The organism is Sedimentibacter sp. (assembly GCF_038562225.1).
Lineage (GTDB): Bacteria > Bacillota > Clostridia > Tissierellales > Sedimentibacteraceae > Sedimentibacter.
Genome location: NZ_JBCFAS010000002.1, coordinates 346,029 through 461,371, shown reverse-complemented (window position 1 = coordinate 461,371; position 115,343 = coordinate 346,029). Strand labels below are relative to the sequence as shown.

The 115,343-nt window shown below is 40.5% G+C and carries 99 protein-coding genes, 3 pseudogenes, 1 riboswitch and 1 other annotated feature (2 of these 104 cut by a window edge); of the genes and pseudogenes, 76 read left to right on the top strand and 26 right to left on the bottom strand.

Annotated elements, in window-relative coordinates; genetic code table 11:
• Together AAGU76_RS08640 and AAGU76_RS08635 are read right to left on the bottom strand one after the other, a co-directional pair.
• Positions 1–58 carry the 5' portion of an FAD-dependent oxidoreductase gene (locus AAGU76_RS08640; RefSeq protein ID WP_342485072.1) on the bottom strand. It extends 1,868 nt beyond the left edge of the window, so the window shows 58 of its 1,926 coding nt (coding positions 1–58); the start codon lies at positions 56–58; its stop codon lies beyond the left edge, outside the window.
• A 112-nt stretch (positions 59–170) separates the two neighbouring features.
• The gene (locus AAGU76_RS08635) at positions 171–977 is read right to left on the bottom strand and encodes a MerR family transcriptional regulator (RefSeq protein WP_342485071.1); all 807 of its coding nucleotides are present in this window, start codon (positions 975–977) and stop codon (positions 171–173) included.
• A 298-nt stretch (positions 978–1,275) separates the two neighbouring features.
• Between AAGU76_RS08635 and AAGU76_RS08630 the strand changes: the two genes are divergently transcribed.
• The 4 genes from AAGU76_RS08630 to AAGU76_RS08615 all read left to right on the top strand — a co-directional run bounded on the left by AAGU76_RS08630 (position 1,276) and on the right by AAGU76_RS08615 (position 4,764).
• The gene (locus AAGU76_RS08630) at positions 1,276–1,818 is read left to right on the top strand and encodes a GNAT family N-acetyltransferase (protein WP_342485070.1); all 543 of its coding nucleotides are present in this window, start codon (positions 1,276–1,278) and stop codon (positions 1,816–1,818) included.
• Between the two features lie 500 nt (positions 1,819–2,318).
• Entirely contained in the window at positions 2,319–3,314 is a 996-nt protein-coding gene (locus AAGU76_RS08625; protein ID WP_342485069.1) for an alpha/beta fold hydrolase, read from the top strand.
• 475 nt (positions 3,315–3,789) lie between these two features.
• Positions 3,790–4,230: a GNAT family N-acetyltransferase gene (locus tag AAGU76_RS08620; RefSeq protein WP_342485068.1), complete on the top strand. Its 441-nt coding sequence runs from the start codon at positions 3,790–3,792 to the stop codon at positions 4,228–4,230.
• A 60-nt stretch (positions 4,231–4,290) separates the two neighbouring features.
• Positions 4,291–4,764 (top strand): nuclease-related domain-containing protein, encoded by a 474-nt coding sequence (locus AAGU76_RS08615; RefSeq protein WP_342485067.1) that lies wholly within the window; start codon positions 4,291–4,293, stop codon positions 4,762–4,764.
• 212 nt (positions 4,765–4,976) lie between these two features.
• Here AAGU76_RS08615 and AAGU76_RS08610 read toward each other — a convergent pair whose 3' ends face one another.
• On the bottom strand, positions 4,977–5,615 hold the full coding sequence (locus AAGU76_RS08610) for a type 1 glutamine amidotransferase family protein (protein WP_342485066.1): 639 nt from the start codon (positions 5,613–5,615) through the stop codon (positions 4,977–4,979).
• A 113-nt stretch (positions 5,616–5,728) separates the two neighbouring features.
• Between AAGU76_RS08610 and AAGU76_RS08605 the strand changes: the two genes are divergently transcribed.
• From AAGU76_RS08605 to AAGU76_RS08585, 5 genes are all read left to right on the top strand, one after another.
• Entirely contained in the window at positions 5,729–6,661 is a 933-nt protein-coding gene (locus tag AAGU76_RS08605; RefSeq protein WP_342485065.1) for a YafY family protein, read from the top strand.
• Between the two features lie 223 nt (positions 6,662–6,884).
• Positions 6,885–7,529: a GyrI-like domain-containing protein gene (locus AAGU76_RS08600; protein WP_342485064.1), complete on the top strand. Its 645-nt coding sequence runs from the start codon at positions 6,885–6,887 to the stop codon at positions 7,527–7,529.
• Positions 7,530–7,665: 136 nt separating this feature from the next.
• Positions 7,666–8,427: an N-acetyltransferase gene (locus AAGU76_RS08595; RefSeq protein WP_342485063.1), complete on the top strand. Its 762-nt coding sequence runs from the start codon at positions 7,666–7,668 to the stop codon at positions 8,425–8,427.
• 12 nt (positions 8,428–8,439) lie between these two features.
• Positions 8,440–9,357, top strand: a complete 918-nt coding sequence (locus AAGU76_RS08590; RefSeq protein ID WP_342485062.1) for a 4Fe-4S double cluster binding domain-containing protein — start codon at positions 8,440–8,442, stop codon at positions 9,355–9,357.
• 256 nt (positions 9,358–9,613) lie between these two features.
• Positions 9,614–10,531 (top strand): homocysteine S-methyltransferase family protein, encoded by a 918-nt coding sequence (locus AAGU76_RS08585; RefSeq protein WP_342485061.1) that lies wholly within the window; start codon positions 9,614–9,616, stop codon positions 10,529–10,531.
• A gap of 228 nt (positions 10,532–10,759) precedes the next feature.
• Here the strand turns inward: AAGU76_RS08585 and AAGU76_RS08580 are convergent, their stop codons facing one another.
• The 3 genes from AAGU76_RS08580 to AAGU76_RS08570 form a co-directional block, all read right to left on the bottom strand.
• Entirely contained in the window at positions 10,760–11,437 is a 678-nt protein-coding gene (locus AAGU76_RS08580; RefSeq protein ID WP_342485060.1) for an alpha/beta hydrolase, read from the bottom strand.
• Between the two features lie 245 nt (positions 11,438–11,682).
• Positions 11,683–12,519 carry an alpha/beta hydrolase gene (locus AAGU76_RS08575; RefSeq protein ID WP_342485059.1) on the bottom strand — a complete coding sequence of 279 codons (837 nt, stop codon included), beginning with the start codon at positions 12,517–12,519 and terminating at the stop codon, positions 11,683–11,685.
• A 6-nt stretch (positions 12,520–12,525) separates the two neighbouring features.
• Complete coding sequence (locus tag AAGU76_RS08570) at positions 12,526–12,966, bottom strand: helix-turn-helix domain-containing protein (RefSeq protein ID WP_342485058.1); 441 nt, start codon at positions 12,964–12,966, stop codon at positions 12,526–12,528.
• 134 nt (positions 12,967–13,100) lie between these two features.
• Between AAGU76_RS08570 and zupT the strand changes: the two are divergent.
• From zupT to AAGU76_RS08550, 4 genes and pseudogenes are all read left to right on the top strand, one after another.
• A pseudogene (zupT, locus tag AAGU76_RS08565) lies at positions 13,101–13,948 on the top strand (zinc transporter ZupT).
• Between the two features lie 104 nt (positions 13,949–14,052).
• Positions 14,053–14,229 carry a hypothetical protein gene (locus AAGU76_RS08560; protein WP_342485057.1) on the top strand — a complete coding sequence of 59 codons (177 nt, stop codon included), beginning with the start codon at positions 14,053–14,055 and terminating at the stop codon, positions 14,227–14,229.
• Between the two features lie 496 nt (positions 14,230–14,725).
• On the top strand, positions 14,726–15,973 hold the full coding sequence (locus AAGU76_RS08555; RefSeq protein ID WP_342485056.1) for a hemolysin family protein: 1,248 nt from the start codon (positions 14,726–14,728) through the stop codon (positions 15,971–15,973).
• A gap of 162 nt (positions 15,974–16,135) precedes the next feature.
• Positions 16,136–16,780: a DUF4397 domain-containing protein gene (locus tag AAGU76_RS08550; protein ID WP_342485055.1), complete on the top strand. Its 645-nt coding sequence runs from the start codon at positions 16,136–16,138 to the stop codon at positions 16,778–16,780.
• Here the strand turns inward: AAGU76_RS08550 and AAGU76_RS08545 are convergent.
• A pseudogene (locus AAGU76_RS08545) lies at positions 16,760–17,017 on the bottom strand (YoaP domain-containing protein); the annotation flags it as partial. The gene AAGU76_RS08550 and the pseudogene AAGU76_RS08545 overlap by 21 nt on opposite strands.
• A gap of 149 nt (positions 17,018–17,166) precedes the next feature.
• On the opposite strand from AAGU76_RS08545, the pseudogene AAGU76_RS08540 reads away from it, so the two are divergent.
• Positions 17,167–17,289 (top strand): annotated as a pseudogene (locus AAGU76_RS08540) (HTH domain-containing protein); the annotation flags it as partial.
• 330 nt (positions 17,290–17,619) lie between these two features.
• On the opposite strand, the gene AAGU76_RS08535 reads toward AAGU76_RS08540, so the two are convergent.
• The gene (locus AAGU76_RS08535; RefSeq protein ID WP_342485054.1) at positions 17,620–19,014 is read right to left on the bottom strand and encodes a PLP-dependent aminotransferase family protein; all 1,395 of its coding nucleotides are present in this window, start codon (positions 19,012–19,014) and stop codon (positions 17,620–17,622) included.
• 213 nt (positions 19,015–19,227) lie between these two features.
• On the opposite strand from AAGU76_RS08535, the gene AAGU76_RS08530 reads away from it, so the two are divergent.
• Entirely contained in the window at positions 19,228–20,103 is an 876-nt protein-coding gene (locus AAGU76_RS08530; protein ID WP_342485053.1) for a PhzF family phenazine biosynthesis isomerase, read from the top strand.
• A 76-nt stretch (positions 20,104–20,179) separates the two neighbouring features.
• Here AAGU76_RS08530 and AAGU76_RS08525 read toward each other — a convergent pair whose 3' ends face one another.
• Together AAGU76_RS08525 and AAGU76_RS08520 are read right to left on the bottom strand one after the other, a co-directional pair.
• Positions 20,180–20,851: a class I SAM-dependent methyltransferase gene (locus tag AAGU76_RS08525; protein WP_342485052.1), complete on the bottom strand. Its 672-nt coding sequence runs from the start codon at positions 20,849–20,851 to the stop codon at positions 20,180–20,182.
• 235 nt (positions 20,852–21,086) lie between these two features.
• Entirely contained in the window at positions 21,087–21,716 is a 630-nt protein-coding gene (locus AAGU76_RS08520; protein WP_342485051.1) for a hypothetical protein, read from the bottom strand.
• A 259-nt stretch (positions 21,717–21,975) separates the two neighbouring features.
• Here AAGU76_RS08520 and AAGU76_RS08515 point away from each other — a divergent pair, with 259 nt between their 5' ends.
• Complete coding sequence (locus AAGU76_RS08515) at positions 21,976–23,154, top strand: iron-containing alcohol dehydrogenase (RefSeq protein ID WP_342485050.1); 1,179 nt, start codon at positions 21,976–21,978, stop codon at positions 23,152–23,154.
• Between the two features lie 246 nt (positions 23,155–23,400).
• On the top strand, positions 23,401–24,273 hold the full coding sequence (locus AAGU76_RS08510; protein WP_342485049.1) for a radical SAM protein: 873 nt from the start codon (positions 23,401–23,403) through the stop codon (positions 24,271–24,273).
• A 70-nt stretch (positions 24,274–24,343) separates the two neighbouring features.
• Here the strand turns inward: AAGU76_RS08510 and AAGU76_RS08505 are convergent, their stop codons facing one another.
• A complete protein-coding gene (locus AAGU76_RS08505) occupies positions 24,344–25,624 on the bottom strand; it encodes a uracil-xanthine permease family protein (protein ID WP_342485048.1) in 1,281 nt (426 codons plus the stop codon).
• Between the two features lie 453 nt (positions 25,625–26,077).
• On the opposite strand from AAGU76_RS08505, the gene AAGU76_RS08500 reads away from it, so the two are divergent.
• The 3 genes from AAGU76_RS08500 (at position 26,078) to AAGU76_RS08490 (ending at position 28,378) form a co-directional block, all read left to right on the top strand.
• Positions 26,078–26,791: a lysophospholipid acyltransferase family protein gene (locus tag AAGU76_RS08500; protein WP_342485047.1), complete on the top strand. Its 714-nt coding sequence runs from the start codon at positions 26,078–26,080 to the stop codon at positions 26,789–26,791.
• Positions 26,792–26,830: 39 nt separating this feature from the next.
• Positions 26,831–27,691, top strand: a complete 861-nt coding sequence (locus AAGU76_RS08495; RefSeq protein ID WP_342485046.1) for an ARMT1-like domain-containing protein — start codon at positions 26,831–26,833, stop codon at positions 27,689–27,691.
• Positions 27,692–27,811: 120 nt separating this feature from the next.
• Positions 27,812–28,378, top strand: coding sequence for a cysteine hydrolase family protein (locus AAGU76_RS08490; RefSeq protein ID WP_342485045.1), 567 nt, complete (start codon positions 27,812–27,814; stop codon positions 28,376–28,378).
• Positions 28,379–28,463: 85 nt separating this feature from the next.
• Here AAGU76_RS08490 and AAGU76_RS08485 read toward each other — a convergent pair whose 3' ends face one another.
• On the bottom strand, positions 28,464–29,849 hold the full coding sequence (locus AAGU76_RS08485) for a M20/M25/M40 family metallo-hydrolase (RefSeq protein ID WP_342485044.1): 1,386 nt from the start codon (positions 29,847–29,849) through the stop codon (positions 28,464–28,466).
• Between the two features lie 244 nt (positions 29,850–30,093).
• On the opposite strand from AAGU76_RS08485, the gene AAGU76_RS08480 reads away from it, so the two are divergent.
• Positions 30,094–31,467 (top strand): ankyrin repeat domain-containing protein, encoded by a 1,374-nt coding sequence (locus tag AAGU76_RS08480; RefSeq protein WP_342485043.1) that lies wholly within the window; start codon positions 30,094–30,096, stop codon positions 31,465–31,467.
• 250 nt (positions 31,468–31,717) lie between these two features.
• Entirely contained in the window at positions 31,718–32,137 is a 420-nt protein-coding gene (locus AAGU76_RS08475; RefSeq protein WP_342485042.1) for an SRPBCC family protein, read from the top strand.
• Here AAGU76_RS08475 and AAGU76_RS08470 read toward each other — a convergent pair.
• From AAGU76_RS08470 to AAGU76_RS08455, 4 genes are all read right to left on the bottom strand, one after another.
• Entirely contained in the window at positions 32,130–34,541 is a 2,412-nt protein-coding gene (locus AAGU76_RS08470) for a transglutaminase-like domain-containing protein (protein WP_342485041.1), read from the bottom strand. The genes AAGU76_RS08475 and AAGU76_RS08470 overlap by 8 nt on opposite strands.
• Positions 34,542–34,559: 18 nt before the next feature.
• A complete protein-coding gene (locus AAGU76_RS08465; protein ID WP_342485040.1) occupies positions 34,560–35,705 on the bottom strand; it encodes a DUF58 domain-containing protein in 1,146 nt (381 codons plus the stop codon).
• Positions 35,702–36,676, bottom strand: coding sequence for a MoxR family ATPase (locus AAGU76_RS08460; protein WP_342485039.1), 975 nt, complete (start codon positions 36,674–36,676; stop codon positions 35,702–35,704). Before AAGU76_RS08460 ends, AAGU76_RS08465 begins: the two co-directional genes overlap by 4 nt.
• A 186-nt stretch (positions 36,677–36,862) precedes the next feature.
• On the bottom strand, positions 36,863–37,681 hold the full coding sequence (locus AAGU76_RS08455) for a GNAT family N-acetyltransferase (protein WP_342485038.1): 819 nt from the start codon (positions 37,679–37,681) through the stop codon (positions 36,863–36,865).
• A 150-nt stretch (positions 37,682–37,831) separates the two neighbouring features.
• Positions 37,832–38,084, top strand: a binding site (T-box leader).
• A 129-nt stretch (positions 38,085–38,213) separates the two neighbouring features.
• Between AAGU76_RS08455 and AAGU76_RS08450 the strand changes: the two genes are divergently transcribed.
• From AAGU76_RS08450 to AAGU76_RS08425, 6 genes are all read left to right on the top strand, one after another.
• A complete protein-coding gene (locus AAGU76_RS08450) occupies positions 38,214–40,577 on the top strand; it encodes a valine--tRNA ligase (RefSeq protein ID WP_342485037.1) in 2,364 nt (787 codons plus the stop codon).
• 350 nt (positions 40,578–40,927) lie between these two features.
• Positions 40,928–42,166, top strand: coding sequence for a sodium/glutamate symporter (gene gltS, locus AAGU76_RS08445; protein ID WP_342485036.1), 1,239 nt, complete (start codon positions 40,928–40,930; stop codon positions 42,164–42,166).
• A 15-nt stretch (positions 42,167–42,181) separates the two neighbouring features.
• Entirely contained in the window at positions 42,182–43,081 is a 900-nt protein-coding gene (gene ftcD, locus AAGU76_RS08440) for a glutamate formimidoyltransferase (RefSeq protein WP_342485035.1), read from the top strand.
• Between the two features lie 83 nt (positions 43,082–43,164).
• A complete protein-coding gene (locus AAGU76_RS08435; RefSeq protein ID WP_342485034.1) occupies positions 43,165–43,728 on the top strand; it encodes a cyclodeaminase/cyclohydrolase family protein in 564 nt (187 codons plus the stop codon).
• Positions 43,729–43,887: 159 nt separating this feature from the next.
• Positions 43,888–45,474: a transporter substrate-binding domain-containing protein gene (locus AAGU76_RS08430; protein WP_342485033.1), complete on the top strand. Its 1,587-nt coding sequence runs from the start codon at positions 43,888–43,890 to the stop codon at positions 45,472–45,474.
• A complete protein-coding gene (locus AAGU76_RS08425) occupies positions 45,464–46,807 on the top strand; it encodes a sigma-54 dependent transcriptional regulator (protein ID WP_342485032.1) in 1,344 nt (447 codons plus the stop codon). Before AAGU76_RS08430 ends, AAGU76_RS08425 begins: the two co-directional genes overlap by 11 nt.
• A gap of 113 nt (positions 46,808–46,920) precedes the next feature.
• On the opposite strand, the gene AAGU76_RS08420 is transcribed toward AAGU76_RS08425, so the two are convergent.
• Positions 46,921–47,580, bottom strand: a complete 660-nt coding sequence (locus AAGU76_RS08420; protein ID WP_342485031.1) for a TetR/AcrR family transcriptional regulator — start codon at positions 47,578–47,580, stop codon at positions 46,921–46,923.
• Between the two features lie 270 nt (positions 47,581–47,850).
• Between AAGU76_RS08420 and AAGU76_RS08415 the strand changes: the two genes are divergently transcribed.
• The 8 genes from AAGU76_RS08415 (at position 47,851) to grdD (ending at position 56,925) form a co-directional block, all read left to right on the top strand.
• On the top strand, positions 47,851–49,179 hold the full coding sequence (locus AAGU76_RS08415) for a glycine/sarcosine/betaine reductase component B subunit (RefSeq protein ID WP_342485030.1): 1,329 nt from the start codon (positions 47,851–47,853) through the stop codon (positions 49,177–49,179).
• A gap of 17 nt (positions 49,180–49,196) precedes the next feature.
• Positions 49,197–50,510, top strand: coding sequence for a betaine reductase selenoprotein B (grdH, locus tag AAGU76_RS08410; protein WP_342485029.1), 1,314 nt, complete (start codon positions 49,197–49,199; stop codon positions 50,508–50,510).
• Between the two features lie 13 nt (positions 50,511–50,523).
• Entirely contained in the window at positions 50,524–52,011 is a 1,488-nt protein-coding gene (locus AAGU76_RS08405) for a BCCT family transporter (protein WP_342485028.1), read from the top strand.
• 99 nt (positions 52,012–52,110) lie between these two features.
• Positions 52,111–53,052: a thioredoxin-disulfide reductase gene (gene trxB, locus AAGU76_RS08400; protein WP_342485027.1), complete on the top strand. Its 942-nt coding sequence runs from the start codon at positions 52,111–52,113 to the stop codon at positions 53,050–53,052.
• Between the two features lie 15 nt (positions 53,053–53,067).
• Positions 53,068–53,385: a thioredoxin domain-containing protein gene (locus AAGU76_RS08395; RefSeq protein ID WP_342485026.1), complete on the top strand. Its 318-nt coding sequence runs from the start codon at positions 53,068–53,070 to the stop codon at positions 53,383–53,385.
• Between the two features lie 87 nt (positions 53,386–53,472).
• The gene (gene grdA, locus AAGU76_RS08390) at positions 53,473–53,943 is read left to right on the top strand and encodes a glycine/sarcosine/betaine reductase complex selenoprotein A (RefSeq protein ID WP_342485025.1); all 471 of its coding nucleotides are present in this window, start codon (positions 53,473–53,475) and stop codon (positions 53,941–53,943) included.
• 265 nt (positions 53,944–54,208) lie between these two features.
• Entirely contained in the window at positions 54,209–55,741 is a 1,533-nt protein-coding gene (gene grdC, locus AAGU76_RS08385) for a glycine/sarcosine/betaine reductase complex component C subunit beta (protein ID WP_342485024.1), read from the top strand.
• An 11-nt stretch (positions 55,742–55,752) separates the two neighbouring features.
• The gene (gene grdD, locus AAGU76_RS08380; RefSeq protein WP_342485023.1) at positions 55,753–56,925 is read left to right on the top strand and encodes a glycine/sarcosine/betaine reductase complex component C subunit alpha; all 1,173 of its coding nucleotides are present in this window, start codon (positions 55,753–55,755) and stop codon (positions 56,923–56,925) included.
• A gap of 161 nt (positions 56,926–57,086) precedes the next feature.
• On the opposite strand, the gene AAGU76_RS08375 is transcribed toward grdD, so the two are convergent.
• Complete coding sequence (locus AAGU76_RS08375; RefSeq protein ID WP_342485707.1) at positions 57,087–59,090, bottom strand: M14 family zinc carboxypeptidase; 2,004 nt, start codon at positions 59,088–59,090, stop codon at positions 57,087–57,089.
• Positions 59,091–59,139: 49 nt separating this feature from the next.
• Complete coding sequence (locus tag AAGU76_RS08370; RefSeq protein WP_342485022.1) at positions 59,140–60,513, bottom strand: PLP-dependent aminotransferase family protein; 1,374 nt, start codon at positions 60,511–60,513, stop codon at positions 59,140–59,142.
• A gap of 135 nt (positions 60,514–60,648) precedes the next feature.
• Between AAGU76_RS08370 and AAGU76_RS08365 the strand changes: the two genes are divergently transcribed.
• Positions 60,649–61,890, top strand: coding sequence for an aminotransferase class III-fold pyridoxal phosphate-dependent enzyme (locus AAGU76_RS08365; protein ID WP_342485021.1), 1,242 nt, complete (start codon positions 60,649–60,651; stop codon positions 61,888–61,890).
• Positions 61,891–62,059: 169 nt separating this feature from the next.
• A complete protein-coding gene (locus tag AAGU76_RS08360) occupies positions 62,060–63,088 on the top strand; it encodes a DUF362 domain-containing protein (protein ID WP_342485020.1) in 1,029 nt (342 codons plus the stop codon).
• A gap of 57 nt (positions 63,089–63,145) precedes the next feature.
• On the opposite strand, the gene AAGU76_RS08355 is transcribed toward AAGU76_RS08360, so the two are convergent.
• Together AAGU76_RS08355 and AAGU76_RS08350 are read right to left on the bottom strand one after the other, a co-directional pair.
• Positions 63,146–63,829: a DUF4386 family protein gene (locus AAGU76_RS08355; RefSeq protein WP_342485019.1), complete on the bottom strand. Its 684-nt coding sequence runs from the start codon at positions 63,827–63,829 to the stop codon at positions 63,146–63,148.
• 12 nt (positions 63,830–63,841) lie between these two features.
• Positions 63,842–64,438: a TetR/AcrR family transcriptional regulator gene (locus AAGU76_RS08350; RefSeq protein ID WP_342485018.1), complete on the bottom strand. Its 597-nt coding sequence runs from the start codon at positions 64,436–64,438 to the stop codon at positions 63,842–63,844.
• 242 nt (positions 64,439–64,680) lie between these two features.
• Here AAGU76_RS08350 and AAGU76_RS08345 point away from each other — a divergent pair, with 242 nt between their 5' ends.
• The 6 genes from AAGU76_RS08345 (at position 64,681) to AAGU76_RS08320 (ending at position 69,443) form a co-directional block, all read left to right on the top strand.
• Entirely contained in the window at positions 64,681–65,103 is a 423-nt protein-coding gene (locus AAGU76_RS08345) for a GNAT family N-acetyltransferase (RefSeq protein ID WP_342485017.1), read from the top strand.
• A gap of 78 nt (positions 65,104–65,181) precedes the next feature.
• On the top strand, positions 65,182–65,748 hold the full coding sequence (locus AAGU76_RS08340) for a DUF4256 domain-containing protein (RefSeq protein WP_342485706.1): 567 nt from the start codon (positions 65,182–65,184) through the stop codon (positions 65,746–65,748).
• A 47-nt stretch (positions 65,749–65,795) separates the two neighbouring features.
• Positions 65,796–66,398: a class I SAM-dependent methyltransferase gene (locus tag AAGU76_RS08335; RefSeq protein ID WP_342485016.1), complete on the top strand. Its 603-nt coding sequence runs from the start codon at positions 65,796–65,798 to the stop codon at positions 66,396–66,398.
• Positions 66,399–66,573: 175 nt separating this feature from the next.
• Positions 66,574–67,572, top strand: coding sequence for a zinc-dependent alcohol dehydrogenase family protein (locus AAGU76_RS08330; RefSeq protein WP_342485015.1), 999 nt, complete (start codon positions 66,574–66,576; stop codon positions 67,570–67,572).
• Between the two features lie 375 nt (positions 67,573–67,947).
• Positions 67,948–68,436, top strand: coding sequence for a pyridoxamine 5'-phosphate oxidase family protein (locus AAGU76_RS08325; RefSeq protein WP_342485014.1), 489 nt, complete (start codon positions 67,948–67,950; stop codon positions 68,434–68,436).
• 128 nt (positions 68,437–68,564) lie between these two features.
• Entirely contained in the window at positions 68,565–69,443 is an 879-nt protein-coding gene (locus AAGU76_RS08320; RefSeq protein WP_342485013.1) for an AraC family transcriptional regulator, read from the top strand.
• Between the two features lie 186 nt (positions 69,444–69,629).
• Here the strand turns inward: AAGU76_RS08320 and AAGU76_RS08315 are convergent, their stop codons facing one another.
• Positions 69,630–70,466 (bottom strand): prenyltransferase, encoded by an 837-nt coding sequence (locus tag AAGU76_RS08315; protein WP_342485012.1) that lies wholly within the window; start codon positions 70,464–70,466, stop codon positions 69,630–69,632.
• Positions 70,467–70,999: 533 nt separating this feature from the next.
• Here AAGU76_RS08315 and mgtE point away from each other — a divergent pair.
• The 5 genes from mgtE to AAGU76_RS08290 all read left to right on the top strand — a co-directional run bounded on the left by mgtE (position 71,000) and on the right by AAGU76_RS08290 (position 75,513).
• Positions 71,000–72,337, top strand: a complete 1,338-nt coding sequence (gene mgtE, locus AAGU76_RS08310; RefSeq protein ID WP_342485011.1) for a magnesium transporter — start codon at positions 71,000–71,002, stop codon at positions 72,335–72,337.
• Between the two features lie 122 nt (positions 72,338–72,459).
• Complete coding sequence (gene murI, locus AAGU76_RS08305; protein ID WP_342485010.1) at positions 72,460–73,230, top strand: glutamate racemase; 771 nt, start codon at positions 72,460–72,462, stop codon at positions 73,228–73,230.
• A 222-nt stretch (positions 73,231–73,452) separates the two neighbouring features.
• Entirely contained in the window at positions 73,453–75,099 is a 1,647-nt protein-coding gene (locus AAGU76_RS08300) for a tetratricopeptide repeat-containing diguanylate cyclase (protein ID WP_342485009.1), read from the top strand.
• A 37-nt stretch (positions 75,100–75,136) separates the two neighbouring features.
• Positions 75,137–75,280, top strand: coding sequence for a hypothetical protein (locus AAGU76_RS08295; protein WP_342485008.1), 144 nt, complete (start codon positions 75,137–75,139; stop codon positions 75,278–75,280).
• Positions 75,259–75,513: a TrmO family methyltransferase gene (locus AAGU76_RS08290; protein ID WP_342485007.1), complete on the top strand. Its 255-nt coding sequence runs from the start codon at positions 75,259–75,261 to the stop codon at positions 75,511–75,513. The genes AAGU76_RS08295 and AAGU76_RS08290 overlap by 22 nt, the downstream gene beginning before the upstream one ends.
• Positions 75,514–75,564: 51 nt before the next feature.
• Here AAGU76_RS08290 and AAGU76_RS08285 read toward each other — a convergent pair whose 3' ends face one another.
• A complete protein-coding gene (locus tag AAGU76_RS08285) occupies positions 75,565–76,227 on the bottom strand; it encodes a Crp/Fnr family transcriptional regulator (protein ID WP_342485006.1) in 663 nt (220 codons plus the stop codon).
• 148 nt (positions 76,228–76,375) lie between these two features.
• Between AAGU76_RS08285 and AAGU76_RS08280 the strand changes: the two genes are divergently transcribed.
• The 15 genes from AAGU76_RS08280 (at position 76,376) to amrS (ending at position 95,624) form a co-directional block, all read left to right on the top strand.
• Positions 76,376–77,650 carry a GGDEF domain-containing protein gene (locus tag AAGU76_RS08280; protein ID WP_342485005.1) on the top strand — a complete coding sequence of 425 codons (1,275 nt, stop codon included), beginning with the start codon at positions 76,376–76,378 and terminating at the stop codon, positions 77,648–77,650.
• 66 nt (positions 77,651–77,716) lie between these two features.
• Positions 77,717–77,800, top strand: a riboswitch (cyclic di-GMP riboswitch).
• A 115-nt stretch (positions 77,801–77,915) separates the two neighbouring features.
• Positions 77,916–78,830 (top strand): pilus assembly protein TadG-related protein, encoded by a 915-nt coding sequence (locus AAGU76_RS08275; RefSeq protein WP_342485004.1) that lies wholly within the window; start codon positions 77,916–77,918, stop codon positions 78,828–78,830.
• Between the two features lie 111 nt (positions 78,831–78,941).
• Entirely contained in the window at positions 78,942–79,259 is a 318-nt protein-coding gene (locus AAGU76_RS08270) for a CC/Se motif family (seleno)protein (RefSeq protein WP_342485003.1), read from the top strand.
• A gap of 3 nt (positions 79,260–79,262) precedes the next feature.
• Positions 79,263–79,796: a Chromate resistance protein ChrB gene (locus AAGU76_RS08265; RefSeq protein WP_342485002.1), complete on the top strand. Its 534-nt coding sequence runs from the start codon at positions 79,263–79,265 to the stop codon at positions 79,794–79,796.
• A gap of 286 nt (positions 79,797–80,082) precedes the next feature.
• Positions 80,083–80,487, top strand: a complete 405-nt coding sequence (locus AAGU76_RS08260; RefSeq protein WP_342485001.1) for a response regulator — start codon at positions 80,083–80,085, stop codon at positions 80,485–80,487.
• Between the two features lie 458 nt (positions 80,488–80,945).
• On the top strand, positions 80,946–85,550 hold the full coding sequence (gene gltB / locus AAGU76_RS08255; RefSeq protein ID WP_342485000.1) for a glutamate synthase large subunit: 4,605 nt from the start codon (positions 80,946–80,948) through the stop codon (positions 85,548–85,550).
• Positions 85,551–85,571: 21 nt separating this feature from the next.
• The gene (locus AAGU76_RS08250; protein WP_342484999.1) at positions 85,572–87,056 is read left to right on the top strand and encodes a glutamate synthase subunit beta; all 1,485 of its coding nucleotides are present in this window, start codon (positions 85,572–85,574) and stop codon (positions 87,054–87,056) included.
• A gap of 154 nt (positions 87,057–87,210) precedes the next feature.
• Positions 87,211–88,422, top strand: a complete 1,212-nt coding sequence (locus AAGU76_RS08245; RefSeq protein WP_342484998.1) for an NAD(P)-dependent oxidoreductase — start codon at positions 87,211–87,213, stop codon at positions 88,420–88,422.
• Positions 88,423–88,624: 202 nt separating this feature from the next.
• Positions 88,625–89,599, top strand: a complete 975-nt coding sequence (locus AAGU76_RS08240; protein WP_342484997.1) for a HAMP domain-containing sensor histidine kinase — start codon at positions 88,625–88,627, stop codon at positions 89,597–89,599.
• A 136-nt stretch (positions 89,600–89,735) separates the two neighbouring features.
• Positions 89,736–90,311 carry a xanthine phosphoribosyltransferase gene (locus AAGU76_RS08235; RefSeq protein ID WP_342484996.1) on the top strand — a complete coding sequence of 192 codons (576 nt, stop codon included), beginning with the start codon at positions 89,736–89,738 and terminating at the stop codon, positions 90,309–90,311.
• Between the two features lie 11 nt (positions 90,312–90,322).
• Positions 90,323–90,787: a methylated-DNA--[protein]-cysteine S-methyltransferase gene (locus AAGU76_RS08230; protein ID WP_342484995.1), complete on the top strand. Its 465-nt coding sequence runs from the start codon at positions 90,323–90,325 to the stop codon at positions 90,785–90,787.
• A 176-nt stretch (positions 90,788–90,963) separates the two neighbouring features.
• Entirely contained in the window at positions 90,964–91,746 is a 783-nt protein-coding gene (locus AAGU76_RS08225) for a zinc dependent phospholipase C family protein (protein WP_342484994.1), read from the top strand.
• A gap of 268 nt (positions 91,747–92,014) precedes the next feature.
• Positions 92,015–93,265 carry an MFS transporter gene (locus tag AAGU76_RS08220; RefSeq protein WP_342484993.1) on the top strand — a complete coding sequence of 417 codons (1,251 nt, stop codon included), beginning with the start codon at positions 92,015–92,017 and terminating at the stop codon, positions 93,263–93,265.
• A gap of 149 nt (positions 93,266–93,414) precedes the next feature.
• Positions 93,415–94,800, top strand: coding sequence for an AmmeMemoRadiSam system protein A (gene amrA / locus AAGU76_RS08215; protein ID WP_342484992.1), 1,386 nt, complete (start codon positions 93,415–93,417; stop codon positions 94,798–94,800).
• Positions 94,797–95,624 (top strand): AmmeMemoRadiSam system radical SAM enzyme, encoded by an 828-nt coding sequence (amrS, locus tag AAGU76_RS08210; RefSeq protein ID WP_342484991.1) that lies wholly within the window; start codon positions 94,797–94,799, stop codon positions 95,622–95,624. The genes amrA and amrS overlap by 4 nt, the downstream gene beginning before the upstream one ends.
• A gap of 36 nt (positions 95,625–95,660) precedes the next feature.
• Here the strand turns inward: amrS and glnA are convergent, their stop codons facing one another.
• The gene (gene glnA / locus AAGU76_RS08205) at positions 95,661–97,088 is read right to left on the bottom strand and encodes a type I glutamate--ammonia ligase (RefSeq protein ID WP_342484990.1); all 1,428 of its coding nucleotides are present in this window, start codon (positions 97,086–97,088) and stop codon (positions 95,661–95,663) included.
• 203 nt (positions 97,089–97,291) lie between these two features.
• Between glnA and AAGU76_RS08200 the strand changes: the two genes are divergently transcribed.
• The 11 genes from AAGU76_RS08200 to AAGU76_RS08150 all read left to right on the top strand — a co-directional run bounded on the left by AAGU76_RS08200 (position 97,292) and on the right by AAGU76_RS08150 (position 113,236).
• Positions 97,292–98,101, top strand: coding sequence for a DUF368 domain-containing protein (locus AAGU76_RS08200; RefSeq protein ID WP_342484989.1), 810 nt, complete (start codon positions 97,292–97,294; stop codon positions 98,099–98,101).
• Positions 98,102–98,481: 380 nt separating this feature from the next.
• Positions 98,482–98,985: a hypothetical protein gene (locus tag AAGU76_RS08195; protein ID WP_342484988.1), complete on the top strand. Its 504-nt coding sequence runs from the start codon at positions 98,482–98,484 to the stop codon at positions 98,983–98,985.
• 47 nt (positions 98,986–99,032) lie between these two features.
• Entirely contained in the window at positions 99,033–100,652 is a 1,620-nt protein-coding gene (locus AAGU76_RS08190; protein WP_342484987.1) for a carbon starvation protein A, read from the top strand.
• A 503-nt stretch (positions 100,653–101,155) separates the two neighbouring features.
• Positions 101,156–102,643, top strand: coding sequence for a carbon starvation CstA family protein (locus AAGU76_RS08185; protein WP_342484986.1), 1,488 nt, complete (start codon positions 101,156–101,158; stop codon positions 102,641–102,643).
• 261 nt (positions 102,644–102,904) lie between these two features.
• Positions 102,905–104,437: a cardiolipin synthase gene (gene cls / locus AAGU76_RS08180; RefSeq protein ID WP_342484985.1), complete on the top strand. Its 1,533-nt coding sequence runs from the start codon at positions 102,905–102,907 to the stop codon at positions 104,435–104,437.
• Between the two features lie 27 nt (positions 104,438–104,464).
• Positions 104,465–105,034: a chromate transporter gene (locus tag AAGU76_RS08175; RefSeq protein ID WP_342484984.1), complete on the top strand. Its 570-nt coding sequence runs from the start codon at positions 104,465–104,467 to the stop codon at positions 105,032–105,034.
• On the top strand, positions 105,031–105,603 hold the full coding sequence (locus AAGU76_RS08170) for a chromate transporter (protein WP_342484983.1): 573 nt from the start codon (positions 105,031–105,033) through the stop codon (positions 105,601–105,603). The genes AAGU76_RS08175 and AAGU76_RS08170 overlap by 4 nt, the downstream gene beginning before the upstream one ends.
• A 9-nt stretch (positions 105,604–105,612) precedes the next feature.
• Positions 105,613–109,116, top strand: a complete 3,504-nt coding sequence (locus AAGU76_RS08165) for a DNA polymerase III subunit alpha (RefSeq protein ID WP_342484982.1) — start codon at positions 105,613–105,615, stop codon at positions 109,114–109,116.
• 171 nt (positions 109,117–109,287) lie between these two features.
• Positions 109,288–110,247 (top strand): 6-phosphofructokinase, encoded by a 960-nt coding sequence (gene pfkA / locus AAGU76_RS08160; protein ID WP_342484981.1) that lies wholly within the window; start codon positions 109,288–109,290, stop codon positions 110,245–110,247.
• A 48-nt stretch (positions 110,248–110,295) separates the two neighbouring features.
• The gene (gene pyk / locus AAGU76_RS08155) at positions 110,296–112,062 is read left to right on the top strand and encodes a pyruvate kinase (protein ID WP_342484980.1); all 1,767 of its coding nucleotides are present in this window, start codon (positions 110,296–110,298) and stop codon (positions 112,060–112,062) included.
• A 52-nt stretch (positions 112,063–112,114) separates the two neighbouring features.
• The gene (locus tag AAGU76_RS08150; RefSeq protein WP_342485705.1) at positions 112,115–113,236 is read left to right on the top strand and encodes an AI-2E family transporter; all 1,122 of its coding nucleotides are present in this window, start codon (positions 112,115–112,117) and stop codon (positions 113,234–113,236) included.
• A gap of 47 nt (positions 113,237–113,283) precedes the next feature.
• Here AAGU76_RS08150 and AAGU76_RS08145 read toward each other — a convergent pair whose 3' ends face one another.
• On the bottom strand, positions 113,284–114,255 hold the full coding sequence (locus tag AAGU76_RS08145; protein ID WP_342484979.1) for a hypothetical protein: 972 nt from the start codon (positions 114,253–114,255) through the stop codon (positions 113,284–113,286).
• A 165-nt stretch (positions 114,256–114,420) separates the two neighbouring features.
• On the opposite strand from AAGU76_RS08145, the gene AAGU76_RS08140 reads away from it, so the two are divergent.
• On the top strand, positions 114,421–114,942 hold the full coding sequence (locus AAGU76_RS08140) for a peptidylprolyl isomerase (RefSeq protein ID WP_342484978.1): 522 nt from the start codon (positions 114,421–114,423) through the stop codon (positions 114,940–114,942).
• A gap of 80 nt (positions 114,943–115,022) precedes the next feature.
• On the opposite strand, the gene AAGU76_RS08135 is transcribed toward AAGU76_RS08140, so the two are convergent.
• On the bottom strand, positions 115,023–115,343 hold the final stretch of the coding sequence (locus tag AAGU76_RS08135) for an SbcC/MukB-like Walker B domain-containing protein (RefSeq protein ID WP_342484977.1). 2,718 nt of this gene lie beyond the right edge of the window; only the last 321 of its 3,039 coding nucleotides appear in the window; the start codon falls outside the window, past its right edge; it ends in the stop codon at positions 115,023–115,025.

Genomic DNA, 115,343 nt, shown 5'->3' with positions numbered 1-115,343 from the left:
TACTTACTACTAAAGCTAAACATAGTATCAAAGCAACAATTTTTTTAAAATTTTTCATGCTTATCTCCCTTGGTATTTAATTTATAACTAATGGCTTACACTAAAAGAGTTCTACCATAAGTTAGTTTATAAATTAACGATATCACCTACACCAAGTGTCTTGTCAACGTTTATTTTTTTCTTTTTATTGGAATCCAGATTTCTCTATATAGGCTTTTTCCACCATTTGTGAACAAAACACCTCTGGTTAATATTTTGTCGGAAATATATAATCCGTTTTTATCTATAAATTGTACCGCCTTTTCAATACGATCCAGAAATTCATATTCACTGGTATGTAAATAAGTAGTAAATACACAATCCTGTTCTTCAAAAACCTCCACCTGGTGTATCCTTTCTTGTTCCCAAAGCTGAGCATCAGATTCATAAATGCTGATAGCATATTTGAATTCTTTTACATTTAAGTTACTTTCTAAATATGAGTGCACTAAGGTTACACAGGAGCTGGGGATGTCGGATATCCATTTTTTTCTATTATCAGATATCGCCTCACCTTCTATTAATTTTTCATCTTCAATAAGAGGTAATAACCACATAGCAGGTCGTCGACGTATACTAAATGTTTCTATGTCAAAACGTGCTTCTTCAATAAAATTAATTATTTCCATCAATCGTTCTTTCCTACGCATTGCATATTGAATCTCTTTATTTAAAGTATCCCCCATGTCTAAGTGGTGAAGTAGTATATCATCTAAATTTGTTTCATTAAGCAAATGTGCAGTTTGGTCCATTGTATAATTATATTGTCTATAACGTTTTGCATTAAAAAGATGCCCCATATCCATACCATCATACTCGCGTTGATTAGTTGTTTTATTGATACGTGGTGAAATAATTCCGTATTGTTCATATTTACGAAGACCACTTATTGAAATACCCATTAAATTAGCCATTGCTTTTATTTTCATTTGAAACATTATAGCTTCCTCCTTATCTTATAATGACATATTTGTAAGCAATTATAGCATAATACTAACGAAATGTATAATTGATTAATTTCAATGATGGTGTCTAGTTTAACTTTACCCTGTGGTAAACCCCTCGTAGTGGACTATTGAAAATCCTTATAGAACCAACAAGATAAAGCGGCAATTTTGAACTTCTGAGGTTATGAAATTATAAAACATAATAAATTATTCTTTGCGATTGTCTTATAAACTAACTATAGTATATTCCTTTTCTTTTGAATATTTGGTATAATTGCACTAAAGAGGTATGAACAATATAACATACAAGGATTTGTCTGTGGAAGGTCCTGTCGAGGAGTGCAGGGACCTCTGCAATGCGTTAATGCAGCTGCAGACAGATAGGGGCGTGAAGTATAAAAAAATATTAGAATCGATGGATTTTGAAAATAGACTCAAGCCAGCATTCAATGGGGCGAAAAAGCGATTTCTTTATGTCGCCTATGACAGAGATAAACCTGTGGGATATATTTTCTGCGAAGCAGACACTGTAACAGAGGAGACCAAGAAAGCAAGACCGGGATGGGCGGATTTGATTCCTGAAAACACGGGAGAACTATACCCGAGCAATCTGGTTGTGCCGGCTGTAGCTTCACATCTCAACAACCTCTACGTGCTGCCGGAGTATAGAGAACAGCACATCGGCAGTGAGCTGATGGACAAAGGAATGGAATGGCTACGAAGTGTACCGGATGTCAGATACATCTTTGTGCACGTGTCGAATGGGAACAACGCCGGATCACTGTACGAGAAGTATGATTCATCTACAGCCACGAAGTCTATGACGGCATGATAGACGCGTATATTATTGAAGTGTAAATCCTGTTGTTGAAATCAAAGAGATTAATGAGTTTTTAGCTAAATAATATTGTCTGACGCCTATGCTCCAAACACGTTGAGACGGTAGTATTGATGTCAAGGACGAAAGAGTGAGTATGTGAAAAGCCCAGTAGATATAGGATTTTCGAGGTTTGAGAGTAAAAATCAGGAGTTTGAAAATCATGAAAATATCGCTTCGTGGGAACAAATCCAAAGGCATGATTTTGAACGTGACAGAGCGATTTAGATGTCATTGTTTAACGAGTGGTCAGTTTAGATGAAGAAAATATTGCCGCACTAATTTAATGTTTCGAGAGCCAGAAATACACATGTCGCACATCGCCCTATTTGAAGATGTATTTTTGGAGACTTCTTAAGAACCAAAACAATACCAGATGACACTCACTGAAAGACTTGGGATAAATATTGCAAAGGATATATGAGATAAAGGCCATTGGAAAGGGGGGGTAAAAAATGATCGGTCAGAACACAGTATTTCCTGTTGGGTATCATCATTTCCACAAAAATCAGGCATACAATTACCAGCTTAATCGCTGGTACTCACTGGGGTTTCTAAACTATGAGGATATTCGTGCGACAGGTTCAAAAATCAGGTCATTTGAGGACTGGAAGACTGAAATGATAAAGCTTGCGGAAAAGTCGGAAACGGAAGGGCGGCTTTTGAATGCTTCGTTTTACTTTCGGGCTGCCGAGTTTTATACAATGAAAGATGACAGCCCTGATAAAGAATATTTCTATGATAGATTTACTGATTTGTTTTATCGCGCTATTGGATCTGAATCGGTTGAACGTACATTCATACCGTATGCAGAGAATTCCAAAATTCCTGTAATTAAAATAAACGCCAAGAATGAAAGGAGAGGCACCATCGTTATTCATGGTGGGTTCGATTCATTTATAGAAGAATGGTATTTCATGATGGAATATCTGAGTGCCAGCGGATTTGATGTCATTGGTTTTGAAGGACCAGGACAAGGACATATGCTGTTAAAGCAAGGCGTACCCCTTGATTATCAATGGGAAAAGCCTGTGGGTGCGGTATTGGACTATTTTAGCTTGAATGAAGTGACCTTATTTGGATTGTCAATGGGTGGATGGTTCTGCTTAAGGGCAGCTGCATATGAACCAAGAATAAAGAATGTCATAGCTTCTGGGCATGCGGTGGATTATTCAAGAATTCCACCTGCATTTGCGCGGAGGCTTATGATGTTTTTTATTAAAAATTTTCGGGCTTATACCAGAAAATCCTTTAATGAAATGGCAAAAAAGGGAGGAATCAAAGGCTGGCAGGTCAGTAACCTGGCACATATAACACATATGGAGCCCATGGAAGCATTTGAGTATTCTCTGAATTTGAACGAGGAGAACCTTGCCTGTGACAAAATCAGACAAAATGTACTTTATCTAACAGGCAGAAACGATCACTTTATTCCATTTAAAAATGCATGATAAACAGCTTGCATTATTCACAAAGGCAAAATCACTGACAGACCGTGTATACCGTAAAAACGAGCACGCTGAGAATCATTGTCAAGTTGGGAATATTAAACTCATGCTTGATGACATTATCCAATGGGTCAATGCTCAAGAATGATAATTCTGCCACAAATATCATGAAAATGTCGCTTTGTGAGAACAAGTCCAAAGCCATGATTGGGTGTGTGACAGAGCGATTTAGATATCAGTGTTTGATGAGTAGTCGATTTAGATAACATGAGTTTGTGAGTGGTCAATTTAGATGTTTTTCCGATTTGGCAGGGGTTGTGTGGTCAGGTTGGATGTTGGGGTTAAAAATTTACAAAATATGCTAACCAACATGGCAGAAATATGCTTATATGTTTGATAGCCATAATTCTGAGATGAACACAAGTTTTAGATTGATTAAACATTACGACAAATTTGAATTTATAGGGGGTGTCTGCTTGTGAATATAACGAAAGTTTCAAACGATAAGAAATCATATATCAACTTGCTTTTATTGGCTGACGAACAGGAAAGCATGGTAGACAAGTACCTTGAATGTGGTGAAATGTTTGTTCTGAACGATAATGGAGCAAAAGCTGAATGCGTGGTTACTAAAGAGGCGGACGGTATTTATGAGCTTAAGAACATTGCGGTTATGCCTGATTGTCAGCGAAAGGGTTATGGAAAAAGACTGATAGATTTTCTGTTTTCACATTACACCGATTGTAATGCGATGCTTGTCGGAACAGGTGATGTTCCTTCTGCGCTCAGCTTTTATCAGAAATGCGGATTTGCAGAATCACATCGAATACAAAACTTTTTCACGGACAATTATGACCATCCGATGTTTGAAGACGGGAAACAACTTGTTGATATGGTCTACCTGAAACGGGAACGATAAATTGGGATTTATATATGATATAATTCAATTAATTATATCAATAAGAGGAGGGTCTAACGAATGGGGTTATTTGATAGATTGAAAGAGCCAGTTTTCCTTAAGGAGAGCAGTTATGCAGATGAGCAATTAGAAAAGCTGAAGGCCTTAGAGCCATTACTTAATCCGGAAGGTCAAGCTATCATAAGACAAGATATAAAATATCTGGAATACGGTATATCTGGAGAGAAAAATATAACATTTGAACTGAAAAACAGCCATATGCCGATGTACATATTGCACGACTTATATCTGGAAGATGGAGAACTGAGCTCACAGATCGATTATCTTGTGTTTACAAAGAAAATTTGCTTTGTTATTGAGTGTAAGAATCTCATTGGGGATATTGAAATCAATAGCACAGGAGATTTTATTCGTACTACAGAATTTGGCGGCAGAAAGAAAAAGGAAGGCATATACTTGCCAACTTATATTGTCTGCCGCCCATACTCCACGCATGTGGAGACGGTAGTGTTGATGTCAAGGGTTGAAAAGTAGAAACTTGGAAAGTGTAGAAAATATGGGGTTCTGCGTGTTTTCTGATTTGCAGAATGGCAGAACCCCTTGTAAATGGTTACTCTTTGAGAATATATCTACAGTAAAAACGTCGCATAGTTGAGTAGACAGAAATGTTATAAAATAGGTTAATTAATAACCCATGCCTTTTACTTCAATAAACTGCATCGGGTCTGAATTAAGACAAAGGTGGATCAGTTTTGATTGCTAGGCGGCAAAGTTTGCATGAGGGCAAAGAAATGTTTAGGCTCACCGGTACTAAAATATTCATACCAAGATTCCAGTGTGTTTGATTGAAAAACGCCTAAATGCTCAATAATTTGTTTCGCCCATAACAAAGCTCCGGTACAACTTGCAGTAATAAGGTTGTTATCTGCTACAGATGGTATGTCTATATAAAAACCTTGTCCTTTATAACCAGGAGAAAACATTTCAAGAAATCCCGGTCCATTACTTGTATGCGGACGCTTATCCAATAGCCCAAAGTTGGCAAGCGCAGTGGTAGCCCCACAGATTGCACACACCGTAGCGCCTAAAGAAAGAAATTCGCTTGCTTTTTCAATGATAGCGTCATGCTTTGAGTCGCTCCATGTATCTGCGCCAGGTAAAAGTAACATGCTTGATTCACTCACAACAATATCATCAATCAAACAATCGGGAACTATTGTCAGTCCGCCCATTGTATTGATTGGCTCTTTAGAATAACTAACCGTTTTGATCTTTACACACTGTGCGCCATTTTTGAAAAATCGACCAGAATTCAGCTCCGAAGTAACATACCCAAGTTCCCAATCTGCTAAGGTATCAAGAACGTAAACATATACTGTAATCATAAATTTCCTCCATTATCATTGTTTTATTGATTTGTTTGCCCTTTTATAGTACCATGTAATTGTTGACAACAGTATGTCAATAATTAAAAGAAATTTTGAAAGGCGGCTGTCAGATGAAAGTAGATAGACTTGTTAGCATTATTATGATACTCCTTGATAAAGAGCGAATAGGCGCACAGGAGTTAGCAGATATGTTTGAAGTTTCACCCCGCACAATCTACCGTGATATGGACGCTATCAACATGGCAGGTATTCCTGTTTGTTCAGCATCAGGAGTGGGTGGCGGCTTTGAAATTATGCCTAAATACAAAATTGATAATAAGTTTTTTTCAACTGCCGATCTTTCCGCTATCTTGATGGGGCTTTCCGGTCTTTCAAATATGATACGAGGTGATGAACTGGCAAAAGCTCTTGCGAAAATCAAGAGCTTTATCCCTGCCGACAGAGCGAAAGACATTGAATTAAAAGTAAATCAAATATATATTGATTTAAGTCCGTGGATGGGTAACAGAAACATACAACTGTACTTAGAAATTGTCAAAACAGCTTTGCAGGAAAGCAGGCTGCTTTCGTTTGAATATGCAGACCACTACGGAAATAGAACCGCACGAACAGCTGAACCATATCAGCTTGTATTGAAAAATAGTCATTGGTATTTGCAGGGGTATTGCCATAAAAGAAGTGATTATCGCTTGTTCAAACTATCCCGTATATCAAGACTACAAATCCAAGAGGAAACTTTTACACCACGAGATTATCAAAAGCCGATTTTAGACTTTACGGAAGTTCTGGAAACAATGAAAACAAAAATCAAAATTCGTATTCATAAATCCGTGATGGACAGGGTACTTGATTTTTGCTCTTATGAGGACTTTGCTCCAGATGGCAATGAGCATTACATTGTTAGTTTTCCTTTCATAGAGAACGATTACTACTACAATATTCTTTTCAGTTTTGGAGATAAATGCGAGTGTTTAGAGCCGTTATATATCCGCACAGAAATAAAACGCAGAATACAAGATATAGCTATCTTATACAAAAACTAAGACATGGCTTGAGGCAGCCGGTCGTTTTGAAGAAGGAGCTGAAATCATTTCTGAAATCACAAATGTCATTGTGGCTTATCTCACCGGCAAAAACGACAAGACGAACGAGCTGCCGGGACTGTTCACAATCGTATTGGAGATCATGGTTGATGGGTTTGTCCTTTTGGTATGATAATATTCCTGAATAAATCTCAATGATAATATAAAACCTGGAGGTAAAATTATGGCTTTTGATTTTAAGAAAGAGTACAAAGAATTTTATATGCCTAAGAATACACCGGAAATAGTAAATGTTCCGGCTGCAAACTATATTGCTGTAAGAGGGAAAGGAGACCCAAATCAGGAAGGCGGCGCATATCAGCAAGCTGTAGGAATTATTTATGCGATTGCATATACAATAAAAATGAGCTATAAGGGTTCGCATAAGATCGAAGGTTTCTTCGAATATGTGGTGCCGCCTCTGGAAGGCTTTTGGTGGCAGGATGGTATTGAGGGTGTAGACTATGAAAACAAGGACTCGTTTAACTGGATTTCAGTTATCCGTCTGCCAGATTTTGTTACTAAAAGTGATTTCGATTGGGCAGTAGTAGAAGCGACTAAAAAGAAAAAGCTGGATTGTTCTTCAGCGGAGTTTCTGACAATTGATGAAGGTTTATGTGTGCAAATCATGCACATAGGTCCATTTGATGATGAACCTGCCTCTGTTGCCATCATGGACAAGTATTTGAATGAAAACGGATATATAAATGATATGACAGCTTCCCGTTTGCACCACGAAATCTATCTTTCCGATGCCCGCAAAGTCGAGCCATCAAAATGGAGAACAGTCATACGTCATCCAATTAAAAAGCTTAATGTATCAGAATAACATCAGCACAACCAGAAGCTGACAGCGAAATCTGTCAGGCCGTTTTCGGATTTGCTTGATTTAGAAATTGGACATATACTGATATTATAGGGAATATTTAATTTATTAAACTATATTAAAGTGAAGCGGGGGTTACATGAATACTGATTTTGTAAACTTAACAACAGAAAACCTTGTGAATGAACACTTATGCTGCATTATTCGCAGTAAAAAGTCGCATCCAGGTATTGAGGCAAAGCGCCAATGGCTTTCAGACCGATTAAAGGAAGGTCATGTCTTTAGAAAGTTAAATGAAAAGGCTACGGTTTTTATTGAATATGCTCCTCTTGAAACAGCTTGGATTCCAATAATTGGTGACAACTATTACTATCTGTATTGCTTATGGGTAGATGGCAGTCATAAAGGAAAAGGGTATGGGAAATCGCTGATGGAGTATTGTTTGTCAGATGCCAAAGAAAGGGGTAAATCCGGCATTTGTATGCTCGCAGCAAAGAAACAGAAGTCCTGGCTTTCTGACCAATCATTTGTGAAGAAGTTCGGCTTTGATGTTGTTGATACAACCGATAATGGGTATGAATTGCTTGCACTTTCTTTTGACGGAACAACGCCACAGTTCGCACAAAATGTTAAAAACCATGAAATTGAAAGCAAAGAGCTAACCATTTATTATGATATGCAATGTCCATATATCTATCAAAACATAGAGATGATAAAACAGTATTGTGAAGCGAATGACGTTCCAGTATGTTTAATAAAAGTGGATACGCTGCAAAAAGCTAAAGAATTGCCTTGTGTTTTCAACAACTGGGGTGTATTTTATAAAGGTAATTTTGAGACAGTGAATTTGTTAGATGATGCCTACTTAGAGAGAATACTCAAAAAAAACATGAAACAATAGGGGGATGGGTGGATGTTGGAATATATTCAGGAAGCACTGGCTGAACAAGGCCACAAGGCAGCAATGTCTGGCTTAGACATATTGGAAAAGCTTCAGGAAGATCTGAGAAATCTGCAAAATATAGAAGAGCTTAATGATCATCAAAATCGATTGATTGAGGAACGTTATGATTGGGAGCTTCCGGAGGTTGACTTTGAGATCAAGTCTATTTTGTTAGTCGGTAAAAAAAACACCGTATCTAAATTAAAGTTTGAATATAAAGGTAAAGAAATACCGGTCATTATGCCGCCGGGTTATAATGAGTATTTTGACGCGCAAGACCGGATAGAACACTTTATGCAACAGCTCTTAAGTGAAAAAGGATACAAATGTAAAGCAACCCCTATGTTACCTAATAAGCTTCTAGCAGCAAGAAGTGGCTTTGTAAAATACGGCCGAAACAACATCGTCTATATAGATGGTATGGGAAGCTTCTGCCAGGTTTATCTTTTTTACACAGATATTCCGGTTGAAGAACGTCCTTTTTCAGAAGAACTCATTATGAAAAGGTGTGCTACTTGTGGTGCCTGTATAAAAGCTTGCCCTACAGGCGCTATAATGAAGGACCGTTTTTTGCTGGACAGCAAACGCTGTCTCACATTTTTCAATGAAAACGGAGGATATCCCTTCCCAGAATGGGTTGACCCCAAAATACATCATGCGTTATATGGGTGTTATCGCTGCCAGGAAATCTGTCCTGCAAATAGAGAGCAGCTTATGAATCCCGTAGAAGAGGTTTTATTTAGCGAAGAGGAAACAAAAATTCTGTTAGAGGGTGAGTCGATTGATACTTTTCCGGATAGGCTTAAGAATGAAATCAAAAGGCTCAACATCGAAGGATATTTATCCGTAGTTCCTAGAAATTTAGTTGCAATATTTAATCAACATTGAAGTTAAGTGCCAGTATGTAACGTCAACTTATATTGTCTGCCGCTTTTACTCCGCACATGTTGAGACGGTAGTGCCTCGAGCATCTGGTATTGTGGTACCTTGATGGTAATAGCATTCTTGGAATTATAAAAAAATTGTATGAAGCCGGTACTTTTTTCAAAAAGAAATAACAAATTTGAAGTTGTTGCAGGTAATTTGTGAAAAGAGAAAGGATAGTCATTACACTTTTATTGGCTTTAGTGTTGGAGGAAAAAATATGAGTTTTATTGATTGTGTAAATAATAGAAACAGTATTTTGATGGAAGGTGCACTAGGGGAAAGATTAAAAAGAGAATATAGACTGGTTCTAGATGAAGATGTGGTCATGGCTGGTTTGATATATTCAGATAACGGAAGAAGAGCTCTCAAGGAACTTTGGAGTGAATACGCCAAAATTGCCGGAATTTATCATTTGCCATTTTTGGCAACTACGCCAACAAGACGAGCTAATCAAGAAAGAGTCGAAAGGTCTAGGTTTGATTCCACCCTTATTCAGGACAATGTAAAATTTTTGCGTGAAGTACAAGAACTACAGAATATTGAAATGTATATTGGAGGTCTTGTAGGCTGTAAGGGGGATGCTTTTACCGGAGAAAACGCATTGGATTTAGAATCATCTAAGGATTTTCATGAGTGGGAGGTCAGACTTTTCGCTGAGGCAGGAGTTGATTTCCTATATGCAGCACTGTTTCCAAATGTTGAAGAAGCCGCTGGCATGGCATTAGCAATAGAAAAATACGAGATACCTTACATAATCAGTTTCACAATAAAAAAGGATGGTTGCCTGATTGATGGAACAAGAATTTCTGATGCGATAAAATATATTGATTCATTAACGGTGAACAGACCGGTGTGCTATATGACAAACTGTGTTCATCCCAGAATAGTATATGAGGCATTATTGCATCCATTTAATAACAATGAAATGGTTTATAAGAGATTTAAGGGGATTCAGGTCAATACTTCAGCGCTGTCATATACTGAATTAGACAATTCCAAGGATTTAAAAACGTCAGAACCCACTGAAATTGCAATGGATACAGTTAAACTTCGGGAAATCAGCCCATTTCAGATTTTTGGCGGCTGCTGCGGAACAGATGGTAGACATATGAGTGAGATTGCAAAGCTGATATAATACATTTTGCCATGGCTGGCATCATTATTTGCGGTGATGATAATTAGTCATAATTCAGATTGAAAAATAACGGCGGTGAAGATTATGTATAATAAATCGGTTTATCGAAGACACATATTAAATATAAGTGTGTCTTAACACACTGTCCCATTTTTACATAAAATGGGACAGTTGAAAAGCTTTATTGTTCTTGCCTGTCAAATTTAAGCTGGTTTAATTTCGTTTCTATTATGAAGCAATAATGCGTTCAATAAACGGCTCAATTATTTTGTATAATTTGGGACTATGAACAACATAACTGATGTGACTTTCATTTTCAAGTATTTTCAGTGTGGAATCAGGAATATTTTCTGCTATGAATTTTGTATCTTCTTCTTTTACAAATTCCTTTCTTTCTTCTCCCGCCAGAACCAATACCGGTATGTTGATTTTCCTCAGATCATCCTGAGTAATATGCGGCTCTTCCAGTACCATTCGGTGTTTATCCTGCCTGAAGATAAAATATATGATTTTAAACAATATGTACCATATTTTATTGACACCTTCAGGACTCGTATTCGCCCCGCTTATTATCATCCCTGATAACAAGTCAGGATATTTAGACGCCACCAGCAATCCTACATTTCCTCCGTCGCTCAATCCATACAACAACGGTTTTTCCAGGTTTAATTTATTAATGAATGCAGCTACATCTTCAGTCATCATATCGTAACTTAGCTTGTTGGTTTTAGTGCTTTTCCCATGATCGCGACTGTCAATTGCATATACGGTGAATTTTTTTGACAATTCTTCCATCAAAACATCAAATATTTCATGAGTTACGCTGTTTCCATGCAAAAGAATGAAAGGATGTCCGGTTCCTTTCACTTCGTACCATAAATCAATATCATTTACTTTTAGAAACATTTCGGTACCCCCTTTAAATTAATTCCTCATAAAAAATATATACCCATATTTTGGTATTAATAACCTAAGCGCGAAAATATGTTTTTAAATTTTTATAAATAGTGGGAAGCCTGAAAATTGATGAAAGAAGTTCAAGATTTGCAGCACTATTTTGAGGACGGACCTTTGAATGTAATGAGAGACAATTCCTGATAAATATAGCAAGCCGACTATTTTTGAAATTGCATAATATAGTCGGCCTTTTATTATGTTGTTTGGACTTTATCCAGAAACGGAATGATGTATTCAATGGAATTGGTCAACACATGTCCGCAATTTGTCAGTATGTGAATTTCGGCTGATGGCACAAGATGTGATAGTCTTTGGGCTGATTTATCCGCATCAATAATAACATCATCTTCTCCATCAACAAAGAGGACTGGCATGTTAAGCCGCTGCAGCTGTTCATCTTCGAATACGGGTAAATGCTGAATCGGGTTATAGCTTGCTGTAATCAGATTTATAAAATCAAGAACTTCTTTCGGTATGTCGTGCTCTCCTAAAATAGCAGAATCAATCGGTACACATCCGTTTTCCTGCCTAGCTTGTTCCACATTGCAAATGAATTGCTGACGAACTTCAGCAAGACCTGCTGAAGCGATTAGAGACAACATAGAAACACGCTCCGGGAAGGTTGTAGCAAATTTTAGAGCCATCCAGCCACCTAATGAGTTCCCGATAATAACGGTTCTTTCAAGTCCTAATGCATCAAGGACTTCCTTAATCCAGAGTGCAAAAGCTTCTGAGCTGAGATCAGGTCTGTATTCTTCGCTGTTTCCGGCTTCTCCTATTATGTCGATGGCATATACCCTATAAATGTCAGATAGAGCCATGATTTCAGGAAACCAGAATGCGCTGTTGCTGCAGGAGCCGTGTAAAAGGATAACAGGCGGATTAGACTCCTGTCCTGCTATTAGCATAAATGTCTTTCCAAAGGTGGTTTGGACATACCGTTGTTCAAAAGGAAACTGACTAAGTAAGTTGTTATAGTAAGCTCGAAATTCATCACGCTTTTCTTCAGTTTTAAATACGCTGTTATTCATATTATTTCACTCCTTTTGCTGTTCTATCAGTACTGAAATTGTGTCCATCATAACTGCCATAAAACGAATATCACCCCAAAGTGTAACACGAATCATGTTTTCACATTCAATATATTGCGACTGCATGGAAGATTGACCATATTCCTTTGGCTTTGAGTTAAGAGCACCTGATAATGTATTCATGATACGAATGGCATCCTCTTTTCCGTATACTTTAATATCGATAACAGATGAGGCAAGGGCGCTGTGAATTGATTGTTTCTCCGTATTGTACTCCTTGTTACTGTCACTCTCGACAAAAACGCTTAAATCATGTCCATTAATACGCCAGCCTTTTCCAACCTTTGATGCACGTAGTCTACCCTCGCGAATGTATCGCTGAATTGTTTTCGGATGTATGTCCAGCATATTTGATATTTGTTCAACTGTATAATATTCTCTATTCATAACTACTCCTTATTATTACTAATAAATACATTATAGGTAATAATAAGGAACGTGTCAAGTTAAATTTTTTTTCATTCATGTATTATGAATCTTTCATCCATATTTCATTCAAGGTTTGTTAAGGAGGATAATAAATGGAGAATATTTTATTTGCGTTTTCTCTTACTCTATTTGCTGGTCTATGTACAGGTATAGGTAGTATACTTGCATTTTTTACTAAAAAAAGCAACCCTAAATTTTTATCAATAAGTCTTGGCTTCTCAGCAGGGGTTATGATATATGTATCCATGATCGAAATATTCTTTAAAGCCCAAAGGAGCCTTATCAATGAATTTGGACTGGAAAAGGATCGTGGGTAACAGTTATTGCTTTCTTTGGTGGTATGTTCTTGATCGGTATTATTGACAGATTGATTCCTTCATCTGAAAACCCTCATGATCTTCACTCTATTTAATAGATAAATGAAGAAGATCCGGGTGAAAGCCACCATATGGAGCAGATAAAAAAACTAGAAGAAGCTCAAAAAAACCAGAATCTATTGCGCATGGGCCTTTTTACAGCTCTTGCAATTGGAATTCACAATTTCCCCGAAGGTCTTGCAACCTTTATTGCAGCTATTCAGGAGCCTCAGATTACCATTCCCATTGCTATGGCAATCGCAATCCATAACATACCCGAAGGTATAGCGATTTCTGTTTCCATATTCTATGCTACCGGAAGTAAAAGAAAGGCGTTTTTCTATTCATTTTTGTCAGGAGTCTCTGAACCTATTGGCGCACTTGCAGGTTACTTAATCTTAATTCCATTTGTCAATGATGCTTTAATGGGAATCATCTTTGCTCTTGTAGCAGGTATAATGGTATTTATTTCGCTGGATGAATTGCTACCTTCAGCTAGAGAGTATGGCGAACATCATCTATCTATTTATGGACTCATTGCCGGTATGATGGTCATGTCCGTTAGTTTGTTATTATTTATTTAGATATTTTCCATTGGTTTTTAAATATTTACTATTAATAGATGGTATATTTGCTTCATTAATAGACACACTAACTCTAAATATATGAATTGAGGAGGTGTTTAATTATGCCAGGAAAAGCAAAACAATATGTTGATCAAAGTATGACATCAGTACAAAACACTGTAAATATATTACAGCAAGCACTTAACTCTGTTGAAAAGCAAGATAACAAAAACAAGATTCAGCAAGCAATAAGCTCACTTAATTCTGCACAGCAGCAATTATCTGGGTACCAAGACTAGTATGATAAAATAATCTTTTAAATGCCTTTCAGGGAAATTACCTTGAAGGCATTTTTTTACTATTTTTGCTTCATTTAACGTACCACCTTTTGTTATAAAACTCAATTTTCAATATGCTGTTTAAAGGTAAAGCTACGACTCGAATTGATGGTGTTTGTTTTCATAATATTAGAAAATGATATAAATTGAGATGCAAACATGATATAATTCTATTACCAATCACGTAAGAGGAGGATCTAACATATGGGGTTGTTTGATAGATTGAATGAGCCGGTTTTCCTTATAATATTTTAAAAACGGATTGTAAAATTAGCAGTATGTGAAACACTAAAGACAACATTTTTGTCTGCTCAAGGCACGTTGAGACGATTTCGATGTTAGTCAACATTTAATTTAAGTAACTTCTACGTTTAATAACGTGCTATTGGTAGTGAAGTAGTTTAAGGAATAATTGTTTTAGCATACATGATTAAAATAAATAATAGGAGAGTGTTCGATGTTGGAAATTGAAGATATATGGCAGTTAATAATTTTAGTAGTGCTTTTAGTACTGTCATCCTTTTTCTCAGCTTCAGAAACAGCATTAATGTCTTTAAGTAAGATTAGAATAAGGAACATGGTGGATGAAAATGTTCCAAGGTCTGAAAAAATACAAAAGTTAGTTGAAAATCCCAGCAATCTGCTAGGTGCTATTCTTGTGGGTAATAATATTGTGAATATAGGTTCATCGGCTTTGGCAACATCAATTGCAATTAACCACTTTGGCAATACAGGAGTAGGTATTGCAACGGGGATAATGACTTTTATTGTCTTAATATTTGGAGAAATTACTCCTAAATCTTTAGCTGCACAAAATTCAGAGAAAGTTTCTTTGAAAGTTGTAAATATATTGTCTTTTATTGTTATCATATTAAAACCAATTACAATAGTTTTAATGAAAATCACTAATTCAATAATTAAGCTACTTGGTGGGGAAATTAGTAATAAGCAGCCATTTGTTACAGAAGAAGAGATAAAGACCATGATTAATGTGGGGCATGAAGAAGGTGTCCTTGAAGTTGAAGAAAAGAAGATGATTCACAATGTGTTTGAGTTTGGGGAAACCAGAGTAGCAGATGTTATGATACCAAGGACTTATATGGTTGCAATAGAAAAAAATTTATCCTATGAACAGATTGTAGAGGAGTTTAAAAAACAGCGTTTTTCCCGTATACCTGTATACGAGGAAAGTATGGACAATATAGTTGGAGTTTTATATCTTAAAGATCTTTTTCTTTGTGAAATGGAAGAAGGAACTTTTGATATATCAAAAGTTCTTAAAGAACCTTATTTCACTTTTGAATTCAAATTAACTACTCTATTGTTTCGTGAAATGCGAGAGAAAGGCATACAAATGGCTATTGTTATTGACGAATATGGAGGTACTGCAGGTGTTATTACAATCGAAGATTTAGTGGAAGAGATTGTAGGAGATATTCATGACGAAACAGATGAGATTATTCATGAAATTGAGGTTATTAAAGAAGACGAGTATGTTGTTCTTGGTATTACCAAAATTGATATTGTTAATGATATGATCGGAATTAATATTTATTCTGAAAACTTTGATTCTATTGGAGGATTTGTGGTCGGGTTGTTTGGAAGATTGCCTGAAGCTGGCGAATGCATAGAACATGAAAACATTAAATTCATTGTGGAGAAAGTACATAAAAATAGAATTGAGAAGTTAAGAATTCTGACTTGAATCAGGTGATTTTTTATTACTTTAACCAGTTTTTATTTGCATAACAATAGTAATTATGGTTTTATGCTTCTTATACATGGCTTATTTGCAACAGATATATCACTTTTTAATACTTTGTTCATATATTAATATTGTATATTATAATATGAAGGAGAGAATACCATGTACAATTATCCATATACCAATATGTTAGCACAGTGTTATATGATGCAGCAGCAAATGAATTCTAAAATAAGAGTGCTTCACGCAGTTCCTAATGCCCCTGCAGTAGATGTTTATGCTAATGATAATCTTATTGTTAAAAACCTTGCATATAAAGAAATGTCCCCATATTTACCAGTTCCAGCAGGCAATTATAATATTAAAGTATATCCGACAGGAGAAACTACAAACCCTGTTGTTGATTCAAGTGTTTATGTTCCTGAAAATTCTATCTACACCATTACAGCTATTGGACAATTGCCTGATATAAGCCTATATCCAATTCAGGAACCAACTTCAGCCAATAAGACTGGTATGTCATGTGTAAGATTTATCCATCTATCCCCAGATGCACCGCCGGTTGATATAACGTTACCAGATGGTACAATTGTTTTTAGCAATGTTCCGTTTAAAAGCATAGCTAATTATACTTGTGTTCCATCAGGCACATACACGTTTAGAGTAAACCCAGCCGGAACAGATAATGTTGTTTTAACAGTTCCTAATGTTAGGTTAAATCCAAATACTTTCTATACCGTCTATGCAGTTGGCTTAGTTGGAGATAAACCTGATTTAGAAGCATTATTAGTTACTGAACCAAGATAAATTATTTAGTGAGCTCAGCATGGGCGACCGCTTGACGGTGAAAGAATAAAACACACCCCAGTTATTGAAAACACAAGGTAATTCCTTTGCTTTTTGCAGCGTATCCACTTGAATTAAGCGTACAGGAACGTCGTTCATTTCACAATACTGTTTTATCATCTCAATGTTTTGATAGACATAGGGGCATTGCATATCATAATAAATTGTTAGCTCTTTGCTTTCAATTTCTTGGTTTTTAACAATGTGTACCCCCACTTAAAATTAATATAAAGTTTAAAATAAAAGGAAATTTTGAGACAGTGAATTTGTTAGATGCCACTTACTTAGAGAGAATACTCAAAAAATGAAAATACAATTTGGCGTTCCCTCGAGGTAAGTGTATTATTATGAAAAAAACAGAGAGACAGAATGGAATCGTCCATTTATTAAGAGTACGGAAAAAAATGACTGCAAATGAGCTGGCAAACTATTTTGAGGTGAGCGAGCGGACCATATACAGGGATATAGACGCACCATTCCTTGCATAGGGTGGAATATGACGAAACAGCTATACGATGTGTTTCTCATGCATTATGAAGAGCAAACTGGCAAACCGATGGATCAAGGACTTTAAAGTAGGCTTGGACACTATAGATGGAGTTGTTATTCGTCCCGGGCATATTAAGTTGTTGCTCGATAGGGGTGTTCTGTCAAAAGTGGATAAAGCTATCCTGACCGCAACATTTCGGTACACCTTTTGGATTAATTATCTCACAAAAATATATACCCATATTTTGGTATTAATAACCTAAGTGCAAAAATATGTTTTTAAACTAAATGACCACATGTTGATTGACGGTTTAGGGAGTACTTAGTGGTATTTCTTCTTTGATGGCTTTTTTTATTGCCGTAAGTCCTAGCTCTAAACTTGCTTCAGTTGCAGGGGAACATGTTGCAATTCGAATTGCATTGCTTTTTGCGCTATCGCCAACGGAAAATCTTTCTGCACCATATACATTTATATTTTTGCTTTCCATGAGGTCCTCAAAAAACTTGCCGCTATAACCTTCTGGCAGTTGCAACCACTGATAATATGACTCCGGTTCACAGTGAACAGATGGAAAATATTTAGCATATAAACAGTTGCGTGTAATTGCCATTTCGTATTTTTCTTGTATGAGTTTTTGGGCTAATCCACTTTGTATAATTTCTGTCACTACTTCTACATTCAAAGACGATGCCTTGATATTGACGTTATAACATCCTTGTTCAAGCCTTGAAAGATATTTTTGAGGAAAACACATGTATGCCACTCGTATCCCTGCACAGATTGATTTTGAAAGTCCGCTTACATAAATTGTCTGTTCGGGAAGCAAAGAACAGACAGGTGTTACTTTGTTTTTTTTCATAAAAGCAAACACATCATCTTCAATTACCAATAACTGATGTTTTTTTATTACGAAGCAGAGCTCTCTAATGCGATGGTTTGAAAGTGGGATAGTAGTAGGATTGTTACAGGAAGTCATTAGAAAAATGCCCTGAATGTTTTCTAAACTGCAAATGGTATCAAGCTCATTTGGTAACATGCCCTGCTCATCATGCTTTACTGCAATAAGCTGTATATGAAGCATATTTGCTAAAGCAATAAAATTCGGATATGTATATGGGTCCGTTATAATTTTGTCACCGGGCGCAAACAAAGATAACAGTATAATGGCAAGAGCATTTTGTGCTCCTGCTGTTATTATTGTATTATTTGCGTGACAATCAATCCCAAACTGTGATACCCATTTTGCACCTGCAATCCGTTGACTAAGGCTTCCAAGAGGGTTGCTATATTCTAAAAGCTTTTCTGACAAAGGTTTTTTAATAACTTCATTTACAATATCTTTTACTGACTTATTATGATTGAAAAAAGGCAACACCATGCCCATATCGGCTATTGCGGTATCGCTTTGATTTACAATAGAAGAAGAACTATTAGCGTTGGGGGAAACAAATGTGCCGCTGCCAACAATTGCATGAATAACCCCCTTTAATTCGCAGAGCTTATAGGCTTTTGTTATTGTGCTGTGGTTCAAATCCAGATAATCGGCAAGCTCCCTTTGGGGGGGAAGCTTTGTATTTGCAATGAGCTTGCCGCTCTTTATGTCAGCTTCCATCAGCATTGCTAAAGAACGATACATGGGGGTTTTTAGTTCCTGTTTATCGGGCTTCCACGTCAACTCATAATCATCAAAAGAGTTTACAGGCAAGATTTCACCTCCTTAAAATGTATGACCTACATTTTTTTCCTTGTGCGTATATTTATCCGAGTGGTACAATTTCAGTAATGAAAGCATTATAACACACAATCTTGCAAGAGTAAATAATTGGGAGCATATGGTAAAAATATCATTATGATACATACCTTCCGCTTCCAAAAAAGTATTTTTAGATAACATAACTTTCAAAAGGAGGTAACAAAAATGGAAGCATATAAATATCAGAAAGTTGATGCATTTACATCAAATACATCCATTGGCAATCCCGCCGCCTGCATTTTTTTAAGTGAATCACAATCTTTATCTGAAACAGCTATGTTAGAGATAGCTCAACAACACAAGGGATTTGTTTCTGAAGTAATTTACTGCAGCAGCCACAAGGGGATTTTTTTAACATATTATTCTTCTGAATGTGAAGTCAGCTTTTGTGGGCATGGTACGATAGCATGTATGTACAGCTTAGTCAAGAACACAGAGAGCCTTCTTAAATGCAGTGAAATACCTATAAATACCAATAAAAAGGGGGCATTAACAGTCTATAACAGAATCACGGAACAAGATGCCGTTTTCATTTCTTCTCCTTCACCCAATTATCTAGCTACTTATCTGAAACCAATAGACATAGCTGCGCCTTTGAGTTTGTGCAATGAAGATATAAGCATTGAACTACCCGTTGAAGTTATTGATGCCGGATTGCATACCTTGATTGTTCCATTAAACACTACACCAAAGCTAATATCTATTTATCCAGACGAAGCTAACTTGAAGGAATTTTGTCAGAAAAATAATATAGATATTGTCTTGGCTTTTTCTACTAGCGCAGTCGATAAAAAACATATTGCCCATACCAGAGTTTTTGCTCCAAAATTTGGGTATTTGGAAGATCCGGCAACCGGTTCGGGAAATAGTGCATTTGGGTATTACATGTTAAAACACAAATTGTGGGATGGCTCTTTATGTTCTGTTGAACAAGGAGGAAATAACAGAATATTTAATGTTATCAAACTAAATTTTCAAGATAACATTATGTTGTTCGGAGGTAAAGCCACAACTCGAATTGATGGCGTCTATTACTATTAAACATGAAGTGCCTTAAGATTTCAACGGTTTGCGCAGCATTCCTTAAACTAGTATATATTCCGCTTGCCTTCGTAATTTAGTCGTGTTTATGGACAATCAGAAACACGCTGGACTCATCCACCTCCTGAATATGAAAGGGGTATCCCAACTCTTCACCAATTTTTTCAAAATCCTCGGGTGAATGGAATGTTGCCTTAAAGCCGCCCTCGCAGATAATCACACCGTCTTTGGTGTTGGTGTAATCAATTTCTCCTAAAAGCCCTTTGGAGGCCTGCTCTTCAAACCACTTAAGACGATAATCCCAGAATTTAGAGCTGTAACTGCTGAAAAATGCCGTTCCGCCTGGTGCCACGCTATCAAGAATTTTGTAAATGACAGCGGAGTCAGCACGCATGGCAGACAATCCGTTTTGAAGGCACAAAACAACATCAAAGGGCTTAGGGAATTTTAGCTGATGAACATCCATCGCAACTATGCTGGCGTTGGGGCAGTCCTTGAGATACTCCTTGCCTAACTCAACACTTTCCACTGAAATATCTATCCCCACAATATATCCGCAGTAGGGAGCCAGTTCTCTAATAATTCGACCGTATCCTGCTCCAAGTTCTAAGACACTTTGTGTGTTTGATAGGTTTACCTTGACAAAATCTATCTCCGCCTGTAAATACTGTTTGATGCGTGGAATCTGAGTTTCATACACCTGAAACAACTTTTGGGAATTTAATTTTTCGGCATAATAATTGTCCATTTTTCTTATCCTTCCTCCTCATGGTCTTATAAACCTAACTAAAAACAAATACAGTTTTAAAGGTTTCCTAATTATAGTATAATTCTTTTTTTTTCAGTTGTTCATATCAATTTGATGTAAATTTTATACAATTTTAATAAATTATGATCTGTTAAAGGAGATTAGCGCCATTCCGGATGTTGAGAGATTACCTATGGTTTTGATGAATTAATGTCTTCAGCATTTAACATCATTGTTATATTCGGTTCTTGAGGAAATAATAAGTCAATCCCATCAAACGGGAAAGCAGAAGAAAACTAATGACTGTTCCTTCTCTTATGAAAATTGTGTTTCCGGATATTAAACTGATAACTAACGTGCTGAACAGAAATAGCATATCAAATCGCATACGAACAGTGGTTAAATTTTTATTAAGCTTTTGGCACAGTACCACACATAGACTCTCCAGCGGAAACCTTATGATTTCAATAGCCAAAACAGCGCCTAAACTTGCAGAAGCCAGACAAAGTCCCAACAGAAAGGTTAATACCCTTAATAAATATGAATCAATAGCAAAATCAGCAAATACATAATAAACAAAAAAGTTAATTATATAGCCATTGGCAATAGTTGCTAATATCTGAATAACATCTCTGGATTCAAAGTTGGTTTTTCGAATGAGAATGTAAGTTATAAAAAACAGAATATTTAAAATATTAAGCATTGTTCCTACTTCAAGATGAAATAATTCTGCCAGAGTCAATGCAAATGCATTTAGCATGCTTTGGCCAATTCCTGCTTTTATCTGTAGAGAGATGCCCAAACCAAGCAATAAAAATGCTATTATGGAGTATGCAGTGTATTTTATATGTTTTGCTATCATCATTTTACCTCAATTCATATATTATTTTGGTTTATAACTATGTTATAATAAAATAAGACTTTTTAATATGAGAAATATCATATTCGGGGTGAAAAAATGAATTATTTTATTGCAGATCAAATACCGACGGCGGTAGCAGTGATTGCCGATTTGGTGAAGTACCTCATTAATTTGTAATATTTAAAAAAACAGATTGTAAATTCAGCAGAATGTGAAACACTATTTATGCTTATAAAAATAAACATTTAGAAGGGAGATTAAAATGAGCAGATTTACATTACCACGAGATATCTACTATGGAGCTGATACTCTAGCTGAATTAAAGAATCTGAAAGGAAAAAAGGCAATCCTTGTATTAGGCGGCGGATCTATGAAGAAATTTGGATTTGTAGACAAAGCGCTTGCATATCTGAAGGAAGCCGGGATTGAAACCATATTATTTGAAAATGTGGAACCAGATCCTTCTGTTGAAACTGTTATGAAGGGTGCAGAAATGATGCGTGAATTCGGGCCTGACTGGATTATCTCAATGGGCGGCGGTTCTCCTATTGATGCAGCAAAAGCAATGTGGGCTTTCTATGAATATCCGGAAGTAACTTTTGAAGACTTATGCATTCCCTTCAACTTCCCCACGCTAAGAACAAAAGCAAAATTCTGTGCTATTTCGTCCACATCGGGTACTGCAACAGAAGTGACAGCATTTTCCGTTATCACAGATTATGCGAAAGGAATCAAGTATCCTCTTGCTGACTTTAACATCACACCAGACGTTGCAATTGTTGACCCTGCACTTGCTGAAACCATGCCTAAGAGTCTTACTGCTTACACAGGGATGGATGCACTGACACATGCCGTAGAAGCGTATGTTTCCGCCTTTAACAGCGTATTTACGGACCCTCTTGCAATTAAAGCAATTCAGATAGTAAATTCTCACTTGTTGAAATCCTACGATGGAGATATGTCCAGCCGTGAGGTAATGCACTACGGACAATGTCTTGCAGGAATGGCGTTTACCAATGCACTTCTTGGAATAGTACATTCAATGGCACATAAAACAGGTGCTGCCTTCTCCACAGGACACATTACACATGGCCTTGCAAACGCAATGTACCTTCCATATATAATCAAGTACAATTCAAAGGTGGAAACAGCGGCAGCCCGTTATGCAGAAATCGCAAATGCAATTGGCATAACAGGTACTGTAGAGGAGTGTATTGAAGGACTTCGTAAAAAGATAGTTGAAATGAATAATTACATGGGAATTCCAAACACATTGAAGGAGTTTGGAATTATAGAATCGGAATTCAAGGAAAAAATTTCAGCTATCGCTGAAAACGCTGTAAGTGATGCTTGTACAGGTTCAAATCCAAGACCGATTGATCCTGCAACAATGGAGAAATTGCTCACTTGTATTTATTATGGATCAGAAGTGGAATTCTAATCATACGATCCTGAATTAAATCATAACTGTGACGCCGTATTCCTTTATTCAAATCAGAAGGAATACGGCGTTAAAACGAAGGAGGGTCGTGGAAGCATCCATAATAACAGGAGAATAACACTATGTATAGTAAGCAGAATTAATTAAAGCAGTTCTTATATAAGTTTGGAAATATTTATGTTATAATATTGGATAATATGAGCTTTCTTATAAGAGAGGAAAAGGTCAGCCGCTTGGGGGGAGAATATGCATTATGTAAAGTCTAAAGGAATTTTATCAGCAAAAAATGGAATGAATTTGTATCGCGGCTGTACTCACGGATGTATCTACTGTGACTCAAGAAGCAGATGCTATCATATTGAACACGACTTTGAGGATATTGAAGTCAAGGAAAATGCCATTGAATTATTAGAAACGGCTCTTAAGCATAAAAGAAAAAAATGCATGATAGGCACCGGTTCCATGACAGACCCGTACATCCCGTTAGAAATGAAAGTCGGGAATGTCAGGAAAGCTTTATCTTTGATATATGAACATGGTTTTGGTTTTACAGTCATAACGAAATCAAATCGTATTTTAAGAGATTTAGATCTGCTGAAAGCGATAAACAGTAAAACAAAATGTGTTGTGCAAATGACCATGACTACCTACGATGAGGATTTATGCAGAAAAGTTGAGCCGAATGTATGCACCACAAAAGAACGGTTTGAAACTTTAAAACAGCTGCGTGATGCAGGAATACCTACTGTCGTGTGGCTCTGTCCTATTCTTCCGTTCATCAATGATACACCATATAACATTTCCGGTATTTTAGATTATTGCATAGAGGCAAAGGTCTATGGCGTTATATGCTTTGGAATGGGATTGACGCTTCGTGAAGGAAACAGAGAATACTTCTATAAGCAGTTAGATCGTCACTTTCCTCACTTGAAAGAAAAATATATGCAGAAATATGGAAGTCAATATGTGATTGACAGTCCAAATAGCAAAGAACTAATGAGATTGTTCCATGAGAAATGCGGCAAACATGGAATAGTGCATGACAACGGCCAGATATTTAGTTATTTGAACACCCTCGAGGAAAAACAATCTGAAATTCAATTAAGCTTATTTGATTAATAGGCGTTAAATAAAAAATCCATGGATTACCTTAAAGCAACCCATGGATTTTATTATTTTATAAACATTATTAAGCTTTCTTAGATGCCGGTACAATAATGTTCAGCACTGCGTTTAATGCTACTCCAATTATTGCAGCCAGGCTCAAGCCTGTAATTGAAACAGTTTCATTTATCTTTATGCCGATACTGATGCCGGTCATGCTTTGGAAGTAAGATCCCCACAAACCCAGTACCAGCACTACAATCATTACTACAACATTTGCTGCATTGAATTGTACATTGTTATTCTTTATAGTTTGTACACCCACAAGAGAAATCATTGAGAACAACATAAGGCTTATGCCGCCCATAACTGGTGTAGGTATGGTTCCGAGGAAACCACCAATTTTGGCTACGAATCCAAGAATTATGGCAAATACTGCAGCCAGTCTTAATGTAGAGGGGTCATAGTTCTTTGTTATAGCCAGAACTCCTGTGTTTTCACCATACGTTGTATTGGCAGGTCCGCCTATACAGCCGGCTAACAATGTAGCAAGTCCATCTCCAAGAAGAGTCCTGTTTAGTCCTGGATCTTTTATGAAATCCTGCCCTACAACCTGTCCGTTTGTAGTGATATCGCCAACATGCTCCATGAAAACTGCCAGTACTACCGGAGCAAGAACTGCTACAGCAGGTACGCTGAACTTTGGCAGTGTGAATGCCGGAATTGCAAGCAGCGGTGCATTTACAAAGGATGTAGGGTCTACTTGTCCAAGGATGCGTGCTACTGTATAACCAACAACTACGGCAGTTAATATTGAAAGCTGTTTGAAAAAGCCTTTACCAAAGAAGTTAATAGCCAGTGCTGTACCGAGGGTTATTGCAGCAAGTAAAAAGTTTCCGCTGGCCATACCAAATGCTGTCGGAACAAGGTTTAAGCCTATGACAATTATCATCGGTCCTATTACATGGGATGGAAGATATTTTTTTATGAAATCTATCCCGATTTTTCTGATTACAAAAGACATTATTACATATATGAGACCTGCTACTATTATACCGCCCTGGGCATATGCAAGATCACCGTTATGTGCTTCCTTAACGGCTATTATTCCGCCGATGAAGGCAAAGGAAGAGCCTAAGAAAACAGGAACCTTTTTCTTTGTTACCGCATGAAATACAAGAGTGCCTAATCCTGCAGAAACCAACGCAACAGATGCATTTAATCCTGTAAGAACAGGTACCAACACAGTAGCACCAAACATTGCAATAAGATGCTGAAGCGCAAGAATCACTTTCTTTGATAAAGCCATCCAATCAGTGGTTTTTGAAGTTTCAACTTCAACTTTCTTTAATACTTTCTCTGACATGATAAAGTCTCCTTAATTTTTAAATTGAGGAGAAGAGTGAACTCTTTTCCCCTTTTCAGCCTCACCGGACTAATTTAAAGGTGATGCACACAGAATAACTTGATAATCAATAAAAAATGACTTCACGCCGCAGCAAGAAGTCACATTTGTCTACAAATTATGTGAAATTCATAATGTTTATCTTGCCAGCCTCACCGGACTATTTTAAAGACAATCAATTATTCTATTTCTAAAATAATAACACGTTTGTAGAATAATTGCAATATACATTTATAATTTATTTGAATTATGGCAGGTATCAGGGGCTGAAGCTGCCTTTTTATAATTAAGGTTATATCGGAAGCTAAAATCTACAACATATATAATTAACACAAACAGCATTAAGGGCAGTTTGACACTTTGCATGTTTCAATGTATAATTTCGAGTATATAAACATGCAGGAGGAGCAGCAGATGATATCCACAGCAGCGGTAAAAATTATAAATATTTTACCTGATAGATTTGCCTCATATATATGTAAAACAGTCGTTGACAGATACCTGAAAAAATATGCCAATATATACATAGATGGAAGCGAAAACTTAAAAGGAATAAGGACTCCAACTATTTTTATATGCAATCATTTAAGCAATTCGGACGGATTAGTATTAGAAAAGGCTTTAAAAGCGATTGATCCTACATTTGTTGCAGGTGTAAAGCTGTCAGACAATGCTGTTACAAGTATAGGTATGAACGTAGTAAAGACTACAAAAATAAAACCTGATACTGTTGATAAAGAAGGTCTTAGAAAGATCATCAACCTTGTTAAGCAAGGGGAAAGTATATTGATTTTCCCTGAAGGAACCAGAAGCAGAGTCGGAAGCCTGATAGAGGCAAAGAAAGGAACCATTCTCATAGCAAGAATGACAGAAGCTCCTATTGTTCCTATCGGACTATATGGTACTGAAAAATTGCTGCCCATAAATAAGGAAGGAGATATGAGCGCAGAAAACTTCAATCATGCAGATGTTCATATCAACATCGGAAAACAATTTGAACTTCCAGAGGCAGCAGCAGATCAAAATAAAAAAGATTATGAAGATTTAGCCATAAAATATGCAATGAATAAAATAGCAGAGTTGTTGCCTGAGAATTACAGAGGAGTATATGGGGACGGTTCTTGTTGACATCTTGCACCATAAACATTTTGAGTGAAGGGGAAACACATGAAGATATCAAGAGAATGCATTCACTGTCTGGCCAGACAAGCTGTGGAAATAGCCGAAGAAGCCACAAGCAGTGCAGCTATGCAGGAAGAAATAATAAAAAAATCACTGCAGGAATTAGGAAATTTGGATTTCAATGAAACAGCACCTGAAATAGGTTTCAGGATGCATCAGCATGCCAAAAATATCACTGGTATCAATGATCCGTATAAAAGGTTAAAAGAACAGTACAATGAAATTGCTCAGGAGATTTATGAAAGGATTATCGATGAAAAATGGCTGGAAAGGGCTGAAGATCCATTTGATATGGCCTGCCGTCTGGCTATTGCCGGCAATATAATCGACTTTTCAGTTGGTTTGAAATTAGAGCGTTCTGATGTAGTTAAGTCGGTTGAAGATAGTATAAAGCATGATATTTTCGGAACCGGAACACCAGCATTACGAAAAGCAGTGGAAAAGGCAGACAATATTCTGTATATTGCCGACAATGCCGGCGAAATCATATTTGATAAGTTTTTGTTAATGAACCTTCCAACAAAAAAAGTTTCCTATGCAGTCAAGGGAGGTCCCATAGTTAATGATGCAACTATGCAAGATGCCATAAGTACAGGCGTTGTGGACATGGTGAGAGTCATAGACAATGGACATTCTGCACAGGGAACCATATTGAAAGATTGCTCAAGTTCATTTGTAACTGAATTTAATAAAGCAGATCTGGTTATAAGCAAAGGCCAGGCTAACTTCGAAACATTGAGTGATATTAAGGATAAGACAATATTCTATCTGTTAAGAGCTAAATGCAGTTCAGTAGCTTCTGCTATCGGCTGTAAACGAATGGACTATGTTCTAACAAATTACTAGTGTCATAAAATGTCATTGAGGACGGTTCTTGATGACAAGTATAGATGAATAAACTCACAATCGTCTGCCATTGACTTACTGCTTGTAATACAAAAAAAGTTATATAAAGAGGAGGGTACAATGAAAACTGGTTTGATTTTGGTTGATATTCAAAATGATTATTTTAAGGGCGGAAAGTATGAACTGGTTAATCCGGAGCAAGCGGCTACGCAAGCAAATAAAATTCTGGAGTTTTTCAGAAAACATGAATTGCCGATATATCATGTGCGACATATAAGCATGAGTCCGGATGCAGCTTTTTTCAAACCTGACACAGCGGGAGCGGATTTTTATAAAAAGTGCAGTCCTTCAGGGGAAGAAGAAATCATAATTAAACATAGACCCGATAGTTTCTATGGTACGAACCTTAAGGAAAAGCTTGAGGAGAAAGGAATTGAAAATTTGGTAGTGTGCGGCATGATGACGCACATGTGCATTGATACAACTGTAAGATCTGCCAACCGTAACGGTTATCCTGTTGAATTAATCGAAGATGCATGTGCAACACGAAACCTGGAATGGAGAGGAAGCATGGTTCCGGCAGAACAGGTACAAAACGCATACATGGCAGCACTTAATGGTTCATTTGCGAAAGTTTACAAGGCAGATGAATGGCTGGGAAAATGGTCATCTGATCCAAATGAATAATTCAGGAATAAAGTTTTTAAGGTAAAGCTAAAAAGCCTCCTATGATTTTGGTTTATCATAGAAGGCTTAATTTATTTATATTTACTTATTCAGATATACCAAAAGAATCAATTTTATTTTCTGCTCCGATTCTTCTTACAGCACTGTTTTCTAAGTTACGCGTATCCGTTCTAATAACGTCATATAGAGCCGCACCGATCATTTCACCTGCCTGTTGCAGTCTATCCAAACTAATATTAATTTTGATCGTATCCTCCGGTTTATGATACCAGGGTTCCAGATTACCGTTTTCATCTCCCCAAATAAAACATGCGGCAGGAATTCCCGCTTCACCGAAATATCTGTGGTCTGATGATGAACCTTTACCTACTTCCAGTATGTTGTTGCCTAATCTCGCGCCGGATGCCTCAGCAGCTTCCGTAACTAAATTTGGCTGCCCGTTTGTTGTATCTGCATACAATATATTACAAGGGCCATGACTGGTTGCAATCATGTCCATGTTGAAATTAGCAATGCTTTTGCTTAGCTCATCTTGAGACAGATGTTCAACATAATAATAAGAGCCGTCTAGTCCGATTTCCTCTGCACCGCAAGCAATGAATCTGATTTCTTTATCTGTGGGATATGATCTTAAGATTCTTGCAAATTCTATCAACATCGCTGTACCGGATGCATTGTCATTTGCTCCTGGGGCGTGAGGCACGCTGTCGTAATGGGCTGTTATGTATACAATGCCTGCATTTGCTTTTTGTGGTTTCCTCGTAGCAATTACATTTTGTGATTTTGTCATTAATTCTGCCTTAATAGTAACTGTAACATCAGCATTTTTCATTGCTTCTAAGATTTGCTGTCCATCTTCTAAGGATATGGATATGTATGGAATTGGGCTGACATAAGCTCCTAAAGTAGGGTTTACGTTACCTGGAGCATTATTATACATAAGGACACCTATAGCGCCTGCATTTACAGCATTCTGTGCTTTGATAGCAAATGAAACACTGCCTCTTTGCACAAATGCTATCTTGCCGCTAACATCAGCAGGAAAGTCAGATGGAGTTGCTCCTAAACCACAATTTACCAGTTTGCCTGTTATTCCGTCTATATCGGTATATCCTGAGCCGGTTGCTGTATTCACCATAAATAGTTTGTCTTTAAACACGTCAACTGTCAATTCTGAAACAACATTATCAATTTCAAAATTTTGAACTTCTACGTCATAACCTAGTTTTTCAAACTGTTTGCTGATATAATTTGCTGCTTCTTTCTCTTCTGCTGTTCCAGCTACTCTTGGACCAATTGTTTCACTTAAGTACTTGATGTGTTCAAGCGCTTTTCTGGAATCAATTCTCGCAAGAACCTTTTGGTCAAATGCAGTTGATGCATTTGTGTTAATTGCTGCAAATGATGACATGGAAAATACCATCATAAAAACAAGGAACATTGAAAGTATTCTAAAAATTTTTTTTACCATATGCTTTCTCCTTATTATATGTTTTTTATCAGTTGGACTGATTTATGAGAGTATAACACAGGCGAGCTGGTAAAAATTATCGAAAATTCTATTTAATCCACTAACTTTTTATACAAATTATGTTTAATTATGACAACGAAGAACTTTTTAACTCCTTCTGCATGCTATTATTTACCGATGGATTAGTAAATAACTGCATGATATAATTATCTGTCTTATAATACAGATATTCATGGGGGAAAAAATGAACAGAGATATGACATTGAAAAAATTAATTCATAAGGATGAACAAAGATATTTTGTTTTAGCACTGATAATCAGCATTATAATTTATGTATCATTACTATTTTATATTGAAGGACTTGCGGTGCTTTTATTATTAACGTTGGTATCATTATTTTCCAATGGTTTAATGTTAGGGAGAATCAGAACAAACGGAATTCGTTTAAGTACAAATCAATTCCCTGAGGTGTATGAAAAGGTTCTGGAACTATGCAGCACCATGGAAATACGCAGTATACCTGAAATATATGTTGTTGAATCAGGTGGAATCTTAAATGCATTTGCTGCCAAATCTTTTAGGAAGAATATTGTTATTTTGTATTCGGATATATTTGACTTAATCAATACGGGCAACAGCGATGAATTGTCTTTTATTATAGCCCATGAGCTGGCTCACATTAAGCGAAGGCATGTGGCAAAGCAGCTTTTTATCTTACCGGCCATGTGGATTCCTTCTCTGGGAAATGCCTATTTAAGGGCGTGTGAATATACAAGTGATCGTATTTCAGCTTATTACATCAATAATTCTGAAGCTTCAATGAATGCACTTACAATACTGGCAATAGGTAAATCATTATTCAATAATGTTAATCGAGAAGAATATCTGCTTCAAAGCAGCAATGACAAGGGTTTATTTAATAAAATAGCTGAAAAAAGCTCATCGCATCCGTCTTTGCCCAAAAGAATAAATGAAATTAAACTATATTTTGAGAATGACACTGATTATGCTGAACCGCGTTCTAAAAAGCCAATATTATCTATGGCTGTAACGGTGCTGGCAGCATGTGTTATAGCGTTTGTCGGCATTGAATTTGGCAATGATATAATGATGGCAGCAGACAGCTTCTTATCAGATACATCTGTGGAAGAAGATACAGCAGTTATGGCTGAGGCAGTTGCTATAGGAAATGTTGAAAAAGTTAAGGAGTTATTGAATGATGGAGTATATCCTGACGTTCAGGACGGAGACGGATGGACTCCGCTGATGTGGGCAGCGCAGGATGGCAATGTGGAAATGATAAACATCCTGATTGAAGCAGGTGCTGATCCTAATGTTATCGATTATTATGAAGAGACAGCATTAATCCGAGCCATATACAGCAATAATGTCGAAGCAATCAATTCATTAATATTATCAGGAGCAGATCCAAATATGGCTGACTCGTCAGGCTGGACTCCTTTGATGTATGCTGCAGCTAACGGCAGTATTGAGATGGTAACAGCTTTGTTGCATGCCGGTGCCGATTCTGAACTAAGGGACGCAAACAACTTCACGGCCTTCTTATATGCCAAAAAATATGGATACAATGAAATTGCTGATTTATTAAAAAAATAAGGTGGGCTCAAAAAAAATTCCCTTGGACGAAAGTTTGAGGGAATTTTACATTGGATGGAATACTTGCATATTGTAATAATGTTTATAGTAATATTAAGTAAATTGGATAATAAGTTATATGTAACAAATGATGGGTATAAATTACACATGAAATAATTTTTTGAAATGAGGATTTGTCACTGTGCAAAGAGCAGTTTAGTAAAGGCTGAGCAAAGCGAGTAATTATTAAATATACCGAGGAGGTACCGAAATGGTCAGTTTTAGAATTGAAAGAACAATTGAAGCTCCTTTGAAAAAAGTATGGGATGCAGCGGATTTTACGAAATCGGCAGGTCCTTACCCAATGGAGGTCAGAAACGAAGGAAACCCAGAAAAAAACAGAGTTGGTTTTGTCAGGGCAGTCAAATCAGGAAACAATACAATCATCGAACGACTTTTGTCTGTGGATCCGATGAAATGTTATACTTATACTTTGGATGAAGGAGCGCCGGTCAAGGATGATTATCTTGGTATAGTGGAGTTTATTGAGGATGGTGATGTTACAAGGATTTCGTGGTCGGTTAATTTTAACCCCCAAATTCCAGGGACAGGGTGGATCAGCGCTCTCGTTATAAAAAGCGTGGTTAACAAAATAATCGACTCCATAGAAAACGAGTGCCTTTCTATTTAAACATCACATAGACATACTTTCCTATGAACCGTTTAAATAACGAGACTGTTTTTTGGATATCGAGAGCCTGGTCTTCAGCATAAACCAGCAGTGTTTCTAGCTCCTGTTCTGTAAGAACATGCTGACTGAACCGCGCTTTTAACACAAGGTTGTATAAATTCTTTGGAAACCTGCACTCTGCAGTGACCTTAGGCTTTGCATATGCATACAGCTTCACAATATAATCATAAACTGCAATTGCTGCTTTGTTGCTGTCTTTTTGAGTAAACTGTTTTTTGCGAAAGGCAATCTGCAGTTTTCTGCTGCTCAGAAGAACTGCTGTGGATAAAGCAAATGCCTCTAAAAATGGCAATATACGCATTATGGCATCTGTTAAATAATCGGTAGTTGAACTTTGCATTTCGCCAGAGCTGGAATTGATGTTTTCATAATCAGGCAGCTCTTCGATTTTAAGAGTCTCATGATTATAAAATTTATCATTAGTTACGTCATCTTGCATAGGATTGATTACATAAGAAGTCTCTGCCTCAGCAGCTGCATGGTTAGTAACTCCCCTGTTTGAACCTGGTGTTGCTTCAACAGGGACCCAGCCAACTGCGCTAAGATATATTTCCACCCAAGCATGTGAACGTGAATCAGGGATATTTGCCCATTCAGCATTTTCTTTGAAATCATCAGGAGATACGGCATAACCTTCAACATATCGGGCGGGAACTCCTGCAGACCTGAGCAATGCAGCTGCGGCAGAGGCAAAATGTACACAGTACCCCTTGTGATTTTCAAAAAGAAAATATTCAACAAAATCTCGCCCTTCCGGAGTCATGCCCGGCGAAAGAGTATATGAATTTTCGCTTTGTACATGAGTAATGACTGCATTTGCAAACGCGTTAATATTGAAGTAATTTTCAATTCTCAAATTATGTTCACGGAGGTACTGATCCAGTCTTTCTTCCAATGTTTCGGGGAGTTGGGTATAGTGCGAATAAACAAAATTTTTATACACTATTGATGCATGGATAAAGGGTGCCTGCTCCGGGCTGAAGGCGTTAATCATGGATTCTGAAATTTTCCATGCGTCTATTTGCAGCGTGGTTGCTTTCATGCTGTATTCGCTTGTGCCAAACAGTACATTGCCTGATCTTAAAAAACCGTCATTTATAAAATCAATGCCTGGCAGCTCTTCAGGTCCTGACACCAGTCCGTAGGGAGCATAAACACGCAGTGAATTTCTTTTTGCGTTTTGGACCGTCATATCATATGTCTTTACAGGCCTTCCAAGAAGCTTGTTAAATAGTGAAGAAAAATTTTGAACTTTCCACTCATTCAACACTGAATCCAGTTTTTCATATTCTTTCGAAGGCAGGGAATCCCAGCTTTGACCTGTGTAGATGCTGCCTACAAATCCCTTGAGATAATCTCCTTCAGTACCGGAAGATTTTACACGCAAAACAGTCTTTCCTGTAAATGTAATGTTTCCCATAAGCTGAAGATTGACACGGTCAGTATATCCTAAAATGCTTTGTATGGGAATCTGAATAGGCGATTGGATCTTTGGAACACTGAGTATACTTAGCCGAAGATCCTTTACAAAATCAGAGCGTTTAAAACTGTTCATTGGAAAGATGACAGTTACAAGCATGAGACAAGCAGTTAAAACTGGAAGAAATATCAGTGATTGAGGATTTTCGGCAGTATTTCCGCCGCCGTAAAATACACCTTTCTTTTTATTAAATTTACTGTTTATTCTCAAAAATGAAGAATTCAAGATCAAAAAGGCCCAAAATATATATAATGCTCCCACTGCGGCATAGTGGGGAATAATACCGAAAAACACGGATACGCCTAAAAATGGAGAGGTAATCATAAAACACCACAATGTACTTTTTCTATAAACAAGCATCCAGGCCATAAAGAGTGTAAAAAAGAACAATGTAAAAACAGCAAAAGCGGTACTGGAAGCTGTTATTTCGTTCGTGCCGGTAGGAGAGGTTGGAAAGGTGAAAAGACTGGATTGTATTTTTTGGGCGTATGCTGAAATGACGGAATTATAGGTAAGGAAATATCCCTGAGTCAAATGATTGATTAAGACGTCTATTAAATTTCGATTAATAAAAAGAACATACACAGCTGCGGTCAGTGACAGAACCAGCAACAAAATACGTCTTGGTTTAATTAAAAACATTATTGTAAAGACAGCACAAAACACAGCTGCATAGAAAACAAACACCTGCAGCGTGAGAGGAAGAGTAAAAGTAGTATAAAAGCATCCATACACCCCAGAAACCCCAAGAAATAAAAATAAAAAATAAAAAAGAAACTGCATCACTAAAGAGGTTTTTGATTCAATCAGGCTGGGATTGTCAAGGTGAATTCCATGACTTGACTTTGGAATTTTATGTTTCATAATAGTCTCCTATACGTACTATATCACCAGTTTGCTCATGCTCTCTCTTATGTTTTTTACATCTACGTTTGTCACGTCTGTACGAGTACCTGTTGCATCCGCAACCAGAAGAATGTTAATACGGCTTCCAGCTAAGCGTTTATGAATCAGGTCAATGGAATTTGATGTGATTTCAGAGCAAAGGTACAATACAACCGAATATGGCTTGTGGCCATAACCATTGCTGCAGTTTTTCAATACCCAGGACTGTTTCTGATGTCTGCAGTTGGTCATTATGGCTTCAAATGCCAATTGCAGATCATTATTCTGAGCGATGTTGGTGAGCACTGTACGTTCATGCACGCTGTCATACCACTGTATTTCATAAACAATCTGATTCTTTATAAGAAAATCGGAGATGGAATAGACTGCATCCAAAAGCCCGCTTATCTTTTCGTCGCTGTTGCTGTTTAAATCAAAAAGCAGCAATACATCGTTGGAAATGGGATCGCAAAAATCCTTTACCATGAGCTGTTCATATTTGTCGGAAAGTTTCCAATGGATTCTTGCCAGTCTGTCTCCGTCACGGTACTCCCGGACATCCATTATTTCGGAAGGGTCATTTCCTTTCATGGTTCGGGAAGTAATATTGTTATCTATATCCTGAAGTACTGCTGAACTAATGGCCATCAGAGGATAAACAGATGGAAGAACTGCAACAAAATAGCTGGAGTCGATATTTTTACGAAACGAAAATAACCCGAGAGCATCATATATCCTAAGCTCTGCAATGCTGCACCTCAGCATACCGCAATATTTAGAAGATATTACCTGTTCCACGGTCTCTTTGGAATGCCCTGCAGTTATAAAAAACAATCTTTCTTGTTCCTGCTGCAGCAATTCGTTTCGTATGGTCAATGTTACCCTGCACCTGCATGCTAGAAGCAAGTATTTGTTACATATCTTCAAGTGTATTGGAAGGGACTCATTCTTTTGTATGGAAGCTTTCTTTATTATCAGTTCTGCTGTTACTCCGTTCATTGCAAGAACCGTAATAAACAAGGAAACTAGCGGCAGCATTAAAAGAAATACAAGAATCCAAAATGAAATATAATCCACTACAAATATATGAAAGACGAAGGCAGCTAACAACAACGCACCATATTTCAACCTTTTTGTTATCATAGAGTTGCTCTCTTCCGGGAGATGTCCGGCGGCATGACTGTTTGCATAATTCTTGCCAATATGCTGTGGGCAGTTGCATTTCCAAGACTAATCTGCGTATTAAGGATTATGCGATGCTCAAAAACATCAAAAAATACAAGCTGTACATCTGACGGTATAACATAATCCCTTCCTGCAAGCCACGCGGCAGATTTGCTCATTCGGACAAGTGCAATGGAACCTCGAGGACTGACGCCGAGGCGAATCAACTGATGTTCTCTCGTAGCTGCTGCAAGGCGGGTGATATAGACATATATATCGTCATCTATATGAACGTTTTCCGCCTGGTCCTGCATCTGTATAATTTCCATTGTGCTCGTGGATTGTACTATTGATTTCAGCAATTCCCTTGATTGCTTGTTTTTTAAAATTTTTATTTCATCCTGAAATTCCGGGTAACCCATGGAAAGCTTAACCATAAAACGGTCCATCTGAGATTCAGGCAGAAGCTGTGTGCCCGTTGAGCCTATTGGATTCTGGGTGGCAATAACAGTAAAAGGGTTAGGCAGTTGGCGGGTTACTCCGTCTACTGTAACTGATCCTTCTTCCATGGCTTCCAGCAAGGCACTCTGTGTCTTGGAGCTAGCTCTGTTAATCTCATCCACCAGAAGAAGATTGCAAAAGACTGCTCCAGGCTGATACAACAGTTTTTCCTTGTCCTTGCTGTAAACGGAAAAACCAACCACGTCTGCCGGCATGATTTCCGGTGTAAATTGGATTCGTTTGTAATCCAGCCCCATTGTTTTGGAAAAAGCAAGAGCAAGTGTTGTTTTACCAACGCCTGGCGTATCCTCCAATAAAATGTGACCTTTCGCCAGGATGGACATAAGCACTTTTTCAATTACTTCATCTTTTCCAATGATTGTTTTATTGATTTCATTGATAATCATCAATGCTTTTGGCTGAACGGAAACATGTTCATGTTTTGACAAATAAACCGACCTTCCTTCTTATATCATTTTGATTTAAAGCATGATGCCGAGTTTGATTTGCTATGTAGTTTTTAAAGCAGCAATTTGATTTTTGAGGATAGTTAGGCTGTGAATAAAATCTCTGTTAATTAATATTCTATCACTTCTAGCCTGAAATCTAAAGTATAGACGAATCTTTCATAAAACTTATAGAGGTAAGTACATTTCATATTGCTCAAGTGATTCTTTCTGAAATCCCAGCTTTCTTAAAAATCCTTCCAGGATAGAATTATTAGGAAGACATATGGAAACTTTTTCGCTATTTTGCGCATGAGAAGCTTTTTGAACCATAATGCTGCCTAGACCTTGATTGCGGTAAGCTGGGTGGACCCAGAGCAAGTTAATTTTACCATTTGGGCTCATAGCAATAAAAGCAATTTCTTTATCACCTTCGAATGCAGCAAGATAAGCATCATTTTTGCTCGTAGCATAATAAGGTGTATCGCTTTGCCAATTTATATGGCAGTCCATAAGAGTTTTTCTAAAGGAATCTATCTTTTCAAATGATATTTGTTTTATGTCATAAGAAGGCGAACCTTTGGAAAAAAGCATAGAGTTAATAATACCTGAGTAGTATTTTAACGTGTATGTTTTTCTATAACCACAGTCTTCATAGAATTTAATTGCTCTGTCATTACCTTTTACAACCTCAAGAAACAACTGCTTACACCCTTCATTAATTGCAGCTGATTTATGCATTTCAAGCAGTTTATGGCTGATTCCACGGCCACGGTTTTCAGGGGCAATGCAAAGTGTGCCACAGCGCATTGTCTTTAGCCCGTCAAAAAAACGTATACCCCCAAGAATTAAACCTATTGGACGTTCATCATCAAGTGCAATAAAGGATAAATTTAATGAATTACCTTCAGGACCTAAAAATCTGCTTTCAAAGGCATCTTGACCCATTTTCAGTGGAACTATATAGTCTGAATAACCAATAGTAAAAGCATCGAATATTTGACTCATAGTAACATCAGTACAAGTTTTGTAATTTATCGTAATATTCGCCTCCCTAAATAATTAAGAATCATCTTTTTAAATTTTATAAATAATTATAACATAAATATTGACATTTTGAATATAATAAAATATTATAAAATAAAAAACGAACACAAAAAAATGGCGTTGATGAGGAGGAGTACATACTCACCTGAAGCATAGAGAGAAGATGGTTGGTGAAAATCTTCGTGAAGGAAGTATGGAAGTAGCCTTTGAGCTGTGAACTGAAAAGATATAATCTTAGTAGGCTTCAACGGAAATTTCCACCGTTAAAAGGAAAGCAGTATCTGATAATATAATCCCGTACTGACAGAGTGCAGAGTAATCTGAATTTAGGTGGTACCACGGACGCATACAGTCCGCCCTGAGCATAAGCTTAAGGCGGACTTTTTGTATGCCATACTACAACGAGTTCCCAAATTATATGAGCGATAGCGAGTAAATAATTTGGTGAACGAGACTGTGATTTTGTGTTCGTAAAATTCCAGGAGGTATTACCATGAAAAACTATGATTTTAGGCAAGTTGAAAAAGAAATGCACAACTTTTGGAATGAAAATTCTATCTACAGTTTTGACCCGGAGAGTAAAGAAGAAATTTATTCTATTGATACTCCGCCGCCTACTGTTAGCGGCAGTTTGCACATCGGACACATATTTTCCTATACACAGGCTGAAATGATAGCACGTTTTAAGCGTATGCAAGGCTACAATGTTTTTTATCCCTTTGGTTTTGATGACAATGGTTTGCCAACAGAAAGACTGGTTGAAAAAGATGAGGGTATCATTGCAAAAAATCTTCCAAGAAGGGAATTTATTAAAAGGTGTGTTGCAACCTCTGCAAAATATGAAAAAGAGTTTAAAGATTTGTGGGAGTCTTTGGGCTTTTCAGTTGACTGGTCCCTTCAATATGAAACCATTAATCCTATGGTACAGCGAATATCACAAAAGTCCTTTATCAGACTCTTGAAGGATAAAAAGGCGTATATGAAGGAGTCACCGGTTTTGTGGTGCACAGAATGTCAAACTTCAATTGCCCAGGCAGAGTTAGAAACCATTGAAAAAAAAACTGCTTTTAATTATATCAATTTTCAGGTAGGTGAAGAAAGATTATTGGTTGCCACAACAAGACCGGAGTTGTTATATGGCTGTGTTTGTCTGTTTGTTAATCCTCATGATGACAGATATATAAAATACATCGGCAAAAATGCCACTGTTCCTTTATATGATTATGAAATTCCTGTATTGGCAGACGAAAAAGCTAGTATTGATAAAGGCACAGGTGTTGTAATGTGTGCAACATTTGGTGACAGCACTGATGCAGAGTGGTATGAATCTCATAAACTGCCTTATCGTAAGGTTATTCTGCCAGATGGTACAATAGATGAAAGTGTTCCATTAATAGGAGGGTTAAAGGTCTTAGCAGCCCGTAGACAGATAATAGATCTTCTTTCAGAAAGAGGATTTCTTATAGAATCAAAAAATATCACACATACTGTTTCTGTTCACGAGCGTTGTGGTAAGGAAATTGAGATTATACCGTCAAAACAGTGGTATATAGATATTCTTACAAATAAGGAGCTGTTTTTGAAAGCTGCCGATGAAATCAATTGGTATCCCCAACACATGAAAAACAGATATTTGTTGTGGGTTGAAAATCTTAAATGGGATTGGTGTATATCACGCCAGCGTTACTTTGGTGTTCCTTTCCCAATATGGTATTGTAATAATTGTGGTAATGTTATAATTGCAGATGAAGAAATGCTGCCGGTAAATCCTATTGAAACCAGACCAGGAAAAATTTGTTCCTGTGGGTGTGATGAGTTTGTGCCTGAGACAGCTGTTTTTGATACATGGGCTACTTCATCAGTTACACCTCAAATAAATTCAAAATGGGATGAAGAAAATGATATTTCAGATATGCTATTACCAATGAGTTTGAGGACACAGGCTCATGAAATCATACGTACATGGGCATTTTATACCATAGTTAAAAGCCTCTACCATACGGGACAGATTCCATGGAAGGATATAATGATTTGTGGTTTCGTTCTTGCTAAGAAAGGAGAAAAAATCAGCAAGTCAAAAAGTAACTCGGAGTTTTCTCCAAAATTGATCATTGAAAACCACTCTGCTGATGTTATAAGATATTGGGCTGCTAATTCCAAGCTTGGATCAGATACGTTTTTTTCAGTTGATGAATTAACCATAGCAAAAAGGTTTATCACAAAGCTGTGGAATGCTTCTAAGTTTTCGATATCTCATTTGCAGGACATTGACCTGGGTGCTCATGTAAATTTAATGCCTGTAGACAGGTGGATAATCGAGAGATGTAAGCAAACTACCATTAATGCAAGAAAGTTCCTTGACCAATATGAAATAGGACCAGCCAGACATGAAATTGATGATTTTTTCTGGAAGGACTTATGTGATTATTACATTGAAATTGTCAAAGAACGTTTATATCAACCGGAGATACATGGTTATGAAGAAAGGCAGTCAGCACAATATGCCCTATATTATTGCATGCTGAATATATTGAAGCTGTATGCCATTTATGTTCCTCACATCACAGAGTATATTTATCAGGAATTTTTCAGGCAGTATGAGAACAGTATATCACTGCACAAGCTTTGTTGGGAAACTGAAAAATCTGTTGACAATGAAATTATCTCTTTTGGAGAAAAACTAAAGGAAATTATTACTGAAACAAGAAAGTATAAGTCTGAAAATGCCATGTCAATGAAGACAGAAATTGAAGAGGTTGTCATTAATACAGATGATAAACATATGGAGTTTTTTAAACAAACTATAGGTGATATAAAGGCTTGTTGTCGGGCAAAGAATATAAAAATAATCCTATGATCATCGAAATCAAAAGACTGCGATTCTTAATTAAATATGGATTGTTTAACATTTAGAATAACAGCATTTAACCAAAATGCTGAATTACGGAAAAACACCCTGCAAAAATTGCACAATGCAATTTTTGCAGGGTGTTTTTTGTATGATAATAAAGGACATACATGGTTATAAATGGCTAAACATGTTGCAAAACAAGGTTTTTTAAGGATGCAAAAAGTTGGTCCGTATTTTGCTAAATATATTTTTAACTAAGCATGTGATGAAATAATTCTGAAAGGAGTGAAGAGTAGTACCAGCTTAAATTTACGGAATTATCAGTACAATAAATTCTTGATTAAAAGGAGGATATTATGAAATTTGAATTAATCGAAGGTCTTACATCAATAAGTCTTGACTCAACAGTTACATTGGCTTTTGCAGCGGCATTATTACTTTTAGGTTATTTTGTTAAGAACAAAGTTAAATTATTGGATAAATATTGTATCCCGGCACCTGTTGTGGGTGGATTTATATTTATGTTTGTTACATGGCTTGGCCATTTATCCGGAACCTTTGCATTTACTTTTGACAACATATTTCAAAGCGCATTTATGCTGGCTTTCTTCACAACTGTAGGTCTTGGCGCAAGTTATAAGCTGCTTGTAAAAGGCGGTAAATTACTTATCGTTTATTGGCTTGTTGCAGGCGTAATATCAATATTTCAAAATGCATTGGGTATTGCTGTTGCAAAGGTAATTGGACTGGAAGCACCGTATGCGTTGTTAGCCAGTGCCATTTCCATGATCGGCGGACACGGAGCAGCTCTTTCTTATGGAACTACGTTCTCTGAAATGGGATATGAAGTTGCACCGCTGGTAGGAGCAGCAGCAGCAACGTTCGGCCTTATATCAGCAGTTCTTATAGGCGGACCGCTGGGCAGAAGGCTTATTGTAAAGTATGACCTTAAGCCTGAGGAAGACTCAAGTTTTGATACCTCTGTTACAGATATAAATATAAGTACCGGTCATAAGCTTAGTTCGCTTGATGTAATAAAAAATGTATCAGCTATTTTAATCTGCATGGCATTTGGAACAATTATTGCCGGCTGGATAAGCAAACTTATAAACATGGGATTCCCAACATATGTAGGTGCAATGTTTGTAGCCGTTATCCTCAGAAATCTTAACGAAAAAGCAAATTTATACAGATTTGATTTTAATTTGGTTGATGAAATCGGAAATGTAATGCTTAATTTATACCTGTCACTGGCATTAATGACTCTGAAGCTCTGGGAACTATCCGGATTAATAGGCGGAGTGCTTGTGGTTTTATTCTCACAGGTGGTGCTGTTATCGCTGGTTGGTTACTTCATTGTATTCAGAATTCTTGGCAAGAACTACGATGCTGCAGTTATGGTAGCAGGTCTTGCGGGACATGGACTGGGAGCTACTCCCTCAGCAATAGTAAATATGACAGCTGTCAATGAGAAATACGGCATGAGCAGAAAGGCTATGATGATTGTTCCGATAGTCGGAGCCTTTTTAGTGGATATTATTTATCAGCCACAGACAATTTGGTTTATTAAAACCTTTGTTGAAAATTTAAAGTAATAAAGAGAGGTTATTATGAAAAGACTTATGGAATGTGTTCCAAACTTTAGCGAAGGAAGAGATGAGGCTTTAGTTGAAAAAATAATTGATGAGGCAAGAAAAATTGACGGAATTACAATCTTGGATTACTCATCGGATAAGGACCACAACAGAACGGTTTTAACAATGATAGGTTCACCGGAAAAAATAAAGGAAGCTGCAATTAATACAGCCAAAAAAGCAGCAGAACTGATTGACATGTCAAAGCATGAAGGTGCTCACCCAAGAATGGGAGCCACGGATGTTATCCCATTTACACCGGTTTCAAATGTTACCATTGCTGAGTGCATTGAAGCAGCAAAGGAAGTAGGAGCAGAGCTGGGAAGCTGGGGAATACCGGTATACCTTTATGAGGATGCATGCACAAAGGAAGACAGAAGAAATCTTGCATCTGTAAGAAAAGGGCAATATGAAGGCTTCTTTGAAAAGATAAAGGATGAGAACTGGAAGCCGGACTTCGGACCGCAGGAAATGAATGCAAAAAGCGGCGCTACGGCAGTTGGTGCAAGAGTTCCTCTGGTGGCGTTCAATATAAATCTGGATACCCCAAATGTGGAAGTTGCAGATAAAATAGCAAAGAAAGTAAGACACTTAGGCGGCGGTCTCAGATATGTTAAGGCTATAGGGCTTAAGCTGGAAGAAAGAAACCAGACACAAGTTTCAATGAACCTGGTAAACTATGAAAAATCAGCAGTATACCAAGCTTTTGAAATGGTAAAGATGGAAGCGAGAAGGTACGGAGTAAATGTGGTTGGCAGCGAAGTAATTGGAACCATACCTATGAAATCTCTTCTTGACGTGGCTGAGTACTATTTGCAAATAGAAAACTTCAGCATTGATCAGATATTGGAAAAAAGGCTGCTGGACGAACAGTAAAAATATTTTCTAAAATTATTCAACCCTGGGGCTTGCATTTGCAGGCCCTATAAATTAATTTAGCAGAAGATACAGGAGGAATTATGGATTATAAAAATGTACTTGAGCTTATTTTGGATACAGATGATGTTACAGTTGGAGGCGGCAGCGCCTCTGCCTTATCAGGGGCCTTGGCATGCGGGCTTATGGGAATGGTATGCAAGTTGTCCACAAAAAAAGATTACGGCATATCTCCTGAGGGGCAGCTTACGTATGCAAAGGAACTTGAAGATATAAGAGAAAGGCTTCTATCCGGCATAGTGACCGATGCCAATGCTTACGGCGTCATTATAAATGCATACAAGCTTCCAAAGGAAACAGAAGAAGAAAAGGAAATAAGAAAAAAAGCAATAGCTGATGCAGGAATTGTTGGTGCTTCTGCCCCTATGGAAAATGCAAAGCTCTGCAAAAGGGTTTATGATATAGGAACAGAGTTGGAAGGCATGACCAACCAAAACTGCCAGTCAGACCTGGTAATAGGACGTGAGTTAGCGAAGGTCGGAACGAACGGATGCTTAATGAATATAGAGGCGAACCTTCCGCTGGTTAAGGACGAAGAAAAGTTAAAGGAGTTTAACAAGGCTATAAAGGAACTTAAAATAGATTAGACATACGACTAACTCATACTGAATAAATAGAAAGAATGAAAATGCCTCTGTTAATTGACAGAGGTATTATTCTCATATCAGATAAACGTTTTTATAGAAATAATTAACTTCGTATGATAATATAGAATGACGAATGCAATATATTTGGAAGGGTATGAAATGATAAAAAGGATTGCTGTTTTATCTGTATTGGTATTATTAATGAATATGTCCGCAGCCTATGGCTATGGGGCTGCAGGGACTTACAGAGTAGCCGGAGATATCCAGTTTCCTCCCTATGAGTTTTTAGACAGCGACGGTATCTATAAAGGATTCAATGTGGACTTGCTTAAAGCAATAAGTCTTGTCACCGGTATGGAGTTCGAATTTATACCGATGAAATGGGAAGAAGCCTTTTATTCCATTGAAAGAGGTCAAGCGGATATTATCGAGGGAATGAAAGAATCTAACGACAGGAGAACCAGGTTCAACTTTACGGATTCTCTCTTGATGAATTCACAGTCTGTTTTTGTGAGGAACAACTACTACTCAATCAACAATAATTCTGACCTTGCAGGAAAAATCGTGTCAGTACAGAAGGAAGATATCGTATATCTTGAATTAAGCAGGATTAAGGATATTAAAATAATTCAGTATGATACCATGGAAGAAGCAGTTGAAGCCCTTATTGACGGCGAAGTGGAAGCAATGGTTGGAAATACCCTTACAGTAAACTACATCTGCAAGGAAAACAGCTGGATCGATCAAATTAAAATAGTTGGGCAGACACTTAATCAGCAAAAGTATTCCATGGCGGTTTCAAAAAATAATCCACAATTATTGAGAAAGCTTAATGAAGGGTTAGCTGAAATACAAAATAACGGGATGTACGATGCATTGCATAGAAAGTGGTTTGGAACACCCATAAAAAATACAAGCAAAGAAGCTGAAGGACAGATAATAATGCTTTTATTTTCTTTATTTGTACTTTTATTAATAATTCTTATCGTCCAGCTGATTAACAGAAAGTTAAACAGAATAATTGAAGAAAAAACCAGGGAAGAAAAGATACTTATAAATGAGCTGAGAAATTATGACAAGCTCCAATTCATGGATAAAATAATATCATCTCTTGCCCATGAAATCAGAAACCCTCTAACATCTATAAAAATTTATACGACTCAAATGAAGAATAAGCTGGAAAACAAGGAATTTATGCTGGCAGCAGCAGAAGATATTCCTGAAGAAATAGACAGAATAGATGCCATGATAAAAGAGTTTATGGAGTATACTTCTCCAAGAAAACCACAAATCAGGGTATTGAATCTTAAGAACGAGCTTGAAAACGCCATTAAATTCATTAAGCTGCAAATAAGGAATATTTATGTGGATTTGCAAATCGCAGATGATATTTATATCCAGTTTGATTCAAGTCACTTTAAGCAAATTGTTATAAACATTTTGCTGAACAGCAAGGATGCACTTATGGGTACAGAGAATCCCAGCATAAGGATAAACGGATGCAGCCATGGGGAATATGTAAATATTGAATTTGCAGACAATGGATGCGGAATGGATGAGAAGTCCTTAGACTATATATTTGAACCGTTTTATACCACAAAGGACAATGGAAACGGTGTGGGTATGTTTGTTGTAAAGAAGCTTGTGGAAGAAAACGGCGGAAAGATAGAAGCTAAAAATAACGAAAACACCAATGGTTTGGCTGTGTTTCTAACAGTAAGGATGGGAGAAAGAAATGAAAACTAAAATATTGATAGTCGACGATGAAATTAAGATATTGCGGGCGCTTAAATTTTTGCTTGAGGACATGTACGATGTATACACAAGCGATAATATAAATGATGCAAAGAGATTATTTATCGAAGAGAAAATCAATTTAGTGCTGCTTGATTTAAGACTGTCAGAAGGCAGCGGACTTGCCCTGATGGACGAATTGCTTGTCATGGACCCCAATGCTGTAATAATAATCATGACTGCTTACTCAACAATTGAGAATTCAATTAAAGCCATAAAATCCGGCGCCTATTATTTTATAACAAAGCCAATTGACAACGACCAGCTTCTGATTCTTCTGAATACTGCATCTGAAAAGATGAACCTGAAAAAGGAGCTGGATTTGCTGCAGGGACATCTGAGAAAAACACCTATCGGAGAATCAAGATCTATCAGAGATATAAAAACTGTAGTAGATAAAATTAAGGACACTGATGCAACAGTCCTCATAACCGGCGAAAGCGGAACCGGCAAGGAAGTCATAGCCCAGACAATCCACAGCAGCAGCAACAGGGCCAGCAAGCCTTTTATAGCAATAAATTGTGCCGCAATGCCAAACGAGCTTTTAGAAAGCGAATTGTTTGGGTATAAAAAAGGATCCTTTACAGGAGCTGTTAAAGATGATATCGGTTTAATCAGAAAAGCTGAACATGGCACCCTATTTTTGGATGAAATAGGAGAAATGAATGTTAAGCTGCAGTCTAAGCTTCTCAGGTTTATTCAGGAAAAGGAAATAAGGCAGATTGGTGATGAGAAGAGTTACCCTGTAGATGTGAGAATAATCTGCTCCACAAACCGCAATCTGAAAGATGAAATAAAGTCTGGGAATTTCAGAGAAGATCTTTACTATCGAATCAATGTTATAAACATTGTTGCTCCACCGCTGAGGGAAAGAATTGAGGATCTAGATCTGTTGGTTCCACACTTTATCGATAAATACAGAATTTCATACAACAAAGGTGTTAAGGGCATAACGGATGATGCCATGAATCAGCTTAAATCTTATGATTATTCAGGTAATGTAAGAGAACTTGAAAACATTATTCAAAGGGCAGTCTTGCTGTGCGCAGATGAATACATTGACGTTGATTCCCTTAACCTTAATAATCCCAATATGATAAGAACAAACTATGAGGCAAGCGACAATTATATAAAAATATACGAGGGAGAGACCTTTGAAGATATAGAGAAGAAGGTCATAGAATTTGCCTTGAAAAATAACTGCCAGAACAGGAGGCGGACTGCTGACAGCCTTGGAATAAGCGAAAGATCCCTGAGGTATAAGATTAAGGAATACAAATTATAGTTGCCCTCATATATCCAGGCAGGATTGCGGCAGATAAAAGAGTGCATCAATGTAAAATACAAATATATGCACTCTTGCAAACCGTGTTATGTGCCGGCTCTTTCCTGTCTTTCCTAAGGCCTGTAGGATTCTAAAATCCGCTTGATATATTTCAGCGTCTTTTTCATTTCTTCTTGGATATCAGCTTTTTCTGAATTCTTGTTATCTATGATCAAAGCCAGAATGCCCCTGTATAAAGAGATTATGTAATCATTGACTTCATCCAGATCGCTGCTGTTCAGGAATCCGTCTTCCGCCAGCGGCGTCAGGATTGCTTTGTTTCGTGCATAGATATTTTGCTCTGAAAGCATTGCCAGCGTCGGGTTTTTGTGCTCTCCGAATTCTGACTGATATATCCTGTAATAATCAAAGAATATATCGGCAATAGATTGATTTGAAAAGAAAACAACCCGATAAATTTCGGGACTTTCAAATGAATGAATGCAAAATTTTTCCCAGATCATTAGAAATCTCTCATATGAATTCTCTGTGTTTTTTATATATTCTGCCAGCGACAGATAATATTCTTTTAAATCCCTTATTGCGACGTAACTGATCAGGTGATCCAGATTCGTAAAGTAATTATAGATGGTTGCGCTGTTGTAACCGGCCATATCTGCTACTTTTCTTATTGTCAGAGCTTCAATGCCTTCTTTATCAATAATCTCACGTGCAGCATCAATAAAATAGACCATCATTCTTTGCCGCCGCAATTCTTTCTTCGATAATTTCATGTTTTCCTCTCTTTAACGATATAAATGTACTCATTTTCTATTTTAAATCAAAATGACATTAATAGCAATACTTCTGTATAATTCCACGAATCTATCATAAGCTAAACAGGATTATATAGAGGTGCAGGTCAAAGAAAACACAACCTTTGGCAGAGTAAAAAGAACAGATAAAAAAATAAACGCGTTTATAAAATAAACATGTTTACTTTTTGGAACTTTTATTATATAATCAAATTGACTAAAATTTATCAAAGAAAGGAGATTAACAAAGTGAAACTTGAACTAGGTAATTTTTATGTGAAAGATGTTCAGTTTGGCAAACAATCAAAATTTGAAAACGGTACACTTTGGATCAACAAAGAAGAAGCTCTTGCTGTAGTTTTCGAGGATGAGCACATAACAGATGCAGATCTTGTTATTGCAAAACCAGGAGATGAAACAAGAATTGTTCCGGTGAAGGAGGCAATTGAACCGCGTGTGAAAATTGCTGACGGTATTCCAGCATTTCCTGGAGTAACAGGTGATGTGGTGCAAGTAGGCTACGGGAAAACGCATGCTCTAAAGGGATGCAGCGTGCTGGCGGTAGGAATGCATTGGGGCAGCTTTGGAGATGGTATCATTGACATGGCCGGTGAAGGTGCAAAGCACACGATATTTTCACAGCTCATTAACATTTGCCTGGTAGCTGATACTGATGAGGTTGAGGAAAGATATGAGCAGCAGAAAAAGAATCATGCTATTCGATGGGGTGCCCATAGGCTGGCAGAATATTTGGGCGGCATAGTAAAAAACATGGAGCCTGAAGAAGTGGAAGTTTATGAACTGGGACAAATGATTAAAAGAGATAAGGCAATAGAAGCTCTGCCTTCGGTGGTTTACGTGATGCAGCCTCAATCCCAGATGGAAGAAATGGGCTATAATGACCTGATTTATGGATGGGATCTTAACCATTTCGTTCCGACATTGGTACATCCCAATGAAGTGCTGGATGGAGCCATGATTTCCGGTTCGTTTATGCCTTGTTCTTCAAAATGGTCCACCTATGATTTCCAGAACAACCCCACAATAAAAAGGTTATATGCTGAACACGGAAAAACAATAAACTTCCTTGGTGTAATCATGTCAAACTTGAATGTTTCTCTTGAGCAAAAACAAAGATCCGCAATGTTTGTGGCTAATCTGGCAAGAATGATTGGAGCAGACGGTGCAATTCTTGCAGAGGAAGGCTATGGCAACCCTGATGCAGATTTTATTGCGTGCTATGTTGAACTTGAAAAAGCCGGCGTTAAGACGGTAGGCGTAACGAATGAGTGTACAGGAAGAGACGGCCAGTCTCAGCCACTTGTTACTCTGGATGAGCTGGCTGATGCAATAGTTTCTTGCGGAAATGTATCACAGCTGATTGAATTGCCTCCGATGAAAAATGTGATTGGAGAACTTCAAGCCTTGAGCCGTGACGGTTTATCCGGAGGCTGGGCAGGAGATGAAAAGCTGGGTCCTTCGGTCAGACCGGACGGCAGCATCATAATGGAAGACAATTCTATGTTCTGCGGGGACCGTGTAGCAGGGTGGTCACCTAAAACAATGAAAGAATTTTAAGGAAGGAGAAGAATTCGATGAAAAAAGCAGTTTTGTATATAAATCAGTTTTTCGCCGGCATTGGCGGAGAAGAGTTTGCAGATCATGAACCTGAAATCAGAGAAGGCCTGATCGGACCGGCACTGGCTTTAAACGGCAGTCTGAAGAATGCGGAAATTACGCATACTATAGTATGTGGTGATAACTTCATGGGTTCCAATACGGAAGAAGCGGTAAAAAGAATTCTGGATATGCTGCAAAATATAGAATTTGATATTTTCTTTGCTGGACCGGCTTTTCAGGCAGGCCGTTATGGAGTTGCATGCGGTACCATATGCAAGCATGTGAAAAAGGCGTTTGGTGTTGAAGCCATAACCTCCATGAACCAGGAGAATCCTGGCGTTGAAATGTTTAAAAAGGATGTATATATATTCCCGGGAGGAAAAAGCGCGGCAGCAATGAAGAAGGATGCTGAAAAAATGGCTGCATTGGGAGACAAGATTCTGAACGGACAGACAATGTTTATGGCTGAAAAAGAGGGATTTTTCCCGCGCGGAATCCGTCATCAGATTTGGCTCGAGGATGGAACACCGGCAGCAGATCGAGCTGTTGCAATGCTTTTAAAGAAGCTTAACAACGAACCATTTGTCAGTGAACTGCCTATTCCAAAGAGCGACAGAGTTCCAATTGCTCCGCCGGTTGCAGACTTGTCTAAGGCGAGAATTGCACTGATTACATCGGGCGGTATCGTTCCTGTGGATAATCCTGATAGAATTCAGTCGGCTTCTGCCACCAGATGGGGAAGATACGATATCAGCGGAATGGATAGACTCGAGGCTGGAGTATTCAAGACGATCCATGCCGGTTATGACCCGGCGGCAGCAGATGCAGATCCGAATGTATGCGTACCGGTTGATGTTATGCGAGATTTTGAGAAGAAAGGAATTATCGGAAAGCTTGACGACTACTTCTATACAACAGTAGGAACCGGAACAACTGAAGCTGAAGCACGAAGAATGGCAGAAGAGATGATACCCTTCCTCCGAAAAGACGGTGTTGATGCTATTATACTCACATCAACCTGAGGTACCTGTACACGTTGCGGTGCAACGATGGTAAAAGAACTGGAAAGAGCAGGCTTTCCGATAGTTCAAATGTGTAATTTAATTCCTGTAGCATTAACGGTTGGCGCTAACAAGATGGTACCAACTATTTCAATCCCATATCCATTAGGTGACCCGAACACTTCGAAGGAGGAACAGTGGAAACTTCGACATCATAGAGTAGGTGTTGCATTGGAAGCTCTGACTCAGGACGTAAAAGAACAAACTGTGTTTAAAATAAAGAAGTAGAGACGGAGGTTCTATGGGCACAAAAGGAACAAAGACAAATAAAAGCGTTTTTTACATCTCACTGGCTATTATTTTTACAATAGCTATATGGGGATTGGTTTTTAGCAGTCAATTTACAAATATGGCCAATGCTTTGATGAGTTTTTTGACAGTTAACTTTGGGTGGTTTTATTTGCTGGCTATGTTCGTGTTTGTCGTAGTTGCTTTATTGTTAGGATTCAGCAAATACGGAAGCATTAAATTGGGGCCTGATGATTCTCAGCCGGAATTTAGCACCAAGTCATGGTTTGGTATGCTGTTCGGTGCCGGTATGGGTGTGGGATTAGTTTTCTGGGGAGCTGCGGAACCCATGTCTCATTTAGTATCACATGCAGATCTTGGCATGGACGCAGCTGCATCATTTGCCATGGGAGCTTCCTTCAAGCATTGGGGATTTCATCCATGGGCAAACTACTCGATTATCGGTCTAGCCTTGGGATATTTCCAATTCAGAAAAGGTTACCCTGGCTTGATAAGCAGTATTTTCGTACCATTGATTGGAGAAAAAGGAGTAAAAGGGCCTATAGGTAAAGCTATAGACATCTTAGCCGTATTTGCAACAGTTGCCGGTGTAGCCACAACTCTGGGATTGGGAACCATGCAGATCAACAGCGGAATGACATTAGTATTTGGCATCCCGTCAAATGCAGCAGTACAGCTTATGATCATTGCAGCTATTACCGTCTTGTATATAGCTGCTACAATATCAGGTATAGAAAAAGGTATAAAGCTTTTGGGAGACATAAATCTATATCTCGCAGGAACCGTAGTGCTTTTAACCTTCATAGTCGGACCTAAGCTTATTATGTTGAGATCCTTGTCGGAGGGCTTAGGAGTGTACTTAAATAATTTTATACTTGACAGTTTCCATCTTAATATCTTTGGAGACAATTCATGGGTGAGCGGATGGACTGTGTTCTACTGGGCATGGTGGATTGCCTGGGCACCGTTTGTAGGGTCTTTCATAGCAAGAATATCCAGGGGCAGAACAATTAGAGAATTTGTTTTGGGCGTAATCGTTGCTCCTGCCCTGGCATCCCTGCTGTGGTTTGCAGTATTTGGAGGATTGGGAATCAGCCTGGTAAACACACTGGGAATGGAGAAATTGGCTGAGGTTGTAAAAGATCCGTCAACTGCCCTGTTTGTAGCATATGGTCAGTATGGATTGTCAACTGTTTTATCAGTCATAACTATGTTCCTGTTGATTACATTTTTCGTTACCAGTGCAAATTCATCAACCTTTGTACTTGGAATGTTTACTTCCAATGGAGATTTGAATCCAACCAAAGGCAATATGACACTTTGGGGACTGGTTCAGTCGATGCTGGCAGCGGCGCTTCTGCTGTCCGGCGGGCTTGCATCGTTACAGACGGCATCCATTGCAGCAGCTTTTCCGTTTATAATCATAATGCTGCTGGCGTGTGTTTCTATTTTCAAAGCATTGAAAGAAGAAAAAGTGTAATAACGTAAAACGATGCAACGGAACCGTTCAATGAGAATTTTCATTGGATGGTAAGAAAATTCATGTGCTTTGGATTTTGTTAGTAAAGGAGAAATAAATTTGGACAATTTATATGATGTTATCATAATTGGTTCGGGACCTGCAGGGTTGGCTGCTGGATTGTATGCCGCAAGAGCCAGGATGAAGACGTTGATACTGGAAAAAGACAAGACAGGCGGCCAGATTGTGTCAACCGATGAAGTTGCAAATTATCCAGGCTCAATTCAGCATGCCACAGGGCCCAGCCTTATTGCAAGAATGGTAGAACAGGCAGAAGGCTTTGGAGCTGAAAGAAAAAAGGATGCTGTGATATCGGTTGACTTTTCGGAAAAAATAAAGACAGTCACATGCAGGAACGAAGAATACAAGGCAAAAGCCGTCATCATTGCGGCAGGAGCAAGACCGAAAAAAATCGGATGCCCCGGAGAAGATAAGCTGGTTGGCAAAGGGGTTTCCTATTGTGCAACATGCGATGCAGATTTTTTCACAGATCTTGAAGTGTTTGTCATCGGTGGCGGGGATTCTGCAGTGGAAGAAGCAATGTATCTGACGAAATTTGCAAGAAAGGTTACCATCGTTCACAGAAGAGATGAACTGAGGGCTGCAAAGTCTATTCAGGAAAAGGCCTTTGCAAATGACAAGCTGCACTTTTTATGGAATACAACTGTCAATGAAATCAAAGGTGAAGGCATTGTTGAAAGCATAGTTTTTGAGAATCTTAAGACAGGTGAGATCAGCGAACATGCGGCCGATGAGGATGACGGCACTTTCGGAGTGTTCCCATTCATAGGCTACGATCCGTTAAGCGAGCTTTTCAAGGGAAAAGTTGAGATGAACAAAGCAGGCTATATCATAACCGATGCAGATATGAAAACGGATGTAAGCGGTGTGTTTGCCGCCGGAGACATTCGCGAAAAATCCCTGCGTCAGGTTGCAACAGCTGTGGCAGATGGAGCCATCGCAGCCGTTCAGGCGGAAAAATACATTGAAAGTATTGGTTAAAGGAGAGATGAAAAAATGTTGATGCTGGAAAAAGACACTTTTGAAGAGGCAGTGTTAAAGAGTCAGGGATACGTTCTGGTGGATTTCTGGAGTGAGGGATGTGAACCCTGTAAGGCTCTGATGCCGGATGTTGAAAAACTTTCTGAGGAGTATGAAGGTAAGGTTACATTTGCCAAGCTGGACACAGGAAAGGCCAGAAGACTGGCAATTTCACAGAAGGTACTGGGGCTACCGACAATCTGCCTGTATAAAGACGGCGAAAAGATTGATGAAGTAACAAAGGAAGATGCTAATGCTTCCAATATAAAAGCCATGATTGACAGAAATCTGTAGAACAATTTTATTATTAGGTTATTGACATGATTACATCACATAAAACTGTTGAAGTCATGATAATAAAGTATATAAGGAGGATGAAACATGAGTTTATTTAAGGACAAAAAAATAATCATCATCGGTGACAGAGACGGCATTCCCGGTCCTGCGGTGGAAGAATGTTTGAAAAACACAGGCTGCGAAGTTGTATTTTCTTCTACGGAATGCTTTGTCTGAACTGCTGCTGGTGCAATGGATCTGGAAAATCAGAATAGGGTGAAATCTATGGCAGAGAAACACGGTGCTGAAAACCTGGTAGTATTATTAGGTGCAGCAGAAGGTGAAGCAGCAGGTCTTGCTGCTGAAACTGTCACAAATGGAGACCCTACTTATGCTGGTCCATTGGCAGGAGTTCAGTTAGGACTCAAGGTATATCATGTAGTAGAACCAGAATTTAAAGAAGCTGTAGACGCTGATGTTTACGAAGAACAAATTGGAATGATGGAAATGGTATTGAATACAGAAGACATCATATCAGAAGTGCGATCTATAAGAGAACAATTCTGCAAATATTAGATCAGTGGATGGGTGGCGGAATGTCACCCATCTAATTTATATGCTGTCATTGCATAGTAATTGTCTCTTTTAACTTTGCTGAACAAATCTTACGGAAAGTCATACACACACACATACAAAATGATGTTTCCAGGGCAAGTCAGTTTATGTCAAAGCGGCAAAAATCTGCAGCGGCTTAGCACATTGCACGGGTAAAGAAAGATCAGTCACATGATTTAAATAATTATATATTCACATAGAATGATACTTAATGGAGGATTACAAAATGAATTTTCCGGTAATTAAAGCTGCAGGGTATGCATTGGTGCATACTCCTGACATGATTCTTCATAATGGGACAACACAGACCATAGAAAAAATGACGAATCCGGATTCGGAATACTTGAAGAATATAACAAACCACTTCCGCGATTTTGAACGCGTGCTGAGATATGCACCCAATCAGGTTTATATCGGCAATATGCATCCGGAAGATCTCAGGAGCTATGAAATGCCCTGGTATGACAAGGAATCAATCATAAGGGACCGGTTCGGAAAATTCGGCGAGATAATGCCTCAGGACGAATTTATCGGACTGATGATGCTGGCTGATACTTTTGATTTGGTGCTGTTGGAAAGAGATTTCGCTCAGTCGGTCAAAGAAAGTCTGAACAAGCATCCGCTTTTTAAAGAAGATGCTGAAAAGATAAAAGATGGCGTTGACATGGATGCAATCAGCAAAGCCATGGACGAACATGCGGAAGGACTATATCAGGATGGGAAAATTGTCGGCTGCGTAAAGAAAGCTCATGATATAGATGTAAACCTTTCAGCGCATACTATTTTTGAAAATCTTGTTGTAAAGGCATCAGGAATTCTGGCTTTTAAAAATTTATTGGCGAAAAACAATATTGCGGCTGAAGATATCGATTACGTCATCGAATGCTCTGAAGAGGCATGCGGCGACATGAATCAACGAGGCGGCGGTAATTTTGCGAAAGCGGTTGCGGAAAAATGCAGTGCAGTAAATGCTACCGGCTCTGACACCAGAGGGTTTTGTGCAGCACCGGTACATGCCTTGGTAGAAGCTTCTGCATTGGTTCAAGCAGGTATTTATAAAAACGTTGTTATTGTGGCAGGAGGTGCTTCTGCAAAGCTGGGTATGAACGGAAAGGATCACGTAAAGAAGGGAATACCGGTCCTTGAGGATATGCTTGGTGCTTTTGCCGTTATGGTGAGTCAAAACGACGGAGTGAACCCGATAATCAGAACCGATCTGGTGGGAAGACACACGGTTGGTACTGGTTCTTCTCCGCAGGCAGTTATTACGTCCCTTATTACAAATCCTTTGGACAGAGCAGGCTATAAGATAACCGACATAGATAAATACTCTGTTGAGATGCAAAATCCTGATATCACCAAACCGGCAGGAGCTGGGGATGTTCCGGAAGCAAATTATAAAATGATTGGGGCTTTGGGAGTCAAAAGACAGGAATTGTCTAAAGAAGAAATTCCTCAATTCGTAATGAAGCATGGCATGCTTGGATGGGCACCTACACAGGGGCATATTCCTTCCGGTGTTCCATATGTGGGACATGCAAAGGATGGTTTAACCGGCGGCACTTTGAACAGGGTTATGATAGTCGGCAAGGGAAGTTTGTTTTTAGGCAGAATGACGAACCTTTTTGACGGAGTATCTGTTATCCTGGAAAGGAATACAGGCGAGACTTCAAATTCCGGCAGCATCTCTCAGGCGGAAGTTAAGAGTATGATTGCAGAAGCAATGAGAGATCTGGCAGCACTTCTGTTGAAAGAGTAGAGGTGGAATAAATGCAGGAAAAAAAGCAAATAAGAAAGCTCATCAGTGATTCCCTGCTGGAGGTTGCAGATGCCATTGAGTCCGGACAATATAAAGAAAAAGTAAGAATCGGAATTACAACGCTGGGAAGCGAACACGGTATTGAAAATCTGGTAAAAGGTGCGGAATTGGCTGCCAGGAACAACAAGGACATACAGGTTGTGCTGTTGGGACCTAAAGTTGACACGAAGCTTGAAGTTGTTGAAGTGAATTCGGAAGAAGAACTGCACAAAACCATGGAAAAGCTATTGGATGAAAAATACATACAAGCTTGCGTAACCAACCACTATAACTTCCCCATCGGCGTATCGACAGTTGGAAGGGTCGTGACTCCCGGGCTGGGAAATGAAATGTTCATAGCTACAACTACAGGCACTTCTTCCACCCATCGGGGTGAAGCAATGATGAAGAACGCTTTGTACGGAATAATTACAGCCAAGTGCATGGGCGTAAGCAATCCCACGGTAGGCGTTTTGAACCTGGATGGAGCAAGGCAGGTGGAACGTGCGTTAAAGGAGCTGGCATCAAACGGTTATCCTATTCAGTTTGCCGAATCCATGCGTGCAGATGGAGGCTCTGTGATGAGAGGCAACGACTTGCTGTGCGGTTCTGCTGACGTTATGGTTATGGATACGCTCACAGGCAATATACTTATGAAGGTCTTTTCGTCCTATACTACCGGTGGCAGCTATGAAGCCATGGGTTATGGATACGGACCTGGTGTAGGTGAAAACTTCGAAAGAATTATTCTTATCATATCCAGAGCTTCAGGAGTACCTGTGGTTGCAAATGCTATTTCCTATGCAGCGAGTCTGGCCAGGGGAGGCCTGGCGGATATCGGCAGAGAAGAGTTGAAAAAAGCAAAAGCTGCAGGGCTTGAGAAAATATTGCAATCCTTAAGCAAGGATTCGCAAAAAACAAATGAAACAAGTGTTAACGTCTTGATGCCTGATAAGGAAGTGGTAACCGGACAGATTTCAGGCATTGAAATCATGGATCTCGAAGATGCAGTAAAATCTTTGTGGCAGGCAGGCATTTATGCGGAAAGCGGAATGGGCTGCACAGGACCAATCGTACTTGTCAATGACACCAGGGTTGAAAAGGCAGCAGCAGTGCTGGGCAAGGCGGGATTCATCACCCAATGACATAGGGGACGGTTCTTCATGACACATGGAACCGTCTGTTTTTTTGGTTCATATATCCCGTCCATAGATACTGCCGCCTCCCTGGCCGGCAAATTAATGCGTTAACACAAAAAACCCTGTAAATTAGTGTTTACAGGGTTTTTTAAATTTGCGGCTAATATCTATTTCTTTGATGTCAGATTAAATATAGAGTTTGCCACCATTCTGAAACTGTCTTTTATATGAGCCCGGAATATAGGGTCAAGTCCGAAAAGTACGGCTGTGTCATTTTTTACTACAGCAGCTTTACCGGAGAATTCGGTTCTATCCTTGGATAGCCAGTATCCGGCAAAGAACACGTCCTTGCCATAGTTAACAAGCACTTTTGTATCGTCGCCGTATGCAGAGAAGTACAGAGGACCGTAAACAAAACCGGTGCCTGATTGCTCGTATGAACCGGTAATGGCATTACTCTGGTCATAATCGACATTTACTATGGCATTGTAGTTGCTGGACTGTCTCTTATAGGTTATTTTTAAAATATCAAGGCTGTTGGCAAAATCTGCTCCGCCTCTTCCGTATCCAACATACTTACCGCCATTGTCAAAGAAATTTTTAAGGTTATTCCAGCCGTCTGCGGTAATGCCTGCTGTTTTTGAGGTTATGTTCTCCAGACCGACTATGATATCATAACTATCCAGGCCTTCAGATAAATCCCCGGGCCATAACACATCAACATCAAAACCTAAGTCTCTAAGTACGAATGCCATGGGTCCTATGTTATAAAGTTTGCTGGTTCCTGAACTGTTTGTTGAAAGCTTGCTTCCTGTGTAGGCAGTCAAAGCTGCTATCCTAACTTTTTTCAGCTCTTTGCTGTTTTCAGGCACTGCACTCGATGCAGTGAAATAAAGCCCGTATTTTCTAGCCAGGTCCTTTAACGTATTGACTGATTTATTATCGGCTTCAATGAAGAAGGTTCCTGCAGCAACATCATTTTCTGCTGTTTCTGTCTGATAAACTTTAATTCCTTTTGCCAGCAATGAGTTTACAGCTTTTATTGCTTCATTTCCATCACATGCCAAAGCATACACAGAGGATTTTTCATTATCAACCTGTCCTGAAGGGAAGCGTGCATTGGTAACTGTTGAAGTTTTTACGTCAAATTCATCTTCAACAATCTCGCGGTCAAATCCCCAAAGTTCCGGGAAGTTCCAGGCAGCTATGTCATACATTCCTTCACCGGATGCAATAACTTCAGGATATGCTTCTTCAATGTCTTCTCCCTTCCAGAGAAGATTGTTGGCAAGACCTGCCAAAGGCTGATTCATGGGTATGATGTATGTTCCCTTGGGGAAATCTTTTCCGTTTGCAGCAAAATCCTGAGTTGCAGTTTCAATTTGAACACCGGCTTTCAGAAGGTATTCAATTGTTTCAGCCACCTGCTGAGGATTTTTTTGCAATGGCTTTTCAACAGGAATAACATATGCATATGGGAATTCCCCTCCATTTGGTCCCCCGAAGTTAGTGCCGCGTTTAAAAACCTCTACTTGATCATTGAACATTTCAGTTTTGTTATCAGCTGCAAATATAAGAGCCGTTTTGTTTGATATGTAATGACCCAGTACGCCTTTATAAGTTCTTGGTCCTACTTCAATTGTATGAGTGGTAAGCGCATAGAATTGGGAAAGCTGAGGAATAAAAATTGCAGGGTAATCATCCCAGCCACCGTTTGCATATTCATCCCTGATTGGGATAACAGCATCTTCACCATGTTCAAGCCAATTTTCTTCCTTTAATTTATCCTCCATGGTTTCAGCAACTTCTAAAGCCCATTTTTGATAAATATCCTCCTCGTAATTGGGATTGTGCGGTTTTCCGCAGGGTTCAATAAGTATAGGGCTTACATAACCGTGATTATCAATCAATACCAAGGGCTTCCACTCAGTTACCATTTCCAGGATAGCCTGAACTTCCGGCTGTGATTGAGTAGCCATATCGCGGTTGCAGTCAAAACCGTTGCCGTTTTGACGCCAGCCATCGATACGTCCGTCAGGGTTAGCAATCAGGTTGAAAATTATAATGTCATTTGACAATATTTTTTGTACTTCTTCCGTGTCTTCATATGCAAGTTCCTCAATTAACTTAATTGAGGCATCTACTCCCGTTGTCTCTCCGCCGTGTTTTATACAAATGATTCATAAAGATAGAAACCAAAGCTATTGGGGCAGGTAGAAATTATGCTGAAGTACAGGACATATCAAGTATTTCTCGAAGAATAACTGCAATGGCATCAAGTTCATCGAAGGAAACACCCGAAATACATAGGCGGACTGCTCGGGATGGAATGTCGGAAGCTGTTGAACCTTGCTCAGAAGCACAATATGCATCCAGGTAGCAGTCTGCAGCCGTATTTATAAGTATTCCCTTCTGCTTGAGCCTTTCTTCAAGAACAGATGCAGCAATCCCTGGAGGCAGTATCAGCCATAGGAATATTCCATGCTCAGGGACGTGCCAGTATAGTCTTGGCGGGGCCAGTGACTCCATGATTCGCCTTGCAATCCTTAGCTTCCTTTCATAGCTCCGCCTAATATTGAGATTGTGCTTATCATACATGCCTGACTGAATGAAAAGCTGTAGAGCAGCTTGAGGAAGCTGGGAAGTATTAATGTCCATGAGTTTTTTAAGCTGTATTATATCATTTGCTAGGTCTTCAGGCAAAACTGCAGCTCCGATGCGTATTCCCGGCATGAAAGTTTTGGAAAAACTTCGGATATAGATGGTGCTCTTTTTCGTGTCATAGTAATGGATGGGGAGAGCGTTCTTTTTTGACCCCAGATCTGAAAGGTAGTCGTCTTCGATGATGCGAATGCCATAACGCTGGGAGAGATCTGCCACATGACGCTTGGTGCTTTCATCAAAGGTGAAGCCAGTGGGATTCTGATGTCTTGGGACAACGTAAAAAGCTTCTACATCACCTGACTTAAATATTGTCCCCAGCTGCCTGAGGTCATAGCCGTCTTTTGAGCGCGGGATGCCCACCATGGGAATTCCCAGGCGATCAGCCAGTTCAAGAACCAATCCGTATGTGGGGACTTCAACAAGAAGCTTGCGTGAACAGTTTCTGAAGATAGCTTGAAAAACTAGAGAAATGGCCTGCTGGGCTCCGGAAGTTACGAGGATTTGTTCAGTTTGAGCGTATATTCCGTCGTTCTCGAACATTTTTTTCAGTTCCCGGCGCAGGGGAAGATAGCCGCTGCTGCATTCATAATTGAACAAGTCTTCATGATGACGGTCCACAGAGGTGTTGATGACGTGGTTGAATTCTCTGTAAGGTATGAGATTTTCCTCGAGTCTGACGGTCTTAAAATCCACAATGGCATTGGAAGTGAAAGGCTCCGTGTGTCTTCGTATGAGGTAGAAGCCTCCGCAGGGAATGGAATAGACCAGATGTGATTCCTCCAGCTCTTCGTAGGCCTTGTTGACAGTTATTTTGTTGATGCCAAGATCCGCTGCCAGCTTTCTGCAGCTGGGAAGGCGCTGCCCTTGAAGGATTTTGCCGTTTTCAATTTCCATGAGTATGTGGTCCATGACCAGTTGTTTCTTGCTCATATTGCCTCCAATTTGAATAAATAACTGCAATTGTACTAGTACAGTTTATTAATACCGTAATTGAACTATTATAATATCCATTATATACTAATATTGATATAAAACAAAGCAAATTCAAATTAGGGGGCATGGAATATGAAACTGTTCGTGAGGCCGCAAGAGCCTATTACAGCTGTGCGAAGCAGAGGCACAAGGATAATGACGAAGGAATACGGTGAACTGGTTGATATGGAATCCGGATGCTGGGCAGCAGTCCTCGGCCACAATCATCCTGACGTGGTTAAGGTTATCCGTGAGCAGGCGGATACGTTATTGCACACCCATCAGTACTTTGAAACGGAGCATCCGGCAAAACTTGTGGGGGAATTGACTGAGGCAGCCAATCTGCCCGCAAAATACAGCGGTTGTTTCCTGTCATCAGGAAGTGAGGCGGTGTCTTTGGCGATAATGCTTTCTGAGCTGCTTACGGGCAGAAAAAAGAAGCTCTGCATGAACATCACTTACCTGGGTGCAAGTGCTGATTTAAGGAATCCAAGGGACAGCATGTACTGGGACGATCTCGATGTGACGGAGTGTCTGAGGTGCGAAGAGGATTGTGCAGAAATGACATGCAGCAACATAAGTGAAACTGACTGTTCATCCTGCAAACGCTTCAGCAATTTGGATTTCAGCAGGTATGCTTCCTTCGTGTTTGAACCCGGCAATTCAGGAGGTATGGTGATTCTGCCGCCAGAGAAGCTGGTGTCCTTCCTTGCCGGAAAAGTTCGGGCTGCAGGAGGTCTGCTGGTGGCAAATGAGGTGACCACAGGATTCGGCCGGACCGGCAAATGGTTCGGATTTCAACACTACGGATTCTTGAACAACGATATAGGTGCACCGGATTTCATAGCCCTTGGAAAAGGTCTTGGCAACGGGTATCCAATAAGCGCTGTCTTGGCCAGGGAGAGCCTGGCAGCTGCTGCCGAGGAGACGGGATTCAGGTATGTTCAGTCACATATTGATGATCCGTTGGGGTGCAGAATTGCCAGAGAGATTGTCAGTGTCATGACAAAAGAAAACTGGGTGTTGAAAGGATATGATATGGGGGAATACCTAAGGTCGAGACTGATGGGCATAGCCGAAGGAAATAGGTGCATCAGAGAAGTTCGCGGAAGAGGCATGATGAACGTGGTAATGCTGGAAAGCGGGGTCAGCGCCGGTGCAATATTCAAGGGCCTCCTGGGAAAGGGATATTTCTGCGGTTACTCAGAGCAGTTAGGCTTCATACATCTGTATGCACCATTGATTCTCAGCATGGAAGAGGTCGATGGCTTTTGCAGTGCATTGGAGCAGGTATTGGACATCGGGGACGGTTCTTGCTGTCAATCGGATGTGTAAAATTTTTTCTTGCAATGTAGAATTTACTTTAGCATTTTGATTAACTAGCAGCAGTTTTTCGAAATATTTTAAAAAAGTATTGACTTAGAGTAAACTTCATGCTGTATTATAAATAAAGTATTGCTTTTAAAGCAGTTGTTAAATAATGGTACAGCAAGGAGAAACTAATATGAGTAAATTATACTTTATCAAAAATACAGGAAACGACTATGACAAGCTTGGAAAAGATGCTTTGGAACTATTGAAAAAAGTAGTGTCAGAAACAGGTCACAGCTTTGAAAAAGAAGTTCCCATAAAGGTGCATTTTGGAGAAAAGGGCAATAAAACATTCATTCCGCCGAAATGCTACGATGCGACTATAGATTATCTTAAAGAACAGGGAGTGTCCCCGTCATACATAGAAACCAACGTCCTTTACAGGGGATCAAGGACTACCACAGAGCTTCATCTTGAAACAGCAAAAGCCCATGGCTTTACACAGATTCCGATTGTAATTGCAGACGGAGACATTGGAACAGAGTATGATGAAATAGAAATTAACAAGGATTATCTGAAAAAGTGCAAAATAGGAAAAGAATACGGGAAATATAACCAATTTATCGTAATGAGCCATTTCAAGGGACATGTGGCAGCAGGATTCGGCGGCAGCATAAAACAGCTGGCTATGGGTTTTGCATCCAGAGCAGGAAAGCTGGAGCAGCATTCAGACATATCCCCTGTGGTAAATGGTGGGAAATGTATCTCCTGCAGTATATGTGTGAAAAAATGCAACTATGGGGCTATCAGTATCTCAGATGCAGCAGTTATTGACGGGAACAAATGTGTAGGATGCGCAGGGTGTATTGCTGTTTGTCCCAAGGGTGCAATATCAAACACATGGAGCGGCTCACATTTTCTAGAGAAGCTATCGGAATATGCCTATGGAGCAGCAAAAGACAAGGACATCATATACATTTCCTTTGTCCACAATATTACGAAGGAATGCGACTGTGCCGGAACGCATATGAAGCCCATAGCAGACAATATCGGTATCCTTGCAGGAAAAGATCCTGTTGCCATGGATGCTGCATGTCTGGATCTCGTACAAAAAAACAGCGGAAAGAATCTTTTTGACAAAGGCAGAACATCCCTCCGGCATGCAGAAAAAATAGGACTGGGATCAATGAGTTATGAAATCATTGAAATAAATCATATGTAAGGCAAAAAAATGGGGACGGTTTGAAATAGACTTCAAACCGTCCCCATTGTCATTTTGTTATGCAGTTTCAGCGGCGAATTTTTTGAAACTGGTCATCAGAAGCGCAATAAATACAACCCAGGGTGCTAGGGATAATAAAGAAAATACCATGCCTATAACTCCTGCTGAAGAAGGAACAATCATGAAAAATCCGGATAATAATCCCCAAAGACCAACCGACCTTTTGAACCTGTGGCTTTTTATGATGGCATAGGAAAACAGCAGCAGGCATATGGTGCTCAATACATAGTAAACATCAAAAATAGTGCCCGTATAGCCTGCCATCAACGCTTCGCCGGCCGCCAGGTAAATGTTCAGCTGCTCAGGCTGTGCCTGAAAATATTGACTGCTTAAAGTAAGCATTTCAAATGCGGGATTAGATGGATAATAACAGGCAATACCAATCAAACCCAGTATCAATGCTAAAAGAACCGTAACGGGTTTTTCCTCATACAAGAGCATAAAAAGAGCTAAATAGATCACAACAATTATCATGTTGTTAAACAGGTAAATAAAATCCAGACTAAGCAATCCTAAAAACGGATTTTGCTGATAGAGTTCAAAGAATCCTTTAACCGTATCGGGCGGCGGCGCAATCACATAAATAATAATTTGAGTTGGAATTAGAATAAGCATCACTAGAGCTAAATACCATGCAACGCGGTAAAGCGGCTTGAAGCTAATTTTTAAAACTTGATTCATATAATAACCCTCCTAAATATAATCCTGATTCTTATTCAGTAAGTAATTGATAAGTTTCGAAAGCTCTCCCTTGATGTCTTCTTGTACTGAGGTTCCATTGGACGAAAAGCTCAGCATGATCATTCCCTGCAAGGCGTAAATGATTGTTTTAGATACGATCTCTATGTCTTTAGGCTGTATAACTCCTTCCTTCATCAACCTGGAGAAGGAATGCTGCCAAATGCCTCTGAATTTCTCCTCAAGCTTTTGATATCCGTCGTCTCCCGCCGGCTGAACAAACGTGCAGAAATAGAAGAAACGAAACACATTGGGATGTTTGAAAAAATAGTCGGCATAGCATAAAAAAGCCTCAAGGATTTCTTCCACAGGATCATGTTTAGTATAGGACACAGCTGTAAGTTCAACAATCATATCTTCAATCATATCAAGTCGAAGTACCCAGAAAAGAGCGTTGAGATCCCTGAAGTAATAATAAAGATTTGTGTGGGAGTAGCCTGTTACTTCAGCCAAATGTCGGGCTGTAACAGCTTCATATCCCTCATCGTGAACGATTTTTTTCGCAGACTGAATGATTTCGTGCTGGGTACGTTCTTTCTTTGTTAGTTTCATAGAGCCTCCATATATTTTAACTAAGTTCAAAATATTTAACTTAGTTAAAATATATGCCGCAGCAGACAATTTGTCAAGAGTTTTTTTAAAAATTTATAGAGGACTGAGTAAGGTTATTCTTATGTTAAATTGGAAAAATGTATGTTATAATATTAAAACTAAGACATATAAGCGACTAAAAAAATAAAATGAGTTGGACGGGAGAACCCTCCCTTGTGGAATCGGATGTTTTGGAGGCATATATGAATATAAAAGTTGTACACGATACGGAAAATATTAATTGGGAACTGGTGAGCTCCATTTTGACGACAGCAGGTTTAAGCACCACTGAACCGGAAATCTGCAAAAGAGCTTTTCTGGGAAGTCAGATAACAGTCTTTGTTTTTGATGACGAAAATATGATAGGGGTAGCTAGGGCGATTTCGGACGGCGTGAAGCAGGCTGCTATTTATGATGTTGCCATACTGCCGGAATATCAGGGAAAGGGAATAGGCAGAACAATAATGGAAAACATAACTGATAAATTATCCGGATGCAATTTCATATTGTATGCCAATGTGGGCAAAGAAGCCTTCTATGAGAAATTGGGTTTCAGACGTCTTAAGACAGGCATGGCGAAATTCGTGAAGACCGGTCAAATGGCAGAAAGAGGATTCACGGAATAACATGTCAGTGGGGACGGTTCTACGCGGTCATTTGCAAACCGCCATTTTGGCTGCGTGTTTAATTATGCGGAGGTTGGCATGGAAAATGAAAAAAGGAAGCTGTCACACGAAAAAAGTGAAGAATTGCTCGGGATATTGAAATCACGTTTTGAGAAAAACATGAATCGCCACAAAGCCATTGAATGGACCCATGTACAAGCAAGACTGGAACTGAGGTCTCATAAACTCTGGATTGTCAATGAGATGGAAAACACCGGAGGCGAACCTGATGTCATCGGTTATGACAAAACGACAGGCGAATACATATTCTGTGATTGTTCGGCGGAAAGCCCAATGGGACGCCGCAGCATCTGTTACGACCGTGAAGCGCTGGAGTCAAGGAAAGAAAATAAGCCTCGTAGCAGCGCTGCTGATATGGCTGAAGCCATGGGCATTGAACTCTTAACGGAAGAACAATACCGTGCGCTGCAGGAGCTTGGGCATTTCGACACTAAGACTTCCAGCTGGCTGAAGACGCCCTATAACATCAGAAAACTAGGCGGTGCCATCTTCGGTGACTGTCGCTATGACACTGTTTTTATTTACCACAATGGTGCAGAAAGCTACTATGCTTCAAGAGGATTTCGCGGCATTATAAAAGTTTAAACTGCCAGAGAGAACCGTCCCCGATGACAACAGATAGGAGAATTATTATGGGAAATACAGATATTTTTGACAGAATGGCAAATGCATATGACACTGATGACAGAATCCAGATTGCCAGGGTAACGGCTGATGCGATCCGTGAGTACCTGGTAGGTGCAAAACATAAGAATGCTGTTGATTTTGGGTGCGGAACAGGTCTTGTGGGAATGAATCTGCTGAATGATTTCAATTCCGTGCTTTTTGTGGACTCGTCTTCAAACATGATTGAGCAGATAAGAAAAAAGATTGCTGACTTAAATATCCAAAATGCGGCTGCATTATGTTTCGACTTTGAAAAAGAAGGTTCCCTGGATATAAAAGCAGATTACATCTTTATGGCGCAGGTTCTGCTTCATATAGATGACGTGGAGCAAATCTTGTCAAGGCTCTATGATGTTCTTAATGAAGGAGGACATTTAATAATCGTAGATTTTAATAAAAACGAAAATGTAGTTTCAGATATGGTCCATAACGGATTTGACCGGGATGAGCTTATGGACCTAATGTCTAAGTCGGGATACAAAGAATTTCAATCAAAAACATTCTATTCAGGAAGCAAAATATTCATGAAGCAGGATGCATCCTTGTTTATTCTAGACTCTCAAAAATGAATCCGAGAAACAGAAATGATTGATAAAAATAAAGACGGTTTGCCGGCAACTGGCGGCAGAACCGTCGCTTTTTTTGAGGTCAAAGGTGATGAACAGCAAATATTAAATTAATTTTTTAGTTAGATTAATATATTTTGGGTATAAGATTATATAATATTAAAAAAGGAGTGATGCTATGAAAGCTATGGTAATTAATAAGTTCGGCGGACCTGAAGTATTTGAGATGGAGGATATACCAAAACCTGAAGTAAAACCCGGATATGTGCTGGTGAGGGTAATGGCGAGCAGCCTCAACCCATTTGAAATAAAGCTTCGATCAGGACTTTTACCGGAGTTCGCACCGCCTTTTCCTGCAGTGTTAAATTCTGATGTTTCAGGAATTGTTGTCAAGGTAGGGGAAAACGTTGAAGTGTTAAGACCCGGAGATGAAGTATACGGATTTATCGGCGGTATGGCAGATGAAAGCGGGGCGCTTGCTGAATATGTTCTGGCAGATGAAGATCTTTTATGCAAAAAACCGGTCAATGTAGATTTCAAAACTGCAGCATTATTCCCTTTGGTTGGAATTTCGGCATACAGGGCTATTATGGAAAACTCCCGCATAAAACCGGGTGACAAGGTGCTGATTCATGGGGCGGCAGGCGGCGTTGGGCACATGGCTGTTCAGTTTGCAAAAATGCTGGACGCTGAAGTCTATGCCACTGTTTCAAACGACGAAAAGGCAGAAATAGCAGAGCATCTTGGAGCTGACTACATTATTAATCATAAAACCACTGATGTGGAAGATTATGTAAGCAAGTATACGGATGGAAAGGGCTTTGATGTGGTTTTTGATACATTCGGCGGAAATAACCTTATAAACAGCTTCAAGGCCGCAAAGGTTGAAGGACTTGTGCTGACAACAAACTCCAGGGCTTTATTGGATTTGACCCTGATACATCACAAATCCCTGACGCTGAAGACCATATTCATGATTCTGCCTGTCATAACAAAAACAGACAGAACCGAAATCGGCAACATATTAAATGAGATGAAAAAAATGATAGAGGCAGGTAATTTGACAATCTACAGGGATAAAACCGAGTTCAATTTTTCAGATATAATCCAGGCGCACAAATACTATGAAGCAGGGGATACAACCACAAAAATAGCCTTGCTTAATGACCTGATATAACTGCATGACTGCACGGCAGAAGGGACTGTTGCATTAGCGATTAATTTCGTGTCATTCTGAGGGTTTAGCCCGAAGATGCCCTAACCCTATTTTCAGGTTCTTTCTGAAAAATAGCGGTAGGTCATTGGCAATGAGCACCAAATTTATGTGAGCGCATGCGAACAAATAAATTTGTGTGCGAAACTGCAGAATCTCATCATTTCATTAAATGAGATTCTTCGCTAGCGCTCAGGATGATATACTTAAATGCAACAGCTCCTTTTTGCATAAATGGGAAGCCTTATTCTTTACTGTTAGAATCTGCAATGATATAATCAGTGTAAAACTCAGAAAGCTTAGCTTTGGAGCAGGAAAAAAGAGAGTGAGGAAAAAGCAATGTTTAGAGAAATGAGAAGAATAAAGCAGCTGCTGTCAACGGAAGACACCACAGCCGTGCTGAACAGATGCACAAACGGGGTGTTGGCGTGCCTGGGTGATGATGATTATCCCTATGCAGTTCCGATCAGCTACGTTTATTTCAACGGCAAAATCTATTTCCATTCAGCAAGGGCTGGGCATAAAATCGATGCTGTAATTAAGAATCCAAAGGTGTCTTTTGCGGTAATCGATGAAGATACCATAGTGAGCAAGGAGTATACCACTTATTTTCGCAGCGTTATTGTTTTCGGCAAAGCCAGGATCGTGGAAGGTGATGAGCGTCTGGAAGCTTTTAGAGCCTTGGTTGAGAAATATTCAAGCGACCAGCCCGAAGAATCCAAACATAAGGAAATTAACGGATGTACCCATTCATATATCGCAGCCATTGACATTGAGCACATGACCGGCAAGGAAGCCATTGAATTCGTCAGGGCCAAAAATAGTTAATATGGCACTTTTCCGGCTGGCAGATGGTCACTTCAGACCAATTAAGCAGTACCGTTAAATTTGTACTAAAATTGTCGGGCGATGATTTGCGTCCTTTGATAATATGGCTGATGAAGGGAGGTTGTATTATGGATTCTATAAGCAGTATGAACAAGGCATTATCATACATTGAACAACATCTGGAAGACAGCATAGATTATGCAAAAGTGTCTAAGATTGCATGTTGTTCAGAGTATCATTTTAAACGAATGTTTTCTTTCCTGGCAGGTATCGGGTTATATGAATACATTAGAAGAAGAAGGCTCACACTGGCAGCGATGGATTTGAAAGACAGCGATTTGCGGATAATTGATATTGCCGTAAAGTACGGTTATGAATCCGCTGATTCGTTTTCGCGGGCTTTTCAATCAATACATGGGATTCTGCCTTCAGAAGCGAGAGATGAGAATCAGCAGGTAAAAGCGTATCCAAGAATGACCTTCCAATTATCAATAAAAGGAGGATGTGAAATGAATTATCGCATTGTTGAAAAAGAATCATTTAAATTGGTAGGATTTAAAAAAAGGGTGCCAGTTATCTTTAAAGGTGTTAATCCAGAGATTGCTAAAATGTATGAATTGTTGACCCCGGAAGTGATTAAGGAATTAAAAGCGCTTTCGAATATAGAACCGTCAGGGATTATCAGTGCTTCGACTAACTTCTCTGAAGGAAGAATGGAAGAATCGGGAGAACTGGATCATTATATAGGAGCAGCAACATCAACCAATGAACCAACGAAGTATGAAGAATTGAACGTTGGGGCAGGGACCTGGGCAGTATTTGAATCCGTCGGACCATTTCCGGAAACACTTCAGGACATATGGGGAAGAATATACTCTGAATGGTTCCCGTCAGCAGGATACGAAGCAGCAGAGGGACCTGAAATTTTGTGGAATGAGAATAAGGATACTAGCAATCCAAGGTTTAGAAGTGAAATCTGGATACCTGTATCCAAAGTTAAAAGCTAAAAAGGCATGTTAAAACATGCCACAGAATGTAGATAAACTTTGATTCTGTCATCCTGAGCGTTAGCGAAGGATCTCCTCGTGTTGAAATGATGAGATTCTTAGGGCTGCGCCTTCAGAATGACATAGTCGAAGGATACTTTGTCGTCAAATTGAGCATGTTAAAACATGCCAATTATAATTACATTGTTATTGCTTGCCTAGGTTGTTGATAATTTCGTTATATCGTGTTGTTGCCAGGGCACTTGGTCTGCCTTTTTTGCAGAAAGATAAACCTGCCAGCTTTGGCACAACCCGCTCAACGACAATCTGTCCGTTGACCAGCCTGGACTTCAGTGTCTCAAGGGCTTCCAAAAACCTCACATCATATTTTGCACGTTCATAAAACGATAGAACGTAGACGTAAACAAAAAGATTGTAGTTACGGAAGGGATATTCCACCTGCATGAACAATGTTCCGATACCATAGTGACATGGGCCAAGAGGTTTCCTGGTGGTCCAGTGTTCCAGCAAAAAATCCACAGCCTTGTCAAGCCGCGGTTCCTTGTTGAAATAACTGCTGAAGCGGAACGCATTCAGGGCAGTAAGCGTCGGAAAAGGATTTGAAAATTCTGTTTCCGGCCCCCTGCCAAAACTGAACTTGCTGCAGCGCCAGCCTCCGTCGGTGTGCTGTGTATTCAGAAGATGCTCGAAGGTTTTCTGAAGTCTCACATTGGATGCATATCCCATGCGGCACAGCACATCGGCAGCATGGATGGTTTGGCAAGGGTAAATGGCACCTTGCGGGGACAGCTTGAAGCGTCCGTCTTCACGCCAGGTGCTGAAAATCAAGTTGGCAGCTTCCCCAAGCAGCGGGTCATCAGGTTCCGTTCCCAGTTCCAGAAGTAAAAGGACACTCTCCAAAAAAGAGAAAGGCGCTCCCTTTAACAGCCTTTTGTCAGGAGTAGTCCAAAGGTCTGCTCCGTTATCATATCTGTGAGACATTATTGCTTCAACATCTGATGCATATTGTTTATCTACAGCCATTACACATCCTTCTTTCCATAAATGATTCATGTTATTTTACCACATAATCTCAGTTTTTTCCACTGCTATTCCGGACGGCCGTCCTAACCATCGTGAACCGTTCCTTTTTGATTTTCAACTCATTGATATGCATTTATTCAGCAATATTTATGTTGACAAAGCTTCTTTTTAGGAATATCATGATACAGTATTTTTAATTGCGAGGTGAGAAAAATGGATGCTGACGGCAGTAAGCGCAGCAGTAAAGGCAACAGCACTTATATGGAAATAAAAAGCAGATTTCTTTTGCAAGTCCGTTTTTCTTTGTACATATTTAATTTTGACTTGTCATAATATCTGTCTTCTTTTCTGATTATACTTCTCTGTGATTCATCATGGATTTGCCTTTACTGTTCCCAGCTAACCAACAGTTATATGATTTAAACCAACAGCACACTTTGCTTCCTGACTGATATGCGGGAAGTATTATTTTGCTGCACACTCTTCGGGAATATTTTTCGCTGGGTGTAAAAAACTACAGAGAGGTGAATGAAATGGAAGATACAGAAAAACTGCTGACGGTTATAACAAGCAATGATAAGAAGGAATTCAAAGACTTCATCGATGAAATGCATCCGGTTGACGTCGCCATCTTGCTGGATTCCTTAGAGGACGAAGAACTGCTGAGGTTTCATGATATGTCTGAAGATGAGCAAATGGCAGAGTTCCTGGAGCAGGCAAATGAAAGCTTTCAGACAAGATTTTTGATGCTTCTGAATTTTGAAGCTGTAATAAAGCTGTTCTCGTTCATGTCCAATGATGACAAGGCTGACATTTTAGGCAACCTTCCCATAAGGATGAGAAAAGACCTGCTGAAAATGATGAAACAAAGTGATACCATAAAGCTGGAGGAGTTGCTGGGATACGACGAAAAAAGTGCCGGAGGTATCATGACTACGGAGTATATTGCCCTGCGAGGGGACCTGACTGCTCTGGAAGCCCTTATGAAAGTAAAGCAGATCGGTCCGAAGACCGAGGTCATAGAGACCATATTTGTGCTGAACGAAAAAAAGGAATTGGTCGGAACTGCAGATTTAAGAGACATCCTTACCGCACCGGAGGAACAAAATCTCTATGATATAATGGATGAAAATCTGATTTCGGTTCACCCGGATGAGGACCAGGAAGAGGTTGCGCGGCTTGTTTCAAAGTATGACCTGAAAGCCATTCCGGTAGTCAACAATAAAAGGGCACTGCTGGGCATTGTAACGGTGGACGATATCATTGATGTCATCGTGGAGGAGCAGACGGAAGACATTCTGCACATGGGCGGTGTCAGCTCCGAAGAAAGGGTTGACAGCACGCTTGGTACCTCCATCAGGAAGAGGCTTCCCTGGCTGTTTATTAACCTTGCCACAGCGTTCATGGCATCCTTTACCGTAGGTTTATTTGAAGATGTGATAGTCCAGGTGGTAGCTCTTGCGGCGGCCATGCCGATTGTTGCGGGAATGGGTGGCAATGCCGGAACCCAGACGCTTTCTGTGGTAATAAGAAGCATCGCTTTGGGAGAGGTTGAACTTAAAAAGAACTGGAAACTGGTTTTTAAAGAAATTGCACTGGGAATAGTGAACGGTGCTGCCACAGGAATTGTAACCGGACTCATATTGTATTTGAAATATGGGAATCCATATCTAGGACTTATTATTTTTGCTGCAATGATAGGAAATTTAGTCATAGCAGGATTCTTTGGCTTTTTGATACCTCTATTGTTGAAGGTGGCGGGGATTGACCCTGCACTGGCTTCAGCCATTTTTCTCACAACTGCCACGGATGTGTTCGGATTTTTCCTTTTCCTCGGATTGGCAAAATCATTTTTGGGGTTTCTTGTCTAAAGCAGGTGATTTTCTTTACGGTGTTGACATTTTTATAAACCGGAAATAAAATATAGTAGTAAAACTGCCTGCAGGAGCATATTGTATAGATGAAGTAAGACGATGCAGGCCGGGAGGAGCACATGAAAATTGGATTTTTTGATTCGGGCATCGGAGGAATCACAGTTCTGCATGATGCAGTGAAGATGATGCCCAATGTAGATTATATATATTATGCGGACACGGACAATGTCCCCTACGGCAAGAAGACAAAGGAAGAAGTGAGGCATTTTGTATTCGATGCAGTTGATTTTATAGTAAGTCAGGGAGTGAAGGCCATCGTCATCGCATGCAACACTGCAACCAGCGTTGCAATCAGGGACCTTCGAACAAGGTACAGCATCCCCATAATAGGAATGGAGCCTGCCGTAAAGCCGGCTGTGGAAAAAAACAGGGATGCAAGCAAAAGAGTCATTGTTACTGCCACAGACCTTACACTGAAGGAAGAAAAGCTTCAAAACCTCATAGACAAGCTGGACAACGAGCACATCGTGGATTTATTATCCCTTCAGGAACTGGTAACATTCTCTGAAAGGTTTGATTTTTCAGAAGAAACAGCAATGCCATATCTTAAGAGGCAGTTTTCGAAATATGATTTAAACAGCTGCGATACGGTTGTGCTGGGATGCACCCACTTTACGTTTTACAGGAACATGATAAAAAGCCTGCTGCCTGAGGGAGTGGACATCATAGACGGCAATCAGGGAACCGTCAAAAATCTAAAGAAAATCCTTGAGGGATTGAATCTGCAGGGAGAAGGAAGCGGAAACATTACATTCTACAACTCTGGAAGAAAGGTAGAAGATGAGAAGCAGCTTACGGCTTACATGGGATTGTTGAGGAGACTGGATTAGAAGAGACCAGTCTCTTTTTTGTGTGCATTTCGCAAAAGCCGATGTGTGAGAATCATTGCTTTTTATAAAAGGCAATGAATGCTGTGCGTAAGGTTGAATGTTTAAAATTATATTATGGAAATAAATAGAAACAAATGTTATAATTTCTATAGACAATTATATGTTCATAGCATTCTTCAATTACAGCTGCTGATAACTGAACAAAAACTTACAGGTGCAAACATGGAAAATACAAAAACAAAAGAAATCTACAATCTGCTTGAGATGTCCAAGAGCCTGGCTGCGGTAAGACCGTACAAGTCCTACGAATTAAGCAGCGAAGCATACAAAAAATCCAAAGAAAACAGCCTTAGGACAGAGGAAGGGTATTCGCTTGTGGGCATGGCATTTGCCTGCAGAGCAAAATCAGAAATAAATCAGATGCTTGACTTTTCTCTGAGAGCACTGGAAATTTTCGAGGAAACAAATGATGTAAACGGAAAGATAAAGTCTTTGAACCTTGCGGGCATAGCATACTTTTACAGCACAATGTACGAGGAGGCGCTTAAATATTTCTTAGAGGTTTCAGATTTATCTGAACAGCAGGGTAATGATTTCATGCTTAGCTGCGTGTTGAACAATATAGGAGAAATATACAGGGAATCCTCACGAAATGACAAGGCCCTCGAATACTTTTTCGAAGCGCTTAGAATCTGTGAAAAAAATAATTTCAGCATGAACAAGGCATCCATACTTGGAAATATTGGTGAAATATACTTCAAAGAAAAAAAGTATGAGGAGTCCCTTGATTATTATTCCCGAAGCCATGACATACTGATTGAAGAAAAGGATCTGGTGATTTTGGGGGATACCGAAAGCAGGCTGGGGAAAATATATTTTACAGTTAAAGACTTCGCCAGGGCAGAAGAATACTACTTCAGTGCTTTAAACAAACTGGAGTCAGTAAACAACAAGTACTATACCATTGATGTGCTCATGAACATATCAGAGATGCTTTCCGACAAGGAAGACAAAGAAGCCTTCCGATACTGTGAAAAGGCCATGTCCTATGCCGAACAGATAAACGCCAAGAAAAAAATGTGCATGGTCTACAGGTGCATGTCTGAAAAGTATGAGAATAAGGGAGATTATAAATCTTCGCTGGAATACTACAAAAAATTCTTTAATATAAATGAAGAGATAACAGCATCAAACTTAGGAAACAAACTTGAGATACTTAATGTAGAACTGAAACATATCAAAGAAAATGAAAGATTCGAGAAACTCAAAAACAGGCTGGAAGAAGAAATATCGCTGAGAAACAGGGAATTGGAAAAAATCAGAAAGGCAAATGAAACGCTGGAGAAAAGGGCTTATGAGGATTATCTTACCGGTATTCCCAACAGAAGGTGCATAAATTTCTGCCTGAACAATATCCTGGAGGAAGCAAGACAAAACGATGATACCATGGTCGTTTTTATGATCGACATAGATCATTTCAAAAGTTACAATGATTTCTGGGGACATTCAAAAGGTGACAGCTGCCTTAAGGAAGTGGCGGGCTGCATAAGGAACATACAGAAGGAAGGAAGAGACACCTTCGGAAGGTACGGGGGCGAGGAATTTGTATATTTTGCAAAGTCCTTAACTTATGAACAGTCTTTGAAACTTGGAAATTCAATAAGGCATGAAGTTGAAAAGCTTGGGCTTTACTACATATCAAAAGGACAAAGAAAAGCAGTAACTATCAGCATAGGCGGAATTGCAGGCAAGGCATCTTTCATGGGCAGTGTTTCAGCAATTATGGATACAGCTGACAGGGAACTGTACAAAGCCAAGGAAGAAGGCAGAAACACGACGATTTTAAAGTATATTGACGTCAATATATAAAGAATGAATTATAATACTGTTTAATCAGGAGGCACCAATGGAAATAACTATGAAACCCATAGGTTATATAAGAACACCCTACAAGGACGATGCTGACATGCCAAGGCAGCCTGTTACGACAACAATGTATTCGGCACCATTGAAATGCTGGATGAATACATGGAAGGAATCAAGGATATAAGGGAAGGCACCCAAGCTGTAGTTCTTTTTTATTTTCACAGATCAGACAGAGAGTCGCTCATATCGAAAAAGCGCAGCAACAAAGGTGTGTACTCAACAAGATCGCCCCACAGACCCAACAAAATAGGCATGTCCGTTGTAAGGTTTACGAAGGTTGACGGCAATAAGCTGGAATTCACTGGAGTAGACATGCTGGACGGCACTCCCGTACTGGACATAAAACCATATATATAGAACCATAGAAAACCATAGGGGACGGTTCTTCTTGACAAGTAGAATCGTCCCCTATGACAACTGTTTTAATATTTCAATAGTTTTGTTATCGCTGTGTATCATGATCAATCCATCTTTTTTCATTCTTGAGAACTCCCTTGACACAGATGTGCGCTGCACACCGAATCGGTCAGCCAGTTCTCTTTTTGAAATCTGTAAGGCAATTGTAGCTGAATTCTGAAGATTGCTTTGGGAATTCAGGTACTCCATTATCAGGTCTCTCAGCTGCTTATGTTCAACATGGTTCACTTTCCTGACGATATTGGCAGCCCGGTCTGAAACAATCGTTAAGAATTGTTTTAGAATATCTGGTTTTTTTATAAATAGGCTAAATAAATAATGTTTTTTGATTTGAAGCAAGGACCCGTTTGTTTTAGCAATAAAGTTAAACGGGTATTTAGGGAAACTGCCGAATAAAATGTTCCCTCCAATCATATCGTTGTATTCAAAATTATTAACCATAAGTTCATTTCCGTTCTGGTCAATTTTCATATTGACTATACTGCCGGTCAAAAGTATTTCCAGATACAAACAATCGTCTCCTTCAATGTGCAGTACTTCTCCTTTGTTGAAATGTGTGATGCTGAAGCTGCAATTGTGCAGAGCTGTATGTATTTCATCATCATTCAGCTGACTTCCGATGAAAGTATGCTTTATCAATTTAATATATTTCAATTCAAGCCTCCAAAACGTAGCATATGACACGATATGATTTTCGATTATATGGTAAAATTAAGCTGTTGTAAAGTTAAATAAAGTTGAAAAACTTAATATGTACATTTGTTAAATTTTTTTAAATTTTAAGACAGAAAGAAGTGTTAGCTTGAAAAGGGTTTTTCACTATTACATACTTATAGCTGCAGTAATTTACATGATGGCTGGGGCACTGGCAATATTCATGGTTTCCGGGTGGATATCAGATCACTATTTTGAAATCATGGGAGAAAGCACCTTGAATCTTGCAAAGGTTGCAGCAAACGGACTGACTTTAACTGATGAGCAGCTTGAGAGCCTTGAAGGAATAACCTTTGACAAACTCCTTCAAAATGCAAACAACCAGGAGTTGAGCTATCTTTTTAAGACGATTCAGTTAAGTCAGGATGTCAAATATGCCTATGTAATAAGAAGGTTGGATTCAGACAAGGTCAAATATCGTGTAACAAATACAGACAGCGAGTTCTATGAAATGCCTGCCGGGACAATCCTGGACTGGATATGGCTCTTGGATGTCATTGTAAATGAAAAGGAACAGAAAGAGGCTGAAAGTGATCCTCTGTACTACTCGGATAAAAACCGGTATACCCATGTAGACATGGACACTGCTGTCTTATATGATGAAATGAAAAGCGGTTATTTTATCAACCATGATGAATGGGGCGATCAAATTTCAGGGATGGTACCCATTTATACTAAGGAAGGTACGTACGTGGGCCTGCTGGGTGTTGATGTATATTCAGACGGATTTTATGACTACAAGAACAAGGTGATTTTTGTATTGTTTTTGCTGCTGGTTATTCCGACAGTTACTTTATTCATAATATTTCTGAGCTTTCACCTTCATTACAGAAAAGAGATAAAAAAAATCGTGTATAAGGACGATGCAACCGGGCTGTACACCAGAGCTTATTATGAAAATTATGTTATACAGCAGGTAAAAAAACTCAGGCGTAAAGAGGATTCTCTGACTGTTATCATGATTGATATAGATGATTTCAAGTTATACAATGATTTTTACGGACATTTGAAAGGTGATGAGGTAATTGTGCAGGTAGGAACGACATTTCAACGTGAGGTCCAGCTGGCCGGCGGATGTCCGGGAAGATATGGAGGAGAGGAGTTTGTTGCGATTATCCCTAACCTGAGCATAGAAAAAGGGGACATGCTTTGCGATAGTATACGCAAAAAAATTGAAAATCTCAACATCATTCATGAGAACAGACAGCACTACAACATTGTAACTGTCTCCATAGGGATTTATACAGATGAACTATTGGAAGAGTCACTTGAAATCAGAACGCTTATTGATCATGCCGATAAGGCTTTGTATATGGCGAAAAGGGACGGTAAGAATTGTTTTAAGAGAGCAAAGAGGTGCTAAAGGTGAGAAAAAAGAGTTTCCATCTTCCTTCAACTGTGCTATAATTAAATAGTAAATTTTACCATACATACAATAGGGCAAAGCTAATGAAAATTAGCGGCGCAAAGCTTAGAAGTCTAAGGCGACAGCTATGACGGTTCGGCTGCAAAATAAGTTATTATTTTGCAGCCTTTTTGTTTTCTGTGGCCATAGAATAAAAAAACAAGAAAGGAGACTATAATTTAACTCTTTGCAAAATACAAATTTTAAAGCTGGGGGGCTTTAAATGAAAAAATTAAAAAGATTCATTACTGGTGAAAGCGGACAGGTTCTTGTGCTGGCGGCTTTGTTGATGACTGTCTTGATTGGAGTGGCTGCATTGGCTGTTGATGTGGGATTGGTTGCTGCAACAAAGTCAAAGCTGCAAAATGATGCAGATGCTGCTGCATTGGCAGGTGCCATGAAAATTTCATCAGGAAAGTCAGCTGCGGAAGAAACTGCAGTGAGGTATGCCAAGGAAAATGATGACAAGCTTGAAGATTCCAAGATGCTGTCAGAGGCAAATTTTAACATGGGTACTGTATACGTGAAGGCTGATACAGTCAAGAAAACTATTGAAGTTGTATGTACAAGGAAGCTGTCATACTCCTTTGCAAAAATCCTCGGATTTGCTGATACCACAGTATCAGCCAGGGCTGTAGCACAAAAAATGGGGTTTGACGGCGGTGTGCTGCCTTTCATGAACTTTGACAGGTACACAAAAGGCGGCGAAGTTGTAATCTGGGACAATGAAGGCAAGGGAAACAAGGAGCGCCTCAATACAAGGACAGCGGTTTATGAATTCGATCCGCTGGTTGGTGCCGTTCATGGAAACGGAAAGATGTCAAACATAAAAGGCGAGGTCGAAGATATATGCAAAGACGGAGCTCAGGTATACCTGTTAAGCCTTTCAAATGATGAGATGTTTAATGGAAATAACATACCTGTTACAGAAAAAAACGGTAAAAGCGGCAGCTTCAGATGGCCCGGCGGAAACGTGGGACAGGAAAGCATAATAGATTCCTGTTATCTGGTGCTGCTGAAGTGTACGGTCAAATATTACAATAACGGTACAGCTTCTCTGATAATTGACGAAGTGTATGAGGATCTTACACCTTCAGGAATAAGCAACATCAAGACCTATGCAAGCCTGGTGGAATAGCGGCTGTACAGAAAGAACCGTCCCCGATGACAAACCGATGGCAGGATTTGATATTTTATTGCACTTATGATAAAATAGATGTAATAAAACATAAGGCGATAGGAGCGTTAAATGGCAAGAGAAGTTTCTGAAGCAGTTAAAATTACAAAGTCAGCTGCAAGCTACCTGCACAAAAAAGGAAAAATCAATTTAGTCATAGAGTATCCCGAGTACAGGACCAACTGCGAGTGCGCGTTTGTTCAGGTGCCGGAAGTATTGGCAAAAAAGCCCAAGGTAGAGGAAAATTACATAAAGGCTGAAATCGAAGGAATAAATGTATTTTTGTCAAGACAGGTATCCCTTCCGACAGACAGTGATGTAGTTATAGACCTTGATTCCTTTCTCGGAATAAAGAACCTTTCCCTTTCGGGATTTAAGTCGGAGGACTAGCTGATGGAATGGCTCATGCTTAATTTTACTCTGCCTAAGGAACCTTCAAGGGCAAGAGTCAGCGTCTGGAGAAAGTTAAAAAAGTACGGCTCAGTCAGTATAGGGCAGTCTATGTGGGTTCTACCTCAGAATGAAGGAAGCCTTGATGTATTCAGAGAAATTTCTAAGGAAATAGAAGAAAACAACGGAACCGCCTACATCATAAAGGCTGAATTCATGGAGCATCTAAGCACCGAAGAAATAAAGGAAACGTTCAACTGCGCCCGCAATGAGGAGTACAGGGAGCTTTTGGAAAAGTGCGATGATTTTTTTGATGAAATAAATAAAGAAACTCAGAAGAAGAACTTTACCTTCGCCGAGCTTGAAGAAAATGAGGATGAGTTCATAAAGCTTGAAGCGTGGCTTGAAAAAATAGCCGTCAGGGATTTTTTTGGCGCATCGCTTGGAAAAAAATCCCAGGATAAGCTGATGGAGTGCCGAAGACTGCTGGAGGAATTCAGCATGAGTGTTTACGGAACGGAAGAAAAGAGGTTTTGACCAGGTCAAAACCTCTTTTTGTATCTAATTCTGAAGTCGGATTATATTTTTAGCCATGTCTATGCATTTGCGAATAAACGCTGAGGATTATCAAAGGATTAATTCAGATTGATTTTTACCATTATACTATAACAAAAGCTAAACATTCAGATATAATTTAAAATGACAAATTATTGGTCTCGTCTTCATAAATCGACAAAAACACAGAGAACAAGTTGCTAAAATAGTAGTATGTACGGGGTGTGTTGATAAAAAGAATGGCATGGGAATTGAAGGGGGAAAACAAATGGAAGAAAAGGTTAAATCAAGAAAGGTATGCAAGGTTCTGATTATAGATGACAATAAAGACCTGGCTGAAATATTGTGCGATCTTGTGGGGTTTTTGGGACACAAAACAATCTGTGCCCACAGCGGGTATGATGGTATCAAAAAGGCCCGTGAATTCATGCCGGATGCAGTCATATGCGACATAGGGCTTCCGGGTATGAACGGATACGAAGTGGCTAAGACCATGCGCAAAGACTTTAAGCTTAAAAAAATGTACCTAGTGGCTCTTTCGGGATATGCAGGGCCGGATGATTTGAAACTTTCAAGGGAATCCGGCTTTGACAGACATCTGTCAAAGCCGGCGGACATATCGGCCATAGAACGGGTACTGGCTGAAGCAGCCATAAAAATGCAGGAAATATGAAATTTGCATTTCTCCAAAGTATTACTGTAAACATGGAGAGGCTGCAGCAAATGTTAAAGTATGTGCACGAATTGCGCATTACTATATTATACACCGAAGACAAGGAATCGTACGAAACGTTTCCTTGTCTTCGGTTTTTTATACAATATCAATGAATAATGCATATAAGCATTTATTAATTGTGTTGATGAAAACCAGGCGTGCAAGAAACAGAAATTCATTATTTTTAGTATATTGAAAATAGTAAAGCCTTTAAATGTTACAAAAACGAAATAAAAGGTAGTCAATAGATTTTAAAAAACAAAAAAATAACAAAAAAATCTCTTCAAAATTCGATGAAGTTAATAAAACGAAAAAAATTGTTACAAAAAATAAAAATAATACTTGTATGTTTATGAAATATCGACTATAATAGTGACAATTTATATCACAGATTAAAATGAATGGGGAGATTTAATATGAAGAACTATGGAACACCAAGGAGACAAGGTCTTTATGACCCGGCATTTGAACATGATGCATGCGGAATGGGTTTTGTCGTTAACATAAATGGCGAAAAATCTTATGATATCGTGGATGATGCTTTGACAGTACTTGAAAACATGAGCCACAGGGGAGCCAGTGGTTCTGATGAATCAGGCGACGGCGCGGGCATAACTGTACAGATACCCCATGACTTTTTCAAACGCGAATGCCAGGTACTTGATTTTGAACTGCCAGAAGAAGGAAATTATGCCGTAGGCATGATATTTGCCCACAAGTATGACAAATTCAGAAGCATACAAATGAAGACTTTTGCCGACATCGTTGAAGATGAAGGTCAGGAAATACTGGGCTGGAGGGATGTTCCGGTGGACGGAACCATCATAGGAGAAAAAGCAAAGTCATCCATGCCCAGAATAATACAGGTATTTATCCGTAAAAGCGAAAGCATAACCGACGCCATGACCTATGAAAGAAAACTGTACGTCATAAGAAAAAGGGCGGAAAAGACCATTGGTCCCATGAGCGAACAAAACGGCGGAATTTTCTATTTTGCCAGCCTTTCAGCTAAGACGGTTGTTTACAAGGGAATGCTCACTTCCGAGCAGCTGAGGAATTTCTACCTTGACTTGTCGGATCTTGAGTTCAAATCTGCTCTGGCCATGATACATTCAAGGTTCAGCACAAACACGTTCCCAAGCTGGGAGAGAGCCCATCCAAACAGGTACCTGGTTCACAACGGCGAGATAAACACAATCAGGGGAAATGTCAACTGGATGAATGCAAGACAAAAAAGGATGACTTCTCCGTACTTTGAAAACATTCACAAGGTGTTTCCTATTATAGATGAAACGGGAAGCGACTCCTCAATGTTCGACAACTGTCTGGAATTCTTGTACCTAACAGGCAGATCACTTCAGGAATCAATCATGATGATGATTCCGGAGCCCTGGGAAAAGAACAAGGTAATGTCAAAGGAAAAAAGAGAATTTTACAAGTTCAACAACTTCCTTATGGAAGCATGGGACGGTCCTGCTGCCATGGCGTTCACAGACGGCGACATCATAGGAGGAATACTGGACAGAAACGGACTGAGGCCTTCCAGATACTACATCACAAAAGATGACAGGGTTATACTAGCTTCCGAGGTTGGAGTAATAGATATTGACAATGAGAACATAAAGTACAAGGGCAGGCTGGAACCCGGCAAGATGCTCCTCATCGACACTAATGCAAAGAGAATAATAACAGACGACGAACTGAAAAAATATGTTTCAACGCTGCGCCCATACGCCGAATGGAACCAAAAGCACGTAATTAATCTCAATGACCTGCCGGTTGCTCTTGAAAAGGAAGGAAAGATAAAAGACCTTGTCCAGCAGCAGAAATCATTCGGTTACACATACGAGGACATAGCAAAGGGAATTTTGCCTACCGCCATTGAAGGAGAAGAGCCTGTAGGCTCCATGGGAATAGATTCTCCGTTGGCTGTTTTGTCGGAAAAACCTCAGATGCTTTATCTGTACTTCAAACAGTTGTTTGCACAGGTTACGAATCCTCCCATTGACGCCATAAGGGAAGAGATAATCACATCCACCAGCGTTTGTCTGGGTGACAGCGGAAACCTCATAAATCCCGACGGTGACAATTCGGCAAGCTTGTTTCTTGAAAATCCGATACTTACAAACGAGCAGCTGAACACAATCAGACACCTGAACAACGACAAGTTCAGGGTTGCCACGGTTTCCATGCTCTACAAGGTTTCCGAAGGACCTGCCGCCATGGAAAAGGCTCTTGACAGAATATTTGCAGAAGCCGATACGGCAGTATTGAGAGGTGCTAACATAATTCTTCTGTCAGACAGGGGAGTTAACAGGGATTATGCAGCAGTTCCGGCTCTTCTGGCTGCTTCGGGACTCCACCAGTACATGACGCGCATGGAAAAAAGAACAAACATGGGAATAGTGCTTGAATCAGGAGAACCCAGAGAAGTGCACCATTTCTGCACGCTCATAGGATACGGCGTAACTGCCATAAACCCATACCTTGTATTTGAAACAATCAAGGACCTGGCAGACAGCAAGTCATTAAACGGCATATCTGCGGAAGAAGCTAAGAAAAACTACATCAAGGCCATGGTGAAAGGCATACTCAAGGTAATATCAAAGATGGGTATTTCCACCATCAGAAGCTACCACGGAGCACAAATTTTTGAAGCTGTGGGAATCAAGAAGGAAGTTGTGGACAAATACTTCACGAAAACTCCTTCAAGAATCGAAGGCATAGGTCTTGAAGAAATAGCCGTTGAGAATCAGATGAGGCATGAAAGCGCCTACGATGAAAATTCGCCGTATACTGACACCCTTGAGGTGGGAGGATACTTCCAGTGCCTTGACGACGGCGAGGAGCACATGTACAATCCGGAAACAATCTACATGCTTCAAAAGGCCTGCAGGGAAGGAAACTACAGCCTCTACAAGCAGTATTCCGACAAGATAAACGAAGAAAAGGTATATACTTTAAGAAACCTGCTGGATTTCAACTGCAATCCAAAGGAAGCCATTCCTGTTGAGGAAGTGGAATCCGTTGACTCAATAGTGAAGAAATTCAAGACCGGAGCAATGTCCTACGGTTCACTGAGCAAGGAAGCCCACGAATGTCTGGCCGTAGCCATGAACAGGCTGGGAGGCAAGAGCAACACAGGTGAAGGCGGAGAAGACTCTGAACGATTTAAAATATTGGAAAACGGCGACTCTAAAAATAGCGCCATCAAACAGGTAGCTTCCGGACGCTTCGGAGTAACCAGCAATTACCTTGTGAATGCAAGGGAAATACAGATAAAGATGGCCCAGGGCGCCAAGCCGGGCGAAGGCGGACAGCTGCCTGGTCTTAAGGTTTATCCGGAAATAGGAAGGGTAAGACATTCAACTCCGGGCGTTACACTCATATCGCCTCCGCCGCACCATGACATATATTCAATAGAAGACATAGGAGAGCTCATCCATGATCTGAAGAATGCAAATCGCTATGCGCGCATAAACGTGAAGCTGGTATCCGAAGCAGGAGTTGGAACTGTAGCTGCAGGTCTTGCGAAAGGCAAGGCGGATGTAATACTTGTAAGCGGTTACGACGGAGGAACAGGCGCGGCTCCAAGAACAAGCATCAGGAACACGGGACTTCCGTGGGAGCTTGGTCTGGCCGAAGCTCACCAGACTTTGGTGCTGAACAATTTAAGAGACAGAGTGGCGCTGGAGACTGACGGAAAGCTTCTGTCAGGAAGGGATATTGCCATAGCTGCAATGCTTGGAGCGGAGGAATTCGGTTTTGCAACAACTCCTTTAATAGTTCTGGGATGCGTAATGATGAGGGTGTGCAACCTCAACACATGCCCTGTGGGAGTTGCCACACAGGATGAAAAGCTTAGAAAGAATTTCAAGGGAAAGCCGGAGTATGTAGAAAACTTCATGCGCTTCATGGCAAGGGAACTTCGTGAAATTATGGCTCAGCTGGGCTTCAGAACCATAAAGGAAATGGTTGGAAGAACCGACAAGCTTAGACAAAAAGACAGCATAAACAACTGGAAAGCAAAGACAGTTGACATGTCACAAATATTGTACCAGCCTTTTGCAGGAGCAGAGGTTGGAAGGTACAACACTCAGCCCCAGAACCACATGCTCGACAAGACTCTCGACATGAAGAAGCTTCTTAAAATGGTTAAACCTGCGTTGGAAAACCAGAAACCCATCAGCGTAAAACTGAAGATCAAGAACACGGACAGGGTTGTGGGAACCATCATAGGAAGCGAAATATCCAAGAAGTTCGGCGAAAAGGGACTCGAAGATGACACTATCAAACTGAATTTCGTTGGAACGGCCGGACAAAGCTTCGGAGCGTTCATACCCAAGGGAATGACGCTGGAGCTTGAAGGAGATTCAAACGACTATATAGGAAAGGGACTGTCAGGCGGAAAGATCATCGTGTATCCTCCAAAGTCTTCAGACTTTGTGCCACAGAACAACATAATCATAGGAAATGCCGCATTCTACGGAGCCACTTCGGGAGAAGCTTATATCTGTGGAAGGGCAGGCGAGAGATTCTGCATACGAAACAGCGGCATGAAGGCTGTAATAGAAGGAGTTGGAGACCACGGCTGCGAATACATGACAGGCGGAAAGGTTGTTATTCTGGGCAAGACAGGAAGAAATTTTGCAGCAGGCATGTCAGGCGGAACGGTGTATGTCCTTGACTTTGAAGAACACTACCTGAATAGCTCCATAACAAACGTGGAGACCATTACAAGCGAAAAGGAAATGGATGAAATAAAGGAAATGATCCAGAAGCATGTTGATTACACAGGCAGCACTCAGGGTAAGTTGATACTGCATGACTGGGAGAGCTATTCCCACAGATTTACAAAGATAATCCCTGTTGAATACAAGCACATGATGGAAAGCATCGAAGAGGCATACAGGTTAGGCTTGACCGGCCATGAGGCCATGAGTTACGCCTACAGGGAAAGATATGCTGTAAAGGAAAAGCCTGAAACAAAAAATGAAAACGTGGAAAACTTTGCGAAGTAAAGGTCACAGGGAGGTAATGCAATGGGAAAAGCAACGGGTTTTTTAGAATATACAAGACAGGAACATAAAAAGAGAAGTCCTAAGGACAGAATAAAGGACTGGAATGAAATAAAGCTTCCCATGGAAACGGAAGAGCTGCAGCTTCAGGGAGCAAGGTGCATGAACTGCGGTACACCGTTCTGCCAGGGAGGCATAATCTTAAACGGACTGGTGGCGGGCTGCCCCATGCACAACCTGATACCCGAATGGAATGATTTGGTGTATCGCGGACAGTGGGAGCTTGCTTACAAAATGCTGGTGAGAACAAATCCTTTCCCCGAATTTACGGGGAGGGTCTGCCCATCGCCTTGCGAGGGCTCCTGCACAGAGGGTCACATCGGTGACCCGGTAGCCATTCACGACATAGAGTACGAGATAATTGAAAAGGCGTACAAGGAAGGCTGGGTAAAACCCAGAAAAACAAGGGAAACCGGAAAGAAGGCAGTTGTTGTGGGAGCCGGTCCATCCGGTTTATCGGCTGCGTACTACCTGAATGCCGTTGGTCACGACGTTACGGTGTATGAAAGAGAAGACAAGCCGGGAGGGCTTCTCATGTACGGAATTCCGAACATGAAGCTTGACAAGAAGGTCGTAGACAGGCGCATAGACCTGATGAAGAAATCAGGAATCAAGTTTGTTTTCAACGTAGAAGTGGGAACCGACATAACAACCCACGAGCTGCTGGACAGAAACGATGCCGTGGTGCTTTGCGGCGGGGCGAAGAAGGCAAGGGGCTTGGATGTGGATGGAAAGGACCTGAAGGGAGTTTATCCTGCCATTGAGTTTCTCACAAACAGCACCAAGAATGTGCTTAAGACGGTAAAAGCACCCAATGAGTCTCTGTCTGCCAAGGGAAAGAATGTAATCGTCATCGGAGGAGGAGACACGGGAACAGACTGTGTTGGAACGTCAATCAGACAGGGATGCAAAAGCGTGTTCCAGTTAGAGATAATGCCCGAACCTCCAAAGGAGAGGAACGAGGAAACAAATCCGTGGCCTGAATGGCCCAAGAAGCTGAAGGTGGATTACGGCCAGGAAGAAGCAATAAGCCTTTACAGAAAGGACCCGAGAAACTACAACATATCAACCAGGAAGATCGTTGGAAATGAAAACGGACAGGTGACTGAAGTTCATACGGTTGAAGTGAAATGGGTGAAGGATGAAAAAGGCAGAGTGATACCTGCTGAAGTTCCCGGAAGCGAAAAGGTATGGAAAGCAGACATGGTAATAATAGCCATGGGATTTTTGGGACCTGAAGACACCATCCTTGACGAGCTTAAGCTTGAAAGGGACCCCAGAAGCAATGTTAAAGCCGAATACGGCGTGTTCAAAACCAATGTGGAGAAGCTTTTTGCTGCAGGTGACATGAGAAGAGGACAAAGCCTCGTGGTGTGGGCCATACAGGAAGGAAAGCTTGCAGCCAGGGAAGTAGATAAATATCTTATGGGAAAAAGCGTCATACGGTAGTCCGCGGGGACAATACCCTGTGCGCATGATGAATACTGAACAATGGGTGAAACGATTCGCCCATTGTTTTATTTTTAACCTACTTATTCGCTTGACTTCAATGAAATCTTAGTATATATTATAAAAAATCACTGGAAACATGACGGAGGGAAATATGATCAACAATATATGGGAAGAAAACAAAAGATGCGTGCAGTGCAAGAATCCGGCATGCCAGAGGGGATGCCCGGTTTCAACTCCAATGAAGGAAGTCATAGGGCTGTTGAGAGAAAACAACATAAAGGAAGCAGGCAGGATATTGTTTGAAAACAATCCTTTGTCGGTTATCACCGGTCTCATTTGTCCTCACGAGGAATTCTGCATGGGTCACTGCATATTGGGCATAAAGGGAAGCCCAATACAGACAGGCTCCATCGAACACTATACATCAGATTATTACCTAAACTGCGTGGATTTCAAACCTGAGATAAATCCTGAAAAGAAGGTGGGAATAATCGGCTCCGGTCCTGCAGGACTGACAATGGCCATACTTCTGGCAAGAAAGGGATACGACATAACCATATTCGAATCCCATGACAAAATTGGAGGAGTTCTTAGGTATGGAATTCCGGAATTTCGTCTTCCGAAGAAAATTCTTGACAAGTACCATGACATACTGCTGAAAATGGGAGTGAAAATAAGACCGAACACGCTGGTGGGCACTGTAATAACCCTTGATGACATGTTCAGGGACGGATACAAGGCAGTCTTCGTTTCCACCGGAACGTGGAAACCCAGGAAGCTTAACATACCGGGAGAAAGTCTCGGAAATGCATTTTATGCCATAGATTACCTCAGAAGCCCGGACACCCACAACCTTGGTGACAAGGTTGCTGTCATAGGCGGCGGTAATGTGGCTCTTGACTGCGCCAGGACTGCCATACGAAGAGGAGCAAAGGAAGTCACAGTTTACTACAGAAAGGGAGAAGATGACATGCCCTCCAGCAAGGCTGAAATAAACTTTGCCAAACTTGACGGTGTGAATTTCCGGTTTTATCGCTCGCCTCTGGAAATCAGGGACAGCCATGTGAAGTTCCAGAAGACAGACTCAGATGGGCCTGAGGAAGTAAGCTATGATGCGGATTCTGTGATAATTTCCATAAGCCAGGGACCAAGATCTCTGGTGGCCGATTCCACAATGGGACTGAAACTTGACAGGCTTGGACTGGTTGTAATCGACGAAACGGGAAGAACCACAAAGGAAGGGGTTTTTGCATCCGGCGATGTGGTGACGGGAGCAAAGACTGTTGTGGAAGCCGTTGCTTCTACAAAGGTTGCCGCAAAGTATCTTGATGAATATGTTACTCAAAAGTATAATCTTCAGTAAAGAGAAGCGCTTTAAATGTAAAGCAATTGATTGATTCATTTCGTTTCTTTTGCGGCGTGATTCGACAGAAAACACTTGTTATTTAATTTTTGTAACAATTGTTTTTTTATTTTGAAGGGCAAAATTTCTGATTTACTGTTTTAAACGCTTTTTATTTGGTATATAAAAAGAAAGCAAAAGATAAGGAAAGGGGGACTTCTTTATGACAAGCAAAAAAATGGGTGTTGTTTTGCCCTTTAAAGGACAGGCAAATGGCGAAACCATAAGTTCAAACGTAAGCTTAACTGCTGTATCAGGGCAGGGGACAGGTAAGAGGAATGTTGCCCGGGAAGAATCAAGTGCTGGAATTAATCCGGAAACGGGTGATAAGGAAAAACTCTGGAATTATTTAAAACAAGAGGCAGAATCAAATGAAAGCATCTTCTTGAATGTGTATGAGGCGCTGACAGGCCCTGTAGAAATAATCTATGGAGCATCCCAGCTGATGGAGACTCATGTTAAAGGCGCTCAGCCGGAGTCTTATGATGAAAAATTCGTAAAAAGCGTAAATTCCATAAAGCAAAACTGCTTTAGGATGACAAAGCTCATAAATAATTTAGTTGATTTATCCAGGATAGCCGCAAGCCAGTATGAGCTTGATGTTTGTGATGTAAACATAGTTGAGGCAGCGGAAAGAATTGTTCTCGGAGCTAAGGACGTAGTCAGGGACAAAGACATAGACATTGTTTTTGACACTAACGTGGAGGAAAAGACCATATCCTGCGATATAGACAAAATAAAAAAGGTGATATTGAATCTCCTTTCAAATGCCGTAAAATGCTCAAATCCGGGAAGCTGTATAAAGGCAGCTGTAGCAGCATCGGACGTGAGCGTGGAAATAAGAGTTGAATTTGGTGCAGGATCCTGTCTGCCGGACGGATGCAAGGCTGAAAATCTCAATGAAAACGCATATAATATAGAGCTGGAGCTTTCAAAATCAATAATAGAGCTGCATGGGGGCGGTCTTTTGAGGGAGAGCATCGAAGGACAGGACTGCGCGTTCACGGTAATTCTTCCATGCAAAAACAACGAATCCATATATTATCTGTACAGAATGGAAAGTGGTATTGACTACGATAATCTTATGACGCAGATAAACATAGAGTTTTCCGACCAAGTATATTCAGGCTGGAACTGACAGAAGGTTACGGAAAATTAAGGTTCGCCGGATGATGATGCACTTGAAACGGTTCCTGTTCTTTTAAAAAGGGATGTTGATTTTTGTCGCATGTTAGTATATTATAAATAAAAATAATATATTGTAGGGAAATGACATGGACAAACTTAAGAAAATGATAGTTGAAAAGGGAGAAATTAGGGAAGGAAACATATTGAAGGTTGACAGTTTTTTAAATCATCAGCTGGACGCCGGATTCCTTTACGAAATGGGGGAAGAATTTTACAGACTGTTTAAGGATAGGGGAATCACAAAGATTTTAACCATAGAAGTGAGCGGCATCGCCGTAGCCATAATGGCAGCACTGATTTTCAAGGTGCCTGTTGTTTTTGCCAAGAAAACACAGAGCCTGAATCTGGACAAGGACGTATATGTAGGAAAGGTGCACTCATACACAAAAAACAAGGAATACAACATCATGATAAGCAAAAGGTATCTAAGTTCAGATGACAAACTTCTCATCATAGATGATTTTTTGGCTGAAGGAAGCGCCATGAGAGGACTCATAGGTATGGCAGGCCAAAGCGGAGCAGAAGTCAGAGGAATCGGAGTAGTCATAGAGAAGGGATTCCAGAATGGCGGCGAGTGCCTGAGAAGTGAAGGGTACAACATTGAAAGCCTTGCAATAGTAGATGATATGAAGGATGGAAAAATTATTTTCAGAGAAGACTAGTAGGTGATGATGTGAAAAATGTGTTTGTTTACCAAACTAAACTGGGCCTGGTTGCCATACAGGACGACGGAAATCACATAACAAATTTGGATGTGGTTTCAGAAGGAGAATTTACCGGATTGAACGAATCTTTGCTGGCAAGAAAAGCAGCACAGCAGCTTTATGAATACCTGGACGGAAAAAGAAGCGCCTTTGACCTGCCTCTTAATCCCCAGGGCACAGAGTTTCAAAAAAGTGTGTGGAAAGCCTTGCTGGACATTCCGTACGGTGAGACCAGAAGCTACAGGCAGGTTGCCGAGGCAGTTGGAAATTCCAAGGCCTGCAGAGCAGTGGGAATGGCAAACAACAGAAATCCCATAATGATTTTCATTCCATGCCACAGGGTAGTGGGCTCCGACGGAAGCCTCGTAGGCTACGGCGGAGGACTTGATATGAAAAAACAGCTTTTAGATCTTGAAAAAGTAATAACAGAATGACGACAGGAGTAATTGAAATAATAGGGTTTCGCAGTTATTCCATGAAGCGTTTTTAACATACTATATCAATGAACATAAGGGTGCATGCAGCTGTATCCTTTGTTTATTTCAGCCATCATTTACTACTGAATGATTTTGTGGTATATTTATGTTATATCTGAAATGCAGGAGGAATCATGCCCACTACATACGCACACTACGCTTTTGGCAGGGATGTGCTGCAAAAGCTTGACCCGGATTTTAAAAAAACCATCAAGAAAAACATTGATCTGTACAATATAGGGCTCCACGGTCCGGACATACTGTTTTACTTCAAGCCGCTGAAATCCAACGAAGTAAGCTCCCTGGGACATGCCATACACGGCAGGACAGCAGATGCTTTTTTTGAAAATGCCAGAAAAACCATAACAGGAAGCAGCAGCCCTGATGCCGCCCTTGCATACATTGCAGGATTCATATGCCACTACATGCTCGACAGTCAGTGCCACCCGCAGATCAGGAAGTATGAACAAAATTTTACCCACAGCGAAATAGAAGCAGAGCTTGATAGAGCACTTATGCTCAAAGACGGCTTGAACCCTTTAAGTTTTAAACCAACAGGCCACATAAATCCTACCGTGGAAAATGCAAGGTGCATTTCGGGATTTTTCGGGCTAACAGGTGAACAGGTTCAACAGGCTCTTAAGTCCATGAAATTTTACCTGAATGTCCTCGTGGCGCCGGGAAGGGTTAAAAGGTCCGTGATTTCAGGACTGCTGAGAGTGTCCGGAAATTATGAAAGCATGATTCATCTCATGATGAAGCATGAACCGGAAAAGGAATTTGAAAGCATTAACGAAAACCTTCTGCAGCTGTACAACCAGGCCATTGAACCTGCAGCAAGACTTATGGAGGAATATGCAGCAGAAATAGAAGGCAAAGAAAAAATAAACAGCCGTTTTGAAAGAAACTTCGGATAATAACAAAAAACAAGGCCCTAGGGGACCTTGTTTTTTTAGGGGACATAAATTGTAAAAGATTAACAATCTAGATCAAAATTATTCTACCGAAAAGTTGTGAAGATTTTATGAAGAAAAAAATTATTTGTAAAAAAAGTAGAAATTTGTCGAAAAATCTTTTTCTGCATTCATCATGTCCGGTTGCCAAATTAGCCAAGCGGCCACATATTGCTTGTAAATAAAAACAAATTGCTATAAAATTAAATAAATAAAAATAAGGGGTGCGTCTATGTTCAAAGCTAAAAACAATTTGTCCAATCTTGAAAAGTACTGGATACTGTACGATGTGGGTAATTCCGCATTCATTATGCTCGTATCGACCATAATACCCATTTATTTCAAAAACATTGCCAAGTCATACGGTGTATCTTTGGCCAACTCAACAGCCTATTGGGGGTATTCAATTTCCATATCAACCCTGATTGTTGCAATTCTCGGCCCGACGCTTGGTGCCCTGGCAGACACCAAGGGCTACAAAAAGCCTCTTTTCACATTGTTTCTGATGCTGGGTGTCATAGGATGTGCCATGCTTTCGGTTCCCATGCCATGGATTTTGTTTCTGGCTGTGTTTGTGCTGGCCAAGGTAGGAGTATCCGCCAGTCTTATTTTTTACGATGCCATGCTCAATGACGTCACAACCGATGACAGAATGGATATGCTGTCATCCATGGGATATGCGTGGGGATACATCGGCAGCTGTATACCTTTTGTCATAAGCCTTGTTCTCATTTTGTCCGCGGAGAAACTTTCCATGACATCTGCAAGGGCTACCGGATTGGCATTTTTGCTCAATGCAGCCTGGTGGCTGTTAGTTACGGTGCCGCTTCTTAAAAATTACAGGCAGGTTCACTACGTTGAGGTAAAAGAACACCCTTTTTCAGATGCAATGGAAAGATTGTTGAACACCTTCAGGGATATAAAAAAACAAAAGGAAATTTTCATGTTTCTTCTTGCATTTTTCTTTTACATTGACGGAGTATATACAATAATCGAAATGGCCACATCCTATGGCAAGGATGTGGGAATCAGCGACAACAACCTTTTGTTTGCCCTGCTGCTTACACAGGTGGTTGCTTTCCCTTTTGCACTGGTATTCGGAAAGCTTTCACGCAAATATAAAACAAAGGATCTCATAGCTTTCTGTATCGGAGGGTACTTTTTGATAGCACTTTTTGCTCTCCAGCTTGATAAGGCTTGGGAATTCTGGTTCCTGGCAGTATGCGTCGCAATGTTTCAGGGCGCCATACAGGCACTGTCACGTTCATATTTTGCAAAAATAATACCCAAGGAAAAATCCAGCGAATACTTCGGATTCTTTGACATCTTCGGAAAAGGAGCATCGTTTACAGGTACCATGCTCATGGGTGTGACCACACAGTTAAGCGGCAGCTCCAAAACAGGGGTTGCATTCATAAGCCTTATGTTTGTCATCGGATTTTTAATTTTCAGAAAGGCAGCTAAAATGCAGAGTGCTCAATGAGCCTCCTTGCAAGACAGATAATTTTCAAAAACATGCCGTTTAATGTTTTAAACTTCACGAAAAAGATATAATAAAACTATAAAGAAAATCATCAAGCCGGTCATAATGCACTTATGAAATATTATATGCTCTACCAAAGGAGTGATAAAATGCCAATAACCGAAGCTTATATAGTTCCTCATCCGCCGCTGATAGTTCCCGAAATCGGAGGAGGGCAGGAACTAAAAATCAGGAAAACCATTGATGCCTATGAAAAAATAGCCGCAAGGATTGCGGAAATCAAGCCGGATACCATTGTTCTCACTACTCCCCATTCCGTAATGTACTCTGATTACATACACATTTCACCAGGCAGAGGAGCAGGCGGAAATTTCGGGGAATTCGGCCATGCACAGGTGGGGATGGAAGTTGAATACGATACCCAGTTCGTACAGCAGTTGTCCCAAGCGGCAGAAAAAAACAACATACATGCAGGAACGCTGGGCGAAAAAAACAGGAATCTTGACCATGGAACCATGGTGCCTCTGCATTTTGTGAACAAGTATTACAAAAACTACAAGCTTGTTAGAATATCCATATCCGGTCTGGCCTTCACAGACCACTACAGATTCGGAAAATGCATTGCAAAGGTTGCTGAAGAAAGCGGCAAGAACATAGTGTTCATTGCAAGCGGAGACCTTTCTCACATGCTGAAGGACGAAGGACCATACGGCTACAGGGAGGAAGGACCGGTTTTTGACAGAGAAGTTACTGCTGCCATGAAGTACGGTGATTTTTTGAAATTTTTGAAGTTTGACGAGGAATTTTGTGAATCAGCGGCAGAATGCGGCCTGAGATCATTCATTACAATGGCCGGAGCACTGGATGGGAAATCTGTGGAACCCAAGCTTCTATCCTATGAAGGACCATTCGGCGTTGGTTATGCTGTTGCCTCCTTCAAGGTATTAGGTGAGAATCATGAGAGGCACTTTGACGAGGTGCACAAGAAGAACCAGCAGGAAATGGTTGAAGAGCTGAAAAAGGAAGAGGACAGCTTTGTCCGTCTTGCCAGAAAAACCCTTGAAAGTTATGTGTTAAGCCACAAAAAAATAAGGAAGACTGAAGTTGTGGATGAGGAGCTTTTGGAAAGAAAGGCCGGCGTGTTTGTGTCCCTGAAGCTTGACGGGCAGCTGCGGGGCTGCATAGGAACCATAGCTCCCACCACAGGGTGCATCGCAGATGAAATCATACAGAATGCCATAAGCGCAGGAGCGGAAGATCCCCGCTTTTATCCCGTCAGTGAGGAAGAGCTCCCATTGCTTGTTTACAGCGTTGATGTGCTGGGAGAGCCGGAACCAATAGAATCCATGGATGAGCTTGACCCTGTCAGATACGGAGTCATTGTGACGAAAGGAAGCAGAAGAGGCCTTCTTCTTCCAAATCTTGAAGGAATAGACACGTCACAGCAGCAGGTTTCCATAGCCTTGAAAAAGGCAGGAATCTCCGAGGATGAGAATTATTCCATGGAACGTTTCGAGGTGGTGAGGCACAAATGAAAGCAACATGCATGGTATGCCACCATCACTGCAGCATCGAAGAAAATCATAGAGGGCTATGCAAGGCCAGAGGAAATGAAGGAGGAAAAATCGTCCCCATAAATTACGGGCTGTTGACCGGAATTGCGCTGGATCCAGTTGAAAAAAAACCTCTCATGCGATTTCATCCCGGCACCAAAATATTGTCCGTAGGCAGCTTCGGATGCAATTTAAAGTGCACGTTCTGCCAGAATCACCATATTTCCATGGCCTCCAGGGAAGAATCAAAAGCAAGCTTCACTTCGCCTGAGGATTTAGTCATGTCAGCATCAGACCTTAAGCCGCGGGGAAACATAGGATTGGCATACACCTACAACGAGCCTCTAGTTGGTTACGAATATGTTAGAGACTGCGCTATACTTGCCAGGGAAGCAGGCCTGAAGAACGTGGTGGTTACAAACGGCTGCTTCATGACTGAACCCATGAGGGATATGATACCGTATATAGATGCCTTCAATATTGATCTGAAAGGATTTACAGAGGGCTTTTATAAAAAAATCGGGGGTGACCTTGAAACGGTTAAAAATTTCATTAAATTTGCACACGGGTACAGCCATGTGGAAGTTACGACTCTTGTCATACCGGGAGAAAACGACAGCGAGGATGAAATTAGAAAGCTGTCGCAGTTCATAGCTTCCATCCACAGGGATATTCCGCTTCATCTGTCCCGCTTCTTCCCCTGCTACAGAATGACAGATAAGGAGCCCACAGATGTGAGCTTGGTTTACCGTCTGGCAGACATTGCCCGTGAAAGTTTAAGCTATGTGTACGAAGGAAACTGCTAAATAATAAGTAAAAAGGCGGGAAATCCGCCTTTTTACTTATAAGTCGTAGTACATTCCGAATTCCGCAGGATTGGGAACCAGCGATACTTCGCATGCTTCCTTCCTTTTTCGTTCAACCCATGTTTCCAGCAGCCTTTTTGGAAAAACATTGCCGGCCAGCAAAAATTCATGGTCTTTTTCAAGGGCACTCAAGGCAGCCTCAAGGCTGGACGGCAGCGACCCTATTTTTTTTCTTTCCTCATCGGTCAGGTTGTACATGTTCACATCGTAAGGTCCGTAGCCGCTTTTTGCAGGGTCTGTCTTGCTGAGCATACCATCAATTCCCGCCATGAGCATTGCTGAATATGCCAGGTAGGGGTTGCATGTGCCGTCTCCGGCGCGGTATTCAAACCTTTTCTTTTCGGGCTGCACGGCGTATCCGGGGATTCTTATGACCGCACTTCGGTTTGCAGTTGCAAAGCATATGTTTACAGGCGCTTCGTATCCGGGAACCAGCCTCTTGTAGCTGTTGGTTGATGGGTTGGCAAGAGCGCTTATGGCAGGAGCATGTTTAAGGATGCCTCCGATAAAGTACAGAGCATTTGGGCTTAAGCCTGCATATCCGTCCTTGTGGTAAAATACCGGTTTACCATCCTTGAAAAGGTGCATGTGTACATGAAGTCCGCTTCCGGCTTCGCCGTAAATTGGCTTTGGCATGAATGTGGCTGATTTACCTGCCTTGTATGCCGTGTTTCTGACTATGTACTTTACCAGCATGGTTTTATCGGCCATTTCGCGAAGATTTCCGAATTCCACTTCTATTTCAGACTGTCCGGGTCCTCCCACCTCGTGGTGATGATATTTCACCTTTACGTTTCGTTCATCCAGAAGCAGGCATATTTCACTCCTTAAGTCACAAAGGTCGTCAAAGGGCGAATCAATATGGTACCCACCCTTTCGCGGCACCTTGAATCCGAGATTATTCCCTGGGGTTCCGCTGTTCCAGTGGGCTTGTCCTGAGTCAATGCAAAAGCCGGTTCTGTGGGGAAGAGTTTCATAATCTACATGGTCAAAGACAAAGAATTCAAATTCCGGGCCTATACGAATTTCATCGGCAATGCCTGTAAAGCGGAGATATTTTTCCGCAGCATCAGCAATTACTCTCGGGTCCTGATCAAATTTTTTGTGGGGATTTCCGATCACATAAACGTCACCGATCATGTCAATGGTCGGAACCTGGGAGAAAGGATCCGTAAAGGAAGACTTCAGGTCAGGGATAAAGACCATATCACTTTTCTCCAGCGGAGCAAAACCGTAGTTGGATGCGTCAAATCCGATTCCGTTTACCAGAGTCTCTTCAGTGAACATTTCAGCCGGTATGGTGAGATGGCGCCATCGTCCCGACAGATCGATCATCTTGAAATCAATCATCCTGATGTTGTTCTGCCTGACATACTGTCTCAGCTCATCACAATTATTAAACATAGAAACCTCCTGTTTTTGTTTGGAATGCAAAATATGCATATTTGTAATAATTATAACAACAAAGCCGGTGCAAGTCAAAGGAAAAAGAAAAGGTTTTCATCTGGGGAATTTATATTATTTTGATTATCTAGGCGCAAAAGGTTGATTAAAATGGTAAATTTCTGTATAATTGAATGATGGTACATATAATAGAGGTGTTGAGGATGAATTTTTTTAGCGGATTTATGAAAGGCGTTGCCATGGGTGCAGGCGCCATAGCTCCTGGGGTGAGCGGAGGAGCTCTGGCCGTCATATTCGGTTTGTATGACAGGCTGGCTAATTTTATTGCTAACCTGAACAGAAACTTCAGGGAAAACATAATGTTTTTTATGCCCGTAGGGATTGGAGGAGTTGCAGGAATTCTGGTTTTCAGCAGGATTGTTGAGTATTTGTTCAAATACCATGAGGTTGAAGTGCGGTATGCTTTCATGGGACTGATGCTTGGCACCTTGCCGTCCGTTGTGAGACAAGCTAACAGGAGAGGCTTTAAAGTGAAGTATCTTTTCCTCATGGCTGTGTCACTGGCATTGACTCTGATGCTTACTAATATGGAAAACAATGCTGTAAACATCATAAGCGATGTTCAGGCTACACCGATATATCTGATTGTGTACGGAGCAATTGTCGGATTTGGTACAATAATCCCGGGCATCAGCGCTTCCATTATTCTTATGTACATAGGCGCATATGAAACTGTAATCGGTGCCATTTCCAATCTTAATATTTATATGATTTTTTACCTGGGCATAGGTTTTGCTCTTAGTATACTGCTTTTTGCAAAACTGATCTCCATGCTTTTCGACAAAGCTTACGGTTATACATACTACACAATTCTTGGACTGGTAATCGGTTCTATTTTTTCCATATTTCCAGGATTTGCAGTTACGTTTGACTATGCTTTTAACTTCATAATACTTGCAGCAAGTTTCATGCTTTCGTACTCATTGAGCTGCTGCATGAGAACTAACAGGTAATTAGTAATCGAAATTCACATTTGTGCTGCGAAGCATTTCTTCTGTGAATTAACTTCAAATGGAAACAATCGTATGCGTAATGAGGAATGTGTCCGGTTATTAAGAAAATTAAATGCGAAATATGTCGAATATAATGTTTATTTATAAATTGAATGTTTTTTGAGTATGGTCGGTTGCTGAAAAAAGAGACAGTATAGCCGCATGTCTGGACAGGGACAACAATTCGTTAAGGTGGCTCAGATGCTGATTTTATAAAGCTATGTTTATCAATACGGAAAAATTTTTAATTGACTAAAATTGTCGCAGGTGATAAAATGCAATTGTAAGGATATTAATTCATGATGCAAATGACAAAATTTCAAATATGCGAAGGAGCAAAAATGGATATTTCTCAATACCTGGATTTGGTAGACAGCAAGCTCAAAAACAGCTTTGATGTATCTAGAAACACCGTCGTAAACGGCATTAATTACGACTTGTACGCGCAGTTTAAGTTGAGAAATGAAAGATATGTTCTTACCAAAAAGGCAGTGGTATATGCCTTTGAGAACAACGAATATTGCTTGGTAAAACATTTTCAAAAGATAGATGAAAGAGTTTTAGACAGTTTCACTGAAGAATTGAAGAAATCGGTTGAATGTATAGTAAGCCCGTCAAGTGAACACATGTCCAGCATAATAACAGCTGTGGCAGTGACGGATAATATGCCGCCCGGAGATTTTGAAAATCTTAAAGGGAAGGTAGAACGGTTCAGATATAATAAGGGTTTTGCATTTGGATTCAAGGGGTGGGCAGATATAAGGCTGCTTCTGGTTTCTCTTGATGAAGGCCTGACAGCTGCAAACAAGAAGGGAAAGGAGGTCGCGAAGGTTTACAGCGCCTAGCTTTTGAACCTGTGTGAAATCGTTTTATAAATAAAAGGAGGCTTATTATGAATGCATTAGTTCTAATCTTAATTAGTATTGTTCTTTTTATCGTAGCCTACGTAACATACGGCGCATGGCTTGCCAAGGAATGGGGAATTGATCCCTCAAGAAAAACTCCGGCTCATGAAATCAATGACGGCATAGATTATGTGCCAACTAAACCGGCTGTGCTTTTAGGCCATCACTTTGCTTCCATCGCAGGTGCCGGACCTATAAACGGACCTATCCAGGCTGCCATATTCGGTTGGGTTCCAGTATTTTTATGGATTGTTATCGGAAGTATTTTTGTAGGAGGAGTTCACGACTTCGGTTCACTGTTTGCTTCCATCCGTCACAAAGGAAAATCCATAGGAGAAGTTATCCATGCAAACATGGGTAGAAACGGTATGAGGCTGTTTGCAGTATTTGCATGGCTTACCCTTCTTCTGGTTGTTGCAGCATTCACTAACATAGTTGCCAGCACATTTGCAGCAGTTCCAGCCGCTGCATCATCATCCATGATGTTCATCGCCCTTGCTGTTGCATTTGGTTACATTGTTTACAGAAAGGGAGTATCCCTGCAGGCAGGTACTGTTGTTGGGGTAATTTTACTGTTCCTGTGCGTTTATTTAGGATACAAATTACCGTTGCAGCTCAGCGTTCAAACCTGGATATTCATAATGATGATTTACATTTTCGTGGCTTCAACTGCTCCTGTTTGGATTCTTCTGCAGCCAAGAGATTATTTGAACTCATTCTTGCTTTATGCCATGATTGGCGGTGCTGTAATAGGTGTTCTGATTTACAGACCTACAATCCAACTTGATGCAGTAACATCTTTCAACGTAAACGGTCAGTACATGTTCCCGATGCTGTTTGTTACGGTAGCATGCGGTGCTATTTCAGGCTTCCACTCACTGGTTGGTTCAGGAACAACTTCTAAACAAATGGACAATGAAAAAGATGCTAGAACCATAGGATACGGCGCAATGCTCATTGAAGGCGTTCTGGCAGTTATAGCTCTTGTAACAGCTGCATACATTTCAAAAGCAGATTTGACTGAACTGTTGAAGGGCGGACCTGTTAACGTATTTTCAAGCGGCGTCGGCACATTCATGTCAAAATTCGGTATTCCGTTTGCAATAGGCAAATCATTTGTTGCTCTGGCAGTTTCTGCATTTGCACTTACAAGCCTTGATACAGCTACAAGACTTGGAAGATTCATATTCCAGGAATTCTTCGAAGATCCATCCAAGGAAAAACAGCCTATATTTACAAACATGTACGTATCAACTGCAATTACTGTTGCTATAGGCGGATATCTGGCAATGGGCGGCTATTCAAAAATATGGCCTATATTCGGATCGGCAAACCAGCTTCTGGCAGCTCTGGCACTGCTGGCACTGGCAGTATACCTGAAGAAAGCAGGCAAGAACTACCACATGATCACAATACCCATGGTATTCATGCTGGTTGTTACTCTATCAGCGTTGGCGCTGCTCATTAAAAACAACATTGCATCCGGAAACTTCGTATTGATAGTATTCCCAGTACTGTTGTTTGTGCTGGCTCTCATACTGGCAAAAGAAGGTTACTCAATAGTATTCGGCAAGAGTGACATTAAAGATACATCCAAATCAAACTAAATAAATGTTTGTTTTCCCCCTGCAGAGAAATTTGCAGGGGGTTTTTATTTTGGAGACAATTTATAACTTTGAAAGATTCTGTTTGAATTCAAATAAAGCATGAAATAAATAAATAATCTTAACAATTTCAAAAGTATAATTAAAAGAAGGAAAGTTTTCTAAAAGACAACAAACAAACATTTTCCGTCTTCAATTTTTTTTATAAAAACAATTTCCTTCGTTCATTATATTTCTAAAGTTAAGCAAATTCTTTGAAATGCGCAAGAATTAATTACCTGTTGACTTAGCTTGTCTTTAATGTTAAAATGCAACTTGTTGATATGAAATGCGACAAAAATCGCACTCATTTTGCAAAGCTTGAAAACGTCGGCAAAAAGCAGTCAAATTATACGTTTTAGTTTTCAAGCACAATCAACACAGGCTTTTAGGTTAGCGAAAGCCGTACGCTTTAAGGAAAGCGAAAAGGACAAAATTTCTTTTATATCAAAGGGAGGACAATTGATATGGCAACATTTTTAATCGGTCTTTTGATACTTGTTGTTGGAGGCTTCTTCTACGGAAAATACTGTGAAAAGGTATTTGGACCGGACGAAAGACCAACACCTGCAGTTTCTAAGGCAGACGGAGTAGACTTCGTAGTAATGAACAAATGGAAAAACGCACTAATCGAATTACTAAACATCGCAGGAACAGGACCTATTTTCGGTGCAATTCAGGGAATATTATTCGGACCAATCGCATTTATAACTATCCCGGTAGGATGTGTTCTTGCTGGTTCAATGCATGACTACTTCTCAGGCATGATCTCCATGCGTAACGGCGGAGCTCAGATGCCAAAATTAATCAAAAAATATTTAGGAAACAACGTAATAAAAGCATACAACTTCTTCTTATGGATACTGATGTTCCTGGTTGGTGTAGTTTTCGTTTACACACCGGGAGACTTAATCGTAACTCAGGTATTGCAGCAGGAAGCAGCAGTTACTAACCCAACTGTTTGGATAGTTTACGCAGCAATATTCGTATACTACCTGATTGCAACATTGTTCCCAATCGATGCTATCATCGGAAGAGTATATCCTATATTCGGAGGATTCCTTATCCTTTCAGCTGTGGGAATATTCGTGGGAGTTATGATGGATGGCGGAGCAAGCCTCACTAACCTTTCATTTGCTTCTAATCCGTTCGCTCAGCATACTGGTGGACTTCCATTCATACCTACATTCTTCATCACTGTCGCATGCGGTATAATGTCAGGTTTCCACGCAACACAGGCTACTTTGATTTCAAGAACAGTTAAATCAGAAAAAGAAGGTAAATCTACATTCTTTAACATGATGCTTGTTGAAGGTTTCATAGCTATGTGCTGGGCAGCTGGTGCAATGGTTATGTTCGGAAGAGGAACAGACGTTAAGACTGCAACTACATTGATGGTTGGTATTGTATCAAGAGGTTTCCTTGGAAACGTAGGCGGTATGGTAGCTGTTATAGGAGTTATAGTACTTCCTATCACATCAGGAGACACAGCATTCAGATCATTGAGACTTATGGTTGCTGAACAATTCAACATCGACCAGAAGGTTTCAAGAAACAGAGTTATAACAACAGCATGCTTGTTCATACCTGCTATAATAGTTCTGTACTTCTCAAAATCAAACCCGGCTGGATTCAACATCCTTTGGAGATACTTCTCATTCACTAACCAGTTCGTGGCTACATTTGCTTTAGGTACAATAGCTGTTTACCTGTACATCAACGGTAAAAACTTCCTGGTTGCATTGTTGCCTGGAATGTTCTACTTCTTCGTGACATTGAGCTTCATATTCCATGCTCCAATAGGATTGAAACTTGATGAAAGACTTGGACTTGAACCTACAAGCTACACAGCATCATTCATACTGGCTGCAGTATTGTGCTTAGGTTATGCCTGGTTTGTAAAAACTCACGCAGAAAAGCAAAAAGAGCAGATTTTACAGGACGTTCTTTCTTAATCAATAAAATGAAAGGATCACTCAGCGTGGTCCTTTTTTTATGCTAGAAAGTTCTCTTTCCTAGCATAAAATAAACGAGGAGTGCATGTCGGACATCCTTGCCGTAAGAGGAAAACAAGGCTCACATGAAAATCATCAATCTTTGATTGCATTGATGGGTGTGTTCTTATTTACAAACCGTATATAATTTGATACAATTTACTTGAATTACTGGGTTTTGCTGTAATTGAAATGATTATTTAAGGTAAGGCAGGTGTTGCTATGCAAAGAGTTATTAGGTTGATGTTCAACAGGGTTACGCTTGTAACGCTGGCCATATTGCTTCAGATACTCTCATTTATACTTATAATATGGAAGTTCAGCAGTTACTTTGTTTTGTTTGATGCCATATTCATGCTCATAAGCGTGCTGGTGGTTATATACATATTAAACAGGAGAAGCGACCCTGCATACAAGATTGCCTGGATAATTCCCATAATGCTTTTTCCCATATTCGGAGGAATATTCTACCTGATGGTAGGAGGAAGAGGAATGTCCCTGAGAAAGAAAAACAATATGAAGGAAATAACAAGTCAGATGAGAAGGTCTCTTCATCAGGATTCTGAGACCATCAAATGCCTCAGGGAAGAAAACAAGGAAGCTTACAACCAGTCAAGGTACATAGAGAGTTATTCGCTCTGCCCCGTATACAATGATTCGTTCACAGAGTATTATCCTTCAGGTGAACTGTTTTTCAAGAACCTGGTTGAAGAACTGAAGAAGGCGGAAAAATATGTTTTTTTGGAATTCTTCATTATCGAGGAAGGCATCATGTGGAACACCATTCTGGACATCCTTGCCCATAAGGCAAAAAACGGCGTGGATGTAAGAGTCATTTACGACGATGTGGGCTGTGTTTTCACCCTTCCGCCGGACTACAGCAAAGAATTGGAGTCCATGGGGATAAAGTGCTGCGTGTTCAACCCATTTCTTCCGGTGCTGACGTTCAGCCTGAACAACCGTGACCACAGAAAAATTGCAGTGGTGGACGGCAAGTGCGCTTTTACGGGAGGAGCCAATCTGGCAGATGAATACATAAACGAAAGGGAGCGATTCGGTCACTGGAGAGACTGCGCCATTAAATTAAAAGGCGAGGCGGTTTTGAGCCTTACAGTCATGTTTTTGTCCATGTGGAATTTCCTTTCAAAGACTACCGAAGACTACAGCAAATTCAGACCTGAGGTTCTTGACAGGGATGTGGAATGCAAAGGCTACGTGCAGCCTTTTGATGACAGCCCCCTGGATAACGAAAACGTCAGTGAGGCAGTGTACATGAACCTTATAAACCAGGCTAAAAAATATGTGTACATAGAGACACCATATCTCATAGCAGACAACAAGATGATGGTATCATTGTCCATGGCTGCCAAGAGGGGAGTGGACGTGAGGATTCTGACTCCGCACATACCGGACAAATGGTACGCATTTGCAGTGACCCAGTCAAACTACGAGGAACTGCTTGAAGCGGGAGTTTCAATCTATGAATACACTCCGGGTTTCAATCATGGAAAGACATTTGTGGTGGATGATGAATATGCGGTTGTAGGGACAATCAATCTGGACTACAGAAGCCTTTATCTCCATTTCGAATGCGGCGTGTGGATGTACAAAACCAAGAGCGTATATGAGGTCAAGGAAAGTACTCTGGGGGCTTTTGACTTAAGCAAGAAGATCACATACGAGGAAGTAAGAAAAATTTCAAAAATCAGGCGAATCGGCAGGACAGTGCTTAAGATGCTGTCTCCGCTGATGTAAAAAATATAAAGGTATGGAAAGACAGATATGAAAAAAGACATTAAATTTTACTGGAAGTTGTTTTCATCCACATTTTCCCTGAGTGCCTTTACCATAGGCGGGGGATACGTAATTGTTCCTTTGATGAGGAAGAAGTTTGTGGAGGAGCTGAACTGGATTGAAGAAGAGGAGATGCTGAACCTTGTGGCCATATCGCAGTCGGCACCGGGGCCCATAGCCGTGAACACGTCCATTATGGTAGGATACAGGCTGGCTGGCGTGCTGGGTTCCTTGGTTTCGATTCTGGGAACAGTCCTGCCGCCGCTCATAATTATTACGGTTGTTGCTCAGTTTTATGCCGTTCTTAAGGAAAACAGGATAGTGAACGCGCTTCTTCTTGGCATGAGAGCCGGGGTTGCTGCCGTAATCATTGATGTGATCATTAAAATGGTAAGGGACATAATCAAAAGCAAGAGCACTGTTTCTCTTCTCATAATGATTGCCGCATTTGTGGCTGCAGTGGCCTTTGATATAAACGCTGCCCTCATAATCATACTGAGCGGCGCATTCGGCGCATTTTACTACCAGATGCTCGGGAAAGGCGGTGTACAGCAATGATTTACATTCAAATTTTCTGGAGCTTTTTCCAAATAGGTCTGTTCAGCATAGGAGGAGGCTATGCGGCTCTGCCGCTCATAGAACACCAGGTTCTGGAGGTTCACAAATGGCTCACACTGGGAGAGTTTGCCGATCTTCTGACCATTTCGCAGATGACGCCCGGACCAATAGCTCTCAATGCGTCCACTTTTGTGGGAACAAAGGTTGCCGGACTTTCGGGAGCGGTGGTTGCAACTGCAGGCTGTGTAACTCCTTCGTGCATAATCGTCCTTACCCTTGCTTATTTTTATTTCAAATACAAGAACCTTTCAACCATACAGGGAGTTTTGAAGGGTCTAAGACCTGCCGTGGTGTCACTGATAGCTTCTGCAGGTTTGTCAATCCTGCTGCTGGCAGTGTTTAAAAATGAGGATGTGACGCTGACAACCATGAAGCTGTCAGACATCAATTACATTTCCGCAGCATTGGTTGCAGCGGGAGTGTTTGTGCTTAGGAAGTACAAGACTGACCCCATTAAGGTCATGATTGCTGCAGGCATTGCAGGAATTTTTATTTACGGTTTATTTTAAGGAGAAAACATGTCAGAAAAGAATTTTACCCACCTGCACGTGCATACGGAATACAGTCTGCTTGACGGAGCCTGCAGGGTAGAGGAGCTTGTGAATAAGGCAAAGGAACTTGGCATGGACAGCCTGGCAATAACGGACCACGGCTCCATGTACGGTGTTGTGGAGTTTTTCAAGCAGGCTAAGAAGGCAGGCATAAAGCCTATTCTTGGCTTTGAAGCATATGTTGCCCCAAGAAGCATGACCGACAAGGACCCGCAGAAGGACAAGAATCAGTATCACCTGGTCCTGCTTGCGGAAAATCAGGAGGGCTGGAAGAACATCATTAAGCTTTGCTCTGAAGGGTTTGTTGACGGATACTACTACAAGCCGAGAATCGACCGTGACACGCTGAGACGCCACAGCAAGGGTATAATCGCCCTGAGCGCATGCCTTGCAGGAGAGGTTCAGTCAAGGCTTCTGGAAAACAACTATGAGGAAGCCAAAAGAACAGCGTTGATGTACAGTGAAATATTCGGCGAAAACAACTTCTTCCTTGAAATGCAGGACCACGGTATAAAGGAACAGCATGATATAAACCAGGGCCTCAGAAAAATCAGCAGCGAAACAAATCTGAAGCTGGTAGCCACAAACGACGTGCACTATATAAACAAGGAAGACGCTTATTTTCATGATGTGCTGCTGTGCATTCAGATGCAGAAGACCGTAACCGATGAGGACCGCATGAAGTTTCCATCGGATGAGTTTTATCTTAAGTCCTACGATGAGATGGCGGAGATTTTTCCGGAGGATGTCCTTGAAAACACCCACAGCATAGCCCGAAGATGTAGTGTGGAGCTTGATTTTGAAACGGTGCACCTTCCAGAGTTCAAGGTTCCACAGGGCTACACCAAGCAGGAATACTTCAGGGAAATATGCCAGAACGGACTCAGTGAAAGATATGAAAACATAACCCATGAACTTCAGGAAAGGCTTGATTATGAAATAGGAGTAATCGAGCAGATGGGATACGTGGATTACTTCCTGATTGTGTGGGATTTCATCAAGTATGCCAAGGACAACAAGATAATGGTAGGCCCAGGAAGAGGCTCGGCTGCCGGAAGTCTCGTGGCGTATTCCATGAAGATAACAAACATCGACCCCATGAAATACAGCCTCATCTTTGAAAGATTCCTGAACCCGGATAGAGTAAGCATGCCTGATATAGACGTGGACTTCTGTTATGAGAGGCGCGAGGAAGTAATAGAATATGTGAAACGTAAGTACGGAAGCAAGAGGGTGGCTCAGATAATTACGTTCGGAACCATGGCTGCAAGAGGAGCCATAAGGGACGTGGGAAGGGCGCTGAACCTTTCCTACGGAGAGGTTGACTTCATAGCGAAGAAAATACCCATGGATCTTGGAATGACCATATCTAAGGCTCTTGAGGTCAACAAGGAGCTCAAGGATTTGTATGACAGTGACGCCAAGGTAAACAAGCTCATCAATCTGGCACTGAAGGTTGAAGGGCTTCCGAGGCACGCCTCCACCCATGCGGCAGGCGTCCTCATATCCAGGGAGGATGTAACGGAGTACGTACCCCTTTCAAGAAACAAGGATGTCATAACGACCCAGTTCAACATGATAGAGCTTGAGGAGCTGGGGCTTCTGAAGATGGACTTTCTGGGATTAAGAACGCTGACTGTTATCAGGGATGCCATTGATCTGATTGAAAAGAACCATCAGGTTAAGATTGATTTCGGCAACTGCAGGTACGACGACAGCCAGGTCTATAAGATGTTTTCCAATGCGGAGACGCTGGGAATATTCCAGTTTGAAAGTTCGGGCATGAGGGCTTTTCTAAGCGAACTGAAGCCCACCGAATTCGAGAACCTGTCAGCAGCAAACGCTTTGTACAGACCGGGCCCCATGGGGCAGATACCGGTTTACATCAAAAACAAGCTTAATCCCGAAAGCGTATCTTACCTTCACCCCAAGCTTGAGCCCATACTGAACGTAACCTACGGCTGCATGGTATACCAGGAACAGGTAATGCAGATAGTGAGGGACATAGGCGGATTTACCATGGGCAGGTCGGACCTTTTGAGACGCGCCATGGGAAAGAAAAAGATGAGCGTCATGCTGGAAGAAAGAAAGAACTTCATTTACGGTAAAAAAGCTGAAAACAACGAGCCGTCAATTCTGGGTGCCGTTAATAACGGCGTTGACGAAAAGGCGGCCAACGATATATACGACCTCATGATTGAATTTGCCAAGTACGCCTTTCCGAAGGCACACTCGGTGGCATATGCTGCATTGGCCTACGAAACTGCATGGCTTAAGCTTCACTATCCGGTGGAGTTCATGGCAGCCCTCATATCAAGCATCATGGGGAGTTCCGGCACTGTTTCTCTGTACATAAGGGAATGCAAGAGGCTGGGAATTGAAATACTTCCTCCCGATGTAAACGAAAGCAGGGACAAATTCACCGTGGAAAACGGCAGGATACGCTTTGGCCTTGCGGCAGTAAAAAACGTAGGAACAAACGTAATTGGTGACATAATTCAGGCCAGGGAAGCCAAGGGAAAATTCACCAGCTTCACTGATTTCTGTACGAAGGTGGATGCAGGCGTGCTCAACAAGCGCCAGGTTGAATCCCTTATAAAATGCGGTGCTTTCGACTTCCTGAATGTTCACAGGTCGCAGCTCATGGCTGTCTATGAAAAAACCATAGATTCGGTTGTGAACCAGAAGAAAAGAAACATAGAAGGACAGTTTTCGCTGTTTGATCAGCCGGTATCCCAGGACGATGATTTCTCCTTCAGGGAGGAACTTCCAAACTTGCCGGAATACAATGAAAAGATGCTTCTGGCCATGGAAAAGGAAATGGTGGGAGTATATCTGAGCGGTCATCCTCTTTCAGAGTACGAAGAGGAGCTGGAGTGTGTTGCCACAACAAATTCCAGCGAAATAGCAGAGCTTCAGGAAGCAGGAGAAGGCGAAGAGAACAACAGCAGCCTTCGCGACGGAAGCCGCGTGGTTTTAGGCGGAATAATAATCAAAAAACAAAATAAAATAACAAAGAACAACAGCATGATGGCGTTCATAACGCTGGAGGACCTTTACGGAACCGTGGAAGGAATAGTCTTTCCGAAGGTTTATGAAAAAAGCAGGGACATATTGCAGGAAGACAGCATTGTCCTGGTGGAAGGCATAATAAACGCCGCTGAGGACGATTCGCCCAAGATTATATGCAACAAAATAACGGAGCTGAAGAAAAGCAGAGACAAACCAGCTTCTCCAAAACAGAAGAAGCTGTACATCAAGGTGGCGGACAAGAATCACTACATGAAAATTAAGAATGAACTGTTCTCTAACCTGAGCAAATGCAGCGGCAGCGACTGTGTGGTAATATACAGTCAGCAGGAGAAGGCCAACATGGTTCTTCCCATGAAAAACTGGGTGAACTCCAGCGATGAGAAACTCATACAAAGCCTTAAAACGATGCTGGGCGACAGCAACATAGCAGTGAAATAACCAATGGCAATAAAAAGAGCAGGAATTAGTCTTTTTAATGAAATGACAACTACGACTCTGTCATCTGAGTATTTTTAGTATCAAATGCATTGCAGATTCGTCAGTTTTGCATATGAAGTAATAACTCTTAATTCTTAACTCTTAATTCTTAATTAAATACGCGGAGGGTATATGAAGAAAATCGGAGTGCTGACCAGCGGGGGAGATGCCCCCGGAATGAACGCTGCCATCAGGGCAGTGGTACGATACGGAATTTACAACAACATAAATGTGGTTGGAATAAAAAACGGATACAAGGGACTTGTAGAAGGCGACAGCGTTGAAATGAGCCTTTCATCCGTGGCAGATATAATACACAGGGGAGGAACGGTCCTGGGAAGCGCCAGAAGCAAGGAATTCACTGAGCCTGAAGGCTTCGAGAGAGCTCTGAAGAACGTGAAGTACATGGGACTGGACGGAATAGTAACCATAGGAGGGGACGGAACCTACAAGGGAGCCATGGCTCTCGGAAAGGCGGGGGTGCCGGTAATAGGAATACCTGGAACAATTGATAATGACCTGGCATACACACAGTACACACTGGGTTTTTTCACAGCCCTGACAACTGTGCTGGAGTCTGTGGAAAAAATCAGGGATACATCCTCATCCCACGGCAGAACAAACGTCATTCAGGTCATGGGCAGAAACTGCGGTGACATAGCACTGTATGCCGGCCTTGCAGGAGGAGCCGAGATGGTTATAATTCCTGAAGTTGAGTATAATATAGATGAAGTGTGCGACAAGATAATGCAGGGCAGAGCCAGGGGAAAGAGGCACAGCATCATAATACTTGCTGAAGGAGCAGGTGAAGCAAAGGAAATTAGCGAGAAAATCGAAAGCAAGACAGGTGTCGGAACAAGATACTCGGTTCTTGGCTACACTCAAAGAGGAGGCACTCCGTCAGCCTTTGACAGGCTCATGGGAAGCCAGATGGGAGCCAAGGCAGTGGAGCTGTTGACAAGTTCCATTTCCAACAGGGTCCTTGGCGTCAGGGGAAATGAAATATTCCACATGGACATCGAAGAAGCTCTTGCAATGGAAAAGAAATTCGATGAGTCTTCATATGAACTTACAAAAATTCTGTCAATATAACAGGTAAAATACATAGATACTTATGCAATAAAAAATGAGGTGATTGAAATGCAGAAACTAAGAAAGACGAAAATAGTGTGCACTATCGGACCTTCCTCGCAGGATGAAAAATCCTTCAGGGAACTGGTGCTTAATGGCTTGAATGTGGCAAGGCTTAACTTTTCCCATGGTACCCACCAGGAGCATCAGGAAAAGATTGATGTCATAAAGAAGGTTCGCAGTGACCTTGGAACATGCACTGCAATAATGCTGGACACCAAGGGACCAGAAATAAGAACCAGGGACTTTGAAAACGGGTCTGCAGAGCTGGTCAAAGGCCAGGAATTTGTGCTGACAACCAGGGATATACCTGGAAACAAAGATATTGCCAGCGTTACATACGAAAACTTTGCCAGGGATGTGAAACCCGGTGACAAGGTGCTCATTGACGACGGACTCATAAGCCTTGAGGTGGTTGAAACATTGAACGAAACAGATTTGAAATGCATCGTACAGAATGGAGGAACCGTAAAAAACAAGAAGGGAATCAACGTTCCAAGCGTTCAGATAAATCTGCCGGCCATGACCGAAAGAGACATATCGGACATAAAATTCGGCATACAAAACGACATAGATTACATAGCAGCATCTTTCATAAGAAAGGCAGATGATGTCATAGCAATCAGAAGGATTCTGGAAGAGGAAAATGCCGACCACATCATGATCATTTCAAAGATTGAAAACAGGCAGGGCGTTGAAAACATTGACGACATAATAGCTGTTTCAGACGGGATAATGGTGGCAAGAGGAGACCTGGGAGTGGAGATACCTGCAGAGGAAGTTCCGCTGGTACAAAAAATGCTCATAAAGAAATGCAACGATGCAGGAAAGCCTGTAATCACAGCAACACAGATGCTGGATTCCATGATGCGCAATCCCCGCCCCACAAGGGCCGAGGTATCAGACGTGGCTACAGCCATATTCGAAGGTTCTGATGCCATAATGCTGTCCGGAGAAACAGCATCAGGCAGCTACCCTACTGAAGCTGTGCAGACCATGGCCAGGATAGCGCTCATGATTGAAAATTCCCTGGATTACGATGAAATACTAAAAAATAAGAATATATCATTCCAAAGCAGCATTACGGATTCCATAAGCTTCGCCACATGCAGGACATGTCTTGATCTTCATGCTTCTGCCATAATTTCAGCCACATCCTCCGGGTACACTGCAGCGGCCGTATCAAGGTACAGACCCAAGGCGCCGATCATAGCAGCGACCCAGGACGAACAGGTAATGCGCAGGATGTCAGTTTACTGGGGAGTTTATCCAATCCAGATAAGCAAGCTGAATTCTACGGATGAGATCATCGACAAGTCTGTTGACAAGGCTCTTGAACTGGGATACATCGAAAACGGAGACCTTACCATAATAACGGCAGGCGTTCCCGTGGGAGTGTCAGGAAGCACAAATCTCCTGAAGGTCCACATAGTCAGCGAGCTTCTTTACAAGCGCGTGGGCGTAGGCAGAGAAACTGTCATAGCCAGGGCGAGGGTTGCCAAAAATGCCGCAGAGCTTAGAGACAGGTTTGAAGACGGCGACATCATCGTAATGACAGCCACAGACAAGGATGTAATTGAATACATGTCAAGGGCATCGGCAATAATAGTTGAAGAAGGCGGACTCACATCTCATGCGTTCATTGCAGGTCTCAACCTGGGCAAGGAAGTGGTTGTGGGAGCAGAAAACTGCACGAAGGAAATAAAGGACGGAGAACTGCTGACGGTAAACGGAAAGCAGGGAGTGGTATACAGAGGTCAGGCCAAAATAATGTAGCAAAGGAGACTGCAAAATAGATAAATTTAGTCTTGTAAAAATATCATTGCCTGTGTTGCTGCTGGCAATGATAGTCTTACTTATTGTTTTTAATCCGGGATCCCTGGGCTGGATAATAGATGCTTTCAAGCCCGTGATTTATGCCCTCATAATAGCATACCTTCTTGATTCCCTTGTAGCGTTCTTCATGAGGAGACTGAAGGTCAGAAGAACTCAGGGAATTTTTCTGGCATGCATAATATTGATAGGAATAATAGGCACGGTTGTTTATGAGGTTGTTCCGCGTATAGTTGAAAACATAAACAACATCATGAATTTCATCATGGGCGGTAATGTTGACGTGGTGCAGATTGTAACGAACATAAAGGGTAAAATCGACCATCCCTACGTGGCATATGCTGCGGATTACATACTTGAAGCAAGCGAATCAGTAACGGGTATCATAAACACCCTGCTTCTGCAGCTGTCAAACATACTCATGAGGCTGGTGACGGGCATAGGCTCAAAAACTTTTACGGTTGCCACAAGCTTCATCATAAACATATACATGCTGGTTGAAAAGGAAGACATCCTTGCCAGAGGGAGAAGGTTCATAAGCGCATACTTCGACGAAAAGAAGGCAAAGAAGACTCTGCATGCCTTCAGCCGCGCCAATGCCATATTCAAAAGCTTTTTAAACGGCAAGCTTCTTGATTCGGCCATAGTTGGAATCATATGCGTCATAGTGTTTTATGTTTTCAAGGTTCCATACGCACCTCTCATGGGAACAATAATAGGATTTTTTAACGTGATACCGTATTTCGGACCCATCATCGGTTCGGTTCCGGTAATACTGGTTTCATTTTTTGTGGATCCTCCAAAGGCCTTAACAGCACTTTTGATAATACTGGTTGTGCAGCAGCTTGATGCAAACCTGCTGGACCCCAGGATTGTGGGAAACAATGTGGGTGTAAGCCCCTTCTGGATTATAACATCTGTTACGGTTGGAGGAAATCTGTTCGGTGTTCCCGGTATGGTTCTCGGAGTGCCTGTGGTTGTGCTCATTAAGACCATTGTAGAAGAATCGGTTGAAATGAGGCTCATCGAAAAGGGAATATGCGATCTGGAAAAGGAAAACCTGAAAGAAGAAAAAAAGAAAAAAGAGAAGAAAAAAGTAAAGAAAAAGATGCTCTAACCCCGATTTCCATGCATAAAAAAACCTGCGTTTGCAGGTTTTTTATGTTAATCGTCAATTGAAGTTGATCTTGGTCTGCAGCCTCCGCCTCCGCCGGCTCCGCCCACAGAGTTTTCGTCAATTTGTCTCGGGAAGAGTCTCGGGAATGTCGGGCAGATTGAAGCCTGTTCAGGAGACAGCTGCACGAAGCCTGTGGAAAGAACACACAGTTGAACCGGAACAACCACTTTCTTTTCGCAGGAAATGCAAAGAGAAATTATTAGGTTGATTGAAAGTTCACCTGTTCTGGGATCCAACGTGAAGTCTCTTTGTATGCTGTTCGTTGCAAGCCTTACTATGCATGACAGGTTGCAGAATTCGGTGAATCTTGGCAGAAATGCTGTGTCAAATACCGATGGAACACAAATTTCGAAGAAGTTGGTCAAAATCAGCGGATTACACCTTGGTGCTATTTCTACAACTGCTGTAAGTGTGATTATGCTTTCATTGTTTGAGTTGCAAGGTGTAACAACCAGGTCTATTTCAACTTCAACGCATCCTGAAACTTCAATGTTCTGGGTTCCGAATACAGGTGTTCCCAGCTCTTCTTCATCGCAGAAGGATGTATCGGTATAAATCAATTTTTCGCTTAAGGTTCCGTCCGGACCTACTACCTTGTAGTCGCATCCGTCTTCTTTCTTAACAAACTGTCCGCCGGACAGCACTGTGTTAGGGTTGATTTTCAAGTTGCAGTCATCATTGATGTTGTCAGGGTTGAAGAATTTTCTGCATCTGATGTCTGCTACTCTTATGATATTGGTTCCGCATCCCAGGTTGGGTTCGAATACTGTGTCCGGTGCTGTTTTTAATCCCTGAAGATTAAAAAGCACAGCATCGTAAACTTTTTGAACATATATTGGTTCTGTAACTACATTTCTTAATGTACCGTCCCAATCGCAGCCGGATTGACCAGTACAGCATCTATCAGCAATACCGCCAATGCCTGCAACGTTATTGTTATCTTTGTTTGAGCATTTCATGCTGTTATAACCTCCTCATAATTTACTGTTGCTTTACTTCAATATATTCGGGAGGCAAATACTTGTTACAACCCATAATTTCAAAAATATAAGTCAACTTTTACCTTTTTATTGAATTTTTTATGCCGGTAGTGTAAAGTATAAGAAAAAACACATGGAGGAACTATGAAATTACCAGTAGTTACATTTGAATTTGAAAACGGCGATGTTATAAAGGCTGAGCTTTACCCGGAAACAGCTCCTGTCACTGTTAACAATTTTATTTCTCTTATAAACAAGAACTTTTATGATGGAAAGATATTTCACAGAGTGATCGAAGGTTTTATGATACAGGGAGGATGCCCCAACGGAAACGGAATGGGAGGACCCGGATACACCATAAAGGGTGAGTTCACCGGCAACGGCTTTAAAAACGATCTGAAACACGATGCTGGCGTTTTGTCCATGGCAAGGGCCATGAATCCAAACTCTGCAGGATCTCAATTCTTCATCATGCACAAGAAGTCTCCGCATCTTGACGGACAGTATGCCGCATTCGGAAAAGTAATCGAAGGAATGGATGTTGTGAACAAAATCGCAGCAACAAAGACAGACCGAATGGACAGACCTGTTCAGGAAGTAAGGCTAAAAACTGTAACAGTGGACACATTCGGAGAAACATACGAAGAACCCGTAAAAAGTAATTAAGAATTAAGAGTTAAGAATTGAAAGACGTGTCAGCGACACGTCTTTCTTCCATTAATTCTTCACTCTTAATTCTTAATTTTTTAATTATTAATTAGCAACGTGGAGCCGTTTCTGTCTTTTTGAACTGTGATGGAGGATTCTATGGTTTCCTTCAGAAGCTGCACGTGGGAGATTATACCCACAAGCCTTTTTGAACCCTTCACTGAGCCCAGGATGTTCATGGCATCACCTATGGACGAGGTGTCAAGGCTTCCAAAGCCCTCATCTATGAACATGGTGTCGATTTTTATGCCTCCGGACTGAGCTTGTACCACAGCTGACAAACCCAGTGAAAGAGCCAGGGACACCAGGAATTTCTCCCCTCCGGACAATCCTGAAACGCTTCTTTTCTCGCCTGAATA

Coding starts and splice junctions, on each gene's coding strand:
- AAGU76_RS08635 (WP_342485071.1), bottom strand. CDS start 977: ATGTTTCAAATGAAAATAAAAGCAATGGCTAATTTAATGGGTATTTCA.
- AAGU76_RS08630 (WP_342485070.1), top strand. CDS start 1,276: ATGAACAATATAACATACAAGGATTTGTCTGTGGAAGGTCCTGTCGAG.
- AAGU76_RS08625 (WP_342485069.1), top strand. CDS start 2,319: ATGATCGGTCAGAACACAGTATTTCCTGTTGGGTATCATCATTTCCAC.
- AAGU76_RS08615 (WP_342485067.1), top strand. CDS start 4,291: ATGGGGTTATTTGATAGATTGAAAGAGCCAGTTTTCCTTAAGGAGAGC.
- AAGU76_RS08610 (WP_342485066.1), bottom strand. CDS start 5,615: ATGATTACAGTATATGTTTACGTTCTTGATACCTTAGCAGATTGGGAA.
- AAGU76_RS08605 (WP_342485065.1), top strand. CDS start 5,729: ATGAAAGTAGATAGACTTGTTAGCATTATTATGATACTCCTTGATAAA.
- AAGU76_RS08600 (WP_342485064.1), top strand. CDS start 6,885: ATGGCTTTTGATTTTAAGAAAGAGTACAAAGAATTTTATATGCCTAAG.
- AAGU76_RS08595 (WP_342485063.1), top strand. CDS start 7,666: ATGAATACTGATTTTGTAAACTTAACAACAGAAAACCTTGTGAATGAA.
- AAGU76_RS08590 (WP_342485062.1), top strand. CDS start 8,440: ATGTTGGAATATATTCAGGAAGCACTGGCTGAACAAGGCCACAAGGCA.
- AAGU76_RS08585 (WP_342485061.1), top strand. CDS start 9,614: ATGAGTTTTATTGATTGTGTAAATAATAGAAACAGTATTTTGATGGAA.
- AAGU76_RS08580 (WP_342485060.1), bottom strand. CDS start 11,437: ATGTTTCTAAAAGTAAATGATATTGATTTATGGTACGAAGTGAAAGGA.
- AAGU76_RS08575 (WP_342485059.1), bottom strand. CDS start 12,519: ATGAATAACAGCGTATTTAAAACTGAAGAAAAGCGTGATGAATTTCGA.
- AAGU76_RS08570 (WP_342485058.1), bottom strand. CDS start 12,966: ATGAATAGAGAATATTATACAGTTGAACAAATATCAAATATGCTGGAC.
- AAGU76_RS08560 (WP_342485057.1), top strand. CDS start 14,053: ATGCCAGGAAAAGCAAAACAATATGTTGATCAAAGTATGACATCAGTA.
- AAGU76_RS08555 (WP_342485056.1), top strand. CDS start 14,726: ATGTTGGAAATTGAAGATATATGGCAGTTAATAATTTTAGTAGTGCTT.
- AAGU76_RS08550 (WP_342485055.1), top strand. CDS start 16,136: ATGTACAATTATCCATATACCAATATGTTAGCACAGTGTTATATGATG.
- AAGU76_RS08530 (WP_342485053.1), top strand. CDS start 19,228: ATGGAAGCATATAAATATCAGAAAGTTGATGCATTTACATCAAATACA.
- AAGU76_RS08525 (WP_342485052.1), bottom strand. CDS start 20,851: ATGGACAATTATTATGCCGAAAAATTAAATTCCCAAAAGTTGTTTCAG.
- AAGU76_RS08520 (WP_342485051.1), bottom strand. CDS start 21,716: ATGATGATAGCAAAACATATAAAATACACTGCATACTCCATAATAGCA.
- AAGU76_RS08515 (WP_342485050.1), top strand. CDS start 21,976: ATGAGCAGATTTACATTACCACGAGATATCTACTATGGAGCTGATACT.
- AAGU76_RS08510 (WP_342485049.1), top strand. CDS start 23,401: ATGCATTATGTAAAGTCTAAAGGAATTTTATCAGCAAAAAATGGAATG.
- AAGU76_RS08505 (WP_342485048.1), bottom strand. CDS start 25,624: ATGTCAGAGAAAGTATTAAAGAAAGTTGAAGTTGAAACTTCAAAAACC.
- AAGU76_RS08500 (WP_342485047.1), top strand. CDS start 26,078: ATGATATCCACAGCAGCGGTAAAAATTATAAATATTTTACCTGATAGA.
- AAGU76_RS08495 (WP_342485046.1), top strand. CDS start 26,831: ATGAAGATATCAAGAGAATGCATTCACTGTCTGGCCAGACAAGCTGTG.
- AAGU76_RS08490 (WP_342485045.1), top strand. CDS start 27,812: ATGAAAACTGGTTTGATTTTGGTTGATATTCAAAATGATTATTTTAAG.
- AAGU76_RS08485 (WP_342485044.1), bottom strand. CDS start 29,849: ATGGTAAAAAAAATTTTTAGAATACTTTCAATGTTCCTTGTTTTTATG.
- AAGU76_RS08480 (WP_342485043.1), top strand. CDS start 30,094: ATGAACAGAGATATGACATTGAAAAAATTAATTCATAAGGATGAACAA.
- AAGU76_RS08475 (WP_342485042.1), top strand. CDS start 31,718: ATGGTCAGTTTTAGAATTGAAAGAACAATTGAAGCTCCTTTGAAAAAA.
- AAGU76_RS08470 (WP_342485041.1), bottom strand. CDS start 34,541: ATGAAACATAAAATTCCAAAGTCAAGTCATGGAATTCACCTTGACAAT.
- AAGU76_RS08465 (WP_342485040.1), bottom strand. CDS start 35,705: ATGATAACAAAAAGGTTGAAATATGGTGCGTTGTTGTTAGCTGCCTTC.
- AAGU76_RS08455 (WP_342485038.1), bottom strand. CDS start 37,681: ATGAGTCAAATATTCGATGCTTTTACTATTGGTTATTCAGACTATATA.
- AAGU76_RS08450 (WP_342485037.1), top strand. CDS start 38,214: ATGAAAAACTATGATTTTAGGCAAGTTGAAAAAGAAATGCACAACTTT.
- gltS (WP_342485036.1), top strand. CDS start 40,928: ATGAAATTTGAATTAATCGAAGGTCTTACATCAATAAGTCTTGACTCA.
- ftcD (WP_342485035.1), top strand. CDS start 42,182: ATGAAAAGACTTATGGAATGTGTTCCAAACTTTAGCGAAGGAAGAGAT.
- AAGU76_RS08435 (WP_342485034.1), top strand. CDS start 43,165: ATGGATTATAAAAATGTACTTGAGCTTATTTTGGATACAGATGATGTT.
- AAGU76_RS08430 (WP_342485033.1), top strand. CDS start 43,888: ATGATAAAAAGGATTGCTGTTTTATCTGTATTGGTATTATTAATGAAT.
- AAGU76_RS08425 (WP_342485032.1), top strand. CDS start 45,464: ATGAAAACTAAAATATTGATAGTCGACGATGAAATTAAGATATTGCGG.
- AAGU76_RS08420 (WP_342485031.1), bottom strand. CDS start 47,580: ATGAAATTATCGAAGAAAGAATTGCGGCGGCAAAGAATGATGGTCTAT.
- AAGU76_RS08405 (WP_342485028.1), top strand. CDS start 50,524: ATGGGCACAAAAGGAACAAAGACAAATAAAAGCGTTTTTTACATCTCA.
- AAGU76_RS08395 (WP_342485026.1), top strand. CDS start 53,068: ATGTTGATGCTGGAAAAAGACACTTTTGAAGAGGCAGTGTTAAAGAGT.
- grdC (WP_342485024.1), top strand. CDS start 54,209: ATGAATTTTCCGGTAATTAAAGCTGCAGGGTATGCATTGGTGCATACT.
- grdD (WP_342485023.1), top strand. CDS start 55,753: ATGCAGGAAAAAAAGCAAATAAGAAAGCTCATCAGTGATTCCCTGCTG.
- AAGU76_RS08370 (WP_342485022.1), bottom strand. CDS start 60,513: ATGAGCAAGAAACAACTGGTCATGGACCACATACTCATGGAAATTGAA.
- AAGU76_RS08365 (WP_342485021.1), top strand. CDS start 60,649: ATGAAACTGTTCGTGAGGCCGCAAGAGCCTATTACAGCTGTGCGAAGC.
- AAGU76_RS08360 (WP_342485020.1), top strand. CDS start 62,060: ATGAGTAAATTATACTTTATCAAAAATACAGGAAACGACTATGACAAG.
- AAGU76_RS08355 (WP_342485019.1), bottom strand. CDS start 63,829: ATGAATCAAGTTTTAAAAATTAGCTTCAAGCCGCTTTACCGCGTTGCA.
- AAGU76_RS08350 (WP_342485018.1), bottom strand. CDS start 64,438: ATGAAACTAACAAAGAAAGAACGTACCCAGCACGAAATCATTCAGTCT.
- AAGU76_RS08345 (WP_342485017.1), top strand. CDS start 64,681: ATGAATATAAAAGTTGTACACGATACGGAAAATATTAATTGGGAACTG.
- AAGU76_RS08340 (WP_342485706.1), top strand. CDS start 65,182: ATGGAAAATGAAAAAAGGAAGCTGTCACACGAAAAAAGTGAAGAATTG.
- AAGU76_RS08335 (WP_342485016.1), top strand. CDS start 65,796: ATGGGAAATACAGATATTTTTGACAGAATGGCAAATGCATATGACACT.
- AAGU76_RS08330 (WP_342485015.1), top strand. CDS start 66,574: ATGAAAGCTATGGTAATTAATAAGTTCGGCGGACCTGAAGTATTTGAG.
- AAGU76_RS08325 (WP_342485014.1), top strand. CDS start 67,948: ATGTTTAGAGAAATGAGAAGAATAAAGCAGCTGCTGTCAACGGAAGAC.
- AAGU76_RS08320 (WP_342485013.1), top strand. CDS start 68,565: ATGGATTCTATAAGCAGTATGAACAAGGCATTATCATACATTGAACAA.
- AAGU76_RS08315 (WP_342485012.1), bottom strand. CDS start 70,466: ATGGCTGTAGATAAACAATATGCATCAGATGTTGAAGCAATAATGTCT.
- mgtE (WP_342485011.1), top strand. CDS start 71,000: ATGGAAGATACAGAAAAACTGCTGACGGTTATAACAAGCAATGATAAG.
- murI (WP_342485010.1), top strand. CDS start 72,460: ATGAAAATTGGATTTTTTGATTCGGGCATCGGAGGAATCACAGTTCTG.
- AAGU76_RS08300 (WP_342485009.1), top strand. CDS start 73,453: ATGGAAAATACAAAAACAAAAGAAATCTACAATCTGCTTGAGATGTCC.
- AAGU76_RS08295 (WP_342485008.1), top strand. CDS start 75,137: ATGGAAATAACTATGAAACCCATAGGTTATATAAGAACACCCTACAAG.
- AAGU76_RS08290 (WP_342485007.1), top strand. CDS start 75,259: ATGGAAGGAATCAAGGATATAAGGGAAGGCACCCAAGCTGTAGTTCTT.
- AAGU76_RS08275 (WP_342485004.1), top strand. CDS start 77,916: ATGAAAAAATTAAAAAGATTCATTACTGGTGAAAGCGGACAGGTTCTT.
- AAGU76_RS08270 (WP_342485003.1), top strand. CDS start 78,942: ATGGCAAGAGAAGTTTCTGAAGCAGTTAAAATTACAAAGTCAGCTGCA.
- AAGU76_RS08265 (WP_342485002.1), top strand. CDS start 79,263: ATGGAATGGCTCATGCTTAATTTTACTCTGCCTAAGGAACCTTCAAGG.
- AAGU76_RS08260 (WP_342485001.1), top strand. CDS start 80,083: ATGGAAGAAAAGGTTAAATCAAGAAAGGTATGCAAGGTTCTGATTATA.
- gltB (WP_342485000.1), top strand. CDS start 80,946: ATGAAGAACTATGGAACACCAAGGAGACAAGGTCTTTATGACCCGGCA.
- AAGU76_RS08250 (WP_342484999.1), top strand. CDS start 85,572: ATGGGAAAAGCAACGGGTTTTTTAGAATATACAAGACAGGAACATAAA.
- AAGU76_RS08245 (WP_342484998.1), top strand. CDS start 87,211: ATGATCAACAATATATGGGAAGAAAACAAAAGATGCGTGCAGTGCAAG.
- AAGU76_RS08240 (WP_342484997.1), top strand. CDS start 88,625: ATGACAAGCAAAAAAATGGGTGTTGTTTTGCCCTTTAAAGGACAGGCA.
- AAGU76_RS08235 (WP_342484996.1), top strand. CDS start 89,736: ATGGACAAACTTAAGAAAATGATAGTTGAAAAGGGAGAAATTAGGGAA.
- AAGU76_RS08225 (WP_342484994.1), top strand. CDS start 90,964: ATGCCCACTACATACGCACACTACGCTTTTGGCAGGGATGTGCTGCAA.
- AAGU76_RS08220 (WP_342484993.1), top strand. CDS start 92,015: ATGTTCAAAGCTAAAAACAATTTGTCCAATCTTGAAAAGTACTGGATA.
- amrA (WP_342484992.1), top strand. CDS start 93,415: ATGCCAATAACCGAAGCTTATATAGTTCCTCATCCGCCGCTGATAGTT.
- amrS (WP_342484991.1), top strand. CDS start 94,797: ATGAAAGCAACATGCATGGTATGCCACCATCACTGCAGCATCGAAGAA.
- glnA (WP_342484990.1), bottom strand. CDS start 97,088: ATGTTTAATAATTGTGATGAGCTGAGACAGTATGTCAGGCAGAACAAC.
- AAGU76_RS08200 (WP_342484989.1), top strand. CDS start 97,292: ATGAATTTTTTTAGCGGATTTATGAAAGGCGTTGCCATGGGTGCAGGC.
- AAGU76_RS08195 (WP_342484988.1), top strand. CDS start 98,482: ATGGATATTTCTCAATACCTGGATTTGGTAGACAGCAAGCTCAAAAAC.
- AAGU76_RS08190 (WP_342484987.1), top strand. CDS start 99,033: ATGAATGCATTAGTTCTAATCTTAATTAGTATTGTTCTTTTTATCGTA.
- AAGU76_RS08185 (WP_342484986.1), top strand. CDS start 101,156: ATGGCAACATTTTTAATCGGTCTTTTGATACTTGTTGTTGGAGGCTTC.
- cls (WP_342484985.1), top strand. CDS start 102,905: ATGCAAAGAGTTATTAGGTTGATGTTCAACAGGGTTACGCTTGTAACG.
- AAGU76_RS08175 (WP_342484984.1), top strand. CDS start 104,465: ATGAAAAAAGACATTAAATTTTACTGGAAGTTGTTTTCATCCACATTT.
- AAGU76_RS08170 (WP_342484983.1), top strand. CDS start 105,031: ATGATTTACATTCAAATTTTCTGGAGCTTTTTCCAAATAGGTCTGTTC.
- AAGU76_RS08165 (WP_342484982.1), top strand. CDS start 105,613: ATGTCAGAAAAGAATTTTACCCACCTGCACGTGCATACGGAATACAGT.
- pfkA (WP_342484981.1), top strand. CDS start 109,288: ATGAAGAAAATCGGAGTGCTGACCAGCGGGGGAGATGCCCCCGGAATG.
- pyk (WP_342484980.1), top strand. CDS start 110,296: ATGCAGAAACTAAGAAAGACGAAAATAGTGTGCACTATCGGACCTTCC.
- AAGU76_RS08145 (WP_342484979.1), bottom strand. CDS start 114,255: ATGAAATGCTCAAACAAAGATAACAATAACGTTGCAGGCATTGGCGGT.
- AAGU76_RS08140 (WP_342484978.1), top strand. CDS start 114,421: ATGAAATTACCAGTAGTTACATTTGAATTTGAAAACGGCGATGTTATA.